The sequence below is a fragment of the Stutzerimonas chloritidismutans genome (assembly GCF_038562055.1).
In the GTDB taxonomy this organism is placed as follows: Bacteria; Pseudomonadota; Gammaproteobacteria; order Pseudomonadales; family Pseudomonadaceae; genus Stutzerimonas; species Stutzerimonas chloritidismutans_A.
Genome location: NZ_JBCFXD010000005.1, coordinates 57,672 through 173,014, shown reverse-complemented (window position 1 = coordinate 173,014; position 115,343 = coordinate 57,672). Strand labels below are relative to the sequence as shown.

94 protein-coding genes, 3 tRNA genes and 1 pseudogene (1 of these 98 only partly in view) are annotated in these 115,343 nt (G+C 60.0%); 45 read left to right on the top strand and 53 right to left on the bottom strand.

Annotated features, from left to right (window positions below):
* Positions 1–443: the 3' end of a TRAP transporter large permease gene (locus AAGW23_RS10275; protein ID WP_342406388.1), read on the top strand. The gene continues 838 nt to the left of window position 1, outside the view; the window shows 443 of its 1,281 coding nt (coding positions 839–1,281); the start codon falls outside the window, past its left edge; its stop codon occupies positions 441–443.
* 146 nt (positions 444–589) lie between these two features.
* Positions 590–1,498, top strand: a complete 909-nt coding sequence (locus AAGW23_RS10270) for a DMT family transporter (protein ID WP_342406387.1) — start codon at positions 590–592, stop codon at positions 1,496–1,498.
* Positions 1,499–1,624: 126 nt separating this feature from the next.
* Here AAGW23_RS10270 and AAGW23_RS10265 read toward each other — a convergent pair whose 3' ends face one another.
* Complete coding sequence (locus AAGW23_RS10265; RefSeq protein WP_342406386.1) at positions 1,625–2,377, bottom strand: FadR/GntR family transcriptional regulator; 753 nt, start codon at positions 2,375–2,377, stop codon at positions 1,625–1,627.
* 169 nt (positions 2,378–2,546) lie between these two features.
* Here AAGW23_RS10265 and AAGW23_RS10260 point away from each other — a divergent pair, with 169 nt between their 5' ends.
* On the top strand, positions 2,547–2,792 hold the full coding sequence (locus AAGW23_RS10260) for a hypothetical protein (RefSeq protein ID WP_019339072.1): 246 nt from the start codon (positions 2,547–2,549) through the stop codon (positions 2,790–2,792).
* 559 nt (positions 2,793–3,351) lie between these two features.
* On the opposite strand, the gene AAGW23_RS10255 is transcribed toward AAGW23_RS10260, so the two are convergent.
* The 8 genes from AAGW23_RS10255 to gacA form a co-directional block, all read right to left on the bottom strand.
* On the bottom strand, positions 3,352–3,615 hold the full coding sequence (locus AAGW23_RS10255; protein WP_342406385.1) for a hypothetical protein: 264 nt from the start codon (positions 3,613–3,615) through the stop codon (positions 3,352–3,354).
* A gap of 185 nt (positions 3,616–3,800) precedes the next feature.
* A tRNA-Leu gene (locus tag AAGW23_RS10250) sits at positions 3,801–3,887 on the bottom strand.
* A gap of 144 nt (positions 3,888–4,031) precedes the next feature.
* Positions 4,032–4,226: a PLD nuclease N-terminal domain-containing protein gene (locus AAGW23_RS10245; RefSeq protein ID WP_342406384.1), complete on the bottom strand. Its 195-nt coding sequence runs from the start codon at positions 4,224–4,226 to the stop codon at positions 4,032–4,034.
* 163 nt (positions 4,227–4,389) lie between these two features.
* Positions 4,390–4,463: transfer RNA gene (locus AAGW23_RS10240), tRNA-Cys, on the bottom strand.
* Between the two features lie 44 nt (positions 4,464–4,507).
* A tRNA-Gly gene (locus tag AAGW23_RS10235) sits at positions 4,508–4,583 on the bottom strand.
* A gap of 70 nt (positions 4,584–4,653) precedes the next feature.
* A complete protein-coding gene (gene pgsA / locus AAGW23_RS10230; RefSeq protein ID WP_159967738.1) occupies positions 4,654–5,211 on the bottom strand; it encodes a CDP-diacylglycerol--glycerol-3-phosphate 3-phosphatidyltransferase in 558 nt (185 codons plus the stop codon).
* A gap of 34 nt (positions 5,212–5,245) precedes the next feature.
* Positions 5,246–7,069, bottom strand: a complete 1,824-nt coding sequence (gene uvrC / locus AAGW23_RS10225) for an excinuclease ABC subunit UvrC (protein WP_342406383.1) — start codon at positions 7,067–7,069, stop codon at positions 5,246–5,248.
* Complete coding sequence (gene gacA / locus AAGW23_RS10220) at positions 7,066–7,710, bottom strand: response regulator transcription factor GacA (RefSeq protein ID WP_159967740.1); 645 nt, start codon at positions 7,708–7,710, stop codon at positions 7,066–7,068. Before gacA ends, uvrC begins: the two co-directional genes overlap by 4 nt.
* A gap of 205 nt (positions 7,711–7,915) precedes the next feature.
* Between gacA and AAGW23_RS10215 the strand changes: the two genes are divergently transcribed.
* Positions 7,916–8,656: a hypothetical protein gene (locus AAGW23_RS10215; RefSeq protein ID WP_342406382.1), complete on the top strand. Its 741-nt coding sequence runs from the start codon at positions 7,916–7,918 to the stop codon at positions 8,654–8,656.
* Between the two features lie 321 nt (positions 8,657–8,977).
* Here AAGW23_RS10215 and arsB read toward each other — a convergent pair whose 3' ends face one another.
* Positions 8,978–10,057: an ACR3 family arsenite efflux transporter gene (arsB, locus tag AAGW23_RS10210; protein WP_342406381.1), complete on the bottom strand. Its 1,080-nt coding sequence runs from the start codon at positions 10,055–10,057 to the stop codon at positions 8,978–8,980.
* Positions 10,058–10,338: 281 nt separating this feature from the next.
* On the opposite strand from arsB, the gene AAGW23_RS10205 reads away from it, so the two are divergent.
* The 6 genes from AAGW23_RS10205 (at position 10,339) to arsJ (ending at position 14,706) form a co-directional block, all read left to right on the top strand.
* Positions 10,339–10,695 (top strand): metalloregulator ArsR/SmtB family transcription factor, encoded by a 357-nt coding sequence (locus AAGW23_RS10205; RefSeq protein ID WP_342406380.1) that lies wholly within the window; start codon positions 10,339–10,341, stop codon positions 10,693–10,695.
* A gap of 137 nt (positions 10,696–10,832) precedes the next feature.
* The gene (gene arsH, locus AAGW23_RS10200; RefSeq protein ID WP_342406379.1) at positions 10,833–11,546 is read left to right on the top strand and encodes an arsenical resistance protein ArsH; all 714 of its coding nucleotides are present in this window, start codon (positions 10,833–10,835) and stop codon (positions 11,544–11,546) included.
* A 15-nt stretch (positions 11,547–11,561) separates the two neighbouring features.
* On the top strand, positions 11,562–12,056 hold the full coding sequence (locus AAGW23_RS10195) for a tyrosine-protein phosphatase (protein ID WP_342406378.1): 495 nt from the start codon (positions 11,562–11,564) through the stop codon (positions 12,054–12,056).
* A gap of 6 nt (positions 12,057–12,062) precedes the next feature.
* A complete protein-coding gene (locus tag AAGW23_RS10190; RefSeq protein ID WP_342406377.1) occupies positions 12,063–12,389 on the top strand; it encodes a YnfA family protein in 327 nt (108 codons plus the stop codon).
* A gap of 16 nt (positions 12,390–12,405) precedes the next feature.
* Positions 12,406–13,413, top strand: coding sequence for an ArsJ-associated glyceraldehyde-3-phosphate dehydrogenase (locus AAGW23_RS10185; RefSeq protein ID WP_342406376.1), 1,008 nt, complete (start codon positions 12,406–12,408; stop codon positions 13,411–13,413).
* A 60-nt stretch (positions 13,414–13,473) separates the two neighbouring features.
* Positions 13,474–14,706 (top strand): organoarsenical effux MFS transporter ArsJ, encoded by a 1,233-nt coding sequence (gene arsJ / locus AAGW23_RS10180; RefSeq protein WP_342406375.1) that lies wholly within the window; start codon positions 13,474–13,476, stop codon positions 14,704–14,706.
* A gap of 69 nt (positions 14,707–14,775) precedes the next feature.
* On the opposite strand, the gene AAGW23_RS10175 is transcribed toward arsJ, so the two are convergent.
* The 11 genes from AAGW23_RS10175 to AAGW23_RS10125 all read right to left on the bottom strand — a co-directional run bounded on the left by AAGW23_RS10175 (position 14,776) and on the right by AAGW23_RS10125 (position 28,152).
* Complete coding sequence (locus tag AAGW23_RS10175; RefSeq protein ID WP_342406374.1) at positions 14,776–16,452, bottom strand: NahK/ErcS family hybrid sensor histidine kinase/response regulator; 1,677 nt, start codon at positions 16,450–16,452, stop codon at positions 14,776–14,778.
* Positions 16,436–17,599, bottom strand: a complete 1,164-nt coding sequence (gene ercA, locus AAGW23_RS10170; RefSeq protein WP_342406373.1) for an alcohol dehydrogenase-like regulatory protein ErcA — start codon at positions 17,597–17,599, stop codon at positions 16,436–16,438. The genes AAGW23_RS10175 and ercA overlap by 17 nt, the downstream gene beginning before the upstream one ends.
* Positions 17,600–17,698: 99 nt before the next feature.
* Positions 17,699–19,597: an alpha/beta hydrolase family protein gene (locus tag AAGW23_RS10165; RefSeq protein ID WP_342406372.1), complete on the bottom strand. Its 1,899-nt coding sequence runs from the start codon at positions 19,595–19,597 to the stop codon at positions 17,699–17,701.
* Positions 19,598–19,641: 44 nt separating this feature from the next.
* Complete coding sequence (pqqE, locus tag AAGW23_RS10160; protein WP_342406371.1) at positions 19,642–20,796, bottom strand: pyrroloquinoline quinone biosynthesis protein PqqE; 1,155 nt, start codon at positions 20,794–20,796, stop codon at positions 19,642–19,644.
* Positions 20,768–21,046 (bottom strand): pyrroloquinoline quinone biosynthesis peptide chaperone PqqD, encoded by a 279-nt coding sequence (gene pqqD / locus AAGW23_RS10155; RefSeq protein WP_342406370.1) that lies wholly within the window; start codon positions 21,044–21,046, stop codon positions 20,768–20,770. The genes pqqE and pqqD overlap by 29 nt, the downstream gene beginning before the upstream one ends.
* Positions 21,047–21,131: 85 nt before the next feature.
* A complete protein-coding gene (gene pqqC / locus AAGW23_RS10150) occupies positions 21,132–21,884 on the bottom strand; it encodes a pyrroloquinoline-quinone synthase PqqC (protein ID WP_342406369.1) in 753 nt (250 codons plus the stop codon).
* A gap of 95 nt (positions 21,885–21,979) precedes the next feature.
* Positions 21,980–22,891: a pyrroloquinoline quinone biosynthesis protein PqqB gene (gene pqqB, locus AAGW23_RS10145; protein ID WP_342406368.1), complete on the bottom strand. Its 912-nt coding sequence runs from the start codon at positions 22,889–22,891 to the stop codon at positions 21,980–21,982.
* A gap of 49 nt (positions 22,892–22,940) precedes the next feature.
* Positions 22,941–23,012 carry a pyrroloquinoline quinone precursor peptide PqqA gene (pqqA, locus tag AAGW23_RS10140; protein WP_003253598.1) on the bottom strand — a complete coding sequence of 24 codons (72 nt, stop codon included), beginning with the start codon at positions 23,010–23,012 and terminating at the stop codon, positions 22,941–22,943.
* 156 nt (positions 23,013–23,168) lie between these two features.
* Positions 23,169–24,284, bottom strand: coding sequence for an NADH:flavin oxidoreductase (locus tag AAGW23_RS10135; RefSeq protein WP_342406482.1), 1,116 nt, complete (start codon positions 24,282–24,284; stop codon positions 23,169–23,171).
* Between the two features lie 241 nt (positions 24,285–24,525).
* A complete protein-coding gene (gene exaC, locus AAGW23_RS10130) occupies positions 24,526–26,046 on the bottom strand; it encodes an acetaldehyde dehydrogenase ExaC (protein WP_342406367.1) in 1,521 nt (506 codons plus the stop codon).
* A 327-nt stretch (positions 26,047–26,373) separates the two neighbouring features.
* A complete protein-coding gene (locus AAGW23_RS10125) occupies positions 26,374–28,152 on the bottom strand; it encodes a PQQ-dependent methanol/ethanol family dehydrogenase (protein ID WP_342406366.1) in 1,779 nt (592 codons plus the stop codon).
* Between the two features lie 284 nt (positions 28,153–28,436).
* Between AAGW23_RS10125 and AAGW23_RS10120 the strand changes: the two genes are divergently transcribed.
* Both AAGW23_RS10120 and AAGW23_RS10115 read left to right on the top strand, forming a co-directional pair.
* Positions 28,437–29,672: an ABC transporter substrate-binding protein gene (locus tag AAGW23_RS10120; RefSeq protein WP_342406365.1), complete on the top strand. Its 1,236-nt coding sequence runs from the start codon at positions 28,437–28,439 to the stop codon at positions 29,670–29,672.
* A gap of 179 nt (positions 29,673–29,851) precedes the next feature.
* Positions 29,852–31,051 carry an MFS transporter gene (locus AAGW23_RS10115; protein ID WP_342406364.1) on the top strand — a complete coding sequence of 400 codons (1,200 nt, stop codon included), beginning with the start codon at positions 29,852–29,854 and terminating at the stop codon, positions 31,049–31,051.
* A gap of 34 nt (positions 31,052–31,085) precedes the next feature.
* On the opposite strand, the gene AAGW23_RS10110 is transcribed toward AAGW23_RS10115, so the two are convergent.
* From AAGW23_RS10110 to pedF, 8 genes are all read right to left on the bottom strand, one after another.
* Positions 31,086–31,775 (bottom strand): response regulator transcription factor, encoded by a 690-nt coding sequence (locus tag AAGW23_RS10110; protein ID WP_342406363.1) that lies wholly within the window; start codon positions 31,773–31,775, stop codon positions 31,086–31,088.
* Positions 31,772–34,423 (bottom strand): sensor histidine kinase KdpD, encoded by a 2,652-nt coding sequence (locus AAGW23_RS10105; protein WP_342406362.1) that lies wholly within the window; start codon positions 34,421–34,423, stop codon positions 31,772–31,774. Before AAGW23_RS10105 ends, AAGW23_RS10110 begins: the two co-directional genes overlap by 4 nt.
* A 5-nt stretch (positions 34,424–34,428) precedes the next feature.
* Positions 34,429–34,995: a potassium-transporting ATPase subunit KdpC gene (gene kdpC, locus AAGW23_RS10100; protein ID WP_342406361.1), complete on the bottom strand. Its 567-nt coding sequence runs from the start codon at positions 34,993–34,995 to the stop codon at positions 34,429–34,431.
* 39 nt (positions 34,996–35,034) lie between these two features.
* A complete protein-coding gene (gene kdpB, locus AAGW23_RS10095) occupies positions 35,035–37,083 on the bottom strand; it encodes a potassium-transporting ATPase subunit KdpB (protein WP_342406360.1) in 2,049 nt (682 codons plus the stop codon).
* An 11-nt stretch (positions 37,084–37,094) separates the two neighbouring features.
* Positions 37,095–38,792 (bottom strand): potassium-transporting ATPase subunit KdpA, encoded by a 1,698-nt coding sequence (kdpA, locus tag AAGW23_RS10090; protein WP_342406359.1) that lies wholly within the window; start codon positions 38,790–38,792, stop codon positions 37,095–37,097.
* Between the two features lie 8 nt (positions 38,793–38,800).
* Positions 38,801–38,890, bottom strand: coding sequence for a K(+)-transporting ATPase subunit F (gene kdpF, locus AAGW23_RS10085; protein WP_063880480.1), 90 nt, complete (start codon positions 38,888–38,890; stop codon positions 38,801–38,803).
* A 274-nt stretch (positions 38,891–39,164) separates the two neighbouring features.
* A complete protein-coding gene (locus AAGW23_RS10080) occupies positions 39,165–40,064 on the bottom strand; it encodes a substrate-binding periplasmic protein (protein ID WP_342406357.1) in 900 nt (299 codons plus the stop codon).
* A gap of 5 nt (positions 40,065–40,069) precedes the next feature.
* Positions 40,070–40,507 (bottom strand): cytochrome c-550 PedF, encoded by a 438-nt coding sequence (gene pedF, locus AAGW23_RS10075; RefSeq protein ID WP_342406355.1) that lies wholly within the window; start codon positions 40,505–40,507, stop codon positions 40,070–40,072.
* 336 nt (positions 40,508–40,843) lie between these two features.
* Between pedF and exaA the strand changes: the two genes are divergently transcribed.
* The 4 genes from exaA (at position 40,844) to AAGW23_RS10055 (ending at position 44,894) form a co-directional block, all read left to right on the top strand.
* Positions 40,844–42,703, top strand: coding sequence for a quinoprotein ethanol dehydrogenase (gene exaA / locus AAGW23_RS10070; protein ID WP_342406354.1), 1,860 nt, complete (start codon positions 40,844–40,846; stop codon positions 42,701–42,703).
* Between the two features lie 144 nt (positions 42,704–42,847).
* Positions 42,848–43,498, top strand: a complete 651-nt coding sequence (locus tag AAGW23_RS10065) for a pentapeptide repeat-containing protein (RefSeq protein WP_342406353.1) — start codon at positions 42,848–42,850, stop codon at positions 43,496–43,498.
* Between the two features lie 106 nt (positions 43,499–43,604).
* Positions 43,605–44,249 (top strand): 3'-5' exonuclease, encoded by a 645-nt coding sequence (locus AAGW23_RS10060; protein ID WP_342406352.1) that lies wholly within the window; start codon positions 43,605–43,607, stop codon positions 44,247–44,249.
* A 105-nt stretch (positions 44,250–44,354) separates the two neighbouring features.
* Positions 44,355–44,894: a DUF421 domain-containing protein gene (locus AAGW23_RS10055; protein WP_342406350.1), complete on the top strand. Its 540-nt coding sequence runs from the start codon at positions 44,355–44,357 to the stop codon at positions 44,892–44,894.
* Between the two features lie 34 nt (positions 44,895–44,928).
* Here AAGW23_RS10055 and AAGW23_RS10050 read toward each other — a convergent pair whose 3' ends face one another.
* Positions 44,929–45,735, bottom strand: a complete 807-nt coding sequence (locus AAGW23_RS10050; protein ID WP_342406349.1) for a potassium channel family protein — start codon at positions 45,733–45,735, stop codon at positions 44,929–44,931.
* A gap of 398 nt (positions 45,736–46,133) precedes the next feature.
* On the opposite strand from AAGW23_RS10050, the gene AAGW23_RS10045 reads away from it, so the two are divergent.
* Entirely contained in the window at positions 46,134–47,819 is a 1,686-nt protein-coding gene (locus AAGW23_RS10045) for a histidine kinase N-terminal 7TM domain-containing diguanylate cyclase (RefSeq protein WP_342406348.1), read from the top strand.
* Here the strand turns inward: AAGW23_RS10045 and AAGW23_RS10040 are convergent.
* The 4 genes from AAGW23_RS10040 to AAGW23_RS10025 all read right to left on the bottom strand — a co-directional run bounded on the left by AAGW23_RS10040 (position 47,794) and on the right by AAGW23_RS10025 (position 50,707).
* Positions 47,794–48,111: an EthD family reductase gene (locus AAGW23_RS10040; RefSeq protein ID WP_342406347.1), complete on the bottom strand. Its 318-nt coding sequence runs from the start codon at positions 48,109–48,111 to the stop codon at positions 47,794–47,796. The genes AAGW23_RS10045 and AAGW23_RS10040 overlap by 26 nt on opposite strands.
* 204 nt (positions 48,112–48,315) lie before the next feature.
* A complete protein-coding gene (locus AAGW23_RS10035) occupies positions 48,316–48,969 on the bottom strand; it encodes a response regulator transcription factor (RefSeq protein ID WP_342406346.1) in 654 nt (217 codons plus the stop codon).
* Complete coding sequence (locus AAGW23_RS10030) at positions 48,950–50,233, bottom strand: sensor histidine kinase (protein WP_342406345.1); 1,284 nt, start codon at positions 50,231–50,233, stop codon at positions 48,950–48,952. The genes AAGW23_RS10035 and AAGW23_RS10030 overlap by 20 nt, the downstream gene beginning before the upstream one ends.
* Positions 50,234–50,269: 36 nt before the next feature.
* Positions 50,270–50,707, bottom strand: coding sequence for a copper-binding protein (locus tag AAGW23_RS10025; protein WP_342406343.1), 438 nt, complete (start codon positions 50,705–50,707; stop codon positions 50,270–50,272).
* A gap of 152 nt (positions 50,708–50,859) precedes the next feature.
* Here AAGW23_RS10025 and AAGW23_RS10020 point away from each other — a divergent pair, with 152 nt between their 5' ends.
* The 6 genes from AAGW23_RS10020 (at position 50,860) to AAGW23_RS09995 (ending at position 56,116) form a co-directional block, all read left to right on the top strand.
* A complete protein-coding gene (locus AAGW23_RS10020; protein WP_342406342.1) occupies positions 50,860–52,053 on the top strand; it encodes an ABC transporter substrate-binding protein in 1,194 nt (397 codons plus the stop codon).
* Positions 52,050–52,541 (top strand): sel1 repeat family protein, encoded by a 492-nt coding sequence (locus AAGW23_RS10015; protein ID WP_342406340.1) that lies wholly within the window; start codon positions 52,050–52,052, stop codon positions 52,539–52,541. The genes AAGW23_RS10020 and AAGW23_RS10015 overlap by 4 nt, the downstream gene beginning before the upstream one ends.
* Before the next feature lie 31 nt (positions 52,542–52,572).
* Positions 52,573–53,544, top strand: a complete 972-nt coding sequence (locus AAGW23_RS10010) for a YVTN family beta-propeller repeat protein (RefSeq protein ID WP_342406339.1) — start codon at positions 52,573–52,575, stop codon at positions 53,542–53,544.
* On the top strand, positions 53,541–54,269 hold the full coding sequence (locus AAGW23_RS10005; RefSeq protein ID WP_342406338.1) for an ABC transporter ATP-binding protein: 729 nt from the start codon (positions 53,541–53,543) through the stop codon (positions 54,267–54,269). Before AAGW23_RS10010 ends, AAGW23_RS10005 begins: the two co-directional genes overlap by 4 nt.
* A 55-nt stretch (positions 54,270–54,324) precedes the next feature.
* Positions 54,325–55,116, top strand: coding sequence for an ABC transporter permease (locus tag AAGW23_RS10000; protein WP_342406337.1), 792 nt, complete (start codon positions 54,325–54,327; stop codon positions 55,114–55,116).
* A gap of 334 nt (positions 55,117–55,450) precedes the next feature.
* Complete coding sequence (locus tag AAGW23_RS09995; RefSeq protein ID WP_342406336.1) at positions 55,451–56,116, top strand: response regulator transcription factor; 666 nt, start codon at positions 55,451–55,453, stop codon at positions 56,114–56,116.
* A 92-nt stretch (positions 56,117–56,208) separates the two neighbouring features.
* On the opposite strand, the gene nahK is transcribed toward AAGW23_RS09995, so the two are convergent.
* From nahK to AAGW23_RS09970, 5 genes are all read right to left on the bottom strand, one after another.
* Entirely contained in the window at positions 56,209–58,857 is a 2,649-nt protein-coding gene (nahK, locus tag AAGW23_RS09990; RefSeq protein ID WP_342406335.1) for a hybrid sensor histidine kinase/response regulator NahK/ErcS', read from the bottom strand.
* Positions 58,775–59,914 carry a nitric oxide-sensing protein NosP gene (nosP, locus tag AAGW23_RS09985; RefSeq protein ID WP_425540825.1) on the bottom strand — a complete coding sequence of 380 codons (1,140 nt, stop codon included), beginning with the start codon at positions 59,912–59,914 and terminating at the stop codon, positions 58,775–58,777. The genes nahK and nosP overlap by 83 nt, the downstream gene beginning before the upstream one ends.
* Positions 59,915–60,155: 241 nt before the next feature.
* Positions 60,156–61,343 carry a porin gene (locus AAGW23_RS09980; protein ID WP_342406332.1) on the bottom strand — a complete coding sequence of 396 codons (1,188 nt, stop codon included), beginning with the start codon at positions 61,341–61,343 and terminating at the stop codon, positions 60,156–60,158.
* Positions 61,344–61,621: 278 nt separating this feature from the next.
* Entirely contained in the window at positions 61,622–64,153 is a 2,532-nt protein-coding gene (gene pqqF / locus AAGW23_RS09975) for a pyrroloquinoline quinone biosynthesis protein PqqF (protein WP_342406331.1), read from the bottom strand.
* Between the two features lie 105 nt (positions 64,154–64,258).
* The gene (locus AAGW23_RS09970; protein ID WP_342406330.1) at positions 64,259–65,215 is read right to left on the bottom strand and encodes a MerR family transcriptional regulator; all 957 of its coding nucleotides are present in this window, start codon (positions 65,213–65,215) and stop codon (positions 64,259–64,261) included.
* A gap of 94 nt (positions 65,216–65,309) precedes the next feature.
* Here AAGW23_RS09970 and AAGW23_RS09965 point away from each other — a divergent pair, with 94 nt between their 5' ends.
* The 5 genes from AAGW23_RS09965 (at position 65,310) to AAGW23_RS09945 (ending at position 70,581) form a co-directional block, all read left to right on the top strand.
* Complete coding sequence (locus AAGW23_RS09965) at positions 65,310–65,708, top strand: DUF393 domain-containing protein (protein ID WP_342406329.1); 399 nt, start codon at positions 65,310–65,312, stop codon at positions 65,706–65,708.
* A 275-nt stretch (positions 65,709–65,983) separates the two neighbouring features.
* A complete protein-coding gene (gene folE / locus AAGW23_RS09960; protein ID WP_148924327.1) occupies positions 65,984–66,541 on the top strand; it encodes a GTP cyclohydrolase I FolE in 558 nt (185 codons plus the stop codon).
* Positions 66,541–66,927, top strand: a complete 387-nt coding sequence (gene folX / locus AAGW23_RS09955) for a dihydroneopterin triphosphate 2'-epimerase (protein WP_342406327.1) — start codon at positions 66,541–66,543, stop codon at positions 66,925–66,927. The genes folE and folX overlap by 1 nt, the downstream gene beginning before the upstream one ends.
* A 357-nt stretch (positions 66,928–67,284) precedes the next feature.
* Positions 67,285–67,731, top strand: a complete 447-nt coding sequence (locus tag AAGW23_RS09950) for a PAS domain-containing protein (RefSeq protein ID WP_342406326.1) — start codon at positions 67,285–67,287, stop codon at positions 67,729–67,731.
* 213 nt (positions 67,732–67,944) lie between these two features.
* Positions 67,945–70,581, top strand: coding sequence for an EAL domain-containing protein (locus AAGW23_RS09945; RefSeq protein ID WP_342406325.1), 2,637 nt, complete (start codon positions 67,945–67,947; stop codon positions 70,579–70,581).
* 37 nt (positions 70,582–70,618) lie between these two features.
* Here the strand turns inward: AAGW23_RS09945 and hemH are convergent, their stop codons facing one another.
* Positions 70,619–71,644 (bottom strand): ferrochelatase, encoded by a 1,026-nt coding sequence (gene hemH / locus AAGW23_RS09940; protein ID WP_342406324.1) that lies wholly within the window; start codon positions 71,642–71,644, stop codon positions 70,619–70,621.
* A 72-nt stretch (positions 71,645–71,716) separates the two neighbouring features.
* Complete coding sequence (locus AAGW23_RS09935) at positions 71,717–72,616, bottom strand: TIGR01777 family oxidoreductase (RefSeq protein WP_342406323.1); 900 nt, start codon at positions 72,614–72,616, stop codon at positions 71,717–71,719.
* 181 nt (positions 72,617–72,797) lie between these two features.
* Here AAGW23_RS09935 and AAGW23_RS09930 point away from each other — a divergent pair, with 181 nt between their 5' ends.
* From AAGW23_RS09930 to AAGW23_RS09900, 7 genes are all read left to right on the top strand, one after another.
* Positions 72,798–73,013 (top strand): TIGR02450 family Trp-rich protein, encoded by a 216-nt coding sequence (locus tag AAGW23_RS09930; RefSeq protein WP_342406322.1) that lies wholly within the window; start codon positions 72,798–72,800, stop codon positions 73,011–73,013.
* Positions 73,014–73,151: 138 nt separating this feature from the next.
* Complete coding sequence (locus AAGW23_RS09925; protein ID WP_342406321.1) at positions 73,152–74,114, top strand: DUF523 and DUF1722 domain-containing protein; 963 nt, start codon at positions 73,152–73,154, stop codon at positions 74,112–74,114.
* 2 nt (positions 74,115–74,116) lie between these two features.
* Complete coding sequence (locus AAGW23_RS09920) at positions 74,117–75,058, top strand: MerR family transcriptional regulator (RefSeq protein ID WP_342406319.1); 942 nt, start codon at positions 74,117–74,119, stop codon at positions 75,056–75,058.
* Positions 75,055–76,482, top strand: coding sequence for a deoxyribodipyrimidine photo-lyase (gene phrB, locus AAGW23_RS09915; protein WP_342406317.1), 1,428 nt, complete (start codon positions 75,055–75,057; stop codon positions 76,480–76,482). Before AAGW23_RS09920 ends, phrB begins: the two co-directional genes overlap by 4 nt.
* Complete coding sequence (locus AAGW23_RS09910) at positions 76,479–76,907, top strand: nuclear transport factor 2 family protein (RefSeq protein WP_342406316.1); 429 nt, start codon at positions 76,479–76,481, stop codon at positions 76,905–76,907. The genes phrB and AAGW23_RS09910 overlap by 4 nt, the downstream gene beginning before the upstream one ends.
* Positions 76,908–77,051: 144 nt before the next feature.
* Positions 77,052–78,623 carry a methyl-accepting chemotaxis protein gene (locus AAGW23_RS09905; RefSeq protein WP_425540823.1) on the top strand — a complete coding sequence of 524 codons (1,572 nt, stop codon included), beginning with the start codon at positions 77,052–77,054 and terminating at the stop codon, positions 78,621–78,623.
* Between the two features lie 269 nt (positions 78,624–78,892).
* Positions 78,893–79,663, top strand: a complete 771-nt coding sequence (locus AAGW23_RS09900; RefSeq protein ID WP_342406313.1) for an NAD-dependent deacylase — start codon at positions 78,893–78,895, stop codon at positions 79,661–79,663.
* Positions 79,664–79,729: 66 nt separating this feature from the next.
* Here the strand turns inward: AAGW23_RS09900 and AAGW23_RS09895 are convergent, their stop codons facing one another.
* Together AAGW23_RS09895 and AAGW23_RS09890 are read right to left on the bottom strand one after the other, a co-directional pair.
* Positions 79,730–80,350: a glutathione S-transferase gene (locus AAGW23_RS09895; protein ID WP_342406312.1), complete on the bottom strand. Its 621-nt coding sequence runs from the start codon at positions 80,348–80,350 to the stop codon at positions 79,730–79,732.
* A gap of 82 nt (positions 80,351–80,432) precedes the next feature.
* Complete coding sequence (locus AAGW23_RS09890) at positions 80,433–82,409, bottom strand: DEAD/DEAH box helicase (RefSeq protein ID WP_342406310.1); 1,977 nt, start codon at positions 82,407–82,409, stop codon at positions 80,433–80,435.
* A gap of 330 nt (positions 82,410–82,739) precedes the next feature.
* Here AAGW23_RS09890 and uvsE point away from each other — a divergent pair, with 330 nt between their 5' ends.
* The gene (gene uvsE, locus AAGW23_RS09885; RefSeq protein WP_342406309.1) at positions 82,740–83,768 is read left to right on the top strand and encodes a UV DNA damage repair endonuclease UvsE; all 1,029 of its coding nucleotides are present in this window, start codon (positions 82,740–82,742) and stop codon (positions 83,766–83,768) included.
* 49 nt (positions 83,769–83,817) lie between these two features.
* Here uvsE and AAGW23_RS09880 read toward each other — a convergent pair whose 3' ends face one another.
* The 3 genes from AAGW23_RS09880 to AAGW23_RS09870 form a co-directional block, all read right to left on the bottom strand.
* Positions 83,818–84,408 carry a YqaA family protein gene (locus AAGW23_RS09880; protein ID WP_342406308.1) on the bottom strand — a complete coding sequence of 197 codons (591 nt, stop codon included), beginning with the start codon at positions 84,406–84,408 and terminating at the stop codon, positions 83,818–83,820.
* 264 nt (positions 84,409–84,672) lie between these two features.
* Positions 84,673–84,948 (bottom strand): hypothetical protein, encoded by a 276-nt coding sequence (locus AAGW23_RS09875; RefSeq protein ID WP_342406307.1) that lies wholly within the window; start codon positions 84,946–84,948, stop codon positions 84,673–84,675.
* Positions 84,949–85,150: 202 nt separating this feature from the next.
* The gene (locus tag AAGW23_RS09870; protein ID WP_342406306.1) at positions 85,151–86,284 is read right to left on the bottom strand and encodes an alanine--glyoxylate aminotransferase family protein; all 1,134 of its coding nucleotides are present in this window, start codon (positions 86,282–86,284) and stop codon (positions 85,151–85,153) included.
* Between the two features lie 632 nt (positions 86,285–86,916).
* Between AAGW23_RS09870 and AAGW23_RS09865 the strand changes: the two genes are divergently transcribed.
* The 9 genes and pseudogenes from AAGW23_RS09865 (at position 86,917) to AAGW23_RS09825 (ending at position 101,605) form a co-directional block, all read left to right on the top strand.
* The gene (locus tag AAGW23_RS09865) at positions 86,917–88,617 is read left to right on the top strand and encodes a glycoside hydrolase family 5 protein (protein WP_342406304.1); all 1,701 of its coding nucleotides are present in this window, start codon (positions 86,917–86,919) and stop codon (positions 88,615–88,617) included.
* Between the two features lie 230 nt (positions 88,618–88,847).
* On the top strand, positions 88,848–89,936 hold the full coding sequence (locus AAGW23_RS09860) for an endonuclease/exonuclease/phosphatase family protein (RefSeq protein ID WP_342406303.1): 1,089 nt from the start codon (positions 88,848–88,850) through the stop codon (positions 89,934–89,936).
* Between the two features lie 262 nt (positions 89,937–90,198).
* A pseudogene (gene putA / locus AAGW23_RS09855) lies at positions 90,199–94,142 on the top strand (trifunctional transcriptional regulator/proline dehydrogenase/L-glutamate gamma-semialdehyde dehydrogenase).
* Between the two features lie 279 nt (positions 94,143–94,421).
* Complete coding sequence (locus tag AAGW23_RS09850; RefSeq protein WP_342406302.1) at positions 94,422–95,636, top strand: MFS transporter; 1,215 nt, start codon at positions 94,422–94,424, stop codon at positions 95,634–95,636.
* Positions 95,637–95,692: 56 nt separating this feature from the next.
* Positions 95,693–97,660, top strand: a complete 1,968-nt coding sequence (locus tag AAGW23_RS09845; RefSeq protein ID WP_342406301.1) for a TonB-dependent receptor domain-containing protein — start codon at positions 95,693–95,695, stop codon at positions 97,658–97,660.
* Between the two features lie 54 nt (positions 97,661–97,714).
* Positions 97,715–98,752, top strand: a complete 1,038-nt coding sequence (locus AAGW23_RS09840; RefSeq protein WP_342406300.1) for an iron ABC transporter permease — start codon at positions 97,715–97,717, stop codon at positions 98,750–98,752.
* A gap of 2 nt (positions 98,753–98,754) precedes the next feature.
* A complete protein-coding gene (locus AAGW23_RS09835; RefSeq protein ID WP_342406299.1) occupies positions 98,755–99,798 on the top strand; it encodes an iron ABC transporter permease in 1,044 nt (347 codons plus the stop codon).
* On the top strand, positions 99,798–100,664 hold the full coding sequence (locus AAGW23_RS09830; protein WP_342406298.1) for an ABC transporter ATP-binding protein: 867 nt from the start codon (positions 99,798–99,800) through the stop codon (positions 100,662–100,664). The genes AAGW23_RS09835 and AAGW23_RS09830 overlap by 1 nt, the downstream gene beginning before the upstream one ends.
* Positions 100,661–101,605: an ABC transporter substrate-binding protein gene (locus AAGW23_RS09825; protein ID WP_342406296.1), complete on the top strand. Its 945-nt coding sequence runs from the start codon at positions 100,661–100,663 to the stop codon at positions 101,603–101,605. Before AAGW23_RS09830 ends, AAGW23_RS09825 begins: the two co-directional genes overlap by 4 nt.
* A 47-nt stretch (positions 101,606–101,652) precedes the next feature.
* Here AAGW23_RS09825 and AAGW23_RS09820 read toward each other — a convergent pair whose 3' ends face one another.
* From AAGW23_RS09820 to AAGW23_RS09790, 7 genes are read right to left on the bottom strand one after another with little or no spacing between them, the layout of a single operon-like run.
* Positions 101,653–103,101: an amino acid adenylation domain-containing protein gene (locus tag AAGW23_RS09820; protein WP_342406295.1), complete on the bottom strand. Its 1,449-nt coding sequence runs from the start codon at positions 103,099–103,101 to the stop codon at positions 101,653–101,655.
* Positions 103,098–107,675, bottom strand: coding sequence for an amino acid adenylation domain-containing protein (locus tag AAGW23_RS09815; protein WP_342406293.1), 4,578 nt, complete (start codon positions 107,673–107,675; stop codon positions 103,098–103,100). The genes AAGW23_RS09820 and AAGW23_RS09815 overlap by 4 nt, the downstream gene beginning before the upstream one ends.
* 18 nt (positions 107,676–107,693) lie before the next feature.
* Positions 107,694–108,452 (bottom strand): 2,3-dihydro-2,3-dihydroxybenzoate dehydrogenase, encoded by a 759-nt coding sequence (gene dhbA / locus AAGW23_RS09810; protein WP_425540822.1) that lies wholly within the window; start codon positions 108,450–108,452, stop codon positions 107,694–107,696.
* Positions 108,453–108,466: 14 nt separating this feature from the next.
* Complete coding sequence (locus AAGW23_RS09805) at positions 108,467–111,562, bottom strand: amino acid adenylation domain-containing protein (protein ID WP_342406292.1); 3,096 nt, start codon at positions 111,560–111,562, stop codon at positions 108,467–108,469.
* On the bottom strand, positions 111,559–112,431 hold the full coding sequence (locus tag AAGW23_RS09800; RefSeq protein WP_342406290.1) for an isochorismatase family protein: 873 nt from the start codon (positions 112,429–112,431) through the stop codon (positions 111,559–111,561). Before AAGW23_RS09800 ends, AAGW23_RS09805 begins: the two co-directional genes overlap by 4 nt.
* An 11-nt stretch (positions 112,432–112,442) precedes the next feature.
* Positions 112,443–114,068, bottom strand: coding sequence for a (2,3-dihydroxybenzoyl)adenylate synthase (locus AAGW23_RS09795; RefSeq protein WP_342406289.1), 1,626 nt, complete (start codon positions 114,066–114,068; stop codon positions 112,443–112,445).
* Positions 114,065–115,237: an isochorismate synthase gene (locus tag AAGW23_RS09790; protein ID WP_342406288.1), complete on the bottom strand. Its 1,173-nt coding sequence runs from the start codon at positions 115,235–115,237 to the stop codon at positions 114,065–114,067. Before AAGW23_RS09790 ends, AAGW23_RS09795 begins: the two co-directional genes overlap by 4 nt.
* Between the last annotated feature and the right edge of the window lie 106 nt (positions 115,238–115,343).

The following is a 115,343-nucleotide window of genomic DNA, read 5'->3' as shown; positions in this document are numbered from 1 at the left end:
TGATTCTGATCGCCTTCGCAGCGAGCTTCGGCTACATCATGACGTTGATGCAGATCCCGTCGAAGATCACCACAATGTTCCTGACCCTGTCGGACAATCGCTACGTGATCCTCATGTGCATCAACATGATGTTGCTAGTGCTCGGCACGCTGATGGACATGGCGCCGCTGATCCTGATCCTTACGCCGATTCTGATGCCTGTAATCATGGGCATTGGTGTCGACCCGGTACACTTCGGCATGATCATGCTGGTGAACCTCGGCATCGGGCTGATCACGCCACCCGTAGGCGCGGTGCTCTTTGTCGGCGCGGCGATCGGCAAGGTCACCATCGAGAATACGGTCAAGGCGCTGCTGCCCTTCTATGTCGCGCTGTTTATGGTGTTGCTTGCAGTAACCTACATCCCCGCAATCTCACTCTGGTTGCCCAGCGTGGTGCTCTGATAGTCCACTAACGCAAACTTCGACGCCGCCCACCCGGGCGGCGTTTTTGCTTTGCAGGCCCGATCGATCAAGTAATGAGACAACTGTCACTGCCGTTGCGGACGGCGCCCGAACACCGTGATGCTGCTTAACACAGGATTGACCCGATGCAAGCTGCTACACCGTTTCCACGTCATATTGCCGTACTGATTCTGGCCACCTTGGCTTGCTCGTTCGCAGCCAACCATATCGCCGCGCGGATCGCGTTCGATCACAATACCGGTCTGTTGCTGGCCATGCTCTGCCGCGCCGGCGTGACGCTGCTGGCTTTGGCTGCGCTTGTATTCTGGAGGCGCGAATCCCTGCGCTTGAGTCGCACCACGTGGCGTTGGCAGATCCTTCTTGGGCTTCTGATCACGGTTCAGAGTTTTTGCATCTACTCAGCGGTCGCGCGCATTCCGGTTGCGCTGGCTCTGCTGGTCGTCAATCTCTCGCCCATCCTGCTTGCACTGCTCACATGGGCGCTGGGCGGGCCGAGACCGACACGCCACGCGTTGACGATCATGGGACTGATCCTGGTCGGCCTGGTACTGGTTCTGGACGTTCCCACACGTCTAATGACCAGCGAGGCGCCTGACGCTCAATGGATTGCTGGCATCCTGTTCAGCCTTACCGCAGCCGGGGTATTCGCGCTAGCGCTGTGGGTCACCGAGCATAAGCTATCGGGCATGGCCGGCTCGGTGCGAAGCATGCTGACACTAGTTGTGGTGTTTGGCGCCTCCGCCCTGCTCGGCGCAAGCGGCGTTATACCAGGTGGCCTAGGCCTCCCCAGCGCAACGGCTGGTTGGATCGCATTGGGTTGCCTGGTGCTTCTCTATGGCGCGGCGTTTTCCACACTCTTCATCTGCATGCCGCGGCTTAATATCGCTCGCAACGCACCCGTCATGAACATGGAGCCAGTCGCGGGAATGCTGCTTGGCTGGTTGGTGCTTGGCCAGTTGCTGGCCCCCATGCAGATACTGGGTGGCCTGATTGTGGTTGGGGGTATCGTCCTGCTGGCGTACCGCAAGAACTGAGCAAACCAGCCCGAGGTGAGTTGGCGCGCTTGCGCCAACGGGTGGCGTTCAATCCACAAAGCTCTATGGCAGAGTCCGAAAGTGAAGCACGAGGTCGGCGGCGGGTTTCAATTCTGATAGTCGGTGTCAGCTGACCTTGTCGGTCTCCGCCTCTTCATGAGCCTGACGCAGTCGCTCTCGGCTATTGGTCAGATGCAGGCGCATCGCAGCTCGGGCTGATTCTGCGTCCTGACGAGCGATAGCGTCATAGATCTGCTCATGTTCGCGACCGAGGCGCTGCTGATAGTGCGGCTGGTCATCATGTGCCAGACGTGCCGAATTCAGCCGACTGCGCGGGATAATTGCCGTACCTAGATGGTTCATGATGTCCGTGAAGTAGCGGTTGCCCGTTGCTTCGGCGATTTGCAGATGGAACTGGAAGTCCGATACAGCAGCTTCACTGGAAAGCGCCGCACTGCGCTGTAGCGAATCCAGGAATTCCCGCATAGCCGTCAGTTGTTCGGGAGTCCGACGTTGTGCCGCCAGTCCGGCGGATTCGACCTCCAGGCTGATCCGCAGCTCCAGAATCGACAATATGTCCCGTAGCGTCCCGATAGTCGCCGGGTCGATGCGCAGGCCTGTGGTGCTCGGAGTATCGAGCACGAAAGTGCCGATGCCGTGGCGAGTCTCAACCAGCCCGGACGCTTGCAGCCTAGAGATCGCCTCACGCACCACTGTTCGACTGACCCCTTGAGCCTGCATGATCGCTGACTCTGTCGGCAGCTTGTCGCCGCGTTTGATAACGCCGTCGCGGATCTGCTGCGACAGCTCGGTCACCAGCTCCTGTGCGAGGCTGCGGTGCTTACGGCGAACACGCGGCTGGGCGATCTGATTTTCCATGGACACATCGATCTCGTTGAAGCGAAGTAACCCGTATCATAGCTCAGTAGTTGTACGATAACTATCCGACCACCGTCTATTGCTCGACCCTACCTTGCGTCCGAAAAACGGCGGGGTTCAGCGTGAATCCTATACTGCACTGACAATCATCAGTCAGGAGACCGACCTCATGCGCCGAATCATGTTACTGCTCGCTGCCGCGGTTGTAAGTACGCCGCTTTGGGCTATGCACTGCCCGATGGACATGGCCAAGATCGACAAGCAGCTTGAGACCAATCCGCCAAGCGATCCGGCAACGCTGGAAAAAGTAAAAGAACTCCGAGCGGAAGGAGAGCAGTTGCACAAAGCGGGCGACCACACTCAATCGCTCCAGGTTCTCGAGCAGGCCCAGGCGCTGCTCGACTCCGCTGATTGACCGTCCCAAACGGACGGCCCGCTCCTGCGGCCGTCCGAACTAGGGCGGGTTTGCCTCGCCTGTGCATCTGACTCGCAACTCCTTTCGTGCAAAATCTTCTTCGCTGCTGAGGGTGTCGTAACCCTCTGGACAGAGCTGCTCTGCACGAGTCTCACATCCAGGTTGCTCAACTTTCTCGCAGGCCAATACGTACTCGTCTGTTGGTTGAGCGGCTGGCACGCCCTCGAACGCACTGCAGCCAGCCAGCGTCACCAACGCCCCTGCGGCAAGGCTGACGCGATAAACGCTTTTGATCATGGGCAAAGTATCTCGCTCGATATATACACCGATGCGTCGATCGCCTACTCGGCGTAAGCCTCGGCTGACCCACACTGGTGAAGTTGGATGATTTCGCGTCGTCTCTGTCTCGCCTACTCTAATCACCAGTAGCGCAGGACGCGCAGCGGGCCAGGGAGGCTCGACATGGAGCGTTCGCAGGAGTGCGAGTTAAAGGACAACGGAACGACTGGCTAAACGCCTGCAGCCCCGCCCCGCGCGGGGCTTTTTAATTGCGCGACTGCTAACGCGGTTTAGGCGCGTCATCCAGTTCTGCACTGTCGGGGTCGATGTCAGGGACATTATTCATCTCCCCTCCTCGCTTGGCATTGTCTCGTGGAGTCGTGCCGTCATTGTTCGGCAACTCATCCAAACCAGCTTCGCTACCGGGACTGACATCCGTTCGCTGCGGTGGTGAGCCGGGAATGATCACATCCTCTTTGCCCGCACGCTCGGCGCGCGAAGGATCGTTATTCTGGTTTGAGAGACTGTCAGGGTCATTGGCCATCGTCTAATCTCCTCTGCCATAGCAAATGCACTACAGGATAAGAGGAGCGTGGCGGCGCTGCGTTCACGACGATAGGGTGCCGCTGGTCATATGCAATGAGCCATAGCACAGCGGCCTGCTGCCCTATAAACAATTAAACCGGCTGCGGCGGCCGGTTTAGATACGGATGTATCAGTGTGTCCCGATGGTGCCCGGAGCGGGAATCGAACCCGCATACCCTTTCGGATGAGGGATTTTAAGTCCCTTGCGTCTACCAGTTTCGCCATCCGGGCGGGACGGTGATGCGCGACGTTGATCGCGGCGCAGGACTATAACGAGGCTCTGGCCGAGGCGCAACCCGAACGGCGATTGCGGCGTATCTGGAGTGAGTTTGCTGCCATAAACGTGCCGCTACTTGGGCTTATGGAGTAGGAGGCTCAATGATGACGGCGCATGCCGACGATCAGCCAGAACACCAGCCCGAGAATCGGGAAGATGGCGATACCCAGCGCCCATAGGGCTTTCGCTCCTACGCTGCGATCGCTTTTGAACACGCTGATGATAGCCAACAGATCCAACACGATCACGGCGCCTGCAACCGCAATTGCAAGGTAGCTCATCGCATCTGACATAGAGGACTCCTTACTAGACGCTCTATGTCTCAGTCATCGTCCGAGGCGCTTCAGTTCCGGCTAGGAAAGGATGCTCACCAGGCCTGATAAAGCATCAGTGCTGCGAAACACAAACTGAGGGCATAAAAAAACCGCAAGCTTTCGCTCGCGGTTTTTTTATTACTGGAGGCCGATGTCGGAATCGAACCGGCGTACACGGATTTGCAATCCGCTGCATAACCACTCTGCCAACCGGCCTCAAAACGATAACGCCGCATGCAGCGGCGTCATCGTCAACAAACTGGAGCGGGAAACGAGACTCGAACTCGCGACCCCGACCTTGGCAAGGTCGTGCTCTACCAACTGAGCTATTCCCGCATCGTCTTGGTGACGGGCGCCATTTTATAGTTTCGGCACGCCCCGTCAAGCCCTTGATTAAAAAAGTTTTTTATTTCTTTTCAGTAGGGCTTAGATGAGGCCAGGCGGCCATCAGGTAATTGGCCATTGACCACAACGTCAGCCCGGCAGCGACGATCAGCAAGGCATAACCCAGCCCAACCCAGACCGTAGTCAGCGGGGGGTTAGCCAGCAAAATGATGAGCGCCACCATTTGTGCCGCTGTTTTCCACTTGCCCAGATTGGACACCGCCACCTGTGCACGCGCCCCCAGCTCTGCCATCCATTCGCGCAAAGCCGACACCACAATCTCCCTGCCGATAATGATCGCTGCAGGCAAAGTCAACCAGAGATTCGAATGTTCCTCGACCAGCAGCACCAGGGCCACAGCCACCATCAGCTTGTCCGCCACGGGATCGAGGAAGGCGCCGAAGGGCGTGCTCTGTTGAAGTTTGCGGGCAAGATACCCATCCAGCCAGTCAGTGATGGCAGCGATGGCGAATACCGCACTTGCCGCCAGGTAACTCCATTGAAAAGGCAGATAGAACAACAAGATGATGATCGGTATCAGCAGTACGCGTAGCACGGTGAGAATGTTTGGGATGTTCATCGATACCACTGGTCCGCGGATTTAGAAGTTGATTCTACTCACTGTGCAGAGCGGCATAAATCGAATCGGCAAGCTTTTTACTGATACCTGGTGCCTTGGCGATCTCGTCTAGACTCGCACGGCTAAGTTCTTGAAGACCACCGAAGTGCTTGAGCAGTTCTCGCCGGCGTTTCGGTCCGATCCCAGCCACACCCTCCAGCGTCGAGGTTGTGCGCGCTTTGCCCCGTCGCGCTCTGTGGCCGGTTATAGCGAAACGGTGAGCTTCGTCGCGTACCTGTTGGATCAGGTGGAGCGCTGGCGAGTCGCCTGGTAGCGTGAATTCATGCGCGGCATCGTTCAGGTACAGGGTTTCCAGGCCCGGCTTGCGGGTGACGCCTTTTGCAACGCCCAGCAGGATCAAGTCAGGCACGGCGAGCTCCTGCAGCACTTCACGAGCCATATTGAGCTGGCCCTTCCCTCCGTCCACCAGCAGGATGTCCGGTAGCTTGCCCTCCCCCTCGGCTGCTTTTCTGAACCGACGGGATAGCGCCTGGTGCATTGCGGCGTAATCGTCACCGGCGGTAACGCCTTCGATGTTGTAGCGTCGGTAGTCAGACTTCAACGGCCCTTCCGGACCGAACACTACGCAGGATGCCACTGTGGCCTCACCACTGGAGTGGCTGATATCGAAGCATTCCAGCCGACTCGGCTGTTCATCCATCTCCAGCGCTTCGGCCAGCGCCTGGAATCGTGCAGCCAGATGCTGACGACTTGCCAGTCTTGCACCGAGCGCTTGCTCGGCGTTGGTCAGTGCCAGCTGCTGCCAGCGCGCGCGGGTACCCCGTACACGATGGGTGATGATCAATTCGACGTCGCGTAACTCGACGACCGCGCTGATGAGCGTTTCGAAGTCTTCGTGCACGGCGTTGACGATCAGCTCGGACGGCAGATCGCGCTCCATGGAACTCAGGTAGTACTGCTCCAGGAATGCCTGCAGTACGTCGCTGACGCTCTCCTCTATTGCCACCTGCGGGAAGAAGTTCTTGCTGCCCAGCACTCGGCCACTGCGCACGCTGATCAGGTGGACGCAAGCGCCGCCCGGGCTCACCACGGCGGATACGATATCAACGTTGCCGCTGCCGCCTTCCATGCTTTGCTGATCCTGGACGCGTCGCAGGATACCAATCTGATCACGTATTTCGGCCGCGCGCTCGAAATCAAGCGCCATCGCGGCCTTTTCCATGTTCTTTGAAAGCTCCTCAGCCAGAGCATTGCTGCGTCCTTCCAGAAACATCACCGAATGACGAACGTCTTCAGCATATTCCTCTGGTTTGACGAGGTTCACACACGGCGCCTTGCAGCGTTTGATCTGGTACTGCAGGCACGGGCGGGTGCGATTTCGGTAGTAGCTGTCTTCACACTGGCGGACGAAGAATGCCTTCTGCAACAAGCTCAGGCTTTCGCGGATGGCGCCGGCGCTGGGATAGGGGCCGAAATAGCGGCCCATCTCCTTCTTGGCACCTCGATGAATGCTGAGCCGAGGGAAGTCCCCACTGGAAAGAAAAACATAGGGGTACGACTTATCGTCGCGTAGCAGAATGTTGTACGGCGGCCGCCATTGCTTGATGAGCGTCTGCTCAAGCAGTAGCGCTTCGGTTTCGTTGGCTGTGATCGTCGTTTCGACCTGCGCGATTCTGGCCACGAGCGCGGCTGTTTTCGGCGCTTGCCCGACCTTGCGAAAGTAACTCGCCAGGCGCTTTTTAAGGTTCTTCGCTTTTCCTACATAAAGCAGCTTGGCTTCGGCATCAAACATCCGATAGACGCCGGGACGTCCGCTGCAAGAAGCCAGGAATGCTGAGGAATCGAAGCCGCTCATCAATTGATGGTGTCGACCATGCCATGTCGTACGGCGAGCAACGCTAGTTCGACGTCACTGGTGATCGACAGCTTTTCGTAGATGCGGTAGCGGTAGGTGTTCACTGTCTTGGGCGATAAACAGAGCTTGTCTGATATGGCCTGGACCTTTTGACAGTTCGCGATCATCAACGCGATCTGGATTTCCCGTTCGGACAATAGATCGAAAGGAGAGCCGTTGACCTTGGGCTGAAAAGACTTCAGCGCAAGTTGTTGGGCGATCTGAGGGCTGATGTAGCGCTGGCCGGCGAACACCATGCGGATCGCCTGGATCATTTCTTCCAGCGCGGCGCCTTTGGTCAGGTAGCCAGCCGCACCGGCCTGAAGCAGCCGTGTTGGAAACGGATCTTCCTCGCAAATGGTGACCGCTATCACCTTGATGTCAGGATGGCTGCGTAGCAGCTTGCGTGTCGCCTCGAGGCCGCCAATGCCAGGCATTTTGACGTCCATCAAGACAACGTCCGGCTTGAGCTCACGGGACTTCTTGATCGCCGCCTCACCGGATTCCGCCTGACCGACCACTTGCAGACCATCGATATCGGCAAGCATGCGGGAAATGCCTGTGCGCACTAGATCGTGGTCGTCGACCACAAGCACTCTGATCAAGCAGACACCTCTTCTGGACAAATTCAAAGCTGGGCTGACTGCTCGCTTCATAAGCGGCGAACTTTAACAAAAAAAATACTGCATTACCCAGACCATACATCGCAGCATGGCGTTATGGCATCACTGGATCGATTTACGCGGCTTGCGAGTGAACGTGAGAGCGCCGGTTGAAGTCATTGGTAGTGATCAACATCGTTACCTATGTATGGAGTCACTCTTGCTTGCCAGCTTCGTCGCCGCCTTTGTTCTGGCTACCGTTCATGTTTTTGCAGGCCGTCTACGCAGGCTCAATAGGCTGCCCCGTAGCCGGTGGCTTTCCATGGCTGGCGGCGTTTCGGTAGCCTACGTATTCGTCCATCTGCTGCCCGAACTGGCGCGCGGTCAGGCGGTGATGGAAGGCAGTGATATCTGGGTGCTCAGCTACCTGGAGCATCACGTCTACTTGCTGGCGCTGCTTGGCCTTGCCTCATTCTATGGCCTGGAAAGGCTGATCAAGGAGCACCGTCGTCACTTGCCGGAACATGCCGAATCCCATGCGGGTGTGTTCTGGCTGCATATCGCTGCCTTCGCCATCTACAACGGCCTTATTGGCTATCTGTTGATTCAGGGCGAAAACAGTAGCTTGACCACTCTGGTGCTCTATTGCGTCGCGATGGGCCTGCATTTTCTAGTGAATGATTTCGCGCTCCAGAACGACCACAAGGGCTTGTTCAGGCGTCGCGGTCGCTGGTTTCTCGCCGCGATGCCGCTGGCCGGCTGGACCCTGGGCCTTGCAACCGAGATTTCAGAACTCGCGGTTTCAGCACTGACCGCGTTCGTCGGCGGCTCGATCATTCTGAACGTATTGAAAGAGGAGTTACCCGAAGAGCGCGATAGCCGCTTCAGTGCCTTCCTGCTCGGCTCGGTCGGCTATTCGGTATTGCTGCTCAGCTTTCAAGGTAACTAGTCTGGGCGCACTCTGAAGCGTCACCGCGCCATAAGGGCGGGCGAACATGCAGCGAGCCATGATCAGCCCCCGTCCGCTCAGCGAGCTTGCAGCAGCTTCTTGATTTCGCCTGGCGCGGCACTTCTTCCAGAGGCAGGACTTGATCGTCCTAACCCTGCGGGGTCGTAACCTTGACAACGCGCTATAGCTGCAGTCAGTCATCCTGGTTGGCCAAGCCCAGGCGGACAGTTCTTCGAGCAGTAATCGCATCACAGATGGGGGGACTGCCCATTCTCGACAGCTGGTCATCGAGCCAGGTGAAAGAGTCAACCTGCTTTTCCTCTAGCTTTGCGGCAGCGCTCGCTCGTACCAGTCTCGGCTTTTGTTGACGGTACGAACCAGCCAAAGCATCACCGGCACCTCGATGAGCACCCCTACGACCGTCGCCAGCGCCGCGCCCGAGTTGAAGCCGTACAGCACGATGGCGACGGCAACCGCGAGCTCGAAGAAATTCGATGCACCGATCATGGCAGACGGCCCGGCGATGTCATGGCGCACTTTCAGCTGTCGGTTGAGCCAGTAACCCAACGCGGCGATCACAAGTGTTTGCAGGAGGATCGGCACCGCCAACATGGCGATGACCAGAGGCTGTTCGACGATCGCTTCACCTTGAAAGGAAAACAACAGCGCCAGTGTCGCCAGCAACGCCAGGATAGCGAACGGCTGAATACGCGTCAGTGCTGCCTGGAATCTGTCTTCACCGCGCTTGCGAAGGCGGGAGCGAATGAGCTGAGCAACCGTCAGCGGGATGACGATATACATCACAACGGAAAGAATCAGCGTATCCCAGGGCACCGGGATCGAAGAGACGCCCAGCAGCAAGGCGACAATGGGCGCAAAAGCAAACACCATAATCAGGTCGTTCACTGCTACTTGAGTCAGGGTGAAGTTGGCGTTGCCGTTACACAGGTTGCTCCAGACAAACACCATGGCTGTGCAAGGCGCCGCGCCGAGCAGGATCAGCCCCGCGACATAGCTATCGATCTGGTCAGCCGGCAGCCAATCCGCGAATACGTGTCGGAGAAACAGCCAGGCGAGGAACGCCATGGTGAAGGGTTTGATAGCCCAGTTCACAAGCAAGGTCACGCCCATACCGACGCGGTGCTCAAAAACCTCATGGAGAGCGCTGAAGTCGATTTTCATCAGCATCGGGATGATCATCACCCAAATCAGCACCCCAACCGGGATGTTCACGTTGGCCAGTTCCATCGCACCGACCGTCTGTGCGGCCTTTGGAGCGAACAGTCCGATGAGTGTTCCGGCAACGATGCACAGAAAGACCCAGAGGGTCAGATAGCGCTCGAAGAAACCGATCGGCGCACCTGCGGCTTTTTTTCCTATGGTTTCGCATTGGGTAGACATGGAGCTTCTCGTTATTTCATCTTAGGTAGCGGTTTTGGGGCGCTAGCAGCCAGTGGCGGCTCCGTCAGCATCGGATTTATCTGCTGGGCCATGCGCCGTGCGCGGCAGTTCAGCCCCATCAAAAGTCACGGCCCGGTCATCCTGCTGCGCTTTTATAGGCTAGCTTGCCAAGAAACCGTCCGAGCATATTCGCTTTACAGCATATGCAGCCATCAATATATTCTCGGTTTTCCGCGTGGAGCCTGCTCCATATCAATCACATCGTCCAGGCCATGAATTCCATGATCGAACCTCTAACGCCTGACATGGTTTTTAAATGCCTCTCCGATGAAATCCGAGCGCGCATGACATTGCTGATCACGCACAAAGGAGAATTGTGCGTTTGCGAGCTGACGACAGCGCTTGAGCAAAGCCAGCCCAAGATTTCGAGGCATCTCTCCCAGTTGAGAAGCTGCGCAATCCTTGAGGACAGACGCCAGGGACAGTGGGTGTATTACCGCCTACACCCGCATCTACCCGATTGGGTTCACGAGATGCTGCAGGTCGTGCTCAATGCCAATGAAAAATGGTTGAGCGGCGATGCTGACCGCCTTGAACGCATGCGTGATCGGCCTGGTCGCGCGGCAGTGTGCGGCTGAACCGGTTCGATTCTAGCGCGTTCGACGACAGGCTCGAACGTCCAAGGACGCATGACAGTTATCTTCGCCCTTCCCCGCAACCGACTCGATGCGAACGGCATCAATGAGGGGTTGACGCCCTGATACGAGAAAACGCAATGAACGAAGCGCTGCCAAACATCGATCTCGAACATCTTGACTTACCGGGCCTGGACAAACTGAACCTGCCCAGCGACCCGGCACACAAACCGCGCATTCTGTTGCTCTATGGCTCGAACCGAGAACGCTCGTTCAGTCGTTTGCTGAGTCAGGAAGCGGCGCGTCTGCTGGAGGCAATGGGCTGCGAAACGCGAACCTTCGACCCCGCCGGCCTGCCTTTGCCAGACGACGCGCCTGAAGCTCATCCCAAGGTGAAGGAGCTACGCGAGCTGGTGATCTGGTCAGAAGGTCAGGTGTGGTGCTCGCCGGAACGTCACGGCGCGATGAGTGCGGTGTTCAAGGCTCAGATCGACTGGGTGCCGCTGAGCATGGGCGCCATCCGCCCGACACAGGGCAAGACGCTGGCGCTGATGCAGGTCTGCGGGGGCTCGCAATCTTTCAACGCGGTGAATCAGATGCGCGTGCTGGGTCGCTGGATGCGGATGGTCACGATCCCCAACCAGTCTTCAGTACCCAAAGCGTTTCTGGAGTTCGACGACGCCGGGCGAATGAAACCTTCGGCCTATTACGACCGGGTCGTGGACGTGATGGAAGAGCTGGTCAAGTTCACGCTGCTGGTACGTGGACGCGGTGGCTACCTTGTCGATCGCTACTCCGAACGCAAGGAATCGGCTCAAGCCCTGTCCGCACGCGTCAATCAGCGCTCGCTATGAGCAAGGAGTGCAACCATGTCGCACCCCTATGACATTCTCGAGATTCCCGGTCACGCAGGCCGTTTAATGTTCACGCCATGCCCTGGCACCAAGGGCACCGGCGTAAGCGAAGCGCTGACGACGATCGAATCAGCTGGCGCGCATGTGCTCATCACGCTGATGCCGAATGCCGAGCTGGCAGCCAACCAGGCGGATGACCTTCCGGCTCGCTGCGCCGAGCTTGGCATGGAGTGGTTGCAGCTACCGGTGGCCGACGAACAGGTCCCGCTGGCGGACTTCGATATTGCCTGGCATCGCCATCGCGACATCATCCTTGCACGACTAACCGAAGGCGCCACCCTGGCGATCCATTGCAAGGGCGGTTCCGGGCGCACTGGGCTGATTGCCGCGCGCATCCTGATCGAGCTGGGCATGCCTCGGGAGACCGCCGTGAAAAAGGTCCAGGCGCTTCGGCCCAAAGCCATTCAACACCCGGCTCATGTCGGCTGGCTCGCACAGTTTGGCGACTGACCTCTGATGCTGAAGACCTTTGGCTTGTTCTTCATCACCGCACTGGCGGAAATCATCGGGTGCTATCTGCTGTACCTATGGCTTCGTCAAGGCAAAAGCGCCTGGCTGCTCATACCTGCCGCGGCATCATTGATGCTGTTTGCTTGGCTGTTATCGCTGCACCCGACAGCGGCCGGGCGCGTGTATGCCGCCTATGGCGGCGTTTACATCGGCGCTGCAATCGTCTGGCTGTGGCTCGTCGACGGCATCAGGCCTACCGGCTGGGATCTACTGGGATCGGCCGTCGCATTGGTCGGCATGGCCATCATCATGTTTGCGCCTCGCGGCGCCTGACTTACGGAAATCAACCATGACGCTCAAAATTGGTATCAACGGTTTCGGCCGGATCGGCCGTCTGGCCCTTCGCGCGGCCTGGGAATGGCCGGAGTTGGAGTTCATCCAGATCAACGATCCCGCCGGCGACGCAGCCACTCACGCCCACCTGCTGAATTTCGACTCGGTGCACGGCCGCTGGAGGCACGAAGCGAGCAGCGACGGCAATTGCATTGTTGTGGATGGCAAACGAATCCGGGTCACTGCTAACAAGGCCATTGCCGATACCGATTGGTCCGACTGTGATCTGGTCATCGAAGCCAGCGGCAAGATGAAGACGGTGGCCGTGCTGCAAGGCTATCTCGATCAGGGCGTCAAGCGTGTCGTCGTCAGCGCGCCAGTCAAGGAAGCCGGGGCACTCAATATCGTCATGGGGGTCAATGACACGCTGTTCGATCCAGCTCTGCACCAGATCGTTACCGCAGCCTCCTGCACCACCAACTGCCTGGCTCCGGTGGTCAAGGTGATCCATGAACATCTGGGCATTCGCCATGGTTCGATCACCACAATTCACGACCTGACCAATACCCAGAGCATCCTCGATCAGCCACACAAGGATCTGCGCCGCGCCCGAGCCTCGGGCATGAGCCTGATCCCGACCACCACCGGTTCAGCCACCGCGATCGCCGAGATCTTTCCGGAGTTGCGCGGCAAGCTCAACGGCCACGCGGTACGCGTCCCGCTGGCCAATGCATCGCTGACCGACTGCGTTTTCGAAGTCGAGCGAGCCACCTCAGTCGAGGAGGTCAACGCGCTACTGCAGGCCGCGGCAAGCGAAGGTCCACTCAAGGGCATCCTCGGCTATGAAGCGCGGCCGCTCGTTTCCATCGACTACCGCACCGACCCACGCTCCTCGATCATCGATGCACTGTCGACCATGGTCGTGAACGGCACGCAGGTGAAGCTGTATGCCTGGTACGACAACGAGTGGGGCTACGCCAACCGCACCGTGGAATTGGCACGCAAGGTCGGTCTAGCCGATTGATCCCGAGGATGGCGCGCTCGCGACGCCATCCGCATCCTCCGCACCGCAACAGGACTCGCCATGCACGCCCTCTCCCGCCTCTCACCGGAGGTTCGCCAGTATTTGCTGGTGACCGGCAATTACTGGGCCTTCACCCTGACCGACGGTGCGCTGCGGATGCTGGTGGTGCTGCACTTTCATGCACTGGGCTATACGCCGTTGCAAATCGCGGCGCTGTTTCTCTTCTACGAAGTGTTCGGGGTCATCACCAATCTGTTGGGCGGCTACCTGGGCGCCCGAATTGGGCTCAACCGCACCATGAACATTGGCCTGGCCATGCAGGTCGTCGCCCTGATGATGCTCACGGTGCCCGCCGCATGGCTGACGATTCCTTGGGTAATGAGCGCACAAGCGCTATCAGGCATTGCCAAGGACCTGAACAAGATGAGTGCCAAGAGCTCGATCAAGCTGCTGGTGCCGGAGGGTCAGCAAGGCACGCTGTACCAGTGGGTGGCGGTGTTGACTGGGTCAAAGAACGCGCTCAAGGGCGTCGGTTTTTTCCTCGGGGGTGCACTGCTTGCTGCTACAGGCTTTCGCGGGTCGCTGCTAGTCATGGCCGCAGTGCTGTCGCTGATCTGGGTTTCCAGTCTGGTAATGCTGCAAAAAGACCTGGGCAAGGCCAAGGCGAAACCGAAGTTTCGCGAACTGCTCTCCAAGAGCCAGGCCATCAATGTTTTGTCAGCCGCACGGCTGTTCCTGTTCGGCGCCCGTGATGTCTGGTTCGTCGTGGCGCTACCAGTCTATCTGTCCACGGTGTTCGGCTGGGACTTCTGGCAGGTGGGCGGCTTTCTCGCGCTCTGGGTGATTGGCTATGGCATCGTCCAGTCGCTTGCTCCGGCGATTACGGGTAAAAGCCGCAGAGAGATTCCAGACGGGCGCTCGGCGTTTGGTTGGGCGCTGCTTCTGGCCGGCTTGCCTGCGGGAATTGCGTTGGGCCTGGACACCGATTGGTCCGCCCAGGCGGTATTGCTCGGCGGCTTGCTGCTGTTTGCGGCGCTTTTCGCCATAAACTCATCGCTGCACAGCTACCTGATCGTCTCTTATGCCAAGGCCGACGGTGTCTCGCTGGACGTCGGCTTTTATTACATGTCCAACGCGCTGGGCCGATTGGTTGGCACCCTCCTCTCTGGTTGGGTCTATCAGCGGTATGGGCTTGAGGCCTGCCTCTGGATTTCGAGCGCCTTTGTGCTGCTGGCTGCACTGATCTCGATGGCCCTACCGCATCGTGATCACGCAATCAAAACAACCAGTTGAGCGTGACGCAGGGAACAGCGAGACGTGACGGCCCGCGCCGGTACATCGCCTGTCGGCGTTCTGGGTTTACTAGCGCTGGCTATCGCTGAGCAAGTGACTCAGTACTGATCGCAATTTTCCCGCCTTGACTGGCTTATTCAGCACCGGCACGCCAAACCCGTGCAGTTGGCGCCGACACTGGTCGCTGCGATCGGCCGTCACCATCACCACCGGAATCGGCTGCGCAAAGTGCTCCCGCAACGCGGTGGCCACTTCCCAGCCGGTCACACCTTGATCGAGATGGTAGTCGGCGAGAATCACCTCTGGCGGCTCTCCATCGAGCACGGTCAACGCTGCTTGCTGGTCGGTGGCCGTCAACACGTCGCAGCCCCACTGCCCAAGTAACGCAGCCATGCTGTGGAGGATGCTCAGCTCGTTATCGAGGACCAGTAAACGGCGCCCCGGTAACGGATTGCCAGGCACTGGTTTCAACCCCGGCGATTCGGCCTGTAAGTGCTCAGGCGGATCGGCCAGTGGCACATCAATACTGAAGACGGAGCCTCGACCAAGCTGCGAACGCACCTGAATCGGATAGGCCAGCATCGAGGCAATGCGATCGACAATGGCCAGACCGAGCCCGACGCCGGGGCGCTCGGTGGCGCGCTGTACACCCAGCTGATTGAACTCGAGGAAGATCGATTGCATCTGATCCGCTCCGATTCCGCGACCGGTGTCCCATACCTCGATGCGCAGGTATTCGCCGCGTTTGCGCGCGCCCAGCAATACGCGGCCGTGATCGGTATAGCGGCAGGCATTGCTTAGGAAATTACGCAGGATGCGCGTCAGCAGCCGGAAATCGCTGCGCAACGCGTAGGCCGGAATGTAGTGGTCAAACCCAAGGCCGGCTGCATCAGCCACGGACTGAAATTCAGAGACCAGTGGTAACAGCACTTCATCGAGGCGATAGACGTCGATGTCGGGTTTTATCGCCTGCTGGTCCAATTTGGAAATATCCAGCAAGTCCGTAAGCAAATCTTCGGCGCCCTCGAGCGCCTGATGCGCCCGCTCAACCAGATTGGTCTCAGCATCTGGCAAACGGCGTTCCCGTAGTGTCGAGATCAATAGACGTGCGGCATTGAGCGGCTGCAAGAGATCGTGGCTGGCGGCGGCCAGGTATTTGTCTTTGCTATGGTTGGCCGCCTCGGCAGCATCCCGCGCCTTACGCAGCTCTAGCGTCCGTTCGGTGACGCGCTGTTCAAGCTGCTCGTTGAGTTGCAACAGCCGCAGCTGAGCCTGCTTGCGCTCTGTGATGTCGGCTACAAAACCTTCAACTAGGCCCTCTTCGTCCGGCTTGAGCAACAGGTTCATCATTACCTCTATGGCGGTTCCATCCTTGCGCCGCAGCCGAGTATCGTACCCGAATAGGCCTTGCTGGGTTTTCAAGGTCTGGCGAATTCGATCCAGCTCCTCCTCACCCCCGATGAACAGGTGATGCGACAGATCAGTCAGATGCCAAAGCGCCTCGGCCGGGCTTTCGTACCCAAGCATCTTTGCCAGGGCCGGATTGGCTGCACGGATGCCTTCCTGCAGGCTTGCCTGAAAAATGCCGTGTACAGCGTGCTCGAACAGCCATTTGTAGCGGTTACGCTCGGCCTCGAGTTCTTCAAGACGGGCCACCAGCTCAGGGTAATGGCTCTTGCGGGCGGAATGTGTACCAAGTCCAAGGAGCCCGGCGAGCGCATCGTTCTGTTCAGAGTGCTTCGGCATAGACCACTTCGACGTCTCGTTGGGTCGACGAACGGGGGTTGGTCAGAATGCAGGGGTCTTGCATCGCGTGTTGCGAAAGAAATGGGATGTCGGAGAGGTCCACGCCATGTAAGCCCAGTGTCTCGCGGAAACCGATGGCCTGTTTGAGGCTGATCAGATGTTGCATGAGCCGTTCACGGATCTGCCGATGGCTCAGCCCGCGACTATCGATGCCCAGGGTTTCAGCAACCACTTTGAAACGATCCGGCGCCGAGTCGTAGTTGAATGCCACCACGTGCTCGACCAAAACCGCATTACACAAACCATGCGGTAAATCCAGGTAACCGCCCAGGCTGTGAGACATTGCGTGTACTGCGCCAAGGATTGCATTGGAGAAGGCCAAGCCGGCTTGCATGCTACCGAGCATGATTTTTTCGCGCAGTTGAATATCCGAGGGATTGGCGATCATTTCCACCAGATGGCCGTTGATCAGCCGCATCGCCTCCAACGCGTGTGGATCGGTCAGCGGTCCGTGGCCAGTCGAAACGAAGGCTTCGATGGCATGGACCAGCGCATCAATACCCGTACAAGCCGACAGGAACGGATCCATGCTGAGGGTGGTTTCCGGATCGATCAGCGAGACATCCGGTACGGCGCCCTTACTGACGATGGAAAATTTCATCCGCTCGGTCTGGTTGGAAATGATCACGAATTGCGAAACGTCGGCAGAAGTGCCCGCAGTCGTGGGAATCAGAATCAACGGTGGGCTTGGCACGCGCAGCGTGTCGACGCCCTCGAACTCGACGATATTCCGGCCATGCGCCACCGCGATACCGATGCCCTTGGCGCAATCCATCGGGCTGCCGCCGCCAACCGCAACGATGACGTTACACCCTTCGCTGCGGTACATCTCGGCACCCAGCATCACTTCTTCTGAGCGGGGGTTGGCCGACACTTGGGTAAACAGGTGGTAGTCGATGTCCTGCCGGTTCAGACTTGCCTGGACGTCAGCGACCCAACCGGCCGCTACCACGCCCGGATCAGACACGAGCAGCACCTTTCGGGCGCCGAAGTTTTTCGCATAATTGCCGGCGCTATGCCGACAGCCCGCACCGAACACGATCTCTGGGGATACGAACTTACGTTGCAGGCTAAGGTTGGGGCTCATACGACGGCCTCTCGTTATTATTTGTTACTTTTGGCAAGCGTACTGCTTTCCTCCATCAAAGCAATCGGCAAAACGGAGCATGGCGGCGCGCGGGCTGCTTTACAGGCCGCCGGTTCGACCAAGCAGCGACATATAGAAGCGGCACTCGCGTTCCAGTGCATCTGTCAGGTTGGCTGCCTGGCGAAAACCATGACGCTCCTGTGGATAGACGCAATATTCCACCCGCACACCCTGCTCGCGCAACGCTTCCACCATGGACTCGGTTTGTTCGGGTAGCACCACAGCATCCAGCGCGCCCTGGAAGAAAATCACAGGAACCCGTATTTGTGCAGCGTTGTTAAGCGGCGTCCGCTCCTTGTATCGCTGAGCGTCACGCTCAGGGTCGCCTATCAGCCAGTCCAGATAATCCGCTTCGAATTTGTGCGTTACCCGCCGCAAGGCCATCGGGTCGCTGACCCCGTAGAGACTGGCGCCGCCAGTAAAGCCGGCATCGGCGGCCAATGCGCAGAGCGCGCTGTAACCGCCCGCGCTGGAACCTCGAATGAAGGTGCGCGCGGAATCGATCAGGCCGCGGACAGCCAATGACTGAACCGCTGCGCAAGCATCCTCGACGTCCACTACGCCCCAGTTGCCGCGCAAACACTGCCTATAGGCACGGCCAAATCCACTGCTGCCCCGGTAATTGATGTCGGCGACGGCGAAACCCCGTTGCGTCCAGTACTGAATACGCGGGTCGAAGACCGGATAGCTCGCGGAGGTCGGTCCGCCATGCATGAACACGACCAGAGGTGGCTTCTCCCCGAGCAGGCCATGACAGTCGGCATTACACGGCGGATAGAAGAAGGCGTGCGCCACCTCCTCCTGGCCCGTCGCAAAGCAGAACGGTTGCGCGCAAGACAACTGCTCGGTCGGCAAGGGCTGTTCGCCACCCGCCAGAATCAGAACCTCACCGGCGAGCCGTTCGATTGCCAGCACGGCGGGCATCCGCTCAGGAGCCCCAGCAATGCAGTAGTAATAGTGCTCATCCACGGCCAACTGACGGCAACGGCTGTAATCAGACGCGAGCCGCCGCTCCCCGCCCTCAGCGTCATGCTCGATAAGCAGGCCGTACCCATCCACCAGCCGAGTCGACAGCCAGGCACCCCCAGTTAGCGGCACATAGCTGACGGTCGCTAATTGCCAGGGCGCCGACGCGTGGTCAAAACGGTGCCGAGCGAGGCGTTCCACGGGCACAAGAGAATTCCCTTGGCTTCGCCAGGGTTGCCACCAACCGGTGCGGTCGGTCAGGCAAAACAGGTCGCCGTTGCTGGCGAAGCGAGGCTGTTGCAGTGACTCCGAATCGTCACTGCCAGCCATGCACACCGCGTGGCCGAGTTGACCATCTGTTAGGAGGTCGGCGATCCAGAGACTGGTCGCTGTCCAGGGTTGCTCGGGACGCTGCCATTGAATCCAGGCCAGACGCTCACCTGTAGCGTCCAGCGTAGGCGAGGCATAGAAGTCGGCACCTTCGACAAGCACCTGATGCCTGCCTGCAAGCGAAACGCTTACCAACCGATGCTCGACGGCCTCGTCATCATGGCTTTCCTCGACCGCCAGGATCGCGCTGCGGCTCCGATCATATTGCAGATCGCCGTAACGGCATCTCGGACGCGAAGTAAGCGCCGCAGGCCGGCTCACCGTTGAACCGTCAAAGGCTTGCAGATAGACCTGCTGATCCCTTTCGTTGACGAACGCAACACCATCATCGGTGACAGTAAATGCACCGCCGCCGTATTCGTATACCCGGCTTCGCAGCGAAAAGCCTGCAGGGGTCAGGCACTGCGTGGCACCGTTGCGCCAGTACCAGAGCGTGCAACGGGCATCGGCTGGGTCGTATTGAATCCAGAACAACCCGCCATGTCCGGCACGCAGCTCGGCGAAATCGCAGCTGGCCGAAGCCGCTTTGTCAGCGGTCCACTCACTTGTCCAAAAGCCATACGGCGTTTGTGTTTTGATCATTACTATCGATTCCCGTCGGTCAGGCTGCCGCTATCTACACGGACCTACACCTTAAGAATCAGCTTTGACGCCTTTTCATTACGGAAGGTCAGTTCATCCAACCCGCGCGGAGCCTGTTCGGCCTCGGTACGCGCTGCAAGAATCGTGTTGTGATGGGACGACTTGCTGCACACCGGATCGGCATTGGCAGCATCGCCGGTGAGCATGAAAGCCTGACAGCGGCAGCCGCCGAAGTCCTTTTCCTTCTCGTCACACGACTGGCACGGCTCGGGCATCCAGTCGAATCCGCGGAACTTGTTAAAGCCCATCGAGTGCTTCCAGATCTGCTCGATGCTGTGCTCGCGGACGTTCGGAAACGTGATCGGCAGCTGTCGCGCACTGTGGCAGGGCAGCGCTGTGCCGTCTGGGGTGATATCGAGGAACAGGTTGCCCCAGCCGTTCATGCAGCCCTTGGGCCGCTCTTCGTAATAGTCCGGGGTGACGAAAATCAGCTTGCAGGGATGGTTCTCGGCAGCGAGCTTGTCGCGCCACTCATTGGTGATGCGTTCGGCACGCACCAGCTGTTCCTTGCTCGGCAGCAGGCCAGCTCGATTGAGTTCTGCCCATCCGTAGAACTGACAGGTCGCAAGTTCGACGAAGTCCGCTTCAAGCTCCAGGCAGAGCTGAATGATGCGGTCGATGTTGTCGATGTTGTGCCGATGGGTCACAAAATTCAGCACCATCGGATAGCCGTGCGCCTTGACCGCTCGGGCCATGGCAAGCTTCTGCGCGAACGCCTTTTTGGAGCCAGCCAGCAGGTTGTTGACCTCTTCATCTGCGGCCTGAAAGCTGATCTGGATATGGTCGAGCCCCGCGTCGGCAAACGAGGCGATCTTCTCCTCGGTCAATCCGATGCCGGAAGTGATCAGGTTGGTGTAATAGCCCAGATCCCGTGCGGCCTTGATCAGCTCGGCCAGATCCTGACGAACCAACGGCTCGCCGCCGGAAAAACCCAGTTGTGCTGCGCCCATCTCGCGCGCTTGGCGAAATACCTCGATCCACTCCGCTGTGCTCAGCTCATCGTGGCTGCGCGCAAAATCCAGCGGATTCGAGCAATAAGGGCACTGCAACGGGCAGCGATAGGTTAGCTCGGCCAACAGCCACAGCGGCGGACCGGGTTCGAACCCCGGCTTAGCGAAGCTCGATCCAGAACCGTTCAACGGCTACCTCCAGGAATGCGACGATGTCTTCCTCGATGCCCTCGGCATCGGGGAAGCGGCTCTGCAAATCGGCAACAATGGCGCCCACGCTTCGAGTGCCATCGACCTCGCCCAAAACCGCTGATGCGCTCTCATTCAGCTTGATCATGCCTTCGGGATAGAGCAGCACATGACAGTCTTGTGCCGGTTCCCATTGAAAACGGAAACCACGACGAAAGACTGGGATCTGGGTCAGTTGGATATCGCTCATGGTCCTCTGTCTCGCCAGTAATACATCATCGGTATGAGGCGGTGGGCTGCCGCCCCGGGGCTCATCAGGCCGCTCAGTCAGCCGGTTAGAAACTGATGCCCTTATGCCAGACGCGCTCACGGGTCACTGTATGGTACGGCGGACGGTCCAGCTCGTAAGCCATGCTCATGGCGTCCAGCATGCTCCAGAGCACGTCGAGTTTGAACTGAAGAATATTCAGCATGCGCTCCTGGGCTTCTCGCGCCTTGTAATGCTCGAGGGTGATGCGCAAGCCATGCTCGACGTCGCGGCGCGCTTCCTTCAAACGTTTGCGGAAGTAGTCGTAACCGGACGCGTCGATCCAGCTGTAGTGCTGTGGCCACGCGTCCAGACGGGACTGGTGGATGGTCGGGGCGAACAGCTCAGTGAGTGAACTGCTGGCCGCCTCCTGCCAGACGGCACGGCGGGCGAAATTGACATAGGCGTCAACGGCGAAGCGAACGCCCGGCAGCACCAGTTCCTGCGACAACACCTGCTCACGGTCCAGGCCTACGGATTCAGCCAAGCGCAACCAGGCTTCGATGCCGCCCTCCTCGCCTGGGCTGCCATCGTGGTCAATGATGCGCTGCACCCACTCACGGCGGGTATCGCGATCCGGGCAGTTAGCCATGATCGCCGCATCCTTCACCGGAATGCAGACCTGATAGTAGAAGCGGTTCGCGACCCAGCCCTGAATCTGCTCACGGGTCGAGCGGCCTTCGTACATAGCGCGGTGGAAGGGATGATGGATGTGGTAGTAGTCGCCCTTGGCGCGTAGCGCTGCTTCGAACTCGGACGGAGTCATGGCTGGCAGGGTCATAAAAACTTCCTTAAAAGGTATGCGGGCTGTTCTTTCAGGCACCGGCAAGCAGCTTCAGCCTCTGAGTTCTCGGGTGAGTCGCGGACGGATACAGGCTACAGCTCGATACTCATGCCATCGAACGAAACCTCGATCCCATGCTCGTCGAGCACCGTGCGTTCGGCGGAGTCTTCGTCGAGGATCGGGTTGGTGTTGTTGATGTGGATGAGGATCTTGCGTGCCGCCGGCATGCTGTCGAGCACCTCGATCATGCCCCCCGGCCCGCTCTGCTGCAGGTGGCCCATCTCACTGCCCAGCTTGGTGCCTACCTCGCGTACCAGCATTTCATCGTCGCGCCACAGCGTGCCGTCGACGAGCAGACAGTCGGCGCTGCGCATGAGGTCCAGCAGCTCGGGGCTGACCTTGCCGAGGCCCGGCGCGTAGAACAGCTTACCGCCCGTGTTTTGGTCCACGATCAGCAGGCCGATGTTGTCACCGGGATGCGGGTCGTTGCGGTGCGGCGAATACGGTGGCGCCGAGCTGCGCAGCGGGATTGGCGTGATTTCAAGTTGCGGGCAAGTCGGAATGCGGAAGCTGCCCTGCAGCGCGATGGGATTCCAACGCAGCCCGCCATTCCAGTGCTCAAGCATGTTGAACAGCGGGAAACCCGTGGTGAGGTCCTGGTGGACCATCTCCGTGCACCAGACCTCGTGCGGGCAGCCTTCACGCAGCGTTAGTAACCCTGTGGTGTGATCGATCTGGCTGTCGAGCAGAATGATGGCGCCAATTGCAGTGTCCCGTGGCCCGCGTGCCGGCTGCAATTTGGGAAAGGATTCGAGTTGCGCGCGGATATCAGGCGAGGCATTACACAGAATCCAATCCTCGCCGTTGTCGCTAATGGCGATCGAGGATTGTGTTCGAGCCTTGGCGCGCAGGCTGCCGTTGCGCAGCCCGGCGCAGTTGGCGCAGTTACAGTTCCACTGAGGAAAGCCGCCGCCAGCAGCAGAACCTAAAATCTGGATGAACATGGGCAGCTCCCCAAAAAACGGAGCCCCGACCGGGGCCGGGGCAGGTCAATCAGCGATTGGCGAAGTACATGGTGACTTCGAAACCAATGCGCAGGTCGGTAAAAGCAGGTTTAGTCCACATGGCTGATTCCTCTTTTTTGTGATGACGGAAGTATTCCGGCAACCCATTAAGCACCCTGCTCCGTCAAAAGCGGAATGGTACTTTGGAAGGAGACAGCGCTCTGCATTGGTAGTGCCTCAGCTGCCTCGGTTTTCGTAACGTGCGATCACTGGCAATTCAGCGGCGCACAGCGGAACGATCATGGGTGCCGCGCCAGGCCAGCTCGTTGGTGATCGTCGCCATCGGCGAGAACATATCGAAGTCGAATGCGGTCAGCGGCGCCTTGTCCTGCACCCGCAGCGGCCAGTCGTGATTGGCCAGCGCCGCCTTGCCTATCGCCACGAAGTCCAACACGCCAGCGTCGAGCAGTTTTTGCGCTTGATCACCGGTACCGATAGCGCCATTGCCGATGACCGGAATCTCGACGGCGCCTTTGGCAATTGCCGCCAGGCTCTCACCCTCTTCGAAAGCCGGGGCACTGATGTCGGCTTCAGTCACGTGGATGTAGTCGAGGCCGGCGGCGGCAAGCGTGGCGATACGATAGCGCGCCGCCTCAATCCCACCGTCCCATTTGAGCCGACTGTCGGTGACCATGCTTTGCGACAATCGCATGCCGACGACAAAGCCCGTCCCGACCGCTTCACGTACCGCGCGGATGATTTCCAGCGGCAAGGCCAGCCTTGCCTTGTAGTCACCGCCCCACCGATCGGTGCGTTGATTGAACTCGGCTGTCATGAATTCGTGCAACAGATAACCGTTGGCGCCGTGCAACTCCACACCATCGAAACCGGCGTCGCGTGCATGTTTTGCTGCCTGGATGAAACCGGCGATTGCTTCCTGGATTTCCGCCTCGCTCATTTCTGCCGGCGTCGCGTAAGGGCCTTCGCCGCCGTAGAAGCTCAACTGGCGCCCGCCGGGCTGGATTGCTGATGGGGCGACGTGACGGGCGTGGTGGATATTGCCTTGAGTCTGTGCGCCGCCGTGCATCAGCTGGGCGATGATGGCTGCACCCGCCTGATGGACCGCACTGACAATCGGCTTCCAGCTGTCACGTTGGGCCTCGGTGGCCAAGCCTGGTTGGTTCAGGTAACCCTGGCTGTAAGCGGTGTCCGTGTAGGTGCCTTCGGTAATCAGCATGCCGAAGCCGCCCTCGGCAAACGCCTGGTAATAGTCGCGCATCAATTCGTTAGGTTGCCCTTCCGGCTCGGCGCTTACGCGGGTCATCGGAGCCAGCACCGCGCGATTGCGCAGGCGTAGCTGATTCAGCTGGGCAGGTTCGAGCAATTGGGGCATCAGCAAGTCCTCGTGAACGTGGGTCATGCTGAATCTGAGGTGCAACCGGCGTTGGAGTTCGCCCTATATGCTCACCGGGCTTGACGCGGGCATAAAAAAACGCGGCCTTTGGGGCCGCGTTGCGTTGATGGACCACCTGCCGCACCCGGTCGGCCGAGGGTCCCCGCACTGATCGCGTGCGAGCAAGTCAGCCGGCGCGCTGGAGCGAACGCGCCGGGTCTTTCAAGTTGCAGTGTCGCGCTTAGAAGAAGCCCAGCGGGTTGATGTCGTAGCTGATCAGCAGGTTCTTGGTCTGCTGATAGTGGTCGAGCATCATCTTGTGGTTTTCACGACCCACACCGGACTTTTTGTAGCCACCGAACGCCGCGTGTGCCGGGTACAGGTGATAGCAGTTGGTCCAGACGCGACCGGCCTTGATGCCACGGCCCATGCGGTAGGCGCGGTTGATGTCGCGGGTCCAGACGCCAGCACCGAGACCGAATTCTGTGTCGTTGGCAATCGCCAAGGCTTCGGCCTCGTCCTTGAAGGTCGCAACCCCGACCACCGGCCCAAAGATCTCTTCCTGGAATACGCGCATCTTGTTGTGGCCCTTGATCAGGGTCGGCTGCACGTAATAACCGGTAGCCAAACCGCCTTCGAGCTTCTCGGCGGCACCGCCAGTGAGGATCTCACCGCCTTCTTGCTGAGCGATTTCCATGTACGACAGGATCTTGTCGAACTGCTGTTCGGAGGCCTGAGCGCCGACCATGGTGTCGGTATCGAGCGGGTTGCCACGCTTGATCGCCTTGATCTTCTTCATGACCACTTCCATGAAGGGTTCGAAGATCGACTCCTGAATCAGTGCACGCGATGGGCAGGTGCACACTTCGCCCTGGTTGAAGAACGCCAGTACCAGACCTTCAGCGGCTTTTTCGATGAATGCTGGTTCAGCATTCATGATGTCTTCGAAGAAGATGTTCGGGCTCTTGCCACCCAGCTCCACGGTGCTCGGAATGATGTTCTCGGCAGCGCAGCGCATGATGTGCGAACCAACCGGGGTGGAACCGGTGAACGCGATCTTGGCGATGCGGGTGCTGGTGGCTAGCGCCTGCCCTGCTTCACGGCCGAAGCCTTGCACGATGTTCAGCACGCCCGGTGGCAGCAAGTCACCGACCAGCTCGGCAAAGACCATGATCGACAGCGGCGTCTGTTCGGCCGGCTTGAGCACGATGCAGTTACCCGCGGCCAAGGCTGGCGCGAGCTTCCACGCAGCCATCAGCAGCGGGAAGTTCCACGGAATGATCTGACCGACTACACCCAGCGGCTCGTGGAAGTGATAAGCGGCGGTGTGCTCGTTGATTTCAGCCGCGCTGCCTTCTTGCGCACGGATGCAACCGGCGAAATAGCGGAAATGGTCGGCTGCGAGCGGCACGTCGGCGTTCAGTGTTTCGCGGACCGCCTTGCCATTGTCCCAGGTTTCGGCGATGGCCAGTTTTTCCAGGTTGGCTTCGATGCGGTCGGCAATTTTCAGCAGCACCAGAGCGCGGTCCTGCACAGAGGTTTTGCCCCAGGCATCAGCGGCGGCGTGGGCGGCATCCAGAGCGTGCTCGACATCCTCGACCCCGGAACGCGGGAATTCGGCGATGACTTCACCATTGACCGGCGAGGTGTTGACGAAATACTCACCCTTGACCGGCGGGACAAACTCACCGCCGATGTAGTTGCCGTAGCGTGGCTTGAAGGAAATGACGGAGCCTTCCGTACCGGGTTGGGCGTAGATCATGAGCGGCCTCTCTAATTTTTCTGCTTGTCGGAGCCTGACCGAACATGGACAGGACATGGAACGATCTTAGGCAGCCCAACGGTTTGTCCGGAATGCCCCCAAGGAACAGATGCACTCCTCATTTGGTAGTAGATGCAATGGAGCTGTACGAGTCTCTGCCTGACGTAATACGCATGCGAGCCGACCTGAACGGGCGAAACAGTCGAATGCCGAGTGGTTCCGGGTACGTCGCTAGGTCACCGCGCAAGAGTCGGTCAGCACTTATGACGGATTCGCTGCACAAAAAAACCCGCCACTACGGGCGGGTTTTTGAAGTATCGAGGCCGGTTAGCGCTTGGCTACGACCTCTTCCTTCGGCAGTTTGAAGGTCCAGACCATACCGCCCTGGTTGAAGTCCTTGATGCGCTTGGCGACTTCGCCGCCCCAGAGCGGTACAGCGCCGCCCCAGCCGGAAAGAACCGAAACGTACTGTTCGCCATCCATTTCCCAGGTGACCGGAGAACCGATCACGCCGGAGCCGGTGTTGAACTCGTAGACCTTCTCACCCGTCTTGGCATTGAACGCCATCAGGAAGCCTTCCGGGTTACCGGTGAACACCAGATTGCCCTTGGTTGCCAGTACGCCACCCCAAAGCGGCGCGTAGTTCTTGTAGCGCCAGACTTCCTTGCCGGTTTTCGGATCAATGGCGCGCAGTACGCCAATGTATTCCTCGTTCAGCGGATGGATGGTGAAGCCGGCACCCAGATAGGCCGCGCCCTTCTTGTAAGCGACGCCTTCGTTCCAGATGTCCATCGCCCATTCGTTTGAAGGCACGTAGAACAGTCCGGTGTCCTGGCTGTACGCCATTGGCATCCAGTTCTTGCCGCCGAGGAACGATGGCGCCACGGTGACGGACTTGCCCTTGTCAGCCTCTCCTGGTGCGCCGGGACGGTTGGCGTCGTCGTAGATCGGACGGCCATCCTTGTCCAGGCCCTTGGCCCAGGTGATCTTGTCCACGAACGGGAAGCCGCGGATGAACTTGCCGTTGGTGCGATCCAGTACATAGAAGAAGCCGTTACGGTCCGCAGTACCGGCTGCTTTCACGGTTTTGCCGTTTTCCTTGTAATCGAAGGAGATCAGCTCGTTCACGCCGTCGAAGTCCCAGCCGTCATGCGGCGTGGACTGGAAGTGCCATTTGATCGAACCGTCGTCCGGGTCCAGTGCCAGGCGCGAGGAGGAATACAGGTTGTCGCCTGGGCGCAAGTGCGAGTTCCACGGCGAAGGGTTGCCGGTGCCGAACAGCAGTGAGTCGGTGTCCGGATCGTAGTAGCCACCCAGCCAAGGCGCGGCACCGCCGGTCTTCCAAAGGTCGCCTGGCCAGGTTTTGCCGGCTTCGCCGCCGGAAATGCCGTTCTCGACCTTTTTACCGTCCTTCATCACGTAGCCCATATGACCTTCGACGGTCGGACGGGTCCACAGCAGCTCGCCGTTCTTGGGATTGAAGGCCTGGATCATGCCTACAACGCCAAACTCACCGCCGGCCAGGCCAGTGATCAGTTTGCCTTTGACCACCATCGGGGCGGCCGAGATGGAGTAGCCAGCCTTATAGTCGGCCACGGTCTTCTTCCAGACGACCTTGCCGGTGTCCTTGTTCAGCGCGACCAGTTTGGCGTCCAGGGTGCCGAAAATCACCAGGTCGTCATACAGAGCTACGCCACGGTTGATCACGTCACAGCACGGCATGATGCCGTCCGGCAGGCGAGCGTCGTACTGCCACAGTTCCTTGCCGGTGCGGGCATCGACCGCAAACACGCGCGAATAAGAGCCGGTGAGGTACATCACGCCGTCTTTGATCAGCGGCTGCGCTTCCTGGCCACGTTGCTTTTCGCCCCCCAGGGAAAAGCCCCAGACCGGGCGAAGTTGACTGACGTTTTCAGTGTTCAGGGCATCCAGGGTGCTGTAGCGCTGGCCTTGCAGCCCCAGGCCGTTGGTAACGATCTGATCGGTGGACTTGGCGTCATCGAGAATTTCCTGATCGGTGACTGCCCATGCCGACACGCTGGACACGGCCATGGCGGCGCAAAGCGCTGTCAGGGCGAAGGGCTTGCGAAGACCGGTGTGCTTCATTGCGGCTACCTCTACGGGTTCATTGTTATCGTCGCCGGGAAGTTTTCCCGGTCTAGTAGCGATTCTTGGATCTAGCCGCTCTTGCAACAATTACACGCAGTACCGATTTTTCTCCTCCCTTGGTAGCAATACTCCCCGTAGGCTGCGCCAACCGTGCATCGTGATGGCAGAGCCGGGCTACCACACCGGCACCGAAGTTGGGGCCGGTGTGCCCTAAAAGACGATATCTCGCGCCGAGTTCGAGGCTTACAACGGACGCCTCTCCGCTCACAAGGACACGAGCCATGCGCCGCCTCACGATCTGCAGCATCCTGTTGGCATTGGCGGTCACCGCCAACGCCGCCCAGCCAATTCGTCTGGGCTTGAATTACCCAAGCACCGGCAACTACAAGAGTGAAGGCCTTGAGCTGCGCCGCGGCGCCCTGCTCGCCATCGAGACCATCAACCAACAGGGCGGCGTGCTGGGTAGGCCGCTCGAGCTGATCAGCCGCAACTCAGCCGCCCGTGAAGAGAAGGCGCGGGCCAACATCGACAAATTTGCTGCCCAAGGTGCCTCGATGGCCTTTGGCGGTGCTACCAGCGAGGAGGCCATCGCCGCCGGCCAGCGCGCCCGCGAGCTGGGCCTGCTGTTCTTCCCTACGCTGGCTTACGCCAACGCCATCACCGGGCACGACGGCCAGCGCTACCTGTTCCGTGAAACCAACAGCGCCTTGATGAGTGCACGCGTGTTAGGCGAGTACCTGAGCTGGCACTTGCCCAACCGTCGCTATCACTATGTCAGCCTCGACGACACCTGGGGCCACAGCATGGAACAGGCACTGCGCGAAGCCACCCGCAGCCGGGACCGAGCTCGCCACGGTTTCTCGCGCATCAGCGCCAGGGGGGCGCACCATGAGGAGTATCTCGCCGCGCTGAAAAAGGCCGCGGCCAGTGACGCGGATGTATTGGTTGTCATCCTTCTCGGTCAGGATCTGGTGCAAAGCATGCGTCTGGCGCATGACCTCAAACTCGACCAGCGAATGCAGATTATCGTGCCCAACCTGACCGGCAGCATCGTCGAGCAGGCGGGCCCGCAGGTGATGGAGCACGTTATAGGCACGGCAGCCTGGACCTGGCGCGTCCCGGCCCTGGTCAAAAGCGAACAAGGGCAGGCTTTCGTCGATGCCTTTATCGCCCAGCATCAGCGCTACCCCGACAGTACAGCTGCATCCGCCTACGCCATCGTTCAGCAATGGGCTGCAGCCGCTAACCGCGCTGGCAGTCTCCACAGCGAAAAGATCATCAAGGCGCTGGAAGATCACCGCTACAGCCTGCTCAAGGATGAACAGTACTGGCGCAGCTTCGACCATCAGAACGTACAGAGCATCTACGCGGTCCGGGTCCGATCGCGGGATGAGATCATGCAGGACAGGTTCAAGCAGGATTACTTCACCATCATCCATCGCATGGATGGCGAAGCGGCAGCCCCAAGCCTCGATGATTGGCAGGAGGAGCGCGGCGACGAGCTGAGCTTGCGCTAGCGCCGTGCTGAGGGCTGCGGGTTGGCGCGCCTGATCCAATGGGTTGTTAATCACGAAACGAATGACTGCACGGAGATCACGCCGAGCCGATACAGTAGGCGCCTAATGATCGGGCGTTCATCTCCGCATGCGCGGCAGCGCTGGGTAACGCCACTCTCACGTCAAATCGGACTTTATCAATGAAACAACCGCGGTCCCCTTTTCCCTGGGTGTGCTTCGCCATGTGCGTCGGTGTCATGGGCACAGCGCTCATCTCGCCGCTGTACCCGCTGTACAAGCAGGCGTGGCAGCTTCGTACCAGCGATATATCGCTGATTTACATCATCTATATGGCAGGGGCGCTTTTCGGGCTGTTGTTCATGGGCCGCCTGTCCGACACCCTCGGCTTTCGCAAGGTCATGCTCAGTGGTTTGCTGCTCGGCTGGGCTGGGACACTGGTGACGATGCTGGCGTGGAACCTGCCGAGCCTCAACATCGGGCGTTTTGCGGTCGGCCTGTCTTCAAGCCTGATCGTGACCAGCGCCTCCGTGGGTCTGGTGCAGATCTCCCGTGATGGCGCGTCACAGCGGATATCGATGATCACCAGCTTCCTGCTCGCCTTGGGCTTCGGCCTTGGTCCGCTTACTGGCGGAATCATTGGCCAGTGGTTCGCGTACCCGCTGAAAACCACCTACATCCCGACGTTGATCCTCGGCGTACTGGCCGTCTATGCCTTGCTGCGGGTACAGCTCAAGCCGCATCCAGAGCTCAACGCAGCCGCACCACTGGGTTTACGTACATTCATTCCGCGGCTTACCTGGGCCACACGCCAGGACTCGCTGGCGTTTCTGCTGACCTGTGCCTGCCCTTTTTTCGCCTTTGGCGTGTTCGGGATCTATGCGTCGATGGCGCCGCTGTTTCTGGAGAAGATGCTGCCCTGGCATGGTCCGGTCGTGAGCGGCACGTCCATCGGGGTCATTCTGCTGGCTTCCGCCATGATGCAACTGGCCTGCGCGCGGATGAGCCTGCGCTGGTGTGGTCTGCTCGGCCTGTTGTCAGTGGTGTTGAGTAACGCGATGCTCGTACTCAACTTCACGGCCGGCTCGTCGGTAGTATTCATCATCGGCGTCTGCGCGGCTGCGGCGGGCCATGGCATGTGCCTGTTGGCCGGCATCAGCATGGTCAACCGTATTGCCAGCTCAGCCGAGCGCTCGGGGCTGATTTCCACCTACCTGGTGTGCGGTTACCTGGGCAGCATCGTGCCATTGCTCGGCGTCGGCTGGGTCGCCGACCACTACGGTCTGCCTGTGGCGATCAGCTTGCTGGGCTGGGTGGTGGTGGCACTCGCTACGCCGCTGGCCGTGTGGTTTTTTCGGCATCCGCGAATGCAGGCAGCCTGACCAGCCCAACGAGCCACAGAGGTTCCCAAAACACCTAGTCGGCGACCAAGCGGTAGCCCACTCCCGCCTCGGTAATGATGAACCGCGGCGAGGACGGGTCGTCCCCGAGCTTGCGCCGCAGATGCCCGACGACCACGCGCAGATAATGGGTGTCGCCGCTGTGGCTGGGGCCCCATATGTCCCTGAGCAGCTGCTGCTGGGTGACGACCCGGCCGGTGTGCTGGGCAAGCTCAGCCAGTACTGCATACTCCTTGCGTGTCAGGCTGATCTCCTGCCCGTCCAGGCTAACCCGTCGGTACGCGAAGTCGATGCATAGGGGACCTGACATCGCCTGCGCCGGCCCGCTCGATGCCCCTTGATTCTGACGCAGCAGCGCACGGACCCGAGCGAGGAATTCCTGGATGCCAAAGGGTTTGGTCACGTAGTCATTGGCTCCGCCATCGAGCGCCATGACCTTCTCGGTCTCGCTCGACCGGACCGACAGTACGATCACCGGCACCTGACTCCACTCGCGCAATTCGCGCAGCACAGTCTGACCATCCATGTCCGGAAGGCCCAGATCGAGCACGACCAGGTCAGGTTTGTTCAAGGCTGCCGAGGCCAGACCGTCCTGACCAGCTCCACTCTCGCTCACGCGATAACCCTGAGAGCCGAGGCTGATGCGAAGGAATTTCCTGATCTGCGGCTCGTCGTCGATGATCAATATGCTGGCTTGCTGACTCACGTGAGGTCCTTTTCCATCTCAGGCTGAGGCTGTAGCGGCAGCTCCAGGGTGACGCTCGCGCCTCGTCCACCGAGCCCGTCTCCAACGAAAACCCGCCCACCATGCGCGCCGATCATGCCCTGGCAGATGGCGAGGCCGAGTCCGGTGCCCGGCCCGCCCCGATCACCGCGCGTTGCCGTATAAAACATGTCGAAAATGCGTTCACGTTCGGCCTCGGGCACTCCGGGACCCTCATCGCTGACGATGAAACGCAGTCTGCCGGCTCCTGTCGAGACAGCAATTTGCAGCCTGCCTTGAGGTGGAGAAAAACGTGCTGCGTTCTCCAGCACATTGACCAGCGCTTGCTCGACCAATGCAGGGTGGACGTACAAAAGCGGCAGATCATCAGGTACCAGCACCTCAAGCCGCAGCTCTGCTAGCACGCGATGCAGGCGTTGCAGCGCACTGGCAACGATGTCGGCAGGTGACGTCCAGTCACGGATCAGCTTCAGGCCGCCGTGACCGAGGCGCGTCATGTCCAATAAATTCTGAATGTAGCGGTCAAGGCGCTCGGCTTCGTCACGGGTCGCCTCAAGCAGTTCCTGCCGATCCGCCTCGCTCATGCTGTGCCCCAGGATTGCCAGGCTGTCGATAGAGCCTCGCATGGCTGTAAGTGGCGTGCGCAGATCATGGGATACGGAAGCCAGCAATGCACTGCGCAGCTCTTCAGTCTGGCCGTGCAGCCGCGCCGCCTCCAACTCCCCGGCCAGCGTGGCGCGACCTAATGCTTGCGCCAAGGGTTGAGCGAGCGCAGCGATCAGGCGACGCTTCTGTAGCCCTGCCTGATCTGGCCCCAGCTGGCGAATGCCCAGCAAGCCCAGCGGCTGACCATCGCCACTCAAGGGCAACCACCACCATTGCGCACTCGGCAAGGTATCCGTTCCCTTCCCCGCTGGCTGACCATGCTTGAACGCCCATTCAGCCGCCCCCCGTTCCGGCTCGGCCAGCAGCGGTTCAGACCCAATGAATACCCATTTCCCCTGCTTGCCGCGCGTCGCGATGACGGCGTCCAGCTTCGCCACCAGCTGTAGCTGGCGGACAGCGGCCGCACCTACGGCCTGAACATCGGTGGCAGCGCTCAGCTGTCGCGAAAGATCGAGCAAAGCGGTGGTCTCCGCCTGAGTCTGACGCAACGCCTGGAGCTGTCGCCGCTGGCGGCTCGCAAGATTACCCGCGAGCACCGCCATCAACAGGAAAAACAGGAGCGTCAGGACGTCCTCCTGACGCGCGACGATGAGCGTGAACATCGGTGGAATGAACAGAAAATCGTAAAGCAGAAATGACAGCCCCGCACATGCCAGTGCCGGTCCCAGACTGCTGCGCACGGCAACCACCAGCACGGCCGCGAGGAATACCAGCGAAATGTTAGGCAACGCGAGATAGCGGGATAGCATCAGTGCCAAGCCTGTGGCGGTCAGGGTCGCCAGCGCGGCAAGCAAGTACTGACGCCAATCCAGAGTGGCGGTTGATCCCACGGGTGCCGTCAGTGCAGGCTCCTGACCAAGTACGCTGATCTCCAATCCGCGCCCACCCTTGATCAGTTGCTCAGCTACCGATCGGCGCACCGAGAACTTCCACACCCGACGCACTCGGCCACCGCCTACCAATACGAGGGTGGCGCGACGCTCAACGGCATGTTCGATGAGCGTGCGCGCCACCCGCTCGTCACGCAGCTCCACAACCTCTCCGCCAAGACGTTCGGCCAGTTGCTGGGCGGACTGGAGATAGCCGAGCTGAACCTCGCCTCGACTCGCGCCGGTGTCGACATGCACGACTGACCATGGGAGATGCCGGCGTTCAGCGACCCGGGCTGCATGCCTGACCAGTCCTTCCGCGTACGCATCACCATCGATACCTACCAGCAAGCGGCCCCGGACTGCCGGAGCGGTTTGACCCTGCAACCGGTGGCGTCGATGCAGGTCTGCATCCACTCGCGCCGCTGCGGTCTGCATCGCCAATTCGCGGAGCGCGGTCAGGTTGGTTTGAGTGAAGAAGGCATCGATCGCGGCGCGCGCCTGCTCCGGCACGTAGACCTTACCCTCACGAAGACGCTCCAACAGCTCGCGCGGCGGCAGATCGATCAGCAGAATGTCGTCGGCTTGATGAAGCACCCAGTCCGGGACCGTTTCCCTGACCTGCACACCGGTTATACCGCGCACCTGATCGTTGAGACTCTCGAGGTGCTGAACGTTGACGGTGGTGTAGACATCGATGCCCGCTTCGAGCAGCTCAAGGACATCCTGCCAGCGTTTGGCATGCCGGCTGCCGGATGCGTTGCTGTGCGCCAGCTCGTCGACCAGCGCGAGACTTGGCCGCAATTGCAGCAGGCCGTCGAGGTCCATTTCGAACAGCGTCACGCCTCTATACTCGCTGCGGCGCATCGGCTGTTCCGCCAATCCAACCCGCATCGCCTCGGTTTCCGCACGACCGTGGGTCTCGACTACCCCTACCCGCACATCGCGCCCTAGCTGTCGCTGGCGCTGTGCAGCCTGAAGCATCGCGTAGGTCTTGCCTACGCCAGGCGCCGCGCCGAGGAAAACCTTGAGCCGCCCGCGTCCTTCACGGGGCGCATCATCAAGCAAGGCATCGGCACGTTGAGCGTCGCTCATTCAATTCACTCGGCGGAATCAGGCTGCGGATTGTCCGCCAGGGCGAGGTTCAGAGCCAGTACGTTGACGATGGCCGGGCCTACCAAGGGCATCGTCAGCTGCGCCTGAATCAGGCGATTCAGCGCTTGCTCAGAGACCCCTCGGGCGGCAGCGACACTGGCAGCCTGAAACTTCGCGGCGGCCAAGGTGAGATGCGGATCCAGGCCGCTGCCGGACGTCGTCACCAGCTCCATCGGGACGGGGCGTTGCGCCGTCCCGTTCCACTCGCTGACGCGCTCACGGACCTGATCGACCAACAGCGGGTTGCTGGGGGCCAGATTACTGGCGCCGCTGGCGACGGTTGCATAGCTTGCAGCAGACGGACGTGGGTGAAACCATTCTGGCCCTTCGAAAGGCTGGGCCAGCAACGCACTGCCTCTCACCTGCCCCTGCTGGTCGCGCACCAGGCTTCCGTTGGCCTGCTCGGCGAACGCCAACTGCGCCACGGCCGTAACAGACAGCGGATAGAGCACGCCGGTTATCAGCGTCATCAGGATCAGCGCCGAAAGCGCCGGACGAATGTGTTTGAACATGTTCTTCTCCAAAAGCCGCGCCGTCAGACGCGGCAACGTTCAGACCAGACCTACCGCAGTCAGCAGCATGTCGATCAGCTTGATCCCAACGAAGGGCGCGACCAGCCCGCCCAGGCCATAGACCAGCAAGTTGCGCCGCAACAGGCTGGCCGAGTCGGCTGCTTTGACGTTGACGCCCCGCAGCGCCAGCGGAATCAAGGCAATGATGATCAGTGCGTTAAAGACAATGGCTGACAGGATCGCGCTTGATGCGCTGTGAAGCTGCATCACATTCAGCGCCGCAAGCTGCGGGTAGAGGCCGATGAACAGCGCCGGCAGGATGGCGAAGTACTTCGCCACGTCGTTGGCAATCGAGAACGTGGTCAGCGCACCTCGTGTTACCAGCAGCTGCTTGCCCACCTGCACCACATCCAGCAGTTTGGTCGGGTCCGAGTCGAGGTCGACCAGATTGGCAGCCTCGCGCGCGGCCTGGGTGCCATCGTTCATGGCCATGCCCACGTCCGCCTGAGCCAGCGCCGGAGCGTCATTGGCTCCATCGCCGCACATCGCGACCATCTTGCCGTCGGCCTGCTCCTGACGAATCCGCTGCAACTTCTTTTCCGGTGTCGCTTCGGCAATCACGTCGTCGACACCCGCTTCGGCTGCGATTGCAGCGGCTGTGAGGGGATTGTCTCCGGTGACCATGACGGTCCGTATACCTAGGTGACGAAGCTGGAAGAAGCGCTCTTTGATGCCCGGCTTGACCACGTCCTTGAGATGGATCGCTCCGAGCAGGCGGTCATCCGCACAGACCAGCAAGGGCGTCCCCCCGCTTTGTGCAATCGCTTGAATCTCTCTCGCCAGCACCGTTGGAGTCTGCTCGCGCACCAGCCCCAGATGGCCCAACACGGCGTCCACAGCGCCTTTGCGATAGCGGTGCCCCTCATGATCAGCACCCGACAACCGCGTTTCAGCACTGAACGGGATACCGGCCACTTCATGCCCAGACGGCGCCTTTACCGGGTCAAGGTCGCGCAGATATTCAACGATGGATTTGCCCTCTGCCGTGTCGTCGGCCAGCGATGACAGCAGCGCAGCCCATGACAGCTCGGTCGATGAAACGCCCGGCGCCTTGAACATGGCCGTGCAACGACGATTGCCAAACGTGATGGTGCCGGTCTTGTCTAGCAGCAGCACCTGAACATCTCCGGCGGCCTCTACGGCTCGTCCAGACTTGGCGATCACGTTGAGCCGTACCAGCCGGTCCATGCCGGCGATTCCGATGGCATAAAGCAGGCCACCAATGGTGGTAGGAATGAGCGTGACCAGCAGCGCCGCCAGGTATACCAGCGGAAGATCCCCGCCTGCGAATCGTGCGAAGGGTTGCAACGTGGCAACCACGACAAGAAAGATCAGCGTGAGCCCGATCAGCAAAACGTCGAGCGCAACCTCGTTGGGTGTCTTTTGTCGTTTGGCGCTTTCCACCAGCGCAATCATACGGTCCAGTGTGGACTCGCCTGGATCGCTGCTGATACGTACCAGCAACCAGTCGGAGACCACGCGCGTATTGCCGGTGACCGCTGAGCGGTCGCCGCCCGACTCCCGGATCACCGGCGCCGATTCACCGGTAATCGCGGCCTCGTTGACGGCGGCGATGCCCTCGATCACTTCCCCATCGCCGGGGATCAGTTCACCAGCCTCTACTCTCACCACGTCTCCGCGGCGCAAGCTGCCAGCGGCAACGCTCCGGAACGCGCCGGTCTCCAAGCGCAAACGCGCCTCCAGCCCCTGCGATCCGGCTTTCAGGCTATCCGCACGGGCTTTGCCGCGGCCTTCAGCCAGCGCCTCGGCAAAGTTGGCAAAGAACACCGTGAACCACAACCAGAGAGCGATCTGCACGGCAACGCTCGTGCTGACCGCCACGTTGGGTAGCAGGCACAGCACGCTGGTCAGCACCGCTGTGAGTTCTACCACCAGCATCACCGGCGAACGTGCCAACGTCCGAGGATCAAGCTTGATGAAGGCCTGGCGCAGCGCAGGCTTATATAGCGAAGCGAAGGACGTAGTGGTTTGCTCGGCACCCTCGAGTGCCATTTGATGGACGTTCATCATGACGCTCCTCAGAAGCTTTGCAGCATGAAATGCTCGGCGATCGGCCCGAGTGCCAGCGCGGGCAAAAACGTGAGCCCGCCAACGAGCAGAATCACCAGCGTCAGCAGGATCACGAACATCGGCCCGTGGGTGGGGAAACTGTTGGCATCGATCGGCGCACGGTTCGTGGCCGCGAGGCCGCCTGCAATGGCGAGCACCGGCAGGATGAAACCAAAGCGGCCCAGCAGCATGGCGAACGCGATCATGAGGTTGTGGTACGGCGTGGCCGCGCCAAACCCGGCGAAGGCCGATCCGTTGTTTCCGGTGCCAGAGGTGTAGGCATAAAGGATTTGGCTGAGGCCGTGCGGCCCAGGATTGGTGATCGACTCGGCAGGGCCGGAAAGACTGACGCCGAGAGCCGTGAGCACAAGAACACCCACGGGCATCACCAGCAGCGTTGCGACTAGCAGGCGAACCTCGCGCGCTTCAAGTTTCTTGCCCAGATATTCAGGCGTGCGACCAATCATCAGGCCAGCCAGGAACACAGTGATCAGGACGAACAGCAGCATGCCGTAGAGGCCTGCCCCGACGCCGCCAAAGATGATCTCGCCCAGCATCATATTGACCAGAGGCACCATGCCGCCCAGCGCACTGAAGCTGTCATGCATCGCATTGACCGAGCCATTGGACGCCGCGCTGGTTGTTGCCGCCCATAGCGCCGAGGCCGCGATACCGAGTCGGCTTTCCTTGCCCTCCATCGACCCGACCTGCTCAACCGACAGGCCGGACAGCATTGGATTCGCTTGATGCTCGGCGGCCAGCGTGACGCCAAGGCCCAGAACGAACACCGTCAGCATGCAGGCAAGAATGGCTCGGCTCTGCCGCAGATCACGTACGTAGTGACCGAACATGAAGACCAAGGCGGCGGGAATCAGGATGATCGAGACCATCTCGAACAGGTTGCTCCAGGCGGTCGGGTTCTCGAAGGGATGCGCCGAGTTGACGCCGAAGAAGCCGCCGCCATTGGTCCCCAGTTGCTTGATCGCGATCTGGCTGGCCGCAGGTCCCAGCGGAATGGTCTGCTCGCCGCCTTGCAGCGTGACGGCCTGAACGTAGCTCGCAAAACTCTGCGGCACGCCCTGCCAGACCAAGACCAGGGCGAGCACGACGCAGAACGGCAACAGGCAATAGAGAACCGCTCGGGTCAGATCGACCCAGAAATTCCCGATTGCCTTAGCCGAGCGGCGTGACAGTGCGCGACAAAGCACCACCAACACAGCCAGCCCCACCGCCGGACTGATGAAGTTCTGCACGCCAAGGCCAATCATCTGGCTGAAGTAACTGAGCTGGGCCTCGCCGCTGTAGGCCTGCCAGTTGGTATTGGTCACGAAGCTCACAGCGGTATTCAAGGCAAGATCCCACGGCATGCCCGGTATCGCTTGAGGATTGAGCGGTAGGCTGGCTTGCAACATGAGAATCGCGAGCAGCGCCACCAGGCTCACAGCCGTCAACGCCAATAACGCCAGACTGTAGGTTTTCCAATCCTGCTCGCTGTGCTCGTCTATCCCTGCAGCGCGGTAGCAGAGGCGTTCGATGGAGCTGAGAACAGGCGTCAACCAAGTACGCTCACCCTCCATGGCTCGAAACAGGTAGCGCCCCAACCAGGGCGCCGGTATCAGGACCAGCGCGAAGAAGGCCGCGATCATCCAGTAATCGTGAGTGTTCATCGGCTCTCCTAGCTGCGTTCGGCGCGCAACAGCGCAACCAGGAGATAGATAAACAGGGCGATGGCCAAGGCCAGCGATAGCCCGTCGAGAAATGTCATGGGATCAGCTCCGTAGGTCGCATCAGTGCGGTACGGAGAGTTTCAGAGCGAGGGGCGTAAAGATTCGATTGCGCCTTCAGCGCAGCGGCGTAAAGAAAACGTATTTTTTAAGGACCCTGCGGGTGCATATGCACTCGCATCGGCCTGGCGCATCGGTCGAATACCCAAGCGCAGCTTCAACCCAACACCTGGCGGCATCCGGTTGACGCAACCTATGCAGCGCCGTCAGGACGACGACAATATCAATCTAAAAGACGATTATTTCCGTTGGGGGTCAGTTCTCGCCAAGCTGCACCTGATACAGCTCGGGCAGTTCATAGCGCAGCCCGTAATCGGCATAGATGGCTTCAACCGCACCGTCTTTGATCAGGCCTTCCAGCTCGCCCTCAAGCGCATAGGAAAGTTGCCTATTGGATTCGTGTACGGCCATACCTAGCTCCCATACCTGCTTGCCCATGTTCGGATAGGCGTTTTCTGCAGGTTTGAGATGACTGTCATTGGCCTGCCCCAGCATCCAGTCGATTTCGCCTCGCATGGCCATGGTCGCGTCAACTTCACCGGCCTGCATCGCTGCGAACGCCGCCTGTGCTGACGGGTAGTGATGCAGCATCTTGGCAATGCTGCCGTTGAATACAGACGACAGATAGAACGAGGGGACGCTTTCCACTTCCACCCCGACCGGGTGGTAGCGGAACACGGCCACGCTGGAGAGTTCTTCGAGACGGCGATCGTCATAGGCCGACTGCCAGCGCTCGCGCTGGTAAGGGCCAAACATGACCACCAGCTCGTTGATCAGCTCGCCCAGCTCGTTCTGCTTGTAGGAAAACTCGCGATCGTAAGGCACACGCATCATCACGTCGGCCAGGACGTTCGGTCGCAGGTAATGCCCTTTCCAGATGAAGTTGCGCAGGTCGTCATCCAGCGTCTCGTCCGGCGTTACCCACAACACTTCGACCTTTAGTCCGAGTTTGGACGCCAGTTTTTGCGCAAGGTCGAAGTCGACCCCACGCGGCTTGCCATCGGCCATGAAGCTGTAGGGCGGGAAGTTTTCATACATCGCCACCTTGAGTACGCCCGAATCGATGATGTCATCGAACGCACGCACCTTCACTACTTCCGCCTGCGCCAGCGCGCAGGTCATCAACAAGCAGAGCCCTGCAAACAACTGGCGCATGATGATCACCGCTTGGCAGCTTCACTTTCGATGTAGGTACGGATCGCCCAGAGCGCTTCCTGGCTGAGGTAATCGGCCATGCGCGGCATGTAGACGGCGCCGTCTCGGACTGCACCGTTGATTACACGCTCCTTGAACCACTCATCACCATCGTAGTCCGCCTCAAGCTCACGCAGATCCGGTGCGATGCCGCCGGAGATTGCCTCGAGGCCATGGCAACGAGCGCAGTTCTGGTTGTAGGCCGAGGAACCAATTTCAACAGCCTTGTCATGGTCGTCGCTCGGCGCGCGGTAGGGGTTTTCATCAACCCACTCTTCACCCAGCGGCGTCAGCCCTTTGGTTTCCACCTTTTGCGGCGTGACATCGCCATGGGCGAAGGCAAAGCCAGCGAAGCCAAGCAGACCAGCAGCGACGAGCGCACGCAGTTCAATTTTATTATTCATGACTACCACCGTTGAGTTCGAATACCTGAGCAAGGCAGCCCCAGTTGGGGCGCATGGTGGTCATCTTGGGCATTGCGCTCGGATGACAGAATCCTGCTTTGGTTGTCGGATTCTCCTCCCTTGGTAGTAGGGCCTCATGCGACACCGACGCGGCACGCAGGTCGCAGCCCGAAAACACAGGCGGATTGGGAAGTTTTCCCTGAATCAGCGGGAGCTTTTCCGTATCGGCCGTCGCACCGCCATCCCAATAATCGAATCGCCTGGCCAGCCTCTCGCACAACTGATGTAGCGAGCACAGCAACTGGCTTCGTCCGAATCGACCAAGGGAAAGCAACCATGACAACAACAGCCACCCCGGGCAGCAAACGCCCTCTCGCCATCGCCGTTCTGATTGGCGGTCTCTCACTCAGCGGCTTGGCAGGCGCCAAGAACGTCACCTGGGACGACATTGCCAACGATCATCTATCGACCGAAAACGTGCTGCAGTACGGTCTGGGCACCAATGCCCAGCGCTGGAGCCCGCTGCAACAGGTAAATGATGAAAACGTGTTCAAGCTGACGCCGGCCTGGTCTTTTTCATTTGGTGACGAAAAGCAACGGGGCCAGGAGTCTCAGGCGATCGTGCATGACGGTGTGATCTACGTGACGGGATCCTACTCGCGCGTGTTCGCGCTCGACTCGCGTACAGGCAAGCGGCTTTGGAGCTATGCGCACCGGTTGCCAGCGGACATTCGCCCCTGCTGCGATGTCGTCAATCGGGGCGCAGCAATCTATGGTGACAAGATCTACTTCGGCACGCTGGATGCGCAGGTGGTCGCGCTGAACAAGGACACCGGCAAGGTCGTCTGGAAGAAGAAGTTCGGTGACCACGGCGCGGGCTACACCATGACCGGCGCACCCACCCTGATCAAAGACCAGAAAAGCGGCAAGGTGCTGTTGATTCATGGCAGCTCCGGCGATGAATTCGGAATCGTCGGCAAGCTGTTTGCCCGCGATCCGGACACCGGTGAAGAAGTCTGGATGCGCCCCTTCGTTGAGGGCCATGTGGGCCGCCTCAACGGCAAAGAAAGCACACCGACCGGGGACATCAAGGCGCCCTCCTGGCCCGACGACCCTAATTCACCCACCGGCAAGAAAGAAGCTTGGAGCCAGGGTGGCGGCGCGCCTTGGCAGAGTGCGAGCTTCGATGCCGAGACCAACACCATCATTGTCGGCGCGGGCAACCCGGCGCCTTGGAACGGCTGGGCGCGTACCGCCGATGGCGGCGAGCCGAAAGACTACGACAGCCTCTATACATCCGGGCAGGTCGGTGTCGACGCCACCACGGGCGAAGTGAAGTGGTTCTACCAGCACACCCCCAACGATGCCTGGGATTTCTCCGGCAACAACGAGCTGGTGCTATTCGATTACAAAGACAAGAATGGAAAAACCGTCAAGGCGACGGCCCACGCCGACCGCAATGGCTTCTTCTACGTGGTAGATCGCAACGATGGCAAGCTTCAGAACGCCTTCCCTTTCGTCGACAACATCACCTGGGCCAGCCACATTGACCTGAAGACCGGACGACCAGTCGAGAACGAAGGTCAGCGTCCACCCATGCCCGAGCCAGGCGAAGCGCACGGCAAGTCAGTCGAAGTTTCACCGCCCTTTCTGGGCGGTAAAAACTGGAATCCCATGGCGTACAGCCAAGACACAGGGCTGTTCTACGTCCCCGCCAACCATTGGAAAGAGGACTATTGGACCGAAGAGGTCAGCTACAAGAAGGGGAATGCCTATCTCGGTCAGGGCTTCCGCATCAAGCGTATGTACGACGATCACGTTGGCATTCTTCGCGCCATGGATCCGACCACGGGTAAGGTCGCCTGGGAGCACAAGGAGCCGCTGCCGCTCTGGGCGGGAGTGCTGGCCACTAAAGGCAACCTGGTGTTCACCGGGACTGGGGACGGCTATCTGAAAGCCTTCAACGCCAAAACCGGCGAAGAGCTGTGGAAATTCCAGACCGGCAGCGGAATTATCGCCCCGCCCATTACTTGGGAGCAGGACGGTGAGCAATTCATCGGAGTGACCGTCGGCTACGGTGGCGCCGTCCCGCTGTGGGGCGGTGACATGGCAGTGCTGACCAAACCTGTTGCGCAAGGTGGCTCGTTCTGGGCGTTCCGAATCCCGAGCTGGGACAAGCAGACCGCTAAACGCTAAGTCTGGGCTGCGCCGTTAGGCGGCGCAGTCTCCCGCGTTGGGCAGCTGGCGTAGCCAAATCGGTCGAACTACAAGGGTTGGCGCTCTCCGGTTCACGATCTGTTACGCGTCGGCTGTCCTTTCCCCTTCGAATACGGAACTGCCATGAACCCGACTCTTCTTTTGCTGCCCCTTGCACTGCTCATCAGCACGTCCCTCCTCGCTGATAACGATCAGCCAACCATCATCAATGGCTGCGTCATCCAGCCAGAAAGCAGATGCCCCAACGCCGACCTACGTAATGCAGACCTGAGCAATCAGGACATGGGCAAGATGGATCTCACCGGTGCCAATCTGGCAGGTGCCAACCTGCGTCATGCGAATCTCGATCTGGCTAATCTGGAAAAGGCTGACCTGACCGGTGCGACCCTCACCCGCGCCAGCCTGCAACAAGCCAACCTGCGGGTGGCCAATATGACCGATGCCCAACTGGTGGCGGTTCAGGGGTGGGCCCTGTTCGCTCAGGGCGCACGTTTCAACGGCGCCAACCTGACCGCGGCAAATCTCGAGTTTGCGCGTTTGAGTGGAGCGAAAATGCAGGGCGCAAATCTAACCGCCGCCAACCTTGAAATGACGTGGCTGAGCAAGGCCGATCTCGCACGTGCAACGCTGACCGACGCGAACCTGCAAGAAGGCAAGTTCAACGATGCCAACCTCGCAGAGGCCACCCTGACCGGAGCACGCCGTCACTATGCAACCTTCCAGGGCACCAACATGGAGGGCTGTCTCGACTGCCCGGTGGACTGGGAGAAGTAACGGGTACGCATCAGATATGCGTCCGGGAGCGTTGTGCGCTAGTCTCGCCGGCATCAACGACGCCACTGCAGCCTGTTGTTCAAGTCAGCGCTTGCCGGAACCTCTCATGCCTCTCATCCGTATTCCACAGGTCGTCGAACTGGACGTCCTGCCCCGCTTCGATGGCCTCCAACTCGATCAGATCGTCACCCCCGAAACGCCCGAAGCCTTCAGCCAAGCCAGGGACGAGCTGCTCCGCTGGCCGCAGGTCGGCTTTGATACTGAATCCAAACCGACCTTCAAGGTGGGTGAGCTATCGACGGGGCCGCATTTGATTCAATTTGCCAGCCTCGAGAAAGCCTACCTGTTCAAGGTCGGCGCGGATGGCTGTAGCGAAGCCGTCAGCGCAGTGCTCCAGTCAGGTCGGGTGTTAAAGGTGGGATTCGGGCTGAGCAGCGACCGCAGCCGATTGCGCAACCGCCTCGGACTCGAGATACGGCACTTCATCGACCTGGGCACCACCCTGCGCTATCAGGGCAAAAAAGGACAGGTCGGACTACGCGGCGCGGTTGCGGCCGTATTGGGTATGCGAGTGAGCAAATCGCGCAGCGTATCCACGTCGAACTGGAGCAACCGTTCCCTAAGCGATGCACAGCGGTTGTATGCGGCAAACGATGCCTACGCCGCACTCAGAGTATTCCTTGCCTTGGGCGAAAACGCCGAACGCGTTCTGCAAGACCGGATCGTCCCAACCAAAGGGCATGACAGCTGACAACGCACCTGGTTGATACAAAGGAATGCCCTCTTCCTCGGACTGAAGGTGCAACCCATCTACCTCGGTGGCGTCTACCAAGGACAGACTCCAAAGGAGGTAGATGTGGAAGGTATGTTTTTCAGCGGCTGGTCGACACTGGTTCGCACCCTGGTCATTGGCATCCTGGCTTATATCAACCTGATCGTGCTATTGCGTATTTCCGGCCGCCGTACGCTCTCCAAGATGAATGCGTTCGACCTGATCGTCACAGTAGCCCTGGGGTCGACGTTCGCTACTATTTTGCTGAACCGCGATGTATCGCTCGCTGAAGGCACCCTGGCGTTGGCGCTGCTGATCGGATTGCAGTATCTCGTCACCTGGTCCAGCGTAAGAGTCGGCTGGGTACGCAAGCTGGTCACTGGCGAACCAGCGCTGCTGCTATATCAAGGGCAGATGCTAGGCAGTGCCATGCGCGTAGCTCGGGTCACTGAAGATGAGGTCCGCTCGGCGATACGATCTGGCGGATTTTCTGCCATCGATGAGATTGAAGCGGTCATTCTGGAAACCGATGGCAGCTTCAGTGTGATCCAAAAAGGTTCTGGCGTTAGCCGTTCGAGCCTATCCGGGGTCATGACACCGGGCCCTCAGAACATTGAGCTTTAGGCCATCGGCGCTTTGAGATTGACGCACTGGCTCGTCAGTCGGGCCGGTAAATGTGGTGCCATCCCCAGCCATCCGCTTCCAGTAATGCACCCAATAGCCGACGGCGCTCTGGTGCGTTGAGCATTTGACTTACATTCGATTTGAGCGGTATTCCGGCATCGCTCAGCGCCGCGAGATCAATGATCGGAGGCTGGACGTGGCTATTTACCTGGCCAAGGTAGTTGGAACGCTGCATCTCGAGATGCTGATCCAGCGCCGAAACGAGCATTTTGTGTTTCAGCGTGTCGTGCGGCACGTCTTCAACCCCTTCGAGCAACTGCAGCAACTCGCTCAGACTAACCACGGCGGGTATGACGTTCTTTTCCGCTTGTTTGTTATGAAAGCAACGAATCACCGGATAGGCGTGATGGTTGAGGGTGTGTTCGACCAGCATCTGCCGTATGTCGCTGGCATTGTCATAAAAACGCGAAAAATCTGACCCGTTCCAACTGTTTACCATGATCTCCTGCGGCGTCCGTCCCATGCTGCTGATGAGCAGACTGAGCTGGTTTTGCAGGCTGACAGCCGACAGTACCGGAACGATGTAGGTGATCGCAGCCGTGATGAAGGTCAGCCCACAGAAGGCGGCGGCACTGGTCAGTACCCGCCAGGCGTCGTTTGAGGCTGCGAAATCGCCTACGCCCAGCGTCGAAAGCGTAAAGCCGGCGTAGTAGAAGGTTTCCCAAAGGTCCGCGGCCGCCTTGGTCGTGCCGTCGATCACCGAGGCAGGGTCCGACGCAAGCATCAGAAACAGACTGAGCCATAGGCAGGCAATCCAGGTCAGCAGGACGAGCAGCAACACGCACTGACCTGCATACTCCAGCAACTTCGCTTCCCCTCGCCGACCGGCTAAGGCGAAAAAAAAGCGCCACACGCTTCTTGAAACGGCATTGGTGATAGTCCCACCACCGCGCGTCGACAGGGTGGTTTTGGTGATATCTGTTGCCGTGATCAGGAAAAGCAGAATTCCCAAGATTAGAAAAACCATAGGGCGGACGCGTAGCTCCCGTCATCAAAGATTCAAAGGTTTCGAAGAACCTGGCCTTGGTAAGTTCACCCCGGTCGCGTGTGGACTGTTAGAACCCCACTAACCAGGCACAATGCCACTACAAACATTCGTGTCAGGTACTCCGCTTTCAGGTATCTTCGCCGCTCAAAATGCGCATTGGCGCACGTATCGATTTGCCAGAGGACGGCCAGATGTCGGCCTGCTTGAATTCAGACTGGAGTTTTTCAGCCCCCGTGCTGATGACTCTGCTGGTTGGCCTCGGCGTTGCGGTATTGGCTCGCTGGATTCGCCATCAGCGACAATTCGCTGGTAGTTCCGCTTTTAGCTTGATGCACCTGGCGATTCTCTGGTGGCTCGGCGTTGCCGCATTGGAAATGAGCGTGCACCAGCAGAGCTGCAAGATGTTCTGGGCAGGCATGGCATGGCCCGCCATTCTTGGCGTGCCGACGTTCTGGTCGGTTTTTCTCTGGCAATACGTCAACAGCGTCCATAGCCCGCTTAAGCCGATCACCGTGATCGGCTTGATGGTGATGCCTGCGCTGTTCTGGCTGCTGGCGCTGAGCAACCCCTGGCATGTTCTGTTCTACGGTTCGGCCAGCGCGCCAATCTCATCAGAGCCCAACGCGCCTATCGTCTACCAGCATGGACCATTGTTCTATCTGGCCGCGGCTTACGGTTACCCCTTCATGATTTTCTGCATTGGTATCACGCTGCGCGCAGTGACACTCAGCAGCGGCCTGCATCGACGGCACTACCTGGTTTTCCTGATACTGACGACGATTCCCTGGGCCGCCAATATCAGCTACGTCGCTTTCGGCTGGACCCTGTTCGGCTTCGACCCAACGCCGTTCAGCTTTGCGTTGACCGTGGCGGGTTTTGGCTGGTTGATCAGCGGGCTGCGTCTGTTCGATCTGTTGCCGGTGGCGCGCCATCTGCTCCTCGATGCACTGATGGACCCGGTGTTGGTGATCGACCCACAACGCCGCGTGATCGAGGCCAACCCGGCTGCACTCCGCATGGCGAACCTGAAACAGGGCTGGCATGGCTGCGCATTGGCGCAATGGCCCTATATCGGTAGTACGTTGGAAGGGATGGTGCAGCAGGCAGAGCCGGGTGACACACCGCAGCGGGTAAGCGTCGAGGCACGGCAACAGCACTTCGAGGTGCGTGTCCGTGCGATTTGTCGCTCCACGCGCGAAGGAACCGTGACCCTTGGGCAGATGCTTTATCTGCGCGATATCACCGAATTCCAACGCAGCCAGCAGCAACTGGCAGAAGCGCTGGCATTGAGCGAACAGCGATTGGCGACCATTTCCGGCCTTCACAAAACCCTGCAGGACCAGGCACTACGCGATCCACTGACCGACCTCTACAACCGTCGTCACCTGGAAGAATTCTTTGCGCGCGAGGCCGCCAGAGCACAGCGTGATGATGCGCCTATCGCATTGGCGATGATCGACCTGGATCACTTCAAGCGGCTGAACGACACCCATGGTCACGCAGCTGGCGATGATGCGTTGAAAGCTGTGGCAGCATTTCTGTTGAACGAATTGCGCACCACCGATGCGGTCTTTCGTATCGGTGGCGAGGAGTTTTTGCTGATACTGCCGTCTACTCAGCCGGCCGAAGCCTTGGAAAAGCTGGCGCATCTCTGCGAACGGTTCGCGGATCAAGCGCTGGAGACGCGTGCCGGCCTGCTGCACCTGACCATGTCGATCGGCATCGCGCATTTCCCCTCACAAGCCAGTGACCTGGACGGCCTCATGCAGCAGGCCGACCGGCAGCTCTACCTGGCCAAGGACGGTGGACGCAACCGGGTCGTGGCGATGCCCGGCACTGTCCAAGCGACCGTCAGTGCCCTACCACCACCTCGCTGATCTGCCGGTCCGGCGTCAGGTCGGTGTAATTGGCAATGTCCGCAACGATCTCCTCGGCGTGAGGTGCAATCCCCGCTTGGAAGGCTTCCAGCGACTCGCTGAAAATGTGACACATCGCGATATAGGGCGCCGGCTCGTCAGGAGTGCGCCCGCAGATGGCCTTATCGATGGTGTAGTAAAGACAGGCGTCGCCCATGCGAGCCTTGAGCAACGGTAGGTGCTTTTCGCGATAGTAGTCGTGATCGAACCTAGCACCTGGGGTATTGGGATACATCACGCTGACTTTGATCATGCTCAATTGCCTCTATGTGGGGTGGGGTTGGGATCTATGCTCCAAGCTCGCTTGCCGCCGTTACGGGAGCATCATCGACGATCAGGCACGAAGACGCGATGCCCGAACTCTGACATTCCGCGAGGACCTAGGTTTTTGCAATCGCACTATCAGCCCTAGCCGTCACCAACTAAGGCAGTGCCAATCCAATCGTGGCAGACCGAGCTAACCGGCTGCCCGATCGCCCACCCGGACGATACCGGTATCGATGGCCAGATGAACCAGCTCAGCATGGGAGCTGACCTGCAGCTTGCTCTTGAGTAGCGTCAGGTAGTTGGAAACCGTCTTGCCACTGATGCAAAGCCGCTCGGCAATCAGCCTCGTTGGGGTGCCCTTGGCGAGCATCACGAAAATTTCAAACTCACGCTGGGTCATCCCTTGCAAGCGTGGATCCTGCACATTGGCCGCCGCCGGATTGCGTGCCAACTGGGTGGCCAGCGCCTGCTCGATGTAGGCATGGCCGGCCAAGGTGCGGCGTACTGCGTCCAACAGCACCTCCGGCGACGAGCTCTTGGTGATATAGCCGGCGGCTCCGGCATTCAGCGCCTGGCGCACCAGAGGTAACTCGTCGTGCATGCTAAAGAACAGCACACGCAGTTGTGGCAGCCGCTGCAATAAGCGCCGGGTGGTTTCGACGCCGCTGATGCCGGGTAGGCCGACATCCATGATGACCAGGCTTGGGGCCGCCACCAGGGCTTTGGCGATTGCCTCCTCGCCATTGCAGGCCTCGACGACCTGAACTTCAGGTAGCAAGGCACTTAACAGCGCAGCGTAGCCCTGGCGGACCACAGCGTGATCGTCAACGAGAAGGATCTTCATTGGAGCATGACTCCCTGATCGGAATGTCCAGATAGACCACCCAGCCCTGACCTGCTCGCCCCGATGTGATCAACCGGCCATCGAGCGCCCGCGCACGTTCATGCATCGAACGCAGTCCGATGCCAGGCCGTCCGGATGCGCAGGAGCCGCTGCCGTTGTCACGCACGAGCAGGCGTAGTCGACCACTGTTCATGCGCAGGCGAATCAGCACGAAGCTGGCGCAGGCATGTTTGGCCACGTTTGTGAGCGATTCCTGCAGCAAACGGTACAGCTGTTCTTTCTTGTTCAGAGAAAGACAAGGAATGCGCCGGTCGATCTGCACGCGCAGCTCGATTCCTTGCGCGTTTTGCCACTGCTCAGCCAACAGGCGTATTGCCTCGGGCAACTCCAAATGGTCAAGCATCACGGGATAGAGCTCGCGCGTGAGCCTGCGAAAACCGTCCTGCAACTGTTCGCAGTGGTCGTCCAGGCTACGTGCGGTTGTGCTGACCAGTTGCGGCTGGTCTTTTATCGCCTGTAGCAGGCAGGCCTGGGCGCGGATGCCGGCCAGGTATTGCCCAAGGTCGTCATGCAGGGCCTGGGCAAGCTGTGTGCGCTCACGCTCCTGCAGCTCCAGTAGCGAGCGTGTCAGGTCATCGTTTTCTCGCCGGGTATATTCCAAGGCGTTGACCATGCGGTTGAAATGCCCGGAGAGCTGCTGTGCCTCCAGCAGGGAGTGACTCGGAAGGCGCGTATCGAGACGGCCGAGGGAAACCTGGCTAAAGGCTGCAAGCAACTCGTTCAGCACGGCCAGCGCCGGCCTGACAGCCCAGCGGATCGCCAGCAGACTCAGCAATAACGCACTGGCGAACCACACCAATAGCTGGAGTAGCGAATCCTCTACCTCCTCAATTTCGTCTCGTGGGTCTACGCTCAATTGCAAGGTCCGACCTTCAGGCATCTGTACCGTCAGGGGCGCAGGCAACTCGGCGGGATACAACAGAGTCTCGAGCAAGGTGCTTCGCTGCGGGCGGATCTCACGGCTCGGAACGCCCGGGCCCAACCAGCGAACCTGCACATGCCGCAAATGACGCGTCAACTCAGGTTGGAGTGCAGCGGGATCGCGTTCCGCTACATCACCGAGATAGCTCAGCACGGCACGCGCCGCAGTCAGTTCACGGCTTACGTCTTGGCTCGCCTGACGCAGCAGTACAGCCAAGCAAATGGCCGCAACCAGGCTAAAAAACAGCGAGACCAGCAGGCTGATACGCCAGAGTGCTGACATACTCAATGTCCGCTTCAAGGGCAGCAGGTCGATGCGCTACTTGACCACAAAGCTCCCTTCCATGCCCTTGTTCTGCAGCCCTTTGCAATAGAAGGGGTAACGGCCGGGCTTGATCGGCAGGAAGAAAATTTCCGCCTCGCCGGCTTCTTCAAACTCCAGTTCGACGAGCGTCACGGCCTTGATCTCCACACCGCCCGCTTCCACCTTGCGCAGGAAGATTGCCTGGGAAAATTCAGGGGCCTGAAAAGCACACTCTTTCTGGCCATCGGCGATGACCTTGAGTTGATAGGCGACGCCGGTCTCCAGTTGGTATTCCTTCTGCGAGACCGCGTAATCGCTTTCTTCGGAACCGAATTTGAGATCCGGGAGCGATTGCGTGCGACGGGTAAGGTCGCCGGCGGCGAGCACCTGGTCAAAGCCGATCAGGCTGGCGATCAACAGGAGCTGAAGTGTTAGCGCTTTGAATGGAGGCATGGGTCTTCTCGTTCTTGTTATGGATGGCCCCATGCTAGAGGTGGCTGTCGGGGACCTGTTTACTACCTTGGTACACAGCAGCTGGTACTTTCTGCATATTTCCCAGCCCCGGCAGGGTTCCTATGCTGACCGCAACGCCATAGGAGCCGTCCATGCGCCCTCTTTTGTATCGTACCGGTTGCTCGATCGCCCTTGCCTGCTGCGCCGTTTTCGCCAGTACTGCAGGCGCGGCGGGGCCAGAACTCTCAGCGCGCATCGGTTACCTCGGTTACCGCCCGGACCCAGGCCCGCTGCTGTCCAATGTGATTCCCGAGCCGGTTGATGCGGGTTTGAGCGGTGCCGAGCTGGCGATTGCCGACAGCAACAGCACCGGTCGTTTTCTCAAGCACAACTACAGCCTAGATAGCGTCACAGCTGAAACCCCAGAGCAGCTTCTGGACGAAGCGAGGCGGCTGCATAACCAGGGCGTGCGCTTGTTTGTGGTGAACGCTCCCGCGCAGAGTCTGGAAACGTTGGCCGAAACCATGCCGGACAGCCTGCTGATCAATGCCGGCAGTCCGGATGACAAACTGCGGACGTCTCTCTGTCTAGGTAATGTGCTGCACACCCTGCCAAGCCGCAGCATGTTGGCCGACGCGCTGGGTCAGTTCCTTGCCGTGCGCCGTTGGAATCGCTGGCTGCTGATCAGCGGGCCGACAGAAGAGGATCAGGCCTATGCCGAGGCGCTGAAGCGTGCCGCCAAGCGCTTCGGCCATAAGATCATCGAGGAAAAACCCTGGTCCTTCGACAACGACCAGCGGCGCACTGCCCAAGCCGACATGCCGCTGTTCACACAAGCTGGTGAATATGACGTGGTCGTGGTTGCCGATGAGCGCGGCGACTTCGGCGAGTACGTGCCCTATCACACCTGGTTGCCACGGCCGGTTGTGGGCACCCAGGGTCTGACCCCGACCGCCTGGCACAAGACAGTCGAAACCTTTGGTGCTGCGCAGCTGCAAAAACGCTTCGAAGCCCATGCCGATCGCTGGATGAACGACCGCGATTTTGCCGCCTGGATCGGGGTGCGCAGCCTGGCCACTGCAATCACCAAGCTCGGCACGGCGGACCCATTGGCAATCCGCCGGATATCGCTGAGCGGGACACTGCCAGTCGATGGGTTCAAAGGACGCAAGTTGACGTTCCGGCCCTGGAACGGCCAGCTGCGCCAACCCATTCCGCTGGTACATCCGCGGGGACTGGTCAGCAATTCGCCCCAGGAGGGCTTCCTGCACCCCACCAGCGAGCTGGACACCCTGGGCTTCGATCAACCGGAGAGCCAATGCCGCCTGAGCGAGTCGGAATCATGAAGCTCGACTACCGGCCAGTGCTGAGCCTGGCGTTAGTCGCTCCGGCGCTATTCGCCCAGACCAGCGATCTTAGCTACGAGAGCTATGTGGACAGCGACAAGCGCATCAAATGCCTCTACGGCTACGCCGCCGAAAAGACCGGTGATCATGCGTCGGCGATCAAGATTTTCGAAGACTGCGTCGAGCGCTGGAGCGACGTGTACTCAATGATCTGGCTTGCCCAGATGTACGAATCCGGCGCCGGCGTGGAGGTGGATCTGGCAAAGGCCGCGGCGCTCATGAAGCGCGGCGCCGAGCAGCCCGATGATGTCGCCTACGTCAGCCTGGCGCGCTATCACTACGGGGTCGCGCTGGCGGAAGGCCGTGGCACCAGAAAAGACCTACATGCCGCTCGCGTTTGGCTGCAAAGCGCCGCAAAAGGCGGCCAGCGCGAAGCCGATGCCTATCTGTCGCGGCTGGCTCCATCATCCGCTTCAAGCGCCCGTTAACTGCACCCATACAACAAAAAAGAGCATTCAGATGACCCGAACACTCCTTGCTGCCGCTGTTTCCTGTGCACTGGCTTGCGCCAGCGCATCCGCCCTCGCCGCCACCGCCTATGTGTCCAATGAGAAGGATGACACCGTCAGCGTGATCGATCTGGATACCCTGGAAACGGTCGAAACACTCGACGTTGGCCAGCGTCCACGCGGGTTGACGCTGTCGCGCGACAACAAGCTGCTCTACATCTGCGCCAGCGACTCGGACACGGTGCAGGTCATGGACCTGGCGACGCGCAAGATCATCAAGCAGCTGCCATCCGGCGCTGACCCGGAACAGTTCGCGCTGCACCCGAACAACAAGTGGCTGTACATCTCCAACGAGGACGATGCGCTGGTGACAGTGGTCGACGTCGACAACGAAGAGGTGCTCGCACAGATCGATGTCGGCGTGGAACCTGAAGGCATGGGCGTCAGCCCGGACGGCAAGTGGGCAGTGAACACCAGCGAAACCACTAACATGCTGCACTGGATCGACACCCGTACCAACCAGCTGGTGGACAACACCCTGGTCGACCAGCGGCCGCGCCATGTGGAGTTCAGCCATGACAGCAAGCTGCTCTGGGCATCGTCGGAAATCGGCGGAACCATCAGCGTCGTTGACGTTGAGAAGCGAGAGATCATCAAGACCCTGAACTTCAAGATCAAGGGCGTGCATCCCGACAAGGTCCAGCCAGTCGGCATCAAACTCAGCTCGGACGGCAAATACGCGTTCGTCGCGCTCGGCCCAGCCAACCACATAGCCGTCGTGGATGCGAAAACCTACGAGGTACTCGACTACCTGCTGGTGGGGCGTCGGGTCTGGCACATGGCATTCAACATCGATGAGAGTCGGCTGCTGACCACCAATGGAGTCAGCGGTGATGTTTCGGTGATCGACGTGGACTCGCTCAAGGTGATCAAGTCGATCAAGGTTGGCCGATATCCCTGGGGCGTGGTGGTCGCGCCATGACGGCCCTGCGGGTTGAGGGCGTCCGCTTTGCCTACGGGGAACGCCAGGCGTTGCGCGACGTGAGTTTCAACACGGCAGCCGGCGGCTTCACCGCCCTGCTCGGCCCCAACGGAGCCGGAAAATCGACGCTGATCGCCTTGCTGACGCGCCTCTACGACTTGCAGCAGGGCGACATCCAGGTGGCGGGCTTCAGTCTGCGCAGCCAGCCGCGCGAAGCCTTGCGGCGGCTTGGGGTGGTCTTCCAGCAAAGCACACTGGACCTGGATCTCAGTGTCGAGCAGAACCTGCGCTATCACGCCGCCCTGCATGGCATGCCGCGCAAGGTCGCCAACGACCGCATCGAAGTCGAGCTGGATCGTCAGCAACTGGGCGAGCGCCGCAAAAGCAAGGTCCGCGAACTCAATGGCGGTCATCGCCGTCGGGTCGAAATCGCCCGCGCCCTCCTCCACGAGCCGAGCCTGCTGCTGCTCGATGAAGCCAGTGCGGGGCTCGATCCCGCTAGCCGCCAGAACCTCAACGATCACGTGAGATCCCTCTGCGATGAGCAAGGCATGAGTGTGCTCTGGACAACCCACCTGCTGGACGAGGTGCAGGCAAGTGACGAACTGATCATCCTCAACCGCGGAAACCTGGTCGCGCAGGGTCGAGCCGATACGCTGGCTGCCGCAGATGGCAGTCTCCAGCAGACCTTTGCCCGCCTCACGCGTAACGCAGTGCCAGCGTGATGCGCCCTAACAAAGCCATACGCCCCAGGCCACGTCCAACTCAGGAATCCTCGCCATGACGCCCTATTGGGAATGCCTGCGAGCCATCGTATTTCGCGAGTGGCTACGCTTCGTTCAGCAGCGCTCGCGGTTCTTCAGCGCTCTGGTGCGACCGCTGCTCTGGCTGGCGGTGTTCGCTGCCGGATTTCGGGCCGCCTTGGGCATCGCCATCATCGAACCCTACGAGACCTATATCACCTACGAGACCTGGATCGTGCCGGGCCTTGCCTGCATGATCCTGCTGTTCAACGGCATGCAGGGCTCGCTCTCCATGGTGTACGACCGCGAGATGGGCAGCATGCGTGTACTGCTGACCAGCCCTTTGCCGCGCAGCTTCCTGCTGGCGAGCAAGCTGCTGGCAACCGCACTGATCTCGCTGCTGCAGGTCTATGCGTTTCTTTTCATCGCCTGGTTGTATGGCGTACAGCCGCCTGCGGCAGGCCTGCTGACGGCTCTGCCAGCGCTGTTGCTGGTTGCGTTAATGCTCAGCGCGCTGGGCTTGCTGCTATCCAATGGCATCAGGCAGCTGGAGAACTTTGCCGGGGTGATGAATTTCGTCATCTTCCCGATGTTCTTTCTGTCATCGGCGCTCTATCCGCTGTGGAAAATGCGCGAAGCCAGCGAGTGGCTATTCTGGATCTGCTCGTTCAACCCCTTTACGTATGCGGTCGAGTTGGTTCGCTATGCGTTGTACGAACGCCTCAATCCTGTGGCGCTGGCGGTGTGCCTGGGCCTGACTCTGCTGTTCAGCCTGCTGGCCGTACTCAGCTTCAACCCGCAGCACGCCGCGCTACGACGGTCCACCTGAGCCGATCTCTACTACTTTGGTGCTGATTTTCCTGTCGATTGTAGGATTTCAAAGTGCGGCACTTTGCCCTGTAATGTGGCCAACCGAAGTACTGGAAAAGCTGGACATGCTAGAGCCCACCAGGCTTTGTAGCGCATCCAAACGCTATGGCGTGCAATGGCCACGACGTGTTTTGTCATGGTTTTCTTTTGCAGGACTGGGCAAGCTTGTCGCTGAACAGAACCTGATCGAACAGGCGCCGCACCCTGGTCGCCATGGGTCGCTCGAAGCCGCGCACAACGAAGGCCTTCTTCCGATCTACCCCACCATAATCACAACAATGAGGTGACCGGCCGTGTACAAGATACTGATCGCTGATGACCACCCGCTTTTTCGCGAAGCCATTCACAACGTCATCCAGGATGGTTTTCCAGGCAGCGAGATCCTAGAAACCGCTGACCTCGACAGCGCGCTGGCGATGACCTTGGAAAATGACGATCTCGATCTCGTGCTGCTCGACCTGAACATGCCCGGCATGCATGGTCTCAACGGCTTGATCAACATGCGCAACGAGGCACCGACCATTCCTGTCGTGATCGTCTCTGCCGAACAGGACAAGCAGATCGTGCTACAGGCGATCACCTATGGCGCTTGTGGTTTCATCACCAAGTCATCGCCACGCGCGCAGATGACCGAAGCCATCGAGCAGATCCTCAACGGCAATGTCTACCTGCCCTCAGACATCATCCGCAGCCAGAAGGCCACCACACGCCGCTCCCAGCACAACGAACAGAGCATCCCGCCCGAGCTGCTGCAGGCGCTGACCCGCAAGCAGTTGCTGGTGCTCGAACGCATGACCAAAGGTGAATCCAACAAGCAGATCGCCTACAACCTCGACATCGCCGAAACCACCGTCAAGGCCCACGTCTCTGCCATTCTGCGCAAGCTCAACGTACACAACCGTGTGCAAGCCATCCTCTCGGCGGGTGACATCGATTTCACGGCATACTTGCGCCGCTGATCGTGCTCAAACAGGTCGTCCTACGAAGAGGCCCCACGCCCCGCTAGCCCTAGGAGCAAGGTGATAGCGCCTTGCTCCAGAGGTGCAATTCCTTACAAATGACCCTGTTCCATCATGTGGCACATGGCAGTCTTCAGCTTCATCGGGCGCACCGGCTTGTGCATCAGCATGTGGCCCAAAGCACGCACCTGTTGTTTCAGTTCATTGCTGTAATTGGCGGTGATCATCAGCGCTGGCAGCGGACTGGATCGCCGGGCATTAACCGTTTCGACAACATCGACGCCGTTGCAGCCGTTATCCAAGTGATAGTCGGCGATGATCAGATCGGCATCGGCGTGGAAATTGTCGACCTGCCCGGCCAAGTCCTGCTCAGACAGCGCCGTGATAACGTGACAGCCCCAGCCTTCCAGCAACGTGCGCATGCCGGCACAGATCGCGGTGTCGTTATCCAGCACCCATACGCGCGCGCCTTTTAGCCGCTCGAGCAGCTGGTCGGTAGCTGACGGCTCTACGCTGGCTTTAGGCGCCCGCTTGGCCAGGGGCACTTCGATGGCAAATTTGGAGCCGCGCCCAGGGACCGAACTGACCTGAATCCGGTGACCGAGAATACGCGCAATCTTTTCGACTATTGCCAGCCCCAGTCCGAGCCCTCGATCCTGCTGAGGCCGCACGCCTTCGCCGCGCTTGAATTCGTGGAAAATCTCTTCGAGCTTGTCCTCAGGGATCCCGATGCCCGTGTCCCATACCTCGATTGACAAGCTCTGCCGCCGGCGACGGCAACCCAGCAGCACGCGGCCATGCGGCGTGTAGCGAATGGCGTTGGTCAGCAGGTTGCGCAGGATGCGCGCCAACAACTGGATATCGCTGCGCACCAATGCTGAACAGGGAATGAAGTCCAGCTGCAGCTGTTCACTGCCGGCGATCTGGCGAAACTCCGCAGCCAGGGTCTCCAGCAGTTCACTGACGGCAAACGGCGCGATATCCGGCTTGATCACTCCGGCATCAAGCTTGGAAATGTCGACCAGGGTACCCAGCAGGTTTTCCACGTCTTCCAGGGAATTACTGATGTTGCGAATCAACCCGCCGCTCGGTGCGGAGGGTTGCTCCAGCAGTGCGCTGGTGAACAGCCGAGCGGCGTTCAAGGGTTGCAGCAAATCGTGGCTCACCGCAGCCAGAAACTTGGTCTTCGACAGGTTTGCCAGTTCCGCTTCGCGCTTGGCTTCGCGCAACCGTGCCTCGGCATGAGCGCGCTCGTCGATTTCGCACAATAGCTGGTCGTTGAGGCTGGTGAGTTCCGCCGTACGCTCACGAACTCGCTGCTCAAGGTTCTGATAGGCCTGGTGCAACGCTTCGGCCGTGCGCCGGCGATCGGTGATGTCCTGAATCAGAACGAAGATACCCACCACCTCGCCGGTGGCCTGACGGTTTGGTACATAAGAGCGCAGCATGTAACGCTGCTGCCCAGAGTGGTTGTGCTCAGCCATCTCGAAACTGACGCTTTCGCCGCACAGGGCTCGGTCGATATAGGGTTCGAGCTGCTGCCAGTGTTCGCCGCTATGAATATCACGCAGCGACTGACCGAGCATGCCTTCACTCGGCCAGCGATACCATTCCTCGTAGACCTTGTTGGTGAACTCGTAGGTCAGGTCGGCTGACACATAGGCGATAAGCGCCGGCACATGGTCAGTGATCAGGCGGATCCAGCGCTCGCTCTCACGCAGCGCTTCGGCATGGCGGTATCGCTCGGTGATGTCAGTGAAGGTGTTGACGAAGCCGCCAGTGGGCAACGGATGTGTCCGCACTTCAAGCGTTCGGCCGTCGAACAGATGCTGTTCCAGCTCCGTCTGGGGCTGGCCATCGGCGTCACGGGTGCTCGGCGTCAGCAGTTTGAGCTCACTGTCTGCCATTACCTCGTCGAATGGTCGATGCGCCTCGATGGGCGCCAGGCCGCAGAGTTCAAGAAAGCGACCGTTCCACAGCTCCAGGCCTCCATCGGCGCTGACCATCGCCACTCCTTGCGAAAGGTTGTCTACGGCGCGCTGCAACAGGCGGGACTTCTGCGCCAACGCTTGCTCGCGGCGCATGGTTTCGCTGATCTTCACTTCGGTGATGTCGGTGTAAAGCATCACCAGGCCACCTTCTCGGGTCGGCCGTTCACTGAGCTGCACCCAGCGTCCGTTGTGCAAGCGGTAGACCGTGGGGTCGTTGGCCTTGCCTCGGTGCTCCTCGGCGATCATGCCGCTGCTTTCCGCCAATCGCTTGAGCTCGGACAGCCGAGTGCCGCTGTTGATACGTGCGCGGGTCCGGCTCCAGAGCGCCTTGAAGCGCTTGTTGAACAGAACGATGCGCTGATCCTTGTCGAACAGCACGAAGGCATCGGAAATGCTCTCGATGGCATCGACCAGATGCTGATGTGCGGTTTCGGCACGCAGGCGGGCGTCGCTGAGCAGGCGGTTGCTGGCTTTCAGTTCGGCCATCGCCTGGTTCAGAGCATCGGTGCGTTCGCGCACCTGCTCGGCCAGCTCTACCGAATGTTGGAAGGCGGCGTAAGACGCGTCGCGCCCGGTGCTGCTCGACTCGATTCGCTCGATCAGCGCCGCGTTGATGCGCCGCAGCTTATGGTTTTCGCGCTCAAGCTCGGCCTGCCGGTCGAACTGTTCAACGGGCACCTCGTTCTCCAGCCCGTCCACCTGGCCGGCCGATGGCGACGCCGGTGAAGGTCTGGTTGATATGCATGCCATTGAACTGCTCTCCGTAGGTGTTGAAACCGATCACCTGCTGGCGTCTGAGGAAGGCCGAGATATCGTCGCTGGAGCCGTGGCCGTCGACCTCCAGTCGCCTTAGGAAGCAGTCGCAGCCGATGGTCAGAAGCGGTGCGCCGAGACGCTGTGCGAGGCGCTCGAACACGGCTTCAAGGTTGGGCATCAGCGGCCCTGGATGCATCGCGGTCAGCACGATGCCGTTCTCAACCGCGCAATAGAACGTCAGGCTGAGGTCATCGTTGACCTTCTGGATCGAGCGTACGTAGTAGTGCTCGTTGATGCGCACCGCCAGCGGATGGGCGGCGAACAGGCGGTGATCGAGATCACTGACCTCAACGCCGATAAGCCGTGCGTACTCCTCGGCGGCAGGCTCCGCGTTCAGCTCATAGACACGCCGGGCATGGCTGTCCACGCGTGTCACCACCAGTTTCTCGGTGCGCGGCAACATGTGATGCGTGGTGAACACCTCGAAATCCAGCCAGGTGTTGATCAGTACGACCGCTGCGGCGCCGCTGTGAAATTTGCCGTCGTAGTAAACGTGTGTGTCGGCCAGATGATTGTCGTCGCCGGCCGAGCCGCCGAAATGCGGAATGCTGCCAAAGGCAGCGCTGAGCGCCGAAAGTACGATTTCCTCTCGACTCGACAGCCCGTCGAGGAGGGTCAAGGCAAAGCTGTGATCCTTGATCGGCGCCAGCGAATTGCTGCGGCAATCGCTGCCCAGCCGCTCGACCAGTTGTTGTGCATCGGTCAGGCTGAAGCGGTCCATCTCATCGATCAGCTCACAGGCAATGGAAAAGTTGCGGTGATCGAAGCCAATGGCAGTCACGCAACTGCGCCCGTAGCCTTGCGAGGTGATCTCACCAGCCGACGTGCACCCGACCATGCGCACGCCCCCGAAGTACTGATGCAGCGCATCGCCCAACGCTGGCAAATCGTATTCGGCAGAGCAAAAGAACAGAACGAAGCCGAGATACGGGTGGATCAGCTGACGTGCCAGGTCCTGGGCGACCGTTTCGGCGTCCCGCGCTTCTGACATTGCTGTGCGCACTGCTAAGGATTCTTGCTCGACCACGCACCCCACCCCATACACCGATATCGTATGACCGCATTCTTGGTCAGGGCATAGGGTACGAACATGCTACTTCAGTACCGGCTGCGGCCTGCCAAGGTAGCAAAGCGACGAAACACCACGGTGCCTGCGCTTCGGCGGCTGGTGGCGCCCTAAATAAATAAAACGGATGCCCCGAAAGGCATCCGTCTGAGTGTCGCCGGCTCGGTTAGAAGCTCAGCGTGGCACCAATCGCGTAGGTGCGGGTTTCTTCATCAATGGCACTGGTATCCCGGCCAGTCAACTCGAACTGATTGACTTCGGCCACCAGCTTCAGGTTGTCATTGATGGTGCGGAAATAGGCGATGCCACGGGTTTCGTAATCGGCTGCCGTTCCCAGACCATTGCCGTCATCCTTGGTCTTGCCGGATGACAGCGCGATGCGGTTCTTGCCGAACGTATACGAGCCCTGCAGCAGGTAGCCGTCGCTGTCGACGTCACGCAGCTGCGCTTCGCCAGCGTTGTTGGTGTAGAAGGGGTTGATGCCTTCGGCCTGGAAGCCTGACGCGGTCACGGAGAAACCGCCCATCTTGGCCTGCACGCCGTAGCCGATGCCTTGGGAATCCACTTCGTCGACGGTGCTGTCGGTGTTCTTCGAGGTCTGCTGCATGCCGTTGACCCAGGAATAGATCTGGGCACCGCCAACTTCGAACTGATAGGTAATTTCGGTTTCGAGCCGCGGGCTGTCTTGATAGGCCTCGTCCAGCGCGCTGCTGGCATCGTTCGTGGTATCGACCGGGTCCATGATGCCCACGGCCACGCGCAGGCCACTCATCACTGGCGAGCGATAGGTAATCTGGGAGGTTGGGAACGGGTATGGGTAACCCGTGCCGATGTTGCCGAACGACACGCCACCGAAATCCACCAGACCCAGTGTGTCGCTGACCTGGCCATAGCCGGTCAACATCTCATCCAGGAAGATGTTGGAGCGGCCGAACAGACCGAAGTCCTTACCGAAAAGCACCTCGCCCCACTGGTCGTTCGACGCCGTGCCGTAGAACTGGCGAACATCGATGCCGGTCTCGGTGCCATTGCTATCGCTGTCGTTGATCGTGACCCAGAAAGAAGAGCGGCCGCCGACTTTGAGCTCGTCGAGCTGCTTGCCGAAGTTGAAGCCGATGTAATTGGGCAGGAAGCCCATCTTCACGCGGGACTGGTCCCGGTCGAACTGTTCCCCGGCGCGATCGACGTCGCTGCTCACGTAGAAAGTGTTGAAGTAGCCGTCTACGGTAAAGGTGGTGTCGTCTTTGTCGTAAAGCATGATTTCGGCAACTGCCGACTGGCTTAGGGTCATGCCAATCGCGCTGGCCAGAGCCAAAGGCAATAGTGTGGTAACCGCTTTCTTCTTGTTGTGCATGGCGCTCTCCGCTGATGTGACGACAGGCAGTCGTGTCGAGGCGGATTATCGAAAGCACAACCGGAGGGCCATACGCTCCAATGGCGGCGACTGGCTACTACTTTCGCCACGCTTAACGAATCAGGCGTTAAGGCCCTCCCCGCCGTTCCGTTCGGAGTAGCGCTTAGGTCTTACGCCGTTACGCTTAAGTAGCTCACCCAGGCACAACGCCGGCAGGCCTGGACCCGCGTATGCGCGGTCAGGGTGTAGCAACTGGAGGTGTTTAGGAGGTGTTGAGGTCAACGCCAGCTCAGGTCTGGGGCCGGCGCGTTGGCCACGGCTACCCAGCTGGCGTCATCCCCGCGCAGTGCATCCATGGCTGCCATCAGGTCCTGTTGCTGAAGCATGCGCATTTCGGCGGCCACTTCGGCAGATCGATCGAGTTCATGTCCCGCCTGCAGGCACTGCCATGCCTGTTCGGCCTGAGCGCGAAAGTCTGCTCTGCTGTCTACGTGCTGGTTACCGGCCTGGCGTGCAGCTCGCTCGGCCTCACTATCAGCCTGGTCTGCCAGTTTCACCGCGCTGTCGTCGAGAAATTTCACGACATGCTCGAGAATTTCCTTGGCCGACGCTCTCGGTGACTGCACCGCGAAAAGCATTCCAGCCTGCTCACCGAACTGACAGAAGCGACTGAAGAGCGCATAACCCAGTTGCAACTCGCTCCTCAGTCGCCTAAAGAAGTCAGCTTCAATCACTCGCGCCAAAAGGCGCCAGGACGCTTCGCACTTGGCGGTGCGGTCCGGCAGGGGACAGAACAGCAAGAATCCGGTTTCGGCCGTTGCGCCGTCGCCGCGGACGTCGTGCCAACGTTTCACCGCTGCCGGCTTACTGTGATCAGTTGGTATTACCGCAGGCGTTCCAGGCAAAGAATAGATAGCATCGGCCAGCGGTCCACCCAGGGACGGCGCGAAGCCGACGGCCAGGCCGCTCCACTGCGCTGATTGCCACCGCCTAGACAGTGAGCCAGGGCCGATGAACGCCGGCTGGCCGTCAACCTCAGCCGCATTGGTCAGCCGTCGAGGCAGATGTTTAAGCAACTGGCGGATCAGCATCTCATCGTTGCCAAGCGCCGCGTCGCGATTGGCCAGCGCAACGCCCTCGGCGAACGCTTCGGCTGGCGGCACGCTAAGCACTGAAATGGTGTCGCTGAGAATTGCCGGTATGGCCTCGGCAAAGCCTTCCAACCTGAAACACCATGCACTGCCGAAATCCTCGAAACGCAGCGTTACACCCGCTTGTTGTGCCGCCCATGCAGCTGGCTGCAGGGCATGCGCCACGGCGTGCCACAAGGCAGTGGAAGATTGGCCGTGCACCCACTGCCAGCGCAGAAACAGGGCGCCCTGCCCGCTCATATCTTCCGGTCCCTGCCAACGCAGTGCAGGCGTGATATCAACCGCCTCACGGCGAGCAATGTTGGGTTTCAACCAAGGATTCATAGCGGGTTGTTGCCAGTGCCAGGCAGCCGGAGCCGTCCGCTGCGGTGGTTCCGTTTTCAGGCGCAGCGGAAAACCGCAGGTTTCGATTGGCGGACAGTCGCTCATGTCGGTGGTGAGGACCAGTGGCGGGGCCGCGAGCATCTGCGCCGTGAGCGACCGCAGCGCCTGGCGAATCTCGGCTTCATCACTGTCGAGGCCCCAGGCCTGCGGTTCCACCCAGTAACGTAGCCGTGCCAGGGGCTCGGCGTTTTGCAGGCTTCGCTCGCGGATCAGTTGGTACTCCTCACGGCATGGCTGCCAACGCGCGTCATCCGAGAAGAAAGCTATCCAGTCAAGCACCGCATCGACGACAGCGGCGCGATCGTCCAACCCTCGCTCTGTCAGCAACAGCTCGATGACCGCAACGCCCTGCCCTGCACACCAGTATGGGGTGCGCAGCTTCACCGACTGGCACAGTTCGGCTTCTCGCAGCCGTTGAGAAAGTCCACCTGGTGCTTCGGAGGCGAGCCAGACAGAAAGATAATCCAGCGCAGGCCCGGCACGTTCCGGTAATTGATCAAGCGCAAACGCCAGGTGCAAGCGTGGCTGAGCGTTGCTGAGTTGCAAGCGAAACCAGGCGTTGGCGTTAGCGCACAGTGGCAAGGTCTTGCGTGACACGTACGGATGGGCAGCGAGCCCTGCGTCCATCTGTTCAGCGAGACGCTGCAACACGCCCTCGTCCTGTGGCCCAGCCAGCAATAGCTCGATCTGGCCGGTGTGATAGAAGCGGCAATGATAGCCCCTCAGAGACGCTTGAAACCCGGGGTCCTCCACCGGCAACGTGCTGCGGTTGCCCGCATGAAAGCCACCGAACGGATGGGGTGGATCGATGGCGCATCCAAGAGCGGCATCGCACAGGGTTTCGGCATCCTGTGCACGCGCCAGATACTCGGCGTGCAGCACCTCGCGTTCGCGCAACTGCGCTTCGGGATCGAGCAGCGGATGGGCCAGCATATCCACGAGACGGTGCAAGCCTTCTTCGAACTGACTGGCGGGTAGTTGGAAAAAGAAGTCGGTATGCCGTTCTCGGGTCGACGCATTTAGCTGGCCTCCGCACCCTTGAACGAAGGGCATCAGACCTTCTGCAGCAGAGTAGTTTCGGCTGCCGAGAAACAGCAGGTGCTCAAGAAAATGTGCCAATCCCGGATAGGCAATCGGCGCGTCATGCGAGCCGGAGTGCACTCGCACCAGTGCTGCCGCCTTCGAGCTGCTAACCAACGGCAACAGGCGCGCACGCAAACCGTGGGCAAGGGTTTTTTGCGGTGGTCGCTGGGCGGAATCGGCTGACGAGTGCATTGGCGACGTGTTCCGGCTGAGAGTTGGAGGATCGCGCCGAGGTTCGCTTGACACAATGATGCCAAAGCATCAAACCCTGATCAGGCTCGGCAAGGCCCGCTGTCGTCAGGTGTCCAGGTGCCCATCGAGAAACTGCAGCAGACGGCGCTGCATCAGTTTGCCAGCATTGCCCAGACAGGCGATAGGCGACCCGCGTAGCCCTTCTTGAGAAAACTCAGCCGCTTCACCCGCCATAGCCAAGGGGCAGTCGAGGCTCAGCGCAAGCTTGGACAATTGCTTTAGCAAAGTTGCATTGGCCGGAACGTTGGAATACAGGACCAATGCGCGCGGGCGCACCTTTTCGCAGATCAGCGTCAGCTCATCCAGTGGCTGGCCGATGGCCAAAACGCTGGCGGCTACCTCGTCGCTGGAAAGCAACAGACCGGCAACCAATAATTCCAGTTCGCGGCATTGACCAGGGACAGCCGCCAAAAGCACGCGATCTTGCGCCTGGGCTCGGGCCAGTTGCAGTCGTTGCAACACGCGAGCACGCAGGAAGTTGTCGAGGAAGAGCCACTCGCTGGTTTGACCGAACTCATCCTGGCGCACCAGCAACTGTTGCCATAACGGCAACAGCACATCCCGAAATACCACCGGTAGTGGGTAGGTCGAGAAGACCTGTCCATAGACCTGATCGAGGCGGCTCTCGTCGAAACTGCTCACTGCCCGCTGCACCTGAGCCTGCCATTCACCCCACTCGCCGGCGACGGCTTCCTGCTGCTCCGGCGGCACCGCCGCTCGGGTTGCAGCGCTGCGCGACAGGATGCTGCCCACCTTGCTCACGGCTACCCCACGCTCCGTCCAAGCCACGATGCTGCGCACCGCATCGATATCAGCCATCGAATAGAGACGATGACCGCTTTCAGTGCGAGTCGGTTGAATCAAACCATAGCGGCGCTCCCAGGCACGCAAGGTGACAGGATTGACGCCCGTCAGGCGTGAAACCTCTCGGATCGGGAACAACTCTTCCTGCTTGAGGGATGAAGACGAAAGCAGCGAAGAGGCACGGGCAAATTCAGTCATGACGCGCACAGCTCATGCAGGGGAATGGGCGCATTGTAACTCAGGGCTTGCAGGCATAGGCTGTACAGAAGTTATACACGTACAGGATTATGCAATGTCTCCTAAGCTGCCGCTTACGCTCTATGTTGACGGTGCCTGCCCGCTCTGCGCCCGCGAGGTCATATGGCTACGGCGTCATTCCACACAAGAGCGCCTGCGCCTGGTAGACATCAGTTCGCCTGGTTTCGTTAGTGAGGAGCGATCCCTTGACCAGCTCCGCAGCAAGCTACACGCGCGCAGCGCCGACGGGCATTGGATTACTGGTCTTGACGCGACCTACTGGAGCTGGCGCGCGGCAGGGCTTGGCAAATGGGCCGCGCCTTTGGGTTGGCGGCCGTTACGGCCCTTGCTCCTGCTCGCCTATTGGCTGTTCAGCCTGGCGCGACCTCATCTAAGCTGGCTACCCCATCCCGGCGGCAGCAGCCGTTGTACGGACCGTTGCGATCCTTTTTGACACCTTGCCACCCAGCGAACCTCTACAGACATCGATTCTTATCCATGCTGCATTGTTCGTCCCAACGCGTCACTAAAGACGTCGGAGACAAGACATTTCAGCGGTTCAGGCTCTGATCTCATGGCGCTAGGCTACTGCAATTTTCTTGTACAGATAATTTATTTGGTATAGCTTTGCACCACCAGCGAAGCTGAACAGTCCATCTTGCCCTTGACACCTTCGCCTGTCCTAAAAACGTAGGGTTTGCCTACGGATGGCTTCCCAGAGGATCCACCATGAACGAACTACCCGGCCATTTTCACCAAATACTTCTGGGGGTCGGTGAAGACCCGCAGCGCGAAGGCTTGCTCGACACCCCAAAGCGCGCCGCCAAGGCCATGCAGTACTTGTGCAATGGATACGGCAAGAGCCTGGAGGAAGTGGTCAACGGCGCCCTTTTCGCCTCGGACAGCGACGAAATGGTGATCGTCCGTGACATCGAGCTCTATTCGCTCTGCGAACACCACATGCTGCCCTTTATCGGCAAAGCACACGTGGCTTACATCCCGACCGGCAAGGTGCTCGGCCTGTCCAAGATCGCACGCATTGTCGACATGTACGCACGCCGTTTGCAGATTCAGGAGAACCTCACCCGCCAGATCGCCGAGGCGATTCAGGAAGTGACTCGCGCGGCTGGAGTTGCGGTGGTCATCGAAGCCAAGCACATGTGCATGATGATGCGCGGGGTTGAGAAGCAGAACTCGCTGATGAACACCTCGGTGATGTTGGGTGCCTTCAGGGAATCCTGTACCACCCGAATGGAATTCCTGCAGCTGATCGGGGGGAATCGCTGATGCCTCGTCTGGAACCCGGCATGGCTCGGATCCGGATCAAGGATCTACGTCTGCGCACCTACATCGGCATCAACGAGGATGAAATCCTCAACAAGCAAGACGTGCTGATAAACCTGACGGTGCTTTACAAGGCCGCCGATGCGGTTCGCTATAACGACATAGACACCGCACTGAACTACCGGACCCTGACCAAGGCGGTCATCTCTCACGTCGAGCACAATCGGTTCAGCCTGCTGGAGCGCATGACTCAGGAAATCCTGGACCTGGTTATGCGGCTGCCGAGCGTTGAGTACGCCGAGGTCGAGGTGGATAAGCCACATGCGCTGCGTTTTGCCGAATCGGTTTCCATCACCCTCGCTGCCAGCGGCGGGCGGCGCATTTCTTGAACACTACCTGCGTCAGCTGATGGGCTATCCAGCCCTCGCCAGCGCTTTTTCTATCGCCGGTATCAGAGCTTCTGCTCCGCCCCAGAGGCTGCGGGTTGGCTGGGGCCGCGCCGAGACGCTCGGTCTGTGCCTACCGTCTCGCACTCGAGCTGACGACCGCTACTTCACAACCACTAGCCCAGCCGTTTAGCGAGCACTGCGGCAGCGGAACGACGGTGCGAGCGCCGTACGCTTTCCTAGGCACCGTGAGTAGTCAACCGACTTGCCAACGGGCGTAGCAGCCTCGCTACAAAAAGCCTTGTGCCAGCTCTCAGGTAGTTGTTCTAGAATGCCGAGAAACGCACAAGAGACACCCTGATGATCAATGCCAAACTGCTGCAACTGGTAATCGAAGCCTCCAACGACGGGATCGTGGTCGCCGAGCAGGAAGGCGACGACAATATCCTGATCTACGCCAATCCTGCATTTCAGCGCCTCACGGGCTATGAGGTCGACGACATCCTCTACCAGGACTGCCGCTTCCTGCAGGCGGACGACCGTGACCAGCCGGGTCTTGCGGCGATTCGCGAAGCGGTTCGAAGCAACACCCCCTGCCGCCAGATTATCCGTAACTACCGCAAGGACGGCAGTGCCTTCTGGAACGAACTGTCCATTACGCCGGTGTTTAACGAAGGGGACCAGCTCACCTATTACATCGGCATCCAGAAGGACGTCACCCCTGAAGTCGAAGCCAAGCAACGGGTGCGTGAGCTTGAAGCCGAAGTCCAGCAACTCCGGGAGCAGCTTTCGGCGCTCCAGAGCTAACCAGTGTGCCGCGTATCTGCCTGTGCTCCGTGGTACTTCAGCCTTCATCACGGCTGCCGATAAGACTGGTATGTGCTTCAACCTGAAGTTGCGGCAAGACTTGTGACCGGAAAGTGCATTTATTGATGCAGACTGCTGGGAAAACACGAATAATTGCCATCTGCCATCACATTCCTGCCAACTTGGACGGCAGCTGAATTCGGGTTCGCTTCTTTGACTTCCTATGCTTTCGTTGAAAACGCAACGGTGCTGCTTGCGCTTTGCTGGCTGCTATCGGTTACCGCGCGTCATTGGGGCCAGAGCCACCAGATATGGGCGCAATGCACGGCCGGCATCTGGTTCGGCGGTGCCTGCATCGTTGGCATGCTGATGCCCATATCCGTGCAGGATGGTGTGATCTTCGATGCACGCACTGTCGTGCTGAGCATGGCAGCCTTGTTTGGAGGCCCGATCGCCGCGGGTATCGCGGGGTTGATTGCCGGCGCCTATCGGCTCTGGGTAGGTGGTTTAGGCGTCTGGGTCGGGTTGATCAACGTACTGCTGCCGATCGCCCTTGGCCTTGTCTACCGCCATTTCCATCGCCGTGGTCAGATCGCCGTCGGCAGCTGGCAGCTACTGCTCTTTGGCCTGGTCCTGCATGGCGGTGTCGTAGCCTCACTGTTGTTGTTACCGGCTCAGCTTGTCGCACCTACGCTCGAACAGGTTGCGGTGCCTATGTTGCTGGTGCTGCCAACAGCGGTAATGCTATTGGGTCTGCTATTGGCCGATCTGCTCAGACGTGATCAGATCGAACGCGCAATGCATCTCAGTGAGGCACGTTTAAGGGCCATCACTCAGGCGATCCCCGATGTGCTGTTGGTGCTTGATGAAGACGGTCGTTACCTAGAAGTGATCGCCAACGACTCGTCACTGCTTCAAGGAGGCAACCAAAACCTGATCGGTAAAACGGTGGAGGATGTGCTCCCTCCCAGCCAGTCACAACGCTTCCGCGAACTGATTCGTGACACGCTTTCCAGCGGCACACCCGGCCTGCTCGAATATTCCATACAGACCGCAAACGGGTTGAAGATATTCGAAGTTCGCGCCCAGCGCTTGCCACTGGCGCAACCGTACAAGCCAGCCGTGGTGTGTTTGAGCCGTGACATCAGCGAGCGTGCCAAAGCCGAACAGGAGCGTCGCATCGCCGCAATCGCGTTCGAATCCCAGCAGGGCATGATCATCACCGACGCCAAGAACCGCATCCTGCAGGTCAACCAGGCATTCACCGAAATCAGCGGCTACAGCGCAGACGAAGCCATCGGACAGGACACGCGCCTACTCGCCTCCGGTCGCCACGCGCCCGATTTCTACCTGACCATGTGGCGCAGAATCCAGCAGACCGGGGCGTGGCAGGGCGAGATCTGGAACCGCCGCAAGACGGGCGAGGTATACCCCGAGTGGCTGTCGATCAGCACCGTGCTGGACGCCCAAGGCGTTGTATCCAACTACGTGGCGGCCTTTACAGACATTACCGAACGCAAGCAAGCCGAAGAGCGCATTCATAATCTCGCGTTTTACGACCCCCTGAGCGGCCTGCCCAACCGTCGCCTGTTGCTCGATCGCCTCAAGCAGGCCCTGGCAGCCACTGTACGCAGCCAGCATTACGGCGCGCTGATGTTCATCGATCTGGATAACTTCAAGAACATCAATGATCTTCATGGCCACCAGGCCGGCGACCAATTGCTCTGCATGGTGGCCGAACGCCTGAGCGGTGAGGTCCGTGGCATCAACACCGTTGCCCGCCTCGGCGGCGACGAATTCGTGGTCATGCTCGAAGATCTGGATGCCAAGGCGGAATACGCAGCAGCCCAGGCCGAGCAGATAGGCGAAAGGATTCTGTCGGCATTGGGCCAGCCTTACCGACTGGGCGCCCTGTTGCTGCACAGCAGCGCCAGCATTGGTGTGGTTTTGCTGAACAGCAATGACGGGGACGCAGAAGAGCTGATGAAGCGCGCCGACATGTCGATGTACGAAGCCAAACAGGCCGGCAAGAACGCCCTGCGCTTCTTCGACCCGCGCATGCAGCAGGCTGTACAAGAACGCCTGCGCTTGGAAGACGAAATCCGCCGCGGCCTGACAGCCGGCGAGTTCGTGATTCATTTCCAGCCCCAAATTGAACGCCATCGTGGGATCGTCGGTGCTGAAGTTCTGGTTCGCTGGCAGCATCCGCAACGCGGCTTGCTCAGCCCGTTCCACTTCATCGGGCCGGCCGAAAGGGCCGGGCTGATCGAAACACTGGATTTCGTGGTGCTGACCCAGGCCTGCGAACAGCTCGCCGCTTGGGCCAAACAGGCACGCTGGGCGACGCTGACGCTTGCGGTCAACTTGAGTGCAAGCCTGCTCTACCAAGCCGATTTCGTGGATCGTGTACTCGCGTTGCTCGAACGCACCGGTGCCGATCCGCGACTGCTCAAGCTTGAAATCACCGAATCCCTGTTGCTCGATGACATGGAAGAAGCGGTGGTCCGAATGAGGACGCTGAAGCAGCACGGCATTCGGTTCTCGATCGACGACTTCGGCACAGGTTATTCGTCCATGGCCTACCTGCAGCGGTTGCCGCTCGACCAACTGAAAATCGACCAGTCGTTCGTTCGTCAGCTGGTCGATGACGTCAGCAGCCAGACCATCATCCGTGCCACCTGCGCGCTTGCCTCCGGGCTCAATCTGGAAGTGATCGCCGAAGGGGTCGAAACGGAAGAGCAGCGGTCACTGTTGGTCGCCAATGGTTGCGACATGTTCCAGGGTTATCTGTTCAGCCGTCCCGTGCCGCTAGAAGCGTTCGAAGCGCTGGAGCTCGAACCCGTGGCGTGAGGGTCGCATTGGCGTACCCCACGCTGAGATGGGCCGCTTACAGCGCCAGCGGGGCCCGGCGACACAGGGTGACCAGCGCCTGCACCCACTGCTCATGGGTGTTCAGGCAAGGGACCAGCTGTAGATCCGTTCCACCGGCCGCAACGAACTGTTCGCGGCCTCGATCACCGATTTCCTCAAGCGTTTCGATGCAGTCGGACACGAACGCCGGGCACATCACCAGCAACTTCTTTACGCCCCTGGCCGCCAGTTCTTCCAGCTGCGCCTCGGTATAGGGCTCGATCCACTTGGCACGCCCCAGTCGTGACTGGAATGACACCGACCACTGTTCGGGTTGCAAGCCGGCACTTTCGGCAAATGCCGCTGCGCTCTGAATGCACTGCGCGCGGTAGCAGCTGGCGAGCACCGCGCCTTCGGCACGCTGGCAGCAATCATCGGTTTTCAGGCAATGCGCTCCTGTCGGATCCGTCTTGCGCAAATGCCGTTCAGGCAAACCGTGGAAGCTCAGCAGAAGGTGGTCGAACGGTTGTTCCAGGTGCGGTTGGGCGCTTGCAACTAACGCTTCGAGATATTCCGGCTGGTCAAAAAACGGCTGCAGGATGGACAGCTGAATGTCGAGGCCGCGCTCGCGAATCACCCGCCGTGCCTCTTCGATGACGGTGGTCGTGGTGCTGTCCGCGAATTGTGGATACAGCGGCGCCAGGGTGACCTGCCTGATGCCCTGCCCTGCCAATTTCACCAGCGAGCGCTCAATGGACAATTCGCCATAGCGCATCGCCAGCTCGACCGGGCCCTCTTTCCAATACGGCCGAACAGCGTCGGCCAGGCGTTGGCTGAGCACCACCAGAGGTGATCCTTCCGGCCACCAGATGGACGCATAGGCATGTGCCGACTGTTCCGGGCGCTTGATCAGGATGAGCGAGACCAGCAGCCGGCGAACGGGCCAAGGCAGGTCGATGACATAGGGGTCCATCAGAAACTGATTGAGATAGCGGCGAACATCAGCTACTTCAGTGGACGCCGGAGAACCCAGATTGACCAACAACAACGCCTGCTCAGACATGCACATTTCCAACTACTGATTTAATGGATCGCGCCGCAACCCTCGGGTCGCGACGCTATTTTCACACAGCGGTCACGCCTTGCGCAGGTCTGCCAATGCCGCATCCAATGTCACGAAACGAAACTGAAATCCTGCGACCTGCAATCGCAGCGGTCGCACTTTTTGCCCACCAAGGATCAGCCCGGAAAGTTCACCCAAACCGACCTTCAAGGCCAGCGCAGGCACAGGCAGTATTGCCGGACGTCCCATGCTCGCTGCGAAGGCTTTAGCAAACTCGGCATTGCGTGCCGGCTGTGGTGCGCACGCATTGTAGGGGCCGCCTGCTTCGGGTTGGTGTAATAGAAAATCTATCAGGCCGATCTGATCGTCTATGTGAATCCAAGGCATCCACTGACGGCCATTGCCCTGCCTACCGCCAAGCCCAAGCGCGAACAGCGGCCTGAGACGCTGCAGAAAACCGCCTTGAGATGCCAGCACCAAGCCGGTCCGGATCAGGACCACGCGAATGCCCAACGACTCCGCTCGCATGGCACTCTCTTCCCAGGCCGCACACAGCTGGCTAGCGAAATCGTTGGTAACCGGACTGTCGTCCTCGCTCAGTTCTCGCTCACCACCGTCGCCATACCAACCGACCGCCGAGCCGGAAATCAGCACCCTTGGTTTGTGCTGCCGTGTCGCCAGCCATTCCACCAGTTGCTCGGTCAATTTGATGCGACTGTTCCACAGCAGCAAACGACGGGACTTGGTCCAGGGCCGATCGGCAATCGGTGCACCTGCCAGGTTGATAACCGCATCGAGTTGGACTTGATCGAGTTCGCACAGCTCGCCAATGCCTTTCACTGACTCGCCGCAGCGCTCCGCCACTTGCTCGGGCGACCGACTCCAGACCCAGAGCCGATGTCCCTGTGGCAACCAGTGTTTGCACAGCGCCCGACCAATCAGACCGGTCCCGCCGGTGAGCAAAATGTTCATTGCAGCCTCCGCATCTCAGCTGTGGGCCCGCCCCGATCACTCAGCGGGCTGCTACATTCTGATGTAGCACCTGTACAGAAATCAATTACTGTATAACTTGGTACTGCAAGCGTAGTCTATGTACAACTGCTAAACAGGCTGCCAATGCTATTTCAGTCCTTTTTTCCGGTGTCCGGTCGTTATGAATCGATTCAATCCAGACAAGCTGCTGCTTTCCAAGTGGACGTCCACTAAGCCCCAAAACAAGGAAAAGCACTTCCTCATCACGGAGCTGTTACGGGATGAAAACGAAGTTCTGCTGCAAGTTGAGCTTCAGGCTGTCCTCACTCAGCGGAGTCAGTGGATCGACTGGAAGGTCCTGCGCGACGATCAGCAATGGCTGTTCGGGTGGCGTTGAAAATAAGTGGCTAGCCGGCGGCGGCAGCTCCATCGGGAAATCCTGTACAACAAGTATTGACGTGTACAAGTAATCACTTATGATGGCCTCATACTGTACAGAAAACCTTACCTGTACAAGTGCAGCGAGGTCGATCACATGCCTAATAGCTCTCGTCCCCCTATCAAAGTCGGTATCAGCGCCTGCCTACTGGGCAGTCCGGTGCGGTTTAATGGTGGCCATAAAGAATCGCGTCTATGCAGCGAAACGCTGGCCAAGCATTTCGAATTCGTGGCGGTCTGCCCGGAGGTCGCCATAGGCCTCGGCACGCCACGTGAGCCCATCCGCTTGGTCGGTGATCCGGACAGTCCTCGCGCAGTGGGCACCGTGCACCCGGAGCTGGACGTGAGTGAAGCCTTGACCGCGTACGGCAAGCAGATCGCCCGTGAACTGAGCGATATCAGCGGTTATATCCTGATGCAGAAATCCCCCTCCTGCGGGATGGAGCGGGTCAAGGTCTACCAAGCCAATGGGCATCCTATCGACGGCGGCGGCTCCGGCCTGTTCGCTCATGCGCTGATGGAAGCGCGACCAGACCTACCCATCGAAGAAGACGGTCGGCTGAACGACCCCGTGCTGCGAGAAAATTTCCTCACAAGAATCTTTGCCTACGCCGAATGGCAGCGATTGCTCGAAGCCGGACTCACCCGCAAGGCGCTGGTCGAGTTTCACTCGCGACACAAGTATCAGCTGATGGCGACCAACCCTGTGCAGTACAAAGCCCTCGGTCGTATGGTCGCGACGGTCGGCATAAAGCCGCTGGATGAGTTTGCACCGATCTACTTCAGCCAGCTGATGGCCGCGCTCAAAACTACTGCGTCTCGTGGCACTCACAGCAATGTGCTGCAGCACCTGAGCGGGTACTTGAAGAACGACCTGTGTGGCGACGACAAGCAGGAACTGCAGCGCCTCATCAGCCAATACCGCGAGGGCATCGTGCCGCTCGTCGTCCCGATGACGCTGCTAAAGCATCATTTCCGCCGTCATCCGGATCTCTACGTGGCCAGCCAAGTTTATATGCAGCCGCATCCCGAAGACCTCAGCCTGCGCAACGGCATCTGAACATGACCCTGATTGTTGATGACAACATCGATCTGAGCGGTGAAGACGGCTGGTTCCCGATCAGGGAGGTCGCGCGCCTTACCGGAGTCAATCCGGTCACGCTGCGGGCCTGGGAACGACGCTACGGACTGATCGTGCCGCGTCGCACACCCAAGGGCCACCGGCTCTATGAGGATAGCCACGTCAAGCGAATCCAGAGCATTCTCAAATGGCTCAATCGGGGCGTAGCAGTCGGCCAGGTCAAGCAGCTACTGGACGCTCGTCAGAGTTTCAATCTCAACGAGCACAGCCCATGGGGCGGTCTGCAGGACCAGATGTTCCTAGCCGTCACCGAACTCTCCGAACGACAGCTCGACGACAGTTTCAACCGTGCGATTTCGCTGTATCCGCCATTGACCTTGTGCAAGCACCTGCTGCTGCCCCTGCTACTGAGCCTCGAACAGCGCTGGGCCAGCTCTTTCGGCGCGGAAATCGAGCGAGGATTGTTCTGTTCGTGGCTGCGAACCAAGCTCGGCACTCGCATCTATCACAGCAATCGTCAGCATGGTGGCGCACCGCTGCTGCTGACGACCCTGTGCGATCAGCGCTTCGATCCGGGGCTGTGGCTCAGCGCCTGGCTGGTGTCCAGTGCAGGTTGCGCTGCCGAGGTGATCGAGTGGCCTTTGCCACTGGCGGAACTGCCACTGGCCCTGGAGCGAATCAAGCCGCGGGGGCTGCTGTTGTATGCCAGTCAGTCCCTCGACAGCGGCTACCTCAAACGGCATCTGCCGCGCCTGGCCGACCCGCAAGACATGCCGCTGCTGTTGGCAGGCCCGGCAGCCAGCATTCACTTTGCTGAACTGCGTGACATACCCGGTCTGACCCTCGCCATTGACCCGCTCGCCGCGCTCGAAGCCCTGCAGGCTGGGCCGCTGCTTGAAAACCCCAAAGGGTATCTGGAATGAACCAGCTTCTCTGGCTACGCACCGACTTGCGCGTCAGTGACAACAGCGCCCTGGCAGCGGCGATGAGCGCAGGCCCCACGGTGGCGCTCTATCTGATCACACCCGGCCAATGGCTCGCCCATAACGATGCGCCGTGCAAGGTCGATTTCTGGCTACGCAACTTGGCTGAGCTGTCGGTACGCCTCTCAGAACTGAACGTTCCTTTGCTGATCCGCACCGTTCATGACTGGCAGGCGGCCCCAGCTGTGATTGCTGATCTTTGTCGCACCCATGAGATCGGCACCCTGCACGTCAATGACGAATACGGAGTGAACGAGCAACGACGTGACGAGGCCGTCGACGAAGCACTTCGAAAAACGCCCACGGTCATGCGTCGGCACCTCGATCAGCTTCTGTTTGCACCAGGGAGCATCACGACGCTGTCGGGTGGTTACTTCAAAGTCTTCAGCCAATTTAGAAAGGTATGTTATGCGCGGCTGACACAATCCCTTCCTGGCTGTTTGCCCGTCCCGGATCGTCAGGCCTCGCTGCCGATTGCCAGAGACTCGGTGCCTCAAGCAGTCGATGGCTTCGGCCAGCCCAGCGACTATCTGCGCTCGCTGTGGCCGGCGGGCGAAGATTTTGCCCAACAGCGCCTTGCGCAGTTCGCCGAAGACGACATGGCCGAGTATGAACAGCGTCGTGACGTTCCCGCCGAGCCTGGCACCAGCCAGATCTCTGCCTATCTGGCAGCAGGCGTCGTTTCCCCTCGGCAATGTCTGCATGCCGCATTGAGGACAAATCACGGTGAACACGACAGCGGTAATCCCGGTGCCGTCACCTGGATCAATGAGCTGCTCTGGCGCGAGTTCTACAAACATATCCTGGTGGGCTACCCACACGTCTCGATGAGCCGAGGCTTCCGCCGCGAAACCGACGCGCTGCCCTGGCGGCACGCACCTGAGGAGCTGGCCGCCTGGCAGCAAGGCCGAACTGGTTTTCCGATCATCGATGCGGCGATGCGCCAGTTGCTGGCGACCGGCTGGATGCATAACCGCCTGCGCATGATCGTCGCCATGTTTCTAAGCAAGAACCTGCTCATCGACTGGCGTGAAGGAGAGCGATGGTTCATGCAGAACCTGATCGATGGCGACCTCGCAGCCAACAATGGCGGATGGCAGTGGAGCGCCTCGACGGGAACCGACTCGGTGCCCTATTTCCGACTGTTCAATCCGCTCAGTCAGTCCGCCAAGTTCGACCCAGATGGTCGTTTCCTGCGGCGTTGGCTCCCAGAGCTGGCCGGCCTGGACAAGCGCGCAATTCACAACCCCGCGAAATTGAACGGGCTGTTTACTGCCGTCGACTACCCGCCCCCGATCATCGACCTGGCGATGAGCCGTGACCGCGCGCTTACGGCTTTCAGGCAACTGGGAGAGGCGCTGTGAGCAGCTTTCTGCAGCAATTCTCGGCCAAATTCGCACAGCTCAATGCCCGGAACCTCGACCGTTTGGGTGAGCTCTATGCAGAAAACGTCCACTTCACAGATCCGCTGCATGAAATCTGCGGGCTGGCCGAACTGCACGGCTATTTCGCGGAGCTTTACGCCAATCTCATTGTCCTCGACTTCGCATTCTTCGCCTTCGACGAGGTGCGCGAAGGCGAAGGCTATCTACGCTGGATCATGAGTTTTCGTCATCCTCGCCTCAATCAAGGCCAGCTCATTAGCCTGGAAGGCTGCACCATGCTGCGCTGGAACGCTGCAGGCAAAGTGGTGCGTCATCGCGATTACTTCGACGCCGGCGCCCTGCTTTATCAACACGTTCCCGTCGTTGGCCCGATGATTCGCTGGCTGCATCGGAGGATCGCGTGAACCCGGAGCGATGCCTCTGGCTCGTCCCATAGGGCCAGCGTATCCCGCACCGTTCAACGTCGCGGGCGTGCCGCATGACCTTTGGTTGATCATCCCTCCCTGAAGCACCCCACCTGATTCAAGTCACACATTGCCGCTGAGGCGATGAACGGTCTGATAGCCAGTTCAAACCCAGCCGATACAGCGATGCGCGCCCGAGCGCTCTACGAGAGACAGCCTATGAGCAACACGACCATCACCATGCAAGACCATTACCGCAAGGCCGACCGCATCATGCTCGGCGTGCTGTGGTTTCTCGTCGTATACGCGCTCGGTCTGGCTGCGATGAGTGGCAGCTGGGCACAGGCCATCTTCATTGGTGGCGGTACCGCCCTCGCGATGACGGTGCTCAACGCTTTGATTGCAGGCGAGCGGTTGATGCGTTGCCTCATCGGCGCAGCGTTCATGGTGATGTCAGCGCTGCACATCAACCAGGAACACGGCATGCTGGAAATGCATTTCGGCATCTTCGCCCTGCTCGCGTTTCTGGTGTACTACCGGGACTGGCTGCCGATTGTCGTGGCTGCGGCGACCATCGCAGTGCATCACCTGGCCTTCTTTGCACTGCAGCAACAAGGTGCTGGGGTGTTTTTGATGCCCCAAGGCGATTGGGGCGAGGTATTCCTACATGCGTTCTATGTGGTGCTCGAGAGTGCCATCCTCATTTACTTAGCGGTACGCGCCAATGCCGAAGCGCGCGAAGGCGAAGCACTGCTCCGCGCTGCGGCAGAGATCACCCGCAATCCAGAACGGATCGACCTAAATCAGCGCTCAGCTGCCAGTGGTCCTGTGGGCGAGCGGTTCAATCACTTGCTCGATCAACTGTCCGAACTGGTGAGTGCGGTGGTTGCGGATGCGCGCGGCCTCGATGGAACGGCTGGCAGCCTGAACACCGCCACCCGGCAGATGCGTAACGGTGCCGACCTGCAACTGGGTGAAACCGCACAGATGGTCGATGCGATGCAGCAGATGTCAACCGCCATCGAGGAAGTTGCTGGCCATGCTGATCGGGCCTCACAGGCGGCGCAGGCTGCAAACACGAAGGCGGGACAGGGGCGCCGATCGGTCCTGACCAGCCGTGAGGAGATCACCCTGCTGGCACAGCGCATCGACGGCACCGACGAAGCCATGCAAGACCTGGCCGCACAGTCCGAACAGATTGGGCGCGTGCTGGAAGTGATCCGCAGCATTGCTGAGCAGACCAACCTCCTGGCCTTGAACGCCGCCATCGAAGCCGCTCGGGCCGGTGAACAGGGGCGAGGTTTTGCGGTGGTTGCCGATGAGGTGCGTAACCTCGCGCAGAAAACGGCGACCTCTACCCGCGAGATCCAAGAGATCATCACGCGCCTGCAGCACAGCAGCCGCAAAGCAGCCGAATCGATGCAGGACAGCCGTCTGAGCGTGGCCCGTTGCGTCGGCGACAGTCAGCAAACTACGACGCTGTTGGAGTCCATGGCGCAGGAAATCGAAGCTATCAGCCATATGAACGAACTGATAGCCGCCGCCACCCACGAGCAAACCGCGGTTTCTGTGGATATTGCCAGCCACCTGCAGAGTGTTCAGCAGATTGCCGAACAAAATGCGGTGGATGCCAACCAGCTGGAGCAGGACAGTGCCGGGTTGAGTGCACTGGCCTCTCGTCTGGGCACACTCAGCGGTCGCTTCTCCACTCGTTGACCGAATTCGTCAGGGCTCCAGTTGAACACTGGCTCCCTGAGGCCATCGCGTGCTTTGCGCATTCACTGAAACATCAGCCAGACATTTGCCCTGTCGTAGGTCCTCAATCAGTTGCATGTAACGGGTTTCCAACACGTTTCCAGGGATGGAGCCTGACCAGTCGAAGTGGCCGAGCAAGACCCGAGAGAGCATCGCCGCTGGTGGCATATCAATGCCCTCAGTGGTATTGATCGAGGCACGCTTAGCCGCTGATGCAAAGGAGTCAGTCTATGATCCCGGCCCCACTGATCGATGCGCTTCGCCGCGCCAGACACGTCGTGGTTTTCTCAGGCGCGGGCGTATCAGCGGAAAGCGGTATACCGACATTTCGCGACTCGCTCACCGGCCTTTGGGAACGCTTCGACGCGACATCGCTGGCAACGCCAGAAGCCTTCCGAGCTGACCCGGCTTTGGTCTGGGGCTGGTACGAGTGGCGGCGCATGAAGGTGATGCATGCCCAGCCGAACCCCGCTCACCGGACGATCGCCGAATTGGCTCGACACGTCCCCCGTCTCACGCTCGTTACCCAGAACGTCGACGATTTGCATGAGCGCGCCGGCAGCTCAGACGTCATCCATTTGCACGGCAGCCTTCATCAGCCCCGCTGCTTCAGCTGCGGTGAACGCCCAGACACATCGCCAACCATGCCGGACGAGCCCGAAGCTGGCCGCCGTCTGGAACCGCCGTGCTGCATGGCATGCGGTGGTCAGCTGCGCCCAGGCGTGGTGTGGTTCGGCGAGAGCCTGCCAACTGAGGCGTTGAACACCGCTTTCGCTGCCGCTAAATCCTGTGACCTGCTGATCTCCGTTGGCACGTCTGGAATGGTCTACCCCGCCGCCGAGGTTCCGGGCTTGGCCTGGCACGCCGGTGCTGTGGTCGTCCACGTCAATCCGCAACCCCAAACCGATCACAGCGAGCGGGAATTTGCGCTGGCGGGGCCGGCTGGCGAACAGTTGCCACTTCTGATCAAGCAGGCTTTCGCTAAGGAGAGCCCGGGTTAACCGACGATTGAATCCCCAGACAGGTGTCAGCGCCGATGCGTCTTCAACGAGCCAGAGCGTGCCGCGTCATGTCAAAGGCGTAATAACAGCCGTCTGATACGCCTGACGCTGCTTCAGCCGCTCATACCAGCCCTGCAGATGCGGCAGGTCAGGTCGTTCGATGGGCATCTCGAACCAGGCATAGGCGAAACACCCCAGCGGAATGTCGCCCATGCCGAACGACGCGCCTGACAGGTAGGGTTGGTCCGACAGTGTCCGGTCGGCGATCGCCAGCAACTTGCCGCACTCCGCTGTTGCGGCGTGCACCGCAGGCATGTCGCGCTGCTCCTGCGCGGTGCGCACCATGTTCCAGAACACCGTGCGAAACGGCGCAGCCAGGGAAGAGGTGACCCAGTCCATCCACATGTCAGCCTCGGCGCGTTGAGCCGGATCGACCTGCCACAAGATGCCCTCACCGTACTGCGCCGCCAGATAACGAACGATGGCGTTGGATTCCCACATCACCAATTCGCCATCCTCCAGGCAAGGCACCAGCTGGTTGGGATTCTTCGCAATGTAGTCCGCCTCACCAACCACCCCGAAGACTCCGCCGGCATCGACACGGGTGTATTCGATATTCAGCTCTTCCAGGCACCAGAGTGCTTTTTTCACGTTGGTCGAATTAGTCCGGCCCCAAAGTTTCAGCATTCGATGTCTCCCGCGCGTCGATATCGGATTTAAGCGCCCTCACCCTAGCGGCTGACGGCTATCGGCCGCCAGTCGGCCTTACTCACTGCACTTTGCGATGGTCGGCCAGCAGCCGCGTTGCGCCCTGGACTTTCTGGGTATACCAGAGCACCCGGCTAACGCCACGGGTGATCGCCACGTAAGCCAGGCGCAGGCTCTCGTCGGCCATCGCCTGGTCATAGCTGTTACGGAAAAAACCTGAGTAGGCATACAGCGCGTTTCGCAAAGGATGGCGCTCGGCCGGCAAACAATCATCGACGATGATCGCGACCTCGGCCTGCAGGCCCTTGGCGCGATGAATGGTGTAGGTCTTGACCGGCAGCTTGCGGTCCAGTTGCGCCTCGATGGCCCGCAATGGCTCATTGCGCCGGCTGAGTACCAGCACCGCGTTGCGGTCAGCATTCGGGCGAGCGGCTACATGTTCGCATTGGGCCTGGATCTCGCGGATCAGCTCTGGCAGTTGGTTCTTCACATCGAAGCGGGTCACCAGTTTTACGCCATGATCACCCTGTTGCGTCGCCTTGGCCGCCTGGCTGACCTTGGTCTGCTTGAACGTCACCCCGCCCAACACAGCCTCGCCATCGCGGATGACTGGTTCGATTGAGCGGTAGTTGGTTTCCAGCATCAGCACCCTGCTCTTCTTCGATGCGCCGCGGCCAGGGAAGTATTTGTCGAAATCCATGAACAGCTCCGGCGAACTGCCGCGCCAGCCGTAGATCGACTGCCAGTCGTCGCCAATGGCCATCAGGCTTACGGCCTCGCCCTGGCTCGACAGTGCACGGTGCAGCGCCTGCAGCCACTGAACGATCTGCGGTGAGATGTCCTGAAATTCATCGATCAGCAAGTGGCTGAACGGCGTCAAGGCTGCTGACGACACACTGCGGTCGGCCGCCGCAAGACGCTGGGTCAAGGCTTGAAACGCACCGTTGAAGGTGGTCAATCCCTGAGACGCGAGCAGCGCCTGGAAATGCCGCCAGAACAGCACCAAGGCCTCGCTGAAGGCACGTTCCACCGACGAACCCTGCAGTCGGGCGGGTTGCATCTGGTCGATGCGAATGCCGATGCTTTCGATAAACCCAGCTTGCACGTAGAACGCCTCGAACAGCGGCACTGGGGTGAACTCACCGGTCAGCTTGAATACGTCCAGAGGCGCCTTTGGAGAGCGCTTTTTATCGTCTGGCGATGGCAAGCGCAGTAGTTCGTGCACCAGCGTGCGAAAACGATGCTCTGCGGCATAGCAGCTCTGATAAGCCTGTTTGAGCAGTCGCTGTTGCGGCGGACGCATACGTGAAGCGGTCAGGGGGTTATCCAGTTCAAGAGGCGAGGCACCCTTTTCATCCAGTTGTTCGAACCAAACCGGCTTGCCCAGCGTGTCCCTGGCCATTGCTGCCATGGCTGAATGGAAAGTCCTCACGCACTGCTGCGCACTGGCGGGATCGAAATCAAAATTCCAGAAACCCAGCACCCGGATCAGTTGCTCGCGCAGCTGGGTGCAGGATGCATTAGTGAAGGAAATGACGGTTAGGCGCTCTGGCGCGATGCCCATATGGCAGAGCATGAACACCACACGCAACACCAGCGTGGTGGACTTGCCCGAGCCGGCGCCCGCGAAGATGCGGGTCACCGGACTGTCTTCGAGGATCATTGCCCATTGCTCATCCGACGGCGCGCAGATTACGCCAGCCTCTACCGCGCGACCGACACGAAGACGCATCGCCTGAATCTGCTGCTCATCGACCGTCAACTTTGCCGGCCCGTAGATGCCTTCAATGGCCGATTGGCGAGCTTTTGCGCGGGGTTTGGCTGGAGTCGCGGGCCCCGCAGGGGACTTGGTCGTACGGCCGATTTTCGCTGCAGCTGACTTTTTGCTTGTACGCGGCAGCGCCTTTTGGGACACGGCATTCGGCCAGCGCCGCAATAACAGATCCTCTTCCGACTGCAGATAAGCGGAGGTACGAGGAAAACAACGCGCCAAGGCACCCGACACCAGGAGCTTGTAGCGCTTGACGGCAGAGAACATTGAAATAAACAACCAAGGCTTTAACAGGTGGTTGATATGTTACGGGTTTTTCATTGCTGACTGATGGCCGAGCGAGCAATGGTCGCGTCGACGAGCAATCATCTATGCACTCCTGCCTCACCGTCCTTGAGGCGGGTGATGATTCGACGCGCCGGTGTACGGATCAAAAACCGGATGCGACCATTGCTGCTGCGCCCACTGGGCTTACAGGTCACGTTCGGGCTGCGGCGGTCGACTGTTCATCAGAGGCAAGGCACCTGCTGCACCGTTCGGGTACTAAACAACACAGTCATTTATAGCGGCTACACCAGCTGCCCGGCATAGGTCGTTATGTACAAAATCGGTTTCGCCTGCATGTACCGTCACCCCGGCCACAGCGAGTCGCTGAAGGAGCTGGAAACCATCGAACGCGCCTTCAATCCGCGAACGACCACGCTGCGCTGGCTCAACAGCGTGTCGCAGGAGGCGGCGCGCGAGAAGCTGAACGGCATCATCGAACACAACCTGATCGCACAGTTGCGCTTGCTCGAATACGTCGAGACGTTGCCACCACCACTGCGCATGTTGCGCCTGAGCAGCGACTTGCTGCCGTTCTACAGTCATCCTGAAGCAGCCGACTTCTACCGTCAGGCCGAGGTGCAAGCGGCGGCGGAAAAAGGCTTTGCTCTGATTGGCGAGCGCGCTCGAGCAGCCGGTATCAGGCTGTCGCTGCATCCGGGTCAGTATTGCGTGCTTGGCTCGGACAAGCCTCAGGTCGTCGAGAACAGCTTGGCCGAGTTCGAATATCACGCCGACATGATCCGCATGATGGGCTTCGGTCAGCAGTTTCAGGACTTCAAATGCAACGTGCATATCGCGGGTCGCCTGGGCGTCGAAGGCATCCGCAGGATCTGGCCGCGACTCTCCACCGAGGCGCGTAACTGCATCACCTTCGAGAACGAGGAAAAGACCTACGGCGTCGACGACTGCCTCCAGCTCGCCGACCTCGCACCAGTGGTACTGGACATCCACCACTGCTGGATCAATGAAGACCGGTATATCGACCCGCAGGACGAACGAGTGGCGCGCATCATCGACAGCTGGCACGGTGTGCGGCCAACCATGCATTACTCGCAGCCCCCGGAGAGCCTGATGGAGCTAGGCTTCAGCGTCGATGAGAAACTGGAAATGCCGGCGCTGCTGGAAAAGGTCAGCAAACGTGACCTATACAGCCACAGCAAACGCATGTGGAATCGCTGGACCAACCTTTATGCCCGTGAATTCCTCGACCGGTTCGACATGATGTTTGAGGCCAAGGACAAGAACCTCGCCACGCAGGACTACTACCGCGATTATCTTGAAAAGGACACTCTTCAGTAGACACCACCGCGGCGCCAGATTGTTTTTCAACTCAGAAAGACGCAGCGCATCAGGTGACCCACTTGAACCATGCCCACACCCCAAACAGCACAAGCCCAGCAATGCCTATGGGCTTGGCATGTCGATTCCAGATATCCAGAGCTGCCTTGCCCGCCACCGCTATCAACAGCGCAAGGCCGAAATAACGAGCCCCTCGGGCGATACAGGCAGCGGCGAGAAAGAGAGCGATGGGATAGGCGCTGGCGCCCGCGACGAGCATGGCGATCTGAAACGGTATTGGGATAATCCCGATAGCCAGGATTGCCATGAAGCCGTCTTCCCGGAACTGCTCGTCGAACTCCTCGTAAGCGGCCTCACCGCCAAAGAACCCGACCAGCGTATCGCCCCATTGATCCATCGCGAACATACCGAGGTAGTAACCCAGTGTGGCTGCGGTCAGATTCCCTGCCAGCGCCACCGTTGCGATACGCCATTTACGGTCCGCGTGGCAAAGCATCCAAGGGATGAGGATGACCTCGATCGGGATCGGGATCAGCAACGTTTCCATCATGGAGGCTAGGAAAAGCAGCGTCATCGCGTGACGTGACTTGTCGAGGCGATCAAGCCAGGCGCGTGCGGAGATCAAGCCAGATTGAGGCATGCAGACAGACTCAGAAGCGGAAAGCAGGGCAAAGGCGCTCTGTTATGGGTATTGATGGGAGTCGCTGAAGCGATCGCACGTTCCCTTGCGCCATCAGGGTGATCGTTATCATTGATGACGTGAGTTGGACGATAAGACGGCGTCTTGGCTGGGGGCGAAGAACTGGAAACAGTGGCAAAGCGGCGCAGGAGGAAAGACAGCAGGTAACCAGAAGGGATGTTTATCCTGCGCGAACCGCACGGGTCAGCGCAGGATGGCAGGTGGTCAGGAATTCCTTAGTTGAATGTCATGCTCCCGACGTCTGGCCAAAATGTCTGCAGCAACGAGCGCCAGTAACGGCAGCACGCCGACCTTGAGGCCCAGCTCCCATGATCCAAGGAACCCAATCAGTACCGCTCCTACAACAACGATGGCAGCAATGCAGTGTGCGCAAAAGCGCCATAATTCGAGTGCAACGACCTGAGCATTCTGGTTGTTGGTCATAGTTAGCCCCTCTTTCTTGTTGTAATAAGCTTTGTACAATTTCAGCGTAGCCAGCATAACGGCTCGTGCAAACACAATTTTGTTTCAAGAATGTGTCTATCTCGCAGGTTCCAGCCGCTTAACCTCCTCCCAACGACAGTATTCACGAGGGCTGCGGCACGCAGTATGGCTAAACAAATGGGCTGCGGATCGTTCTTAACACCTTTTGATTGCTCGACGAGCGGTCTTTATCTTGCCGGACCGCTCTAACTGCCGTGACCTAGATGGAAACGATTTCATCGAGTACGCGTTGCAAGATGTTCAGGGTCCGATCGATGTTTTTCAGTTTCTCAAGACCAAACAGCCCCATGCGGAAGGTCTGGAAATCCGCTGGCTCGTCGCACTGTAAGGGCACACCTGCGGCGATTTGCAGTCCCTGCGCCGCAAACTTGCTGCCGTTCTTGATGCCTGCATCGTCGGTGTAGCAGACCACTACGCCGGGCGCTTCGAATCCTTCGGCAGCCACACTCTTGAATCCCTGTTGAGCCAGCAACGTCCGAACTCGCTGACCTAGCTCCAGTTGCTGCGCGCGAACGGTTTCGAAGCCGTAATCCCGTGTCTCCAACATGACGTCGCGAAATCGCGCCAATCCGTCGCTTGGCATGGTCGCGTGATAGGCATGACCGCCCTGCTCGTAGGCCTGCATGATCTGCAGCCACTTCTTGAGGTCGCAAGCGAAACTGCTGCTCTGTGTCGCCTCGACGCGTGCCTGGGCGGCCTCGCTGAGCATCACCAGCGCGCAGCAGGGTGACGCGCTCCAGCCTTTTTGTGGCGCGCTGATCAGCACATCCACACCGCTTGCCCTCATATCGACCCAGAGCGCACCTGAGGCGATGCAGTCAAGAACGAACAGCCCCCCCACCGCGTGTACCGCATCGCTGACTGCGCGCAGGTAGTCGTCAGGGAGAATGATCCCGGAGGATGTTTCCACGTGCGGAGCGAACACGAGATCCGGCTTATGGGCGGCGATGCTGGCGACGACTTCTTCTATCGGTGGGGGAATGAAAGCAGCTTGCGCCGCCTGAGCCAGCGGTCGAGCCTTCAGCACCGTGGACTGCGCCGGAATGCTGCCCATGTCGAATATCTGCGTCCATCGATAGCTGAACCAGCCGTTTCGGATAACCAGGCAGTTGCGGTCATGCGCGAGCTGGCGCGCGACGGCTTCCATTCCGAACGTGCCGCTGCCGGGCACCACAACAACCGAATGGGCGTTGTAGACAGATTTCAGTGTGGTGGAAATGTCGTTCATGACGCCCTGGAACGACTTGGACATGTGGTTCAGCGATCGGTCCGTGTAGACGACCGAATATTCGATCAGTCCATCGGGGTCGACGCGGGGGTATAGCTCCGACATGAGTTCTCTCCATAGATAGAGGTCTGGCTTCGACCCTGCCCGAAGCATCAGCGCTTTACAAGCACAACCAAAATCCTTCCACAAGGTAGGCACAAAGCCGCGAATTGCGTGAGGGCAAGCCTCGCCTCTCGGGTGGCTTTGCCATGTTTCGATCCGCCACGAGCCAAACCAATTCTCAAATAGTTCAAAAAATATCGATACCGCTTATCGGATTATTCCCAACATCCGAAGCGAGACGGCGTTAACGGTGAATTCAAAAAAATGACGCCACTATTGCTGCCACCGTTACAGCCAGCGGCTTCCAGCCCTCCTCGAAATATGGCGAGCCCAACATTTCAATATCAAATTGATATCAATCTTATAAGTTGACTGTTTTTTGGCGACTTATTAAAGGCGCTTATTGTTTTAGCGATTTAGAAAATAAATTATAACTGTCTAAGCGGAACGGGCGGCCTCGGAAGCCCATTTCGTTTATCCACTGGTTCGTTCTGTTTGTGGTATCCCGCCTGCCTTTGCAGCGCCGCTTATTGATCAACCTCCCCCTGTCGCTTCATCGAAACCTACGTTTCGATGTTTATGATCACGGTGAGCCGATGTTTACCTCATTTGTTTCTAGGGCTTGTAAAGGGCCCATGTCCGCAGTTGCCCTGTCCGCACTATTAGCTTTGGTCCCTGTTGACGGTCTTTACGCCGCTACCACCCCAGCTACGGGTGTCTCGACTGTCTCCTACTCAGCGCTGATCAATAAATTCACCAACAGCTACTGGCTTAATGGCTCTTGGCGGGCCTCGGCGGGTATCTCTGTCGCTGCGACGGCACAGAACATGGCCGCGTTCAAAGTCGGCACCGCGGTAAAAATGGCAGATGGGCAGATTCGAACCGTCACCGCGCTTAAACCCGCGAGCGGGGCGCTTACCGTGTTCATGAACGGCCCGGTGCTCGACGGCAATCTGGTCGGTTATCCCAACAGGCTTCGCGTAAGCACCGTGGCCAGCACTCTGCCGCTGCCAACCGCGCCAAGCCCTGCGCCAGTTTCCCCTGCGACACCTAAGGCGTTGATCAACAAGTTCACCAACAGCTATTGGTTGAACGGCTCCTGGCGGGCCTCAGCAGGTGTCTCGGTCGCTGCGACTGCGCAGAACAAGGCAGCCTTCACAATTGGTGCATCGGTGCGCATGGCAGACGGCCAAGTGCGCACCATCACCTCAGTAAAACCCGCCAGCGGCGCACTGTCCGTGTTTATGGATGGGCCTGCGCTTGACGGCAATCGTATTGGATACCCAAACAAGCTGAGCCTTGTTGCGGCTCCTGCTCTCCTGCCCGCCGGACCCGCATCGCCGATAATCGAGGTCACGCTACCGGCAATCGAGCCTGTTCAACTGGTCGGTGTTGCCCTGTCCGGGGCGGCCTTCGGTCCTTCTGTTTTGCCGGGTAAGCACGGTACCAATTACATCTATCCCGCCGAGTCCTATTACAAGAAGTACGCCGAACAAGGCTTGAAACTGGTCCGATTGCCATTTCTCTGGGAGCGCATCCAACCGCAGCTGGACACTGACCTCGACGCTGCGCAACTGGCATTGCTTACCCAGTCACTCGACTTTGCCCACAAGCACGGCGTCAAGGTTGTGCTGGACATGCATAACTACTATCGCTACTACCGCCAACCGATCGGATCCGAGACCGTACCTATTCAATCGTTCGCCAACACCTGGAAACGTATCGCACTGAAAGTCGGCAAACATCCGGCACTCAGCGGATACGGCCTGATGAACGAGCCGAACACCAAAGGGCTCTGGCCGCAAGCTGCGCTGGCCGCCGCCAAGGAGATCCGCAAGGTTGACCGGACGAACTGGATCTACGTTGCCGGAGATCGGTTCTCCAGCGCCTGGCACTGGCCGCAATCCAACACTCAACTGATCGCGGATCCCTGGATGCGCGACCCAGAAAACAAGTTGATCTTCGAAGCCCACATGTACCTGGACCGTGACACCTCAGGCATGTACGCCGACAAGACTGAAACCTTTGCACCGGAGCTCGGCATCAACCGCGTCAAGCCCTTCGTGGACTGGCTACGGACCAACAACCTGCGCGGTTTCATCGGCGAGATGGGCGTGCCCAACTACGCCCCCGATGCCATCGTTGCAATGGATAACCTGCTCGGCTATCTGCGCGAGAACTGCGTGCCGATGACCTACTGGGCCGGCGGTCCATGGTGGGGCAATTACATTCTTGCCCTGGACGTCGCCGGAGGGGCGGAGCAGCCCCAGTTGGCCGTGTTGCGAAAGCATGCCGCGACCGCGAACAGCTGTGCGGCCGTTGGCGAGCCGATGTAACCGCTATAGCTTTCCGTTCAAACGAACGCCTGACACGTTTTGCGTGTCAGGCTTTTTTTTTGGGTTATCACAGCCTAGCGAGCCACCAGGAACCTTCCGCCCTCTCCCATCCACTCCGTTGCAAAACAAGCGGAACCAATGAAGGCATCAACAGGACGAATCCTTAATGCCTGCTTCAGGTACCCGAAGAGCCGATATCACGTCGCGCCAAACAGCATAGAGAGTCGATCATGACGGAAGAGATCTTGTTGGCAGCGACTGGCCTGCTGGTCTTGCTGACGCTTCTACCGCTATGGAAGAACCCCGTCTGGTGGGTACGCGGGCTGGATTTTCCTCGCCTGCAGCTGTGCGTACTCGCCTCGGCATTGCTACTGGCCCAGGCATTGTTGCTGACCTATTCCGAACCGCTACAGGTTCTGATCAGCGCCCTGGCAATTTTCTGCCTCGCTTATCAGGCGTGGTGGATCATTCCATACACCCGCTTGTGGCGCTCCGAAGTCAAAACCGCCGTCCCAAGCCGCGACAAGCCTCGCATACGCGTCATGGCGGCCAATGTCCTGACGCCGAACCGCCAGACGGACAAGCTCAAGGCGCTTGTCCGTGAATACCGACCCGATATCCTGGTAACGCTCGAAACAGACCAATGGTGGGAGGATCAGCTTGACGAACTGAGCAATGACTACCCTTACTCCTGCCGATGCCCGCTGGAAAACCTATACGGCATGCATGTCTGGTCCCGGTTGCCGCTGGAAAATGCGGAAACCCGTTTCTTGGTCGAAGACGATGTGCCGTCGATGCACGCCAAGGTCCGCCTGAACGATCAGCTGGCGATTCGCATGCATTTCCTGCATCCCGCCCCGCCTAGCCCTACGGAAAACGACGAATCAACCGAGCGCGACGTCGAACTGCTGGTAGTGGCCAAGAGCGTCCGGGACGATCTGGAAGACATTCCGGTCATCGTCACCGGCGACCTCAACGACGTAGCCTGGTCACCCAACACACGCCTGTTTCGCAAGATCAGCGGCCTGCTGGACCCCCGAGTCGGGCGCGGCATGGTCAACAGCTTTCACGCCCAGCACTGGTTTCTACGCTGGCCGCTGGACCACCTGTTTCATAGCCACCATTTCCAGCTGGTACGCATCCAACGCCTGCCGGAGTTTGGCTCCGACCATTTCCCCGTACTGGTCGAACTGCAATACGACCCGGCGCCTGAACAACAGAGCCTTCAAGGCGACAAGAGCGATGAGGCTGAGGCGGAGAATAAGATCAGCGAGGAAGGCGTCAGCGTGACAGATGTGCCTGAGCCCGAAAAGCGTTAAATAGATCCCGTTGCGCGGGTGTGGCTAGCCCTCTGGAAGCAGAGTCGCCTGCGGTCAAGTCAGTGCCGAATTTACCCCGCCATGCGGTTTCGGGTTCAGCACTGGCCGGGCAAGGGACCAACGCTCACCATGGGCTACGCTGAGGAGGAGAGACGGGTCAGCCGACCACGTTCGGACGCGGCTAGCGGCCGACATCACTGACTGCAAATCGCCATGCAGCCGCCAAGGCATCCAGCCTAACCTCACTCCGGAGGACAGCCACATGGTCACCAGCACGCTCGATATCGCGCTCGATGAGGCAATGCGCACTCGACTCGACGAAGCGGCTGGCCGACTCGAACGACCGCCGCAGTGGGTGATCGAGCAGGCGCTGCTGCGCTACCTTGACCAACTCGAAAGTGACAGCGCACAACCAGACGCCGAGCTGATACCGCCCAGCCAGGAGCCTGCGGCTGATGTCTCCCCCGACACCCAGCCTTTTCTCGAATTTGCCGAACGCATCCTGCCGCAGTCGGTGCTCCGCGCTGCCATTACCGCTGCCTATCGCCGCCCCGAACCGGAGGCATTGCCGATGCTGCTGGAGCCGGCGCGATTGTCACCGGAAAAAGCTGAAGCAACCCATCGCCTTGCGCTGCGCATCGCCCAGAAACTGCGTAATCAGAAAAGTGCCGGCGGGCGTCAGGGCCTGGTCCAGGGGCTGCTTCAGGAATTCTCATTGTCATCCCAGGAAGGCGTAGCCCTGATGTGCCTGGCCGAAGCGCTGCTAAGGGTGCCGGACAAAGGCACACGCGATGCGTTGATCCGCGACAAGATCAGCACCGGCAATTGGCAACCGCACCTGGGCAACAGCCAGTCGGTGTTCGTCAACGCCGCCACGTGGGGCTTGATGCTCACCGGCCGGCTGGTGGCCACACACAACGAAACCAGTCTTTCTTCATCACTGAATCGCCTGATCGGCAAAGGTGGTGAACCGCTCATCCGCAAGGGCGTGGACATGGCGATGCGACTGATGGGCGAGCAGTTCGTTACCGGCGAAACCATCAACGAGGCGCTGGCCAATGCCCAAACCATGGAGGCGAAAGGCTTCTGTTACTCCTATGACATGCTTGGCGAAGCGGCGCTGACCGCTGCAGACGCACGCCGCTATCTGACCTCATACGAACAGGCGATCCACGCTATCGGCATGGCTTCGCGCGGCCGAGGAATCTACGAGGGCCCAGGCATCTCGATCAAACTGTCGGCGCTGCACCCGCGCTACAGCCGTGCGCAGTACGAGTGGGTGATGGATGAACTCTATCCGGTCCTGGTGTCGCTGACTCAACTGGCACGGCGCTATGACATTGGCATCAACATCGATGCAGAAGAAGCGGACCGTCTCGAGCTGTCGTTGGCGCTGCTTGAACGGCTCTGTTTCGAACCTTCACTGGCCGGCTGGAACGGCATCGGCTTTGTGATCCAGGCTTACCAGAAGCGTTGCCCCTACGTGGTGGATTTCCTGATCGACCTGGCCAAGCGCAGCCAACATCGTTTGATGATCCGCCTGGTCAAGGGCGCCTACTGGGACAGTGAGATCAAGCTGGCGCAACTTAACGGTCTGGAGGGCTACCCGGTTTATACGCGCAAGGCTTACACCGATGTGTCGTTCATTGCCTGCGCGCGCAAACTGCTCGCCGCGCCGGAGGCGATCTATCCGCAGTTTGCCACGCACAATGCGCACACCCTGGCTGCGGTTTATCACCTCGCCGGCCAGAACTACTATCCCGGTCAATATGAATTTCAGTGCCTGCACGGTATGGGCGAACCGCTGTACGAGCAGGTCGTCGGCAAGGGCGAAGAGCGCCTTAACCGCCCCTGCCGGATCTACGCACCGGTTGGCAGCCATGAAACCCTGCTGGCTTATCTGGTGCGCCGCCTGTTGGAAAACGGCGCCAACACCTCCTTCGTCAACCGCATTGCGGACAAGAGCATCTCGTTGGACGAACTGGTGGCCGATCCAGTAACGACGGTCGAGCAGTTGTTCGCATCGGAAGGCACCCTCGGCCTGCCGCATCCACGAATTCCGTTGCCCCACCATCTCTATGGCGAAGGCCGCCTCAACGCCTGCGGTATCGACCTGTCCAACGAGCAAGGCTGGCCTCGCTTTCGTCCGCCTTGCTTGCCGGTGCTCGCGTACACCTCACCGCCAGCCCATTGCTCGGCTGTGACGCCGTTTCGGCGACCTCTGCTACCCCTTTGCTCAATCCGGCCGACCACCGAGACATCGTCGGTCACGTGCAGGAAGCGAGCGAAGCGGACGTCGATAATGCCCTGCGCTGTGCGCTCGACAGTGCCAGCGCCTGGCGGAGCACGCCGCCGACAGAGCGCGCCGCGGCATTAGAAAAAGCTGCAGAACTGATGGAACAGCGTATGCAGCAGCTGCTGGGTGTACTCATCCGTGAGGCAGGTAAGTCATACGCCAATGCTATCGCGGAGGTGCGTGAAGCCGTCGACTTCCTGCGCTTCTACGGCGCCGAGGTGCGTGACAACTTCCACAACGACACTCATCTCCCGCTCGGCCCGGTAGTCTGCATCAGCCCTTGGAACTTCCCATTGGCCATCTTTACCGGCCAGGTCTGCGCCGCGCTGGGCGCCGGCAATACGGTACTGGCCAAGCCTGCGGAACAGACACCCTTGATCGCCATGCTGGGCGTGCAAATTTTGCATGAAGCCGGCGTACCCAAAAGCGCGCTGCAACTACTGCCAGGGCGCGGCGAAACCGTCGGTGCCCAGCTGATCGCCGACGCGCGCGTTCGCGGCGTGATGTTCACGGGGTCGACTGCGGTCGCTTCGATCCTGCAGCGCAGCCTCTCCGGTCGTCTGGATGAGCGCGGTCGAAGCATTCCCTTGATCGCCGAAACCGGTGGCCAGAATGCGATGATCGTTGATTCGTCAGCATTGGCTGAACAAGTCGTCATGGACGTGATGGCTTCGGCTTTCGACAGTGCCGGTCAACGCTGCTCAGCCCTGCGGGTGTTTTGCATACAGGAGGATGTCGCCGAGAGAGTCATCGGTATGCTCAAGGGCGCCATGGCCGAAGCGCGCATGGGGAACCCGCAGCGCTTGTCAGTAGATGTCGGCCCGGTAATCGACGGCGAAGCGCGCGATAACATCGAGCGTCACCTGCAGGCCATGCGCGACACGGGCCGCCGCGTGCATCAGCTGGCCCGTGTCGACGAGGAGGAGTGTGCACATGGCACCTACGTGGTGCCGACGCTGATCGAACTCGAACGGCTTGATGAGCTGCAGCAGGAAGTCTTCGGCCCGGTATTGCATGTGTTGCGCTACCGGCGCACAGAGCTTGACTCACTGCTGGATCAGATCAACGCAGCGGGCTATGGACTGACGCTAGGGGTGCATACCCGCATCGACGAAACCATCGCCAAGGTCATCGACCGTGCCAAGGTGGGCAATCTCTACGTCAACCGCAACATCGTCGGCGCCGTCGTCGGGGTGCAGCCGTTCGGTGGCGAAGGACTTTCCGGTACCGGGCCCAAGGCTGGCGGCCCGCTGTATCTGTATCGCCTTCTGTCAGAGCGGCCGAGCGATGCACTGATGCGCGCGCTCAACTTTGGCGGAGCCCAAACGCTGCCTGAGGTACGCCGCTCCCCCGCCCAAGCCGATGCTGCAAGGCAGTTTCGGGTCTGGGCCCTTCAAAACGGCCGCGAATCGATTGCAGCATTGTGTGACCGTTACGCCAGTCAATCTCAGAGCGGCACCACGCGCGTGCTTAACGGTCCCACCGGTGAACGCAACAGCTACAGCCTGCTACCGCGCGAACACGTTCTGTGTCTGGCGGATAACACAGACGACCTGTTGATCCAGTTGGCTGCGGTATTGGCCGTTGGCAGCGAGGCAATGATGGCCGATAGACCGTCGGTGCAAGCGCTGCACGGCACGCTCCCGAAAGCAGTTCAGGCCAGGATCACCCTGGCGCCGGACTGGACACTCGATACAACCCGTTTTGATGCGGTGCTGTACCACGGCGACTCCGACCAGTTGCTTGAGATCAGCCAGCAGCTATCGCAGCGCAACGGCCCAATCATTGGCGTGCAGCGAATGATGAGCGGCGACACCGACATTCCGCTTGAGCGACTGTTGATCGAGCGGGCATTGAGCATCAATACCGCTGCAGCTGGCGGCAATGCGAGCCTGATGACCATCGGCTGACCGAGCCGGTTCAACGGCGACATGGGCCGTATCTGGGGATCGGTCTCAGTTTGCTGATCTGCAAGCCCCGGTCGCTGTCTGTGCGCCAGAATAGGCCGCAACGTCTGCGGCATACACCTGCGAGCCGCGTCTGGCGGCGCATTTGGGAGCTTGGTGTTGACGCCCAGAATGACCATTAACACAATCTCATCATGCTAATGCGAACGATTTGTATTTGATATAGCGTTCAGCTTGCCTTAGGATGCAGCCCGCCTGTCAAACCGAGCGTGCCGCCATCCTATGAAAGTTGCCGTCCAGACGAGGATCGCCGTTCACCTAGCGATGCTGATCAACATGCTGTCCATTGGCAGCCTGATGATGGTCATGCCGCTGGGGCCTGATCTCGTGCGCGAACTGGGCATGGAAGCCAGCCATATCGGCTACATCAGCGGTGGCGCGACCTTGGCTGCTGCCTTAAGCGGATTCATCAGTGCGCCTTGGTTGGACCGTTTCGACCGTAAGCACGCACTGGTCACCCTCCTCGTTTTGCGGTTTCTCCTGCTGCTCAGCTGTGCCTGGGCGACTGGGCCCAACCAATTGATTGCGCTCTTCGTACTGTCCGGCCTGGTGGCGGGACCGATGGGCGCAATCCTGATGGCCGCGATGCTCGACTTGATCCCGCCTGCAGCGCGCGGCCGTCAACTCGCCTATGTCGGGATGGGCTTTTCGCTGGCTGCGATCCTGATCACTCCCTCGGCATTGGAATGCTCGATTCGCTGGAACTGGACCGCGCCTTTCTTCCTATTGGGCGGCACCGGACTACTGCTGGCATTACTGTGTCAGTGGTTGCTTCCCAAACCCGTAACCGTTGAGCGCCCGAAAGCCTCGATCAAGTCGCTGCTGACTTCGCGGCTCTGCCTGGTCGCCCTCGGCATCACCTCATTACAGATGTTTGGGCACTTCCTGTTGGTGCCCCACTTCGCCACCTACTTTGAATTCAACCTGGATTTTCCCCGCGCGCACCTTGGCCTGCTCTATCTGTTCGGCGGCGTGGTCAGCCTTGCAGCCATGCGGTTCGGCGGCGCCTGGATCGATCGAGGCAGCGCGGTATCAGTCGTGCTTGTCAGCAGCGGCTGCCTCTCACTGGTGACCTTGCTTGGGTTCGCCGCACCGGTGGGTCTCTCTCTCTACGTCATTTTCACGCTGTTCATGGCACTGAGTGCCGTGCGTACCAACAGCACCATGACCATTGCCGCGGGGGTACCACCAGCTCATCAGCGCGCAGCCTTCATGGCGTTTCAAGGAACAGTTTCAAACGTCGCCGCCGGACTCGGCAGTATGTTTTCGGCGCGCTACCTGAGCGAAGGGCCTCAACACCAGGTGATCGGCTTCGAACAGCTAGCCGCCTTCTATTCAGTCGCGGGCGTCGTGGCGGGTCTCGGCGTGCTCTACCTGCTCTACGGCATCAGACAGCGCGACATGTGCCTCACCTCAACCAAACAACAGGCGGGCTAACCCGTCGCGGATACGTGATCAGTCCTTTCGACCCTCGAGCAGCAACGGAGCATGCTATGTCTATCGCACTAAACCGGGGTATCAGCCTTCCCCGTCACCTATCCCTGACCCTTCTGGCCAGCCTTATGCCACTGGCCGCCCTCGCGGCCGAGCCTGTTGCCCTCGAGCGGCAGGTCATCACCGCTACGCAGACGTCGCATAGCGAGCTCAGTGCACCGGCCAGCGTATCGGTGGTGACCCGCGAAGAGCTTGAGCAGCGCCCGGTGTACAACCTGGCCGATGCCGTGAAGTACCTGCCCGGTGTGCATCTCAACCCGTCGTCCACCTATGGTCGGCAGGAAATCAAGCTACGCGGCATGGACTCGGACTACACCCTGCTGCTGGTAAACGGTCGCCGCATTAACTCGCGTGATGCGCTTTCATCGAACTATGCCAACGACTTCGATTTGTCGTCGATCCCGATGGCGGCAATCGAGCGCATCGAAGTGATTCGCGGCCCGATGTCATCGTTGTACGGTGCTGATGCGCTGGGCGGCGTGGTCAACGTGATCCTGCGTCAGCCCACCGAAGAGACCAAGGCCGGCATCGCCTACACCTACGAACACCCCTCCGAGGGCGAATCTGGCGACAGCCATAAAGCCAGCGGGTACGTCAGCGGCTCGCTGATCGACAACAAGCTGCTCGGCAATCTCATTCTTGAAACAACCGACCAAGCCGCCTGGCTCAGCGAACAAACGGTCAACCCCAATACCGATGCAGCCGAACAGCGCCAGGCCACCAGCGTATACGGCTCCCTCAGCTGGTTGCTGGACGAACGTCAGACGGTTGACCTGGATATCACCCACCGCAAGGATGACCGCGAAGCCGAGTGGAACAACTTCGGTGCAGTCGTTCAAAACATCCAGGAGATGGAACGCTGGAGCTTTGGCCTCGGCCATACCGGCAACTGGGACGGCTTCAATACGCGAGTGCGGTATTACTACGAAAACGTCGAGCTGATGGACGACTCGCAGATCATGACCAACCTGCGAGGCATGAAAGGCGACATCGAGCAGAAGAACCACACCGTCGACGGCCAAGTGACCGCATTTCTCGGCAGCCACCTGCTCACCCTCGGCAGTGAGTTCCGCCGTACCGAGCTGACGCACAACCAGAACCTGGGCAGCGAAACCGAGGTTGATCAGAAGGCCGTCTACTTGCAAGACGAGTTTTCTATCGGTGATCTGGATGTGACCCTGGGTGGGCGCCTGGATGACCACGACAGTTTCGGCAGCGAATTCAGCCCACGCGCCTATGGCGTGTACAACCTCACCGACAACTGGGTGATCAAAGGCGGTGTGGGTCGCTCGTTCAAGGCGCCAAGCATCTATCAGTCTGATGACACCTATGGCGTCTTGGCCTGCCGCGGCATGTGTACGCTGGTCGGCAACCCGAACCTCAAACCCGAGACGGCCACCAGCTATGAGATCGGTACGCTCTACCAGAACGAGCGCTTTGAAGCCGGCATCATGCTGTTCAACAACGATATCGACGACATGATCATCACCGACACCTGGCGTGTCGGCTACCGACCTGCCGTGATGACCTATAGCAACGTCAGCCAGGCGCGTGTTCAGGGCTATGAATTGCAGGGCCGCTACAACCTGAGCGACACCATGGGGCTGCGGGCGAACTACACCTATTCGGATGCGGAAGACCGTGACACTGACGAACAGCTGCGCAACAGCCCGCAGCATGTCGCCAACATCGGCTTCGACTGGCAGGCCATGCCCGCGCTCGGGCTGAACCTGGATTACCAGTACACCGGTAGCCAACTCCTCTACGTCTCTGCGGCCCAGCCTAACGTTGAGAGCGGTGCGTTCCATCAGCTGAATCTCGGTGCGAGGTATCAGGCCACCCGCGAGCTTTCCCTCAAAGCCGGCATGAACAACCTGACCAACGAGAAGCGCGACGATGTTGCCCAGTCGGTCGACAACATCCTCATGGGCCGCACGGTGTTCGTTGGCTTCAGTTACGACATCTAACCCCCGCTACACCCCGGCAGCTCGCTGCCGGGTTCAGGAATCTGCTTAAAACCAATGACACGAACTGACGCGACTTTCCCCGGCTACCAGCAAGCTGTCCTCGTTATGGGTGGCGCGCTTTTGATGAGTTTGCTGGTGATCTCGATGAGCACCGGCGCCGGAGTCTACGGCGCGGTGGACGTGCTGCACTTTCTGCTCGGAGACCAACTCGCCGTCGCGGATGAAAAGCTCGCCATGGTCGTAGAAACATTGCGTTTGCCACGTACGTTAGCCGCGATTGTCGTAGGCGGAAGTCTTGCCATTGCCGCCTCGCTGTTGCAAAGCGCGACACGTAACCCGTTGGCCGAACCCGGCTTGCTCGGCGTAAATGCCGGCGCCGTACTGGGTCTGGTCATCGGCCTCATTTTCTACGGCGTCGAATCGACACGGGGCTACCTGCTCTGGTCCGGTGCCGGTGCCCTGCTGGGCAATCTCGTGGTACTCGGCATCGGCCTCATGCTGGGCCAGGCCAGCCCTCTGAAACTCATTTTGGCTGGCGTCGCGCTGGCTGCGATATTCGGCGGCCTTTCGAATTTCATGCTGCTGTCGACGCGCGTGGCGCTGGAGCAGTTTCGGTTCTGGAATCTGGGTTCCCTTTCAGCGACCCGGCTAGATGCGGTGCAGACTGTCGCGCCCGTCGCGTTAATGGGGCTGGCGCTTGCCGGGCTGCTGTGCCGACAACTGACCCTGATGCAAATGGGTGACAGCCAGGCCCGGGCCCTGGGCATCGACACCACCTGGGTACGGCTGGGTGTCCTTGTCGCCTCGACCTTGCTGACGGCATGCGCGATATCGCTTGCCGGGCCCGTCGGCTTTGTAGGCTTTCTCGCCGCGTACTGCGCCCGACTGATCGAACCGGTTGCCCTGCTCCGACAGCTGCTGTTTTCCACCCTGTTCGGCATGTTGTTTCTGCTGGCGGCGGACATCCTGGCCCGCTGGCTGTTTCAACCCTTCGAGCTACCGGTCGGGACCTTGCTGGCCGCACTCGGCGCGCCGGCGCTGATCACTATCGTCCTGCGCGGCGGTTTCCGCTCCCTGCTGGCGGTGAGGTAAGCATGCAATCAATTACTCCCAGCGGCGTGTGGGCCCTGCGCATCGGCGGCCTGAGCCTTTTGCTGCATCGTCGCAACTGGCTGATGTGCGGCCTACTGACCCTGTTGCTTGCCGTACTGGCTACGCTGGCGATCAGTCTGGGCTCAGGCAAGATGGGCCTACAAGATGTGATCGTCACCCTGCTCGGCAATGGCAGCAAGCTGCACGAGATCATGGTGTTCAAGATACGTATGCCGCGGGTGGCAGCCGCCATCGTTGCCGGCCTCGCCATGGGCATGGCGGGCTGCCTGATACAGACACTGGTGCGCAATCGTCTGGCGACACCCGACATGATCGGTGTGAACGAAGGCGCCTCCCTGGCAATAGTTGGTTTTTCACTGTACCTGACGCTTGGCAGCTGGCCCTGGTGGGCTTCACCGCTGGGCGCGGTGCTGGCCGCTATGGCGTTGTTCACCCTCTGTCGGCGCCCCGGTGAGCAGGGCTATCTGTTCATTGTCATCGGGATCGCGTTGTCGGAGCTGCTCGGCGCGATCGGTGACTTCGCCATGTCCACTCAACCGCTGGTGCATCTGGGCAGTCTCTATCTCTGGACCATGGGTCACTTCGCCGGCGTCAGCTACCAGACCGTCAACCCAATCGCCACCGTGCTGCTCGCGCTGTGTCCGCTAATGGCTTTGGTCCATCGCCCACTGGCCTTGCTGCGTTTTGGGGACGCCACTGCGCAGAACCTCGGCATCCGCGTGCCGCTCGTGCAGCTCGGTGTATTGGGCCTGGCCATTCTGGTGGCGTCGCTGGGCACCGCGATTGGCGGGCCCGTGGTGTTTATCGCCATGGCCGCACCCATTCTGGCGTCATGGCTGGCGCGCGATAACCTGGCCCCGCTCTGGCTATCGGCCCTTTGCGGAGCGGTCCTGCTGTTGGGCAGTGACACCCTGGTGCGGGTACTGGCGCAGCCGGAAGAAATCCCCACCGGGATCATGACCCGGCTACTTGGCGGCATCCTGCTGCTGGCATTGCTGATCAAGGACAGACGAGGGGCTGACTGATGACGGTACTGAGCGTCGAACACCTTCATTTCTCCTATCAGGACAAGGTGGTTCTGGACGACCTCACCTTCTCGCTGCCCAAAGGCCGGCTGATTGGCATCGTCGGGCCCAACGGCAGCGGTAAATCGACGCTGCTCAAGCTATTGGCGCGTCAGCTGCCGCTGCAACGCGGCGAAATCCAGGTGCACGGGCAGTCCCTGTCTCGTTACTCGATGAAGCGCCTGGCCCGCCAACTGGCGTTTCTCCCCCAACGCCCGGTGATGGCCGAGGGCATTCGTGTCGAGCAGTTGGTGCAGTACGGCCGACATCCGCATCAAGGCTGGTTCAACCAGTGGAGCGATGAGGATGCGCACCAAGTCGCCCGCGCACGTACCGCCATGCAGCTCGACACCATCTGGCATCGCCAGGCGTCTTCGCTTTCCGGCGGCCAGGCGCAGCGAGCATGGCTGGCCATGATTCTGGCGCAGAACACCGATCTCATTCTGCTCGACGAGCCCACCAGCGCACTGGATATCGGCCACCAGGCCGAAGTCATGGAGGCGGTGTACCGGATCGCAGCCGAAGGCCGCACGGTGCTGATCGTCATCCATGACCTGGGCATTGCCGCGCGCTATTGCGACGACCTGATTGCCCTTGCCGATGGGCAGATTCAGGCCATGGGGCCAGCCCGTGAGGTGATGACGAAGGCGCTGGTGGACCGCCTTTATCAGACCGAGGTGGACATTGTGCCGGCGCCGGGTGACGGCGCTCCGGTGATCGTTCCTCGTCGCCGCTCGCTCGCAGCGCCCGCGCCTGGGACCCCTGCACCATCAATCACCCGCACCCCAGCGGTGCTCGAACCCGCTCAACAGGACACGACCCCATGATCAAACGAATCCCCTGGCACTTCGCCGTCGCACTTTTAGCAGGCTTGATGTCCCTTAATGCGCAAGCCGCCACCCGTCAGGTGGAAGATGCACTGGGCAATACCGTTACCGTGCCAGCCACACCCGAGCGCGTTGTCACGCTTAACGAGATCGATCTGGATACGGCACTGACGCTGGGCGTAACGCCGATTGGCACCGTAAACGGTCGCGGCCAGGCTGCACCGCCGCGCTACCTGGAAGGCAAGGTGCCATCCAGCATCAGGGTCGTCGGAGACCTGGACAACCCCAACCTGGAAACGCTTCTGGAGCTGGAGCCGGACCTGATCCTCACCGGGCCAGTCAAGCCGGAGCAGTTGGCGATCCTCAACGAAATCGCGCCCACGGTCGTGACTTTCAAGTGGGCGGAACCTTGGCGAGTCAGCATGCAGCGAACGGCGCACGTGCTGAACAAGGATGCCGAAGCCAAGGCTTTTCTGGACCGCTACCAAGTGCGGGTAGCCGAAGCGCGTGAACGTCTGAAGGCTCATCAAGGCGAGACGTTCAGCATTGTTCGCTGGAACCCGAAGGGGCCGTCCTACATGTTCAAGGACGCTTTTTCCAGCACCGTGGTGGAGGATGTCGGCTTGGTCCGCCCAGCTCACCAGCAGGACTCCGGCCATACGCATTCCATGGCGCTCAGCCTTGAGTCGCTTGAACTGCTGGATGCGGACTGGCTGGTGATCGGCACACTGGCTACCAGCGGAGAAGCCGTGGAGGCGCTCCACCAGGCGGAGCAAACGCCAGCGTTCCGTCAGCTGTCCGCGATCCAGGCCAAGCGTTTCGCCGCCGTTGATGGATCGTTGTGGACCTCCCTGGGTGGGCCGATGGCCGCTCTGCAGGTGATCGAAGATGTAGAGTCCATCGTCGGCAAAACAGACGCCGAGCCAGTCGCAAAGAACTGACGTAGATACACCCCGTGGCCGCTTGGCCACGGGGTAGAGCTTACCAATCAGGCAGGTTCGGGCAGACGCTTGCGGTCGATCTTGCCGCTCGGTGTTTTCGGCAATGATTCCAACAGGACGATGCGACTCGGAATCATGTAGTGCGGCAGGCTCAGGTGCAGTGCTCGGCGAATCTGAACCCGACCGGGCGCACCTTCGGCATGTGTCTCCACATAACCGACCAGGCACGCCTCGTCCCCTTCACCCAGCAACCGCACCGCAGCCTCCTGCACGCCATCGATGCGCCGCAGATTGGCTTCGATTTCGCCCAGTTCGATTCGAAAGCCGCGCAGCTTGATCTGATCGTCACGACGTCCAAGGTACTGGAATTCATCGTCGCCGATGCGGCGAACCCGGTCCCCGGTACGGTACAGACGACGCCCTTGCCTCCTGATGAAGGCCTGCTCATTCAGGTCGCGGCGTTGCCAATAACCCTGTGCCAGCGATACCCCTTCGATGCACAGTTCACCCTCGCCGCCCGGCCCGACGTCGTTGCCATTCTCGTCGAGCACCCAGTGACGATAGCCGTCGAGTGACTGCCTGAGCCGCACGCTGTGGTCGGCCAATGGCTGTTCGACCTGCGCCATCATTGACCAGACGGTCGCCTCGGTGGGGCCGTAGCAGTTCCAGAGCTGCCCCGCTGATTCGCTGAGTTGTGCCGCCAGCGAGGCGTCCAGGGCTTCACCACCGCAGAGCGCGACCAGCCCTTTATGCCCTCGCCACCCTGCTTTGAGCAGCATCCGCCAGAGCGCGGGTGTCGCCTGTAGGGTGTTCAGGTCCGGCCGGCTATCGAGCAATTGCAACAGCGCTACCGGGTCCTTGTGAGCGGGTGCGCAGACCACTTCGACATAGCCACCCACCCACAACGGCCCCAGCATCTCAAGCAGCGAAATATCGAACGCCGGCGTGGTGGTAAACAACCAGCGTGTCTCGCAGCCAGCCCCGACGCGGCGGGTCGCGGCGTCGAGAAAGTTGCGTAGCGCCGCCCGGCCGATCACGACCCCCTTGGGTTTTCCGGTCGAGCCGGACGTGAACATCATGTATGCCGGTAGCTCGTCGTCGAGATCTGGCTGCTCCGGCATCTCGGCCACGCCGGGCCTCAGGCGCAGCGAAGGGGCTAACGAGTGCGACGACTGCTCATCCTGCACGACACACCGCAGGCGGGCGTCATCGACGATCCCCTGTAGCCGGTCAACGGGAAACTCAGGCTCCAGGGGCACAAAGCACAGCCCGTCATGCAGGCAGGCAAGCAGCGCAGCGATCAAATCCGGCCCTCGGGCGAGGTGCAGTCCAACGCGATCACCGGCCGTCACGCCCGTCTCGCGCATTTGCAACACGATGGCCGCGACCCGGGATTGCAGCTCGGCATAATTGAAGCTGACGCCGAGGCATCCTAGCGCTGGACGTCCGGCGTGACGGACAAAGACGTGGGCGAGGTGCGGATTGAGCATCGTCATAGCGGCTCTCCTCCCAGTGCCGCCAGGCTGTGCAGATTCGCGCGCAGCAACGCCAGCATGCGGGCGCCCAGGTCTGCACGCAAACTGCCGATCTGCCTTAAGGTCAGTAGGCCGTCAAATACGCCACCGTGCAGGCTGACCAGTTCAGCAGACAGATTGCCTGCGCCGCTCGGGTTACCCGGAGGCAGTGGCAATGCCTGCCACGCCCCCGTTCCGCGGTGGTAATTGCCGAGGTAATTGAGCGCGACGGTGGGCAACGGAAGGCGCTCACGAAGCGCCGGATTGCTGCGCAGCGGCAAATAACCAACGCCGTTGTCCGGCACCCGGCGCAACTGGTCGGCGGTATGCTGGACCAGCGCGGGCCAGTCCGCGTGGTTATGCACCTTGACCGGGAACATGCTGGTGAACCAACCCACCGTGCGGCTGACATCCAGCCCGGCATCAATCGGTTCACGACCGTGGCCCTCCAGCATGATGCAGTGCTGCTCGCCGAGCCCCAGCTCCATGAGCGTGCGGGTCAGCGCAGCCAGCAGTAAGGTCCGCACGTCCACGCTCAAGCGCTGGGTCGTGTTCTGCGTCAGACGACGGGTAGTGGCTTCGTCCAGCTGCAACAGCTGAGGTTCGGATCGCTCGCTGGAGCACCAGTCGAGTGGAAACGGACTTTCCCCACTCGCTTCGCCCATGGCTCCCACCTGCTCTAGCCAGTATGGCAACTGCGTTTCGGCACGCTGAGCATAGGCAACAAGCCCCTCGCCCCATTGCCGATAGCTGCTGGTCTTGTCCGGCAAAGCATCGCCGCGGGCCAGTCGCTGCAGGTCTTCAATCAGGATGCGCCAAGACACCGCATCGATGACCAGATGGTGAAAGGCGATAAACAGCCCTCGCTGACCCTTTGCCAAGTTGTCGATAACGGCCCACGCCAGCGTTCGAGAGCTCGCTGCATCAAAGTGAGATTGCAGCTCGGTTAACGCATGCTGTAATCCCGTCTCGCCCAGCGCCGCCGCGTCCAGCCATGCAGGCTCGGGCAACGGCAAAAATTCTCGGTAGCACTGGCCCGACGGCATGACGATCAACCGCAGCGCATCGTGTTGGGCCAGCAATTGGCGCATGTAATCCATCAGTTGCGGCAGGCTTACGTCCGTCGGCAGAGACAGCACAACGCCCTGATTCCAGTGCTGGGGTTGAGCAAAAGGCTGCTCGAAGAACCAGTGCTGTATCGGCTGCAGGGGGAAATCGCCGGTCAGCAGCCCCTGCTCCGCGCGGAGCATTGGCATCTCGCGAGGTCTTTCCAGCACACGGCACAGCCGACGCACGGTTTTGGCCTCGAACACCTCTTTGACGCTGCAGGGATAACCGGCCTCGCGCAAACGTGTAGCCAGCTGAATACTCAAGATCGAATCGCCGCCCAACTGGAAGAAATCGCTTTCAACGCCCAGCGGCTGCTCCAGCACACCCTGCCAGATCTCCAGCACCTGTCGCTCCAGATCGCCCGCGGGCGGCACCCGCTGTTCGGCGTCGGCCAGCTCAACCGCGGGCAGCTGCCGTTGATCCAGTTTGCCGTTCGCGGTAAGCGGCATCCTGTCGAGGACGATCAGATGCTGCGGCACCATGTATTCAGGCAATCGATGCGCAGCTGCCTGCAAGACCGCGCCTGCCTCGGGTATCGCTTCGCCAGCGGTGACCGTGGCGTAGGCGATCAGCGCCTGACGCGTGCCCTGGCGGGAGACGATGACCTTGATTTCCTGCAGGGCGGCGCAGCTGGCATGCAGCTGTGCTTCGATTTCACCCGGTTCGATGCGATAGCCGCGCAGTTTGATCTGCGCATCCAGGCGCCCCAGGTACTCGTACTCACCGTTGGCCAACAACCGGGCGCGGTCCCCGGTGTGGTACAGCCGCAGCTTCACCCCAGCGATGTGATGCTCACGAAACGCCTCAGCTGTGCGCTCCGGCAGGTTGAGATAACCCCGCGCCAACCCCAGCCCCGCCAGACAAAGCTCACCGGGAACGCCCACTGGGCACACAGCACCATGCCGATCCAGAATCACAGCCTGCATGCCCTCGATAGGCTGTCCGATGGTCAGACGACCACCCGGCGCAAGGGTTTTCGTCAGCGCCGTAACGGTGGCTTCTGTCGGCCCATACATGTTGATCAAACGGAACTGAGCGCCCCAGCGCTGCGCTATTGAGGGTGGGCAAGCCTCGCCTCCAAACCCGACCGCTTTCATGGCTGGTAACGCGCGCGCCGGCAAAGTCGCGAGCAGCGCTGTGGGAAAGATCATCTGGGTGGTTTTGGTACGCTCGATCTCGTCCAGCAGGCCTTCGCCGGGGTCCGCCCAGAGCAGACACGCACCGTGCACCAACGGCACCAGCGCACACATGTTGCCCGCATCGAACGACAACGACATGCAGTCCAGCATGCGATCCCCCGGCGCGACATCGAGCCGGCGACCGTGATCGAGCAACAGATTGACCAGCGAGCCATGCTCGATCATCACGCCTTTCGGCAGCCCGGTCGAACCCGAGGTGTAAATCACCTGAGCCAGCTCTCTGGGGTCATGCTTGAGGGGCGGTGCGGTTGGCAACTGCGCATCCAGCTGTACCTGGATGTTTGGGCTGGCCAGATCCACCCAACGCCGGTTCGGCTCCAGCTCGAACGGTGCTGCGCCCTGCCCGATGACGAGCTGCAGGTTGGCGTCCCGCATGATGTGGCTGAGGCGCGGCTGAGGGTAGCTCGGGTCCAGAGGAACATACGCCGCACCGATTTTCCAGCAGGCGAGCAACGCGATCGCAAAGGCGTTTTCGCGCCGCGCAAACACACCGATCAGATCACCCGGTTCACTGCCCTGAGCCAGTAACCAATTGGCCAGCCGACTGGATAGGGCATCGAGTTCCGCATAACTGACATAGCCCTCCCCCTGCCGCAGCGCGGGACGGGTTGAATGTAGCCGAGTCATGTCGCCGAACAGCGAAAGCGCGGTCAGCCTTTCGGGATAGCTCGCGGGCAGAGCCGACAGGCGCCCGGCGGTCTGCTCCAGCAACAGCGGCTCGTGCATCGGCAGTTGCCAGATGTCCTGATTCGGTTCCTCGACCACAGCCTCCAACAGGTTCAGCAGCCGGCTCGCATAACCGTCGACACTGCTGCGTTCGAACAGCGCTGTCGCATAGAGCCAATCGACCCGCACCGAATCCATCAGCTCGGTGACCTTGACCGAAATGTCGGTCTTGGCAGGCAAGACCGGCGAGGTCTCCTCCACCGCGTCGCAACCGGGGATCAGGTCATTGAAGTCAACCCGCGCCTGATACACCAGCATGATCTGAAAGATCGGATTGATTGCTGTGTGGCGGTCCATGCCCAACGCTTCGCTCAGCGCCTCGAACCGATAGAGCTGGTGATCGAACGCCTCGAGATCGTCAGTGCGGCACTGTTGCAAATAGTCGACAAACCTTTGCTGCTCGGGAAGCTGCGTGCGCAACACCAGCGTGTTAACGAAGAAACCTACCAAAGGCTCGATATCCGCCCGCTCGCGGTAGGCCAGCGGCGTGCCTATGACAATGTCGCGCTCACCACAATGGCGTGCCAGCAGCAGCGCAAACAGTGCATGCAAGCCGATGAAGGGTGAGGTGTTGTGTTGCTGACACAGCCCTTTGAAGCGATCCCAGAGCGTATTGTCGATAGTCGAGAACACCACCTCGCCGCCGCTGCCCGGTTGCGCCGGTCGTGGATTATCCAGCGGCAGACTGTGCACATCGGGAATGCCAGCCAGGCGCTCGGCCCAGAATGGTTTGAATTGCGCGTGATAGTCACGGAACAGCGGCGAATTGAACCAGCGAGCGTAGTCGATGTAGGTCAGCGCGGGTTCATCCCACACCACAGGCTCGCGATTCTGGTAGGCCAGATAAGCAGTCTTCAGATCAGCGAACATGTTTTTCACCGACCAGCCATCCGAGATGATGTGGTGCTGGTTGATCATCAGCACGTGCTCACGCTCGCCCAGCACCAGCAGCGTGACCCGTGTCAGTTGTCCGCTTGTGATATCGAAGGGGCGCTCGATCTCTTCGCGTACCCGCTGCGCCACCCGCTCCTCACACGACTGCAGCTCAAGATAGCTGAGGTTTTCCCGCGCCAGATGAAAGCCCGTGTGCGGCAGTATCGCCTGCTCGCCACGCCCTTCCGCATTGCGCTGGAAGCACGTGCGCAAACTGGCGTGACGGGCGATCAGCGCCTCGAACGCGAACGCCAGTGCCGCCACGTCCAGCTCGCCAGTCAGGCGGAAGAACACAGGCATGTTGTACAGGTGCGAATGCTGCTCGTACTGCTCGATGAACCAGAGCCCGCTCTGGGAGGAAGACAGCGGACCTACGCTGAGGTGTTGCGGCTCAATCGGCGCATTGAACGCGCGTTGAGCTCGTAGGCATTCAATGATGGCGTCGCGGTTGTCACGAATCTGCTGCCCGAGCGCGGCGGTCACGGCCTCTTTGCTCGACTGCGAAACCAGCTTCTGCTGATCGTTGAGCGCAAGGTGCACCCCCTGCTGAGCCAAGCGGTTCAGCAGGCCGATTATGTTCTGTTGCATCTGCTACCTCTCGGAATCTCAGGCCGCCAGGGTGGCGCCGCCGTCCACGACGATGTCCTGCAGGGTGATGTGGCTCGCCAGGTCCGAGGCGAGAAACAGCACGGTGCGGGCGACCTCTTCTGGCGTGGCGATCTTGCGTAGCGGAATGCCCAGCTTGTACTGCTCCGGGAAGCCGGCGATGGTCCGCTCACGCGCGTCCTCGCTGTGCCACATGCCACGCTGCATGGCGGTATCGGTGGACCCCGGCGAAACCAGGTTGCAACGCACGCCATGCTCGGCCAGTTCAAGGCCCGCGGTTAAGATCAGGCTGCTCAGGGCTGCCTTGGATGCGCTGTAGGCTGCCATCTGCATGCGCGGAACGTGGTTCGCATTGCTGCTCACTGCCACCACCGCTGCGCAGCCCTGTGCCTTGAAGCGCGGGATCAGTTCGCGCATCAGAAAAAACGGGCCAGACACGTTGACGCGCATCGAATCGTCCCAGTCAGCCAGGCTCAGCGCCTCGATCGTCCCGAGCCGCAAGATGCCTGCGACACTGACGAAGACATCAACCCGCTGTTGCCCGTCCAGCAGCTCGTTGCACGCCAGCCGCACCGCGTCCGCGTCACTGACATCAAGCTGATAGGTCGTGAAGCCGTAGTCACCTTCGGAAAAATTGCGGTCGAAACCAATGACCTGCCCACCCAGCCGCGCAAAGGCTTCAGCCACGGCACGGCCGATCCCCTGTCCGGCACCGGTCACCCAGACGCTGTGCCCGCTGAAATTCATCTGCTCACTCATCTGCGCCGCCCCCTTCACCAGACCATCTCCACGAGTGCTTCACGCTGTTGCAGTCGGCTGTCCAAAAAGCTGCAGAAATCCGCCAGCTGCGGGTGATCGAAGACGTCAGAGACCTTCACTGCAGTGCCGAACTCTGCGCCCAGCCGATTGACGATCTGGATGGTCTGTAACGACTGCCCACCGAGCTCGAAAAAATTGTCGTCCGGCTGAATGCCGCTTACCCCGAGGATCTGCTGCCAGATGGTGCTAACGCGACGCTGCGTCTCGTCGTTCAACACGCGATCGGACGAGTCCTGCACGTAAGCCTGCTGTAAGCGCTTACGGTCGATTTTGTTGCTACCGGTACGGGGCAGGACCGCGAAATGACGGTAATCGGTCGGCACCATGGCCCCTGGCAGTACGGCGCCCAGTGCGCGCTTGATCGCTCGGGCGTCGTCCCAAGGGCCGGCATGAAACGCCACCAACCGACGCACCCCGCCATCGAGCTCCAGGCCCAGCACGCAGGCTTCGTCGATGCCCGGCAGTGCCAGCATCCGCGCTTCGACCTCACCCGGCTGGATGCGATAACCGCTGATCTTGAACTCGTTGTCCAGTCGGCCGAGGTACACCAGCTGGCCGTCGATCAGCTGCACGCGGTCACCGGTGCGGTAGACCCGCATCGTTTCGTCGCCGATGCGCAAATGGGCAAAGGCCGGCGAGTCGCTGTTGAGGTAGCCGTTGGCCAACTGTGGGCCAAAGAGCACCAGCTCACCTTCAGATCCCGGACGATTTCCTCGCGCCAGAACCAGCGCTTCGACGCCGGCCAGTGGCTGCCCAATCGGCAGCCGTTCGCGATGAGGGTCGAGGCATTGCAGATCACCGCTGGTCGCCACTACCGTGGTCTCGGTCGGGCCGTAGGTGTTGATCAAACGAAGGTCGCGCCGTCCGACGCGTTGCCAGGCCTGCAGCTGCTCGGGATAAACCGCTTCGCCACCGATGATCACCGTCTTGAGCGAGGCTGGAATCTGTACCTGGCCGCTACGCAACGCCACGACCCACTCGTTCCAAAAAGCCGTGGGGAGGTCAACGACGCTGATCGCCAGCTCCTCGAGCCCTTCTACAAAGGAAGACATGGACTGCAACATCGGGTCGCTGCGCAGCACCAATGTCGCCCCGGCCGACAGACTGACAAACACTTCTTCGATGCTTGCATCGAAGTTGAATGGTGCGAATTGCAGGACACGGTCGGCTGAACCGATGCCGTAGCGCTGCCGAGCCGCATGAGCAAAATGCACCAATGCGCGATGGCTGACTTCAACGCCCTTTGGCGCACCTGTCGAGCCGGAGGTAAACATCACATAACAACCCGCATCGTCACTGCGCGGGCCATATATCCGGTTGGCCGAGGTCAGCAACCCTATCAGTTGAATCGGGCCTGAATGGATGTCCGCCAACCGATGCCGATAAGCCGCCTCTGTGATGACCAGCGCCAGGTCTGCCGTCTCGCAGATCAGCCTTTGCCGATCGGCGGGCTGCTCCGGGTCCAACGGCACATACACCGCACCGGCGAGCAAGACTCCCAGCTGGGCAAGGATCGCCTGGGGCGACCGGCTCAGCATCACACCGACGCGCTGGCCCGGCCCAATTCCCTCATTGACCAGCGCAGCAGCAACCATTTCGGCGCGCGCCTGCAGCTCGCCATAACTGAGCCTCTGTTCTTGCTGAACCAGCGCGATGTGCCGAGGCTGAGTCTGTGCCTGTAACCGTATGGCCTCCAGGACATTGGTCGGTAGCGCGTGGGTGGCACTGCCTGGACTTTTGAGCACCTGCCAAGCTCGGCGAACGGCAAACAGTTCTTCAAGCAGCACAGCCCGTGGCTGCTGAGGCTCAGCCAACCAGCATTCGAGCAGGTCGAACAATTCTTGTTGCAGGCTGCGCACCTGATCAAGGCTGTAACAGCCCGGGTTGGCGTCGTAGTCGAGCACCGGCATACCGTCGGCGCCGATCTGCACTTCCAGCGTCAGGTCCTCAACCGGGCCGGCGCTGAGGTTTAACGTTCGCGCCGGGCAGTCGCCATATGCCAGTGGACGATCAAAGGGCATGATGTTGATCAGAGGGCCAAACAGGCGCTGCTCTCCACCAACACGACCGAGGTCCCGACGCAGCGATTCGTAGCGGTAATGCTGATGTTTGCGGCTGCTGCGTCGCAGCTTGCCTAGGGCCTTGGCACTGACGATCAGATCGGCATCGTCTGGCAGGTCCACGCACAAAGGCGCGATATTCATCTGCATGCACGGGACATTGAAGGATGCCGAGCCGACGCGGTTCATGACCATCAGGCCGAGTACCTGCGAGCGCACCTCGCTCACCTGCCTGAGATGAGCACTGATGCCAGCCAGAAGAAGGTCCGGCCAGCTCACGCCGTGAGCGTCGGCAACCTGGTTGAGCGCCTGCCACAGGGGCTCGGTAAACGGCGCACCGTGACGAATGAAAGTGGCTGAAATGGGCGCACTGCGTTCGCTGAAACTGGCTGGTTCCGGCATTCGCGACAAGGCCTCGAGCCAGTAACCGCGCGCTGCCGCGGTGCGGCCCTGAGCGTCCCGCTCGGCGTCTTCCTTGAGCACATCTTCATAGCGGCCAAACCCATTGCGCGGCGGTGGGTCACCGTTCAGTGCAGCACCGTAAAGCTCGGCGATGCGCTGATACAGCAGGTTGGTGCCATAGCCATCCAGGGCAATGTGGTGCACACAGCTGTAGAGAAAATCGCGCCCTTCGGCCTGCAGCAACACGAACCGGCACGGCAGTTCGCTTTCGAGATCGATCGGTTCGCGTATGTCGCGCATGGCCCAGTCACGGACCCACTCTTCTCCCCCTTCTGCCGCCGGAACCTGGACCTGTCGCACATCCACAGGCAGGTTGCAGGGGTTGAAGAATGCCGTGTCTTTCTCGGCCACGAGCACACCGGATAGGGCCTCGCATTCCCGTACCGCCTGTTGCACCGCAGTAATCAGCGTCGCCGCGTGGATTTTGCCGTCGAACGCAATGCACTCCGCAGTATTGAACATGGCCCTGTCCTCGTTGAGCAGGTAGCCAGACCAAAGCCCTTGCTGGGCAGTCCCGAGCGCTCTCATCGGGCACCTCCGTGATCGCTGATCAGGGCCCACCAGCCGTTCAATGTCGGGGTCTTGGCAAGGTCGGTGAAGCTCAGCTCAAGGCCTTGTTCGCGCCATTCGCTTAGCAACGTCATGATCTGAATCGAATCCAGCCCGTAGTCGAGCAGGTTCTCGTCCGGGTCGAATGGCTCGTCCATTTCGTCGAGCATCGACAGCAGCCGGGCTTCCAGCCCTGCCCGGCTTGGCAATGACAGGCTTGCGACGCCCAGTTCGAGCACTTCTCGGCAAGTCACAACCTTGCCGCATCGCGTCGCCACATAGTCCAGAGCCATCTGGTGTTCGGCCGCCCCGAAATCAGCGATGCCGTCCGCCAGCACGAACGGTTGAATGTCTCGCATGAACGCATCACACGCGGTCATGAGGCAGCCGATATGGCCGTAGATGCCGCCAATAATGAGCTGATCGCGACCGAGCTCGGTCATCATGTGTTCAAGCGGTGAGCGCTGGAACGCGCTGTAGCGCCATTTCACCAGCACCGTGTCGTCCTCAGCAGGCGCCAGCCCGGAAACGATGGCCTGCCGCTCGGGGTATCCAGTGATGCCCGGCCCCCACATGTCGTTGAGCAGCGCCCTGTCCGCAGCGGCTTGCTCGCCCGGTTGGGCGGTGTAGACGATCGGAATGCCCAGTGCCTTGCAGCGCTGTCGAACCTGCGCCAGACGGGAAACCAGTTGGTCGATAAAGGCGCTGTCCTGGCCCCAAAAATCACAGAAGTACGCTTGCATGTCGTGAACCAGCAGCACCGCGCGATTCGGCTCGAGCGACCACTGCACATTGTTCGCACGCCATTCACTGGGCAGGTGGTATGGCGTCAGCGTGGGAATTGCCATGAAACGAATCCTTATTCGGTAACGGTCAGTTGTTCAGCGATGCGGCGGCGCAGGAGGTTCTTATCCACCTTGCCGACGGCGGTCAGCGGGAGTGCGTCCAGGCGCTCGAATCGGTCGGGCAGCTTGTAGTCAGCAAGGCCGAGGCCCCGCAGAAACTTGCGCAGGACGATGCCCTTGAGCGACGGGTCGTGGGTGACGATGTAGGCGCAGCTCTTCTCGCCCATGGCCTGATCAGGAACGGAGATCAGCGCCACCTGCGCAACGTCGGGATGCGCCATCAGCAGGTTTTCCACCTCTTCGGCGGCGATCTTTTCGCCGCCACGATTGATCTGATCCTTGATCCGGCCGACGACGACGAGATAACCGTCAGGTCGCTGACAGACAAGGTCACCGGAGCGGTAGAACCCGTCAGCGTCGAATGCGATCGCGTTGTGCTCCGGGCTTTGGAAGTAACCGCGAATCGTGTACGGGCCACGGGTCATCAGCGCCCCGACTTCGCCAGCAGCCACTGGACGCTCCTCACGGTCGACGACCTTGATCTCGTCATCCGGGCTCATCGGTTGGCCCTGGGTCAAGTAAACGTGCTCCTCGCTGTCATCCAGCCGGGTGTAGTTGACCAACCCTTCCGCCATACCGAAGACCTGTTGCAATTTGCACCCCAACAGATGAGCTGCTCGCCTGGCCTGTGCCTCCGGCAGCTTGGCGCCACCTACCTGTATCAACTGCAACGAAACAAGATCCTCGGGATGACTGGAGGCGGCCTGTAACCACATGGCCAGAGCAGACGGCACCAGCGCGGTCACGTTGACCTGCTGCTGTGCAATCAAAGGGAAGCAACTGGCGGGACCTGGGTCCGGACTCAGCACGACACGACCACCAGACAGGAACACGCCCAGCGCGCCTGGGGAGCTCAACGGAAAGTTGTGCGCTGCCGGTAGTGCGCAGAGGTAACGGGTGTCTCGGTCGAACTGGCAGATCTCGACGCTGCGGCGGACGCTGTAAAGATAGTCGTCATGGGTGCGCGGGATCAGCTTTGGCGTCCCGGTACTGCCACCGGAAAGCTGGAAGAAAGCCACTTCGCCGGCCGGCGTAGGGCTGAATGATCGCAGTGCCGTCGCTTGCTCGAACCAGCTCTGCAGACGCAGCTCAGGGTGGGGATCATCGTTCAGCAAAACGGTATCCAGCTCGGGAATAAGCTCGGTCAGTTCCTCAACAAACGCATCCTCTGTGAACAGTGAATGGGCCCGACTGGCAATCAGCAGGCGAGGTCGGACCTGCGCGGCATAGGCCACCAGTTCCAGCCGGTTGTGACTGAACAGGGCGTTAACAGGCGCTATGCCGGCTTTCATCAATGCAAAGAACACAACGTACAGCTCTGCCTGATTACTCAGCTGAACCAGCGCGCGGTCGCCCTGCCCCAAGCCGCGATTCGCCAGCCGCTGCGCCAGGTTGGTCGAAGCCCGGTCCAGGTCGGCATAGCTCAGCGAGCTGCGGCCGCCGACGACCGCAACGGTGTCCGGCTGGGTGCTGGCCTGTTCGATGAGCATCTGGCTCAGCGGTTCGCCACGCCAGTAGCCGGCGCGGCGATATCGCTCGGCGAATGCCTCAGGCCAGCGTGTAAACGGAACCAGGCTCATACGGCCTCCCGGTCGAGACCGAACGCCGCGAGCATGGTGCCAAGCTTGGTGCCGGTTTCACGCCATTCCGATTCTGGGCAGGATTCGGAAACCAGCCCAGCTCCGGCAAACAGCCGCACCTTGCGTTCATCGATCACGCCACAGCGAATGACGACAGCCCATTCACCGTTACCTGCCGCGTCACTCCAGCCGACAATGCCGCCAAAAACACCACGCTCAAAGGGTTCGAGCTCTGCGATAAGCTGTTTGGCCGCAGCCGTGGGAAAGCCACAGAGCGCTGGGGTCGGGTGCAGCTGGCACGCCAGCTTGAGGGCTGACATGGGCTCGGCGAGCTCGCCTTCGATCCGCGTCGACAAGTGCCACAGCTTCGCGGTACTCATCAGCGATGGTGCGCTTGGAATGTGCAGCTCCCGACATAGGGGCCGCAATTGGCGCTCCATATCACGGATCACCAAGTGGTGTTCGTGCTGGTCTTTTACGGAATGGAGCAGCGACTGCGCGGCATATGCGTCTTTCTCGGGATCGGCATGACGCCGCGCTGACCCGGCCAGTGGGTTGGTTTCCAGTCGCTGGCCGGTTCTGCGCAATAGCAGCTCGGGGCTGGCGCCGATCAGCACGCTGCCGTCAGGCAGGTCCGCGAAGAAGTGATAAGCCTCGGGATTCTGCTGACGCAACCCCTGAAAGATCGTTGCCGCGCAGGGCGGCTCGTCAAACTCGAGCTGTAACAGGCGGGACAGCACCGCTTTGTCCAGACGTCCTTTGCGTAGCGCGTCCAGCGCTCGGGTAACGGCCTGCTGAAATCCCGCCTGATTGGGCTGCTCAATACACTGACGAGCATTGCCACAGGTAAATCCGCATATTGCGGTGGGCGGTGCCGTCGGAGCGAGATGGCTGATGTGTCGCGGAATGAACAAGCTGGAGGCTTGCTGTTTATCGAACGGAATCACACCGACCAGTACCGGATTGCTCAGCCCGGCTGCCTGGGCTTCTGCGAATCCGCGCTGAACATCGCGCTCCAGCCCTGGGCCGGCCCCCTCCGCTGGCGTGTCTATCACTTTGAAACAACCGCTGGCTTCAATGCCCCCAGTCGGTGAATAAAACCGATACGACGGCGGGAATTTATAACCTTCCCTTGGCCCATCGTAGGCGACGCGAGTCAGTGCGTTCACCACCACCTCCGCAAATACTAATGAGATTGGTTATCATCTGCATGCGGCACGATAGTCAGCTAAACGGAATGCGTCAAATTGTTTCTAACCGGGCTATTGGGTGGCA

What these genes read in the sequence shown, in the direction of transcription:
- pqqB (WP_342406368.1), bottom strand. Translation starts at nt 22,891, where the DNA reads ATGTTCATCCAGATTTTAGGTTCTGCTGCTGGCGGCGGCTTTCCTCAG.
- AAGW23_RS10245 (WP_342406384.1), bottom strand. Translation starts at nt 4,226, where the DNA reads ATGTCAGATGCGATGAGCTACCTTGCAATTGCGGTTGCAGGCGCCGTG.
- AAGW23_RS10010 (WP_342406339.1), top strand. Translation starts at nt 52,573, where the DNA reads ATGACCCGAACACTCCTTGCTGCCGCTGTTTCCTGTGCACTGGCTTGC.
- AAGW23_RS09795 (WP_342406289.1), bottom strand. Translation starts at nt 114,068, where the DNA reads ATGAGCCTGGTTCCGTTTACACGCTGGCCTGAGGCATTCGCCGAGCGA.
- AAGW23_RS10195 (WP_342406378.1), top strand. Translation starts at nt 11,562, where the DNA reads ATGTCGCACCCCTATGACATTCTCGAGATTCCCGGTCACGCAGGCCGT.
- AAGW23_RS09890 (WP_342406310.1), bottom strand. Translation starts at nt 82,409, where the DNA reads ATGTTCTCTGCCGTCAAGCGCTACAAGCTCCTGGTGTCGGGTGCCTTG.
- folE (WP_148924327.1), top strand. Translation starts at nt 65,984, where the DNA reads ATGAACGAACTACCCGGCCATTTTCACCAAATACTTCTGGGGGTCGGT.
- AAGW23_RS10025 (WP_342406343.1), bottom strand. Translation starts at nt 50,707, where the DNA reads ATGCCTCCATTCAAAGCGCTAACACTTCAGCTCCTGTTGATCGCCAGC.
- dhbA (WP_425540822.1), bottom strand. Translation starts at nt 108,452, where the DNA reads ATGAGTGAGCAGATGAATTTCAGCGGGCACAGCGTCTGGGTGACCGGT.
- AAGW23_RS10040 (WP_342406347.1), bottom strand. Translation starts at nt 48,111, where the DNA reads ATGATCAAAGTCAGCGTGATGTATCCCAATACCCCAGGTGCTAGGTTC.
- AAGW23_RS10265 (WP_342406386.1), bottom strand. Translation starts at nt 2,377, where the DNA reads ATGGAAAATCAGATCGCCCAGCCGCGTGTTCGCCGTAAGCACCGCAGC.
- AAGW23_RS09865 (WP_342406304.1), top strand. Translation starts at nt 86,917, where the DNA reads ATGTCCGCAGTTGCCCTGTCCGCACTATTAGCTTTGGTCCCTGTTGAC.
- AAGW23_RS10185 (WP_342406376.1), top strand. Translation starts at nt 12,406, where the DNA reads ATGACGCTCAAAATTGGTATCAACGGTTTCGGCCGGATCGGCCGTCTG.
- pqqC (WP_342406369.1), bottom strand. Translation starts at nt 21,884, where the DNA reads ATGACCCTGCCAGCCATGACTCCGTCCGAGTTCGAAGCAGCGCTACGC.
- AAGW23_RS10255 (WP_342406385.1), bottom strand. Translation starts at nt 3,615, where the DNA reads ATGGCCAATGACCCTGACAGTCTCTCAAACCAGAATAACGATCCTTCG.
- AAGW23_RS10270 (WP_342406387.1), top strand. Translation starts at nt 590, where the DNA reads ATGCAAGCTGCTACACCGTTTCCACGTCATATTGCCGTACTGATTCTG.
- arsJ (WP_342406375.1), top strand. Translation starts at nt 13,474, where the DNA reads ATGCACGCCCTCTCCCGCCTCTCACCGGAGGTTCGCCAGTATTTGCTG.
- AAGW23_RS09920 (WP_342406319.1), top strand. Translation starts at nt 74,117, where the DNA reads ATGACCCTGATTGTTGATGACAACATCGATCTGAGCGGTGAAGACGGC.
- AAGW23_RS10020 (WP_342406342.1), top strand. Translation starts at nt 50,860, where the DNA reads ATGCGCCCTCTTTTGTATCGTACCGGTTGCTCGATCGCCCTTGCCTGC.
- pqqD (WP_342406370.1), bottom strand. Translation starts at nt 21,046, where the DNA reads ATGAGCGATATCCAACTGACCCAGATCCCAGTCTTTCGTCGTGGTTTC.
- AAGW23_RS09930 (WP_342406322.1), top strand. Translation starts at nt 72,798, where the DNA reads ATGAATCGATTCAATCCAGACAAGCTGCTGCTTTCCAAGTGGACGTCC.
- exaA (WP_342406354.1), top strand. Translation starts at nt 40,844, where the DNA reads ATGACAACAACAGCCACCCCGGGCAGCAAACGCCCTCTCGCCATCGCC.
- kdpC (WP_342406361.1), bottom strand. Translation starts at nt 34,995, where the DNA reads ATGTTCAAACACATTCGTCCGGCGCTTTCGGCGCTGATCCTGATGACG.
- AAGW23_RS10035 (WP_342406346.1), bottom strand. Translation starts at nt 48,969, where the DNA reads ATGAAGATCCTTCTCGTTGACGATCACGCTGTGGTCCGCCAGGGCTAC.
- AAGW23_RS10000 (WP_342406337.1), top strand. Translation starts at nt 54,325, where the DNA reads ATGACGCCCTATTGGGAATGCCTGCGAGCCATCGTATTTCGCGAGTGG.
- AAGW23_RS09820 (WP_342406295.1), bottom strand. Translation starts at nt 103,101, where the DNA reads ATGACGATGCTCAATCCGCACCTCGCCCACGTCTTTGTCCGTCACGCC.
- AAGW23_RS10015 (WP_342406340.1), top strand. Translation starts at nt 52,050, where the DNA reads ATGAAGCTCGACTACCGGCCAGTGCTGAGCCTGGCGTTAGTCGCTCCG.
- AAGW23_RS10105 (WP_342406362.1), bottom strand. Translation starts at nt 34,423, where the DNA reads ATGAGCGACGCTCAACGTGCCGATGCCTTGCTTGATGATGCGCCCCGT.
- AAGW23_RS10215 (WP_342406382.1), top strand. Translation starts at nt 7,916, where the DNA reads ATGGAGTCACTCTTGCTTGCCAGCTTCGTCGCCGCCTTTGTTCTGGCT.
- AAGW23_RS09895 (WP_342406312.1), bottom strand. Translation starts at nt 80,350, where the DNA reads ATGCTGAAACTTTGGGGCCGGACTAATTCGACCAACGTGAAAAAAGCA.
- pgsA (WP_159967738.1), bottom strand. Translation starts at nt 5,211, where the DNA reads ATGAACATCCCAAACATTCTCACCGTGCTACGCGTACTGCTGATACCG.
- AAGW23_RS10205 (WP_342406380.1), top strand. Translation starts at nt 10,339, where the DNA reads ATGATCGAACCTCTAACGCCTGACATGGTTTTTAAATGCCTCTCCGAT.
- AAGW23_RS10005 (WP_342406338.1), top strand. Translation starts at nt 53,541, where the DNA reads ATGACGGCCCTGCGGGTTGAGGGCGTCCGCTTTGCCTACGGGGAACGC.
- AAGW23_RS10065 (WP_342406353.1), top strand. Translation starts at nt 42,848, where the DNA reads ATGAACCCGACTCTTCTTTTGCTGCCCCTTGCACTGCTCATCAGCACG.
- arsB (WP_342406381.1), bottom strand. Translation starts at nt 10,057, where the DNA reads ATGTCTACCCAATGCGAAACCATAGGAAAAAAAGCCGCAGGTGCGCCG.
- phrB (WP_342406317.1), top strand. Translation starts at nt 75,055, where the DNA reads ATGAACCAGCTTCTCTGGCTACGCACCGACTTGCGCGTCAGTGACAAC.
- AAGW23_RS10190 (WP_342406377.1), top strand. Translation starts at nt 12,063, where the DNA reads ATGCTGAAGACCTTTGGCTTGTTCTTCATCACCGCACTGGCGGAAATC.
- kdpB (WP_342406360.1), bottom strand. Translation starts at nt 37,083, where the DNA reads ATGAACGTCCATCAAATGGCACTCGAGGGTGCCGAGCAAACCACTACG.
- AAGW23_RS10030 (WP_342406345.1), bottom strand. Translation starts at nt 50,233, where the DNA reads ATGTCAGCACTCTGGCGTATCAGCCTGCTGGTCTCGCTGTTTTTTAGC.
- AAGW23_RS09880 (WP_342406308.1), bottom strand. Translation starts at nt 84,408, where the DNA reads ATGCCTCAATCTGGCTTGATCTCCGCACGCGCCTGGCTTGATCGCCTC.
- AAGW23_RS10115 (WP_342406364.1), top strand. Translation starts at nt 29,852, where the DNA reads ATGAAACAACCGCGGTCCCCTTTTCCCTGGGTGTGCTTCGCCATGTGC.
- AAGW23_RS09935 (WP_342406323.1), bottom strand. Translation starts at nt 72,616, where the DNA reads ATGAACATTTTGCTCACCGGCGGGACCGGTCTGATTGGTCGGGCGCTG.
- AAGW23_RS09825 (WP_342406296.1), top strand. Translation starts at nt 100,661, where the DNA reads ATGATCAAACGAATCCCCTGGCACTTCGCCGTCGCACTTTTAGCAGGC.
- hemH (WP_342406324.1), bottom strand. Translation starts at nt 71,644, where the DNA reads ATGTCTGAGCAGGCGTTGTTGTTGGTCAATCTGGGTTCTCCGGCGTCC.
- AAGW23_RS10135 (WP_342406482.1), bottom strand. Translation starts at nt 24,284, where the DNA reads ATGCCCCAATTGCTCGAACCTGCCCAGCTGAATCAGCTACGCCTGCGC.
- AAGW23_RS10120 (WP_342406365.1), top strand. Translation starts at nt 28,437, where the DNA reads ATGCGCCGCCTCACGATCTGCAGCATCCTGTTGGCATTGGCGGTCACC.
- AAGW23_RS09840 (WP_342406300.1), top strand. Translation starts at nt 97,715, where the DNA reads ATGACACGAACTGACGCGACTTTCCCCGGCTACCAGCAAGCTGTCCTC.
- AAGW23_RS09800 (WP_342406290.1), bottom strand. Translation starts at nt 112,431, where the DNA reads ATGGCAATTCCCACGCTGACGCCATACCACCTGCCCAGTGAATGGCGT.
- AAGW23_RS10045 (WP_342406348.1), top strand. Translation starts at nt 46,134, where the DNA reads ATGTCGGCCTGCTTGAATTCAGACTGGAGTTTTTCAGCCCCCGTGCTG.
- exaC (WP_342406367.1), bottom strand. Translation starts at nt 26,046, where the DNA reads ATGATCTACGCCCAACCCGGTACGGAAGGCTCCGTCATTTCCTTCAAG.
- AAGW23_RS09845 (WP_342406301.1), top strand. Translation starts at nt 95,693, where the DNA reads ATGTCTATCGCACTAAACCGGGGTATCAGCCTTCCCCGTCACCTATCC.
- AAGW23_RS09870 (WP_342406306.1), bottom strand. Translation starts at nt 86,284, where the DNA reads ATGTCGGAGCTATACCCCCGCGTCGACCCCGATGGACTGATCGAATAT.
- AAGW23_RS10260 (WP_019339072.1), top strand. Translation starts at nt 2,547, where the DNA reads ATGCGCCGAATCATGTTACTGCTCGCTGCCGCGGTTGTAAGTACGCCG.
- nosP (WP_425540825.1), bottom strand. Translation starts at nt 59,914, where the DNA reads ATGTCAGAAGCGCGGGACGCCGAAACGGTCGCCCAGGACCTGGCACGT.
- AAGW23_RS09965 (WP_342406329.1), top strand. Translation starts at nt 65,310, where the DNA reads ATGTCTCCTAAGCTGCCGCTTACGCTCTATGTTGACGGTGCCTGCCCG.
- ercA (WP_342406373.1), bottom strand. Translation starts at nt 17,599, where the DNA reads ATGAGCCCCAACCTTAGCCTGCAACGTAAGTTCGTATCCCCAGAGATC.
- kdpF (WP_063880480.1), bottom strand. Translation starts at nt 38,890, where the DNA reads ATGACATTTCTCGACGGGCTATCGCTGGCCTTGGCCATCGCCCTGTTT.
- AAGW23_RS09875 (WP_342406307.1), bottom strand. Translation starts at nt 84,948, where the DNA reads ATGCTGGCTACGCTGAAATTGTACAAAGCTTATTACAACAAGAAAGAG.
- AAGW23_RS09980 (WP_342406332.1), bottom strand. Translation starts at nt 61,343, where the DNA reads ATGCACAACAAGAAGAAAGCGGTTACCACACTATTGCCTTTGGCTCTG.
- AAGW23_RS10080 (WP_342406357.1), bottom strand. Translation starts at nt 40,064, where the DNA reads ATGCGCCAGTTGTTTGCAGGGCTCTGCTTGTTGATGACCTGCGCGCTG.
- AAGW23_RS10125 (WP_342406366.1), bottom strand. Translation starts at nt 28,152, where the DNA reads ATGAAGCACACCGGTCTTCGCAAGCCCTTCGCCCTGACAGCGCTTTGC.
- AAGW23_RS09905 (WP_425540823.1), top strand. Translation starts at nt 77,052, where the DNA reads ATGAACGGTCTGATAGCCAGTTCAAACCCAGCCGATACAGCGATGCGC.
- pqqF (WP_342406331.1), bottom strand. Translation starts at nt 64,153, where the DNA reads ATGCACTCGTCAGCCGATTCCGCCCAGCGACCACCGCAAAAAACCCTT.
- AAGW23_RS09900 (WP_342406313.1), top strand. Translation starts at nt 78,893, where the DNA reads ATGATCCCGGCCCCACTGATCGATGCGCTTCGCCGCGCCAGACACGTC.
- AAGW23_RS09925 (WP_342406321.1), top strand. Translation starts at nt 73,152, where the DNA reads ATGCCTAATAGCTCTCGTCCCCCTATCAAAGTCGGTATCAGCGCCTGC.
- arsH (WP_342406379.1), top strand. Translation starts at nt 10,833, where the DNA reads ATGAACGAAGCGCTGCCAAACATCGATCTCGAACATCTTGACTTACCG.
- AAGW23_RS09860 (WP_342406303.1), top strand. Translation starts at nt 88,848, where the DNA reads ATGACGGAAGAGATCTTGTTGGCAGCGACTGGCCTGCTGGTCTTGCTG.
- AAGW23_RS09850 (WP_342406302.1), top strand. Translation starts at nt 94,422, where the DNA reads ATGAAAGTTGCCGTCCAGACGAGGATCGCCGTTCACCTAGCGATGCTG.
- AAGW23_RS09970 (WP_342406330.1), bottom strand. Translation starts at nt 65,215, where the DNA reads ATGACTGAATTTGCCCGTGCCTCTTCGCTGCTTTCGTCTTCATCCCTC.
- kdpA (WP_342406359.1), bottom strand. Translation starts at nt 38,792, where the DNA reads ATGAACACTCACGATTACTGGATGATCGCGGCCTTCTTCGCGCTGGTC.
- uvsE (WP_342406309.1), top strand. Translation starts at nt 82,740, where the DNA reads ATGTACAAAATCGGTTTCGCCTGCATGTACCGTCACCCCGGCCACAGC.
- AAGW23_RS10060 (WP_342406352.1), top strand. Translation starts at nt 43,605, where the DNA reads ATGCCTCTCATCCGTATTCCACAGGTCGTCGAACTGGACGTCCTGCCC.
- nahK (WP_342406335.1), bottom strand. Translation starts at nt 58,857, where the DNA reads ATGGCATGCATATCAACCAGACCTTCACCGGCGTCGCCATCGGCCGGC.
- folX (WP_342406327.1), top strand. Translation starts at nt 66,541, where the DNA reads ATGCCTCGTCTGGAACCCGGCATGGCTCGGATCCGGATCAAGGATCTA.
- AAGW23_RS10175 (WP_342406374.1), bottom strand. Translation starts at nt 16,452, where the DNA reads ATGCCGAAGCACTCTGAACAGAACGATGCGCTCGCCGGGCTCCTTGGA.
- AAGW23_RS09830 (WP_342406298.1), top strand. Translation starts at nt 99,798, where the DNA reads ATGACGGTACTGAGCGTCGAACACCTTCATTTCTCCTATCAGGACAAG.
- AAGW23_RS09950 (WP_342406326.1), top strand. Translation starts at nt 67,285, where the DNA reads ATGATCAATGCCAAACTGCTGCAACTGGTAATCGAAGCCTCCAACGAC.
- AAGW23_RS10165 (WP_342406372.1), bottom strand. Translation starts at nt 19,597, where the DNA reads ATGATCAAAACACAAACGCCGTATGGCTTTTGGACAAGTGAGTGGACC.
- AAGW23_RS09835 (WP_342406299.1), top strand. Translation starts at nt 98,755, where the DNA reads ATGCAATCAATTACTCCCAGCGGCGTGTGGGCCCTGCGCATCGGCGGC.
- AAGW23_RS09805 (WP_342406292.1), bottom strand. Translation starts at nt 111,562, where the DNA reads ATGAGAGCGCTCGGGACTGCCCAGCAAGGGCTTTGGTCTGGCTACCTG.
- AAGW23_RS09815 (WP_342406293.1), bottom strand. Translation starts at nt 107,675, where the DNA reads ATGCAACAGAACATAATCGGCCTGCTGAACCGCTTGGCTCAGCAGGGG.
- pedF (WP_342406355.1), bottom strand. Translation starts at nt 40,507, where the DNA reads ATGAATAATAAAATTGAACTGCGTGCGCTCGTCGCTGCTGGTCTGCTT.